Here is a 115,343-nt window from a genome sequence, read left to right on the forward strand (position 1 = left end):
TCCCATCGGGTGGCCCAGCCCACTGAGAAGAGTCATGAGGTTTCATGGATGATTCGCTGACTATAACTGACCTGTCTGTTGTTTTGGGCGGCAAGAACATCCTTGCCATTGACCAGACGATCGACATTCTGCATGGGGATGTAGTTGCCATTGTCGGTCCAAATGGCGCAGGTAAAACGACCTTAGTGAATTGCATCATCGATCAAAGACCATATTCAGGTACCATCCGTAAGGGTCCGAGTTTTAGAGATGTGGGGATTCTCTTTCAGAACAATGACTATGGTCATCTGATGAAGGTTAAGGAACTTATCAGTATAGTTGCGCAAAAGAACTTAAAGGATGCCTCAGTCGTGCAGATGGTCCATGACTTCGATCTAGCAGGTATTCTTGATTCACGGGTTGGTGGGCTTTCTCAGGGAGAGCTTCAGCGTCTCTCCCTCGCACTTGTCCTGTACCGTGATTCGGATTTTCTCATCTTTGACGAGCTGACTACTGGTCTAGATTTTGAGAAACGTATGCATCTGCTCCATCTCGTAAGAGAGCGAACGGCATCAAAAACGGTTCTCGTGGTGACTCACTATTTTGAGGAGATCGTGGGATGGGCGGGCAAGATACTTATGCTCGACAGGGGACAAGTTGTGTTTTGGGGAACTATCGATGCGTTTAAGGAGCGATACCGTCATCCGGGAGTCATCCTTGTATCCCAAGAGGATTCCTTGTCGTTGTCGCAGGACGTTAATTTCTCTGGCGCACTCTTTATCAGGCAGTACGAAGGTGCTTTGTGTGCCGTCATCCTTGAGGATGAAAATCAGGCAAGAGAGGCGGAGCGTTTCCTGCAGAGACACGGAATAAACCACACGTCTCGTCCCCCTGACTTCTACTCGATGTATCGCTATGCGCAGGAGAGGGGGAGCGTCCGTGCTTAGATATCTTTTGGTAGATTTTAAGGTTATGATGCGCATTCCCATCGCAGTCTTTTTCTCCCTCGCATTTCCCCTGCTCATGATGGTTGTGATTATGGTGTCGTATGGCAATATTGACATCGGGGGGGGTTACATCTCATTGATAAGTACCTTTTGGTTGCGTTGGGTATAGGTGTTCTGCCTTTGACGCTGATATCGTTTCCCATTTGGATTGCTAATCGTATTGAGGATGGGAGCCTGAAGCGTCTTACCTTCCTTGGGGTACGCGCATCATATATGATAGCGAGCGATATAATCGTGCATATCGCAATGGGAATCCTCACGTTTTTACTCTGCTTCATATGTGCGTTGCTGTTCTTTGGCCTGCACATACCGAGTATGACCGCGTTTTTCTCGTTTCTTTTACACTATTTGATGATACTTGTCACGTACCTGCTGATTGGAGCAGTCCTAGCGCTGTGCTTTCCAAGCCAGCAAGTTCTGATGCCCCTTGGCCTGACCATCATGTTCTCCCTGTTTTTGTTTTGTGGGGTCTTTGGGCCCTTTGCTGACCTTCCTGAGACCGTCCAGTTGATTGGGAGCTATATCCCGATGAAGTATGGGATGAACGATCTTTTCAATGTCTGGCAGGGTTCAGTCCGCTTTGATGCTGATGCATTTCGTATCTGTATGGCACACATAGGCGTGTCGCTGCTGTTTCTTTTTGGATTGTGGCGCTTTAGAAGGCATAAGTTATAGGGACGGTGATAGGAATGTCAAAGATTTCTCACAAACTGAAGAATAGTCTGCCAGCGCGCTTAGTTTCCTATGTTATCGGGGGTTTTGCTATAACCGGTGTCATCTTTTTCGCACTGATTTTTGTTGGTTACGCCAGTGTATCAAGCACACAGGCGCCATCCTATATGGTCACCTGCTTTGGTCTTCCAATATATGAGATTACGAGTTCTTCCAATGGTCCCGTGGGCCAGGCAGTCGGTGCGAACATGTCCATCATTGGTATGGCCTGCACCCTTGGAATGGGATTGGTGGTCGAGCTAGTGCTTGCAGCGAGAGCCAAGGACAAGTGAGATACCGCGCGTCTGCGTCTTGGTGGCTTTCTTCTCTTTGGCAAAAATATGAAGGGGTTGCGAGTGTTGCCTCTCTTGTGGGGTGGGCTCGCTATGGTGAAAGCCGCTAGCATACGTCCATGCGCGAGCCTGTCGCTCGCGTTGCCCCGCAGGAAGGGAATCCCATGATCGATCGCTACACGCGCCCCGAGATGGGCCACGTCTTCTCGCTCCAGAACAAGTATGCCATCTGGCAGAAAATCGAGGTCCTTGCCTGCGAGGCCCATGCCGAGCTGGGCGAGATCGGCATCACGCGCGAGGAGGCCTCCTGGATTCGCGAGCACGCCTCCTTTGACAAGGACGAGATAGACAAGATAGAGGCCGTGACCAACCACGACGTCATCGCTTTTCTCACCAACATGGGCTCCTACGTGGACGCGGATGTCCCGAAGGATGGCCCCAAGCCCAGCCGATGGATCCACTACGGCATGACGAGCTCGGACCTTGGCGACACTGCCCTGTGCTACCAGCTCTCGCAGGCCACGGACATCCTCATCAAGGATTGCAGGGTGCTTGGCAAGATCTGTAGGCGTCGCGCCCTTGAGGAGAAAGACACGCTCTGCGTGGGGCGCACGCATGGCATCCACGCCGAGCCCATGACCTTTGGCATGAAGTTTGGCTCTTGGGCCTGGGAACTGAAGCGTGACCTCGACCGTCTTGTCGACGCCAGGAAGGGCATCTCCTGCGGCGCGATCTCGGGCGCGGTGGGCAGCTACTCGAGCATCGACCCGCGCGTCGAGCGATACGTCTGCGAGCGGCTGGGGCTTGCCGTCGACCCGCTCTCCACGCAGGTCATCTCCCGCGACCACCATGCCTTCTTGGCGGGCGTGCTCGCGACCGTCGCGTCCACCTGCGAGCGCATCGCGACTGAGGTCCGCGGTCTCCAAAAGACCGACACCCTCGAGGCCGAGGAGCCGTTCAAGAAGGGGCAGAAGGGCTCCTCGGCCATGCCCCACAAGCGCAACCCCATCACGATGGAGAAGGTCTGTGGCCTCTCGCGCGTCGTCAAGGCCAACGCGCAGGTAGCCTTCGACAACGTTGCCCTCTGGCATGAGCGTGACATCAGTCACTCCTCGGCCGAGCGCGTCGCCCAGGCGGATTCCTTCGTCGCCCTCGACCACATGTTCCAGTGCCTTATCCGCGTCATAGACGGCCTGGTGCTCTACCCAGAGCAGATGCGCGCCAACCTCAACAGGACGCGGGGGCTCATCTTCTCGTCCAAGGTGCTGCTGGCCCTTGTGGACACGGGCCTCACACGCGAGGACGCCTACCAGATCGTGCAGGAGAGCGCCATGTCCACGTGGGCGGAGGTGCAGCGGTGCGAGGCGGGGAAGAGCTTTCGCGAGAGGCTCGAGGCCGATGAGCGCTGCACACTCACGACGGGCCAGCTCGATGCCATCTTTGACCCCAAGAGCTTTCTGGCCCGCGTGGGCGTCGTCTTCGAGCGTCTGGAGGGGCTGAGCTTTGACGATGAGGGGCAGTCCTGCGGGGCCTAGACGGGCGGATCTTAGTGCTATAGACAGCAAGAAGGAAGAAAAAAGCGAGGCTTCATGAGCTCGTGTGGGTAGCTGGTTGCGTCATCGCTCCGGCGGCGTGGTCCTCAGGCCCGAGCGCCCTGGCATCGCGGGTGCCATGGGGCCGTTGACGTCGTGGGACCCGTGACCCCGCCCGGTCGCGCGGGCAGACGTGGGGGAGACGCAGGAGTGTACACAGATTGGCGAAAATAGCCTCTCGGGCCCGTTTTGGGGCATTTGTGTACACTGTTGCGCCGCCAGTTGCGCCGCCAGTTGCGACGCAAGCTGCGACGCAAGCTGCGGCGGCTGGCGCGAGTGACGCCGCTGCTAGTCTGGCGCTGCAGGTGAGCTGAGGAGGCCACGCTGTGACTGAGAGCGCCGTGTCTTGCTGGGTATACTTGGAGCTCAGTAGCATTCACGCCGATGGAGGAGAGGCTCCTTGACGCAGCTTTCCGACAACGCACAGGGGCAAGGTGTCGCCAGAGGTCCTCGTGCCACAAAGAAGCGACAGGCCTCGGCCCCCACGTCGTCCTCGAGGGCCCCTCGCCCGGGCGGGCCTGCGACGCGACAGGGTCCCTCGCCCTCACAGGGTACGCAGGGCCATCATAGCTCCAAGGCCTCCGGCTCGTCCTCCGCAGGCGCTCCAAGGTCCCGCCCCCGCTTTACCCTCACGCGCCGCACCGTCATCAGGGCGGCTGCGGGAGTTGGTATCGTCGCTGCGGCCGCTGGCACGATAGGCGTGGTGAGGAGCTGTACGTCAAAACGGGGGGAGGACGGCACGCCGACGGTCGTTGACTCGAACAAGGCAGACTACGTCATAGACCCCAAGACCAACCAGAGCAACTACTCTTCAGTCGAGCTTCCCCTCACGCAGGGCGCCAGCTGGACGATAGCCCTCGGTAACGTCCTCCATCCCGCCGAGGGCAAATGGGTGCCTGTCACGACGGCGGGTTCCTCTGCCGCGCCGATGGTGAAGGCCTCGGCCTTCTCGACCGAGACCGGAACCCTAAAGGAGGTCGTCAAAGAGCCGCTCGCGGACGACAAGACGAGCGTCGTGATCTATGACGTGCGCTGCTCAGACTCAGTCTTTGCCTGGGTTGAGCTAAACCTCCTCACCCATGACTGGGCGCTCTATGCCTCCGCGTTTTCTGGTGGCGTGCTCAGCGGCTCTCCGACGGCGCTGTGGAGTGCGAACTCCGACTTCGACCCAGCGCCCTTTGCGGTGACGGGCAAGCGGGTCATCTGGCAGGTCATGCCGTCTATCTCGGGACACAAAACCACCGAGCATTCCTTCTGCTATGTCTGGAGCGTCGGGGATAGCGACGCGCGCTCGGTGGTGGAGTCACCCGGCCGCTTTGCCACCGAGCCACTCGTGTCGAACGACACGGTGACGCTGGTGCCGCGCGTCAACGCGAGCCAGGGCACCTACTACGGCATCACGGCCTACTCGCTGTCGGACAACCTTGCCACCCAGATAGACCGTCTGGTGCTCCCCCAGACCGTCAGGCCGCTCAACGCGGTGCGCATAGGTGATAAGTTCGCGTTTTCGATAGAGGCGACCTACTCATCGGGAGGGCTCCTTGGGGTCATGGGCACCTACATCGGCCGTGGCAGCGGTCCTTTCGTGGCGCTCCCGCGCGAGCCGGCTGCGGCAGTGGCGGGCAAGGATGGCCTCTATGTCATCAGGGCAAGCTCCTCGTACTTTGTCGTCAACACGACCGAGCGCAGCTACTCCACCCTCATTGCCGCAAACCGCTGCGTTGACTACGGCGAGTATCCCGCCCGCGCAGGAGAGTGCTCCAACTTTGTGACCTTTGCCACGATCAAGGCGCAGAACACCGGCTATCCCGAATCGGTGAACGTGCGAAGCTTCTCGCTATAGTTTCCGTGCGAAGAAATCCGACATGCGCTAATATATGTAGAGATTGACAGTATTTTGTGTGCCGTAAGGACCGCAACAAGATAGGAGGGACTCTCATGACATCAGAAGAGAAGAAGATTCTCCTGGTTGAGGACGAAAAGACGATTCGCGACGCAGTGGCGGCGTATCTCGAGCGCGAGGGCTACATCGTGCGCGGGGTGGGTGACGGACAGAGCGCGCTGGAGGAGTTCGAGAAGCACAGCTTTGACCTCATCGTGTTGGACCTCATGCTTCCCAAGCTCTCGGGCGAGCGTGTGTGCCGCACGGTTCGCGAGACCTCGAACGTGCCCATCATCATGCTCACCGCCAAGGGCGAGGTCGAGGATCGCATCATCGGCCTCGAGCTGGGGGCAGATGACTACCTCATCAAGCCCTTCTCGCCGCGCGAGCTCGTCGCCCGCGTGCGCGCCCTGCTGCGTCGCGCCCACACCGAGACTGAGCCGCAGCTCGAGATTCTTGACTTTGGTGACCTCGTGATTGATATCTCGGGTCACAAGGTGCTTGTCGAGGGCAAGGAGGTCGATCTCACGGCGTCGGAGTTCAAACTGTTGACGACGCTGGCACGCTATCCGGGACGCGTCTACACGCGCATGGAGCTTGTGGAGAAGGTCTTGGGCTACGACTTCGAGGGCTATGAGCGCACTATAGACTCCCATGTCAAGAACCTCCGCGCAAAGCTTGGCGATGACCCACGCAACCCACGTTGGCTCTATACCGTCCACGGCGTGGGCTATCGCTTTGAGGCTACGCAGAGGTTTAGCGAGGGCGCTAGTAGCGAGGGCGAGAAGAAATAGGCCCTGCCCGTGACAGACTCTCTTGATGAGCTGGAGCACTACCACGGTGATACTGGACCAAGCCGCAGCGATCCGCCAAGGGCAAGCTTCAGCACGGTCCCGCACAAGACGAGGCCCCCGGGGGCGACCAAGACCTTCAGCGGCAGGATGGCGTTCTACTTTGTCCTGACGTCGATCACGACGGCACTCGTCCTCTCTGTGGTCCTCGCCTTCACCTGGGAGGGACAGTTCCAGAGCTACACGCGCCAGAACATGCAGAGACTGGCCGAGCAAACCGCAGAGAACCTTGCGCTCCAGTATGAGGCCGAGGGTGGATGGACCGTTGACGTGCTGAGCTACGCGACCTATGCGTCAAAGTCGTTTCCCGATGTCAGCGTTCAGGTGCTTGACGCGCGTGGCAACCTGATCTACGACGATCCCGTGGGCGAGGATGGGGATGGCACGCCTGGCGGAGACGCGAGGGAGCCGGGTCGCGTGGGCCGCTTTATTCCGGTTGGCGTGGACTCGATGGTTTCGGCAAACGTCACCACCGGCACGGGGACCGTCGTCGGCTCGGTGCGCATGTGGACCCTTGAGTCGGATGCGCTTCTCACCAGGAGCGATGTCGCCTTCAGGACCAGCTCGTACAATGCTATTGCCGTCGCGGCCGCCATCGCCATCACCGTGGCCCTTGTCATCGGCTATCTGTTCTCGCGCTCCCTGGCACAGCCTATCCAGCGAATCACGAACACGGCCGCCCGCATCAGGAACGGTGACCTCACGGCGCGCACCGGCCTCACGGGAGACGACGAGTTTGGTCGGCTCGGCGAGACCTTCGATAGCATGGCGAGCGAGGTGGAGCACGACATAAAGTTCGAGCATCGCCTTACGAGCGATGTCGCCCACGAGCTCAGGACCCCGCTCATGGCGACCCTAGCCACCGTCGAGGCGATGCAGGACGGCGTCCTGCCCGCAGATGACGAGCACTTCGAGACGGTCGCGTCTGAGGTCAGGAGGCTTTCTCGCCTCGTCGATGCGATGCTCCACCTCTCGCGCATCGAGAGCGACACGAGCGATCTTGTGGTCGAGAGGACCGACCTCGTCTACCTCATGAGGAGCCTTGTCTCCATGCAGGAGCAGCTCTTCAAGGAAAAGGACCTCAGCCTGCGCTTTGATGACAGGACGCCCTCGCATGAGCTCAACGCAGAGATCAACCCCGACCTCATACGTGAGGCCATAACAAATCTCATGTCCAACGCGATGCGCTACACGCCTGAGGGAGGGTCGGTGGTCATTTCCATCGAGCGTGAGCGAACGGACGCGCTCATCAGCGTCAGGGATACGGGCATCGGTATTGCGAAGGAGGACATCTCGCGCGTGTTCTCGCGCTTCTGGCGCTCGGATGCGAGTCGCGAGAGGGTCTCTGGAGGGCTCGGTGTTGGACTTTCCCTTACCAAGGAGATCGCCGACAGGCACAACGGCAGCATTACCGTCGAGTCCGAGCTAGGTAAGGGGACCACCTTCACACTGAGGATTCCACTGACCCAGGCCAGGTCACAGCAGTGGGCCGCGCCGAATGCGGGGCAGGTTGCGCACAAGGGCGCTACGGACGCCAGGGAGGCTCGCTAGGAAGGCGACGCGCGGGTGCCCGTGGCCGCTCCCATACAGTACAATCATGATTGCCCGCGCGCGCAGCGACGCAGGGAGCAGGACACGATGTGAGGAGAACATATGGGGGCTATGGAGCTTCGCCCGGATTCGCGTGGTAAGGTTCGTGACATCTACGACTGTGGCGACAGCCTGCTCATGGTCGCGAGTGACCGCATTAGCGCGTTTGACGTTATCCTTCCAGACGAGATTCCCCACAAGGGGGAGGTGCTCACGCGCCTCTCGGCATTCTGGTTTAACAGGTTCAAGGACGTCATGCCCAACCACCTGATCTCGATGGACGTGGCAGACTACCCCGCAGGGCACCAACGGTATGCCGACTACCTCACGGGTCGCTCCATGCTCGTGAGGAAGGCCAGGCCCGTTCCCATCGAGTGCATCGTGCGCGGCTACCTTACCGGTTCGGGAAAGAAGACCTACGACCAGGATGGTACCGTCTGCGGCATCAGCCTTCCTGCGGGTCTTGTCGAGGCCTCGAAGATCCCCGAGGCCATCTTCACGCCCTCGACCAAAGCGGCGCTAGGAGAGCACGACGAGAACATCTCGTTTGAGCGCTGCTGCGACATCGTGGGTGTGGATGTGGCCGAGCAGATCCGCGATGCCTCCCTTCGGATCTATGCCGCCGCCTCCGCATACGCAGCGAGTCGCGGTGTCATCATCGCCGACACCAAGTTCGAGTTTGGCTTCATCGACGGTCGTCTTGCGCTCATCGACGAGGCGCTCACACCCGACTCCAGTCGCTTCTGGCCCGCCGCAGGCTATGTGCCGGGTCATGTCCAGCCCAGCTACGACAAGCAGTATGTGCGCGACTGGCTCAAGGCGAACTGGGATATGACCGGACAGCCCCCACACCTGCCCACAGAGGTCATCGAGGGCACGACGGGCCGCTACGAGGAGGCGTTCCAGCTCATCTGCGGCACCCAGTTCAGGCCCATGAGGGAGTCACATGTCATTGCGTGATACGATAGAGGCCGCTCGTCGCGAGGCCGAGAAGGCCGGCAACCTGCCTGCGCGGGCGGCAAAAGGTCAAGGCGACAAAGTGGGCGGCCAGAGCGAGACCGGTGCGAGCGAGAAACGCGGCGGCTTCTCGAGGCGCTCCGCCTCGCGGGCCAAGCCGACACGGGAGGCCGCGCGCGGGGTGCGCGTCGTCAACTCGGCCAAGGTTCGCTCGGGTCAGCAAAGCGAGTCCGGCCGGTCCGAGTCGGAGATGAGCCGCGAGGAGCGGCGTGAGCTACGCAGGAGGCAGCGCGACCGGGATGATCGTCGCGAGTCTGCGATTCAGATCCTATGCAGAAATGATCCGGCCTATAGGCGCGGTTCTCGCCTATGGTGGATTCTTGTGGGCGTGTGCTTTGTCCTGACGTTTGGCGCGACCGCACTCTCGGGGGGCGAGGCGGGATCGGAGCATCCCCATGCCTTTGCGTACGTCTCTATGATCGTGCTCGCCTACGTGGTGCTCATTGCGGCGGCCATCTACTACCTCATCAAGGTGCGACCGATACGCAACTCTACCAGAGACCTTGTTGGGGGCATGAGCGAGAAAAAAGTCTTGCAGATCTTGGAGAGGGACGCCGAGGAGGCCCGGAAGCGGGACGCCGCAAAAGCCGAGGCGAAGGCAGCGAAAAAGGCTGCCCGAAAGGCCCGTCGCGAACAGCACAAGTAGGTGGCGAGAGGTCAGGGGGCCGATTCTCTTACAAAAGATCGCATATCGCTTGCTGAACTCCCAGTACAGGGTTATTATGGTGATTAGATGAGTTTGGCGTAGCCGCTCCGTTCCAGAGGAGGATGCGATTTGTCCATAACGCCAGGTTCTTACACCGTCGAGGTTTCAAAGGACGGCTATGTGACGGGGCGCTACAACGTCGTCGCGACTACTAGTGACGATGTGACGTCTATGGCGCTGTCCCCGACCCTGCCCCAAGATGAGTATCGCATCATCCTTACGTGGGGGGATACCCCACGAGATCTTGACTCGCACCTGACACTTCGCTCGGGGGGCGAGAAGAGGTTGCACGTCTGTTACTACCACAAGTCGGATTCCGTGGATGGGGGTAGGATATCGGCGAGGCTGGACCTCGATGACACGACATCGTTTGGGCCAGAGACCGTGACAATGACCGTGGATGTGGCCTCGCTGGGCGAGAACGAGCTGATAGGATATTTTGTTTACGACTACAGCAATCGAAGTAGACCAGACTCGAGGGAGCTCTCCCTATCGGGGGCTTTCGTTAGGGTCTACAGTGGCAATGGTCTTATGGCAACGTATTACGTTCCCAGGGACAAGGGCGCGGGGACCGTGTGGCATGTGTTCGACATCGGCAGAAATGGGGTCATTCCCGTAGGCGAGCTGAGCCACGAGTCAAATCCAGGCAGCGTCGGCTGAGGGGAGGTCCTCATGGAGGGTACGCACAGCCGTCGCGCGGCCGTCGCCGTGGCCCTGCTCGCCGCCGGGGTCGCGTGGGCGGCGCTGGCGGCGAACCCGCGCCCGGAGCGCGAGGAGGAGGCGCCGCAGGAGCCCCTTCCCCCGCTGGAGGAGTACTACAGCCGGCCGGGGGGTGACTACGAGGACTGGTCCAAGACGAGCAGCTACGGGCCCGGCGAGGTCCACGTCGGGGACTGCGAGTGCGGCACGCAGGTGATGGCCGACGAGAGGCGCTCGATGGGGGGAGAGACGGCCGCGATAGACACCCCGGAGCAGCTCGCCCACGCCGAGCGGGAGTGGGGGCTCGACGGCCTCGCCCCCTTCCTCGGGATGGTCGAGGGGAACCCCATCGAGGACAACTTCTACATCCTGGCGCTCGAGGAGCGCCCCCTCGAGGGACCACCGTACCCCGAGCGCTCGGTCGGCTCCGTGATGTTCAGGGAGGGGCGGTTGGGCGTTGACATCCTCCTCGTGTCGGAGGAGGGGAACACCGCCTGGGGTAGGGTCGTCGCCTGGGGCGAGGCGAGGTCCGCCCGCCTCCACATGGCCGCCGTCCCGCGCTCGCTCCACGCGGGGTCCGGCCTCAAGTACGCCGTCTACCCGGGCGAGGAGCGGATCGGGTGGGGCTACTGGTGGAGGCCGTGCTACCTCGGGCCCGACGACGCGCACGTCGAGAGCTGGCCGTGCCTCCCGTCGGACGGCGTCTCGGTGCCCCCCGGCCACCCGGTGGTCGTGGACACCGCGGGACAGCTCGCCCTCGCCGCGTGGGAGTGGGGGCTCGCGGGCTTCGCGCCCCTCCGCGAGATGGTCGGGGGGCACCCCCTTAAGGACCACTTCTACCTGATGTCGTACGAGGAGCTGGCGCACGGCCCCGGACGCCTGTCGCGGGCGGTCGGCGTGAGCTGGGACTCGAGCGAGATCCGGCTCACGTACGACCGGGGGAGCCCGTTCGGCGACGGGGCCGCGCCGGAGGGCGCGACCGGCCTCCTCACCGTGGCGGCGGTCCCACGCAGGTACGCGGACGGCGTGGGCTTCTACGGTGTGGTCTACCCGGGCGTGGGGCTGGTCCCCACGCCGTACCATCTCGTCTAGGTCGAGGGGGAGGTCCTCATGGAGGGTACGCACAGCCGTCGCGCGGCCGTCGCCGTGGCCCTGCTCGCCGCCGGGGCCGCGTGGGCGGCGCTGGCGGCGGGCCCGCGCCCGGAGCGCGAGGAGGAGGCGCCGCAGGAGCCCCACCGGCCAAATGGGGGCCATATGATCCGACCCAGGACAAAGGTGCGTAGATACGGGCCCGGCGAGCTCCACATCGGGGACTGCGAGTGCGGCACGCAGGTGATGGCCGACGAGAGGCGCTCGATGGGGGGAGAGACGGCCGCGATAGACACCCCCGAGCAGCTCGCCCACGCCGAGCGGGAGTGGCGGCTCGACGGCCTCGCCCCCTTCCTCGGGATGGTCGAGGGGAACCCCATCGAGGACAACTTCTACCTCCTGGTGCTCGAGGAGCGCCCCCTCGGTGAGCCCCCGCGCCCCGAGAGCTCGGTCGGCGTCGTGGTGATCAAGGAGGGGTCGTCGGACGCTGACGTCGGCCTCTTGTCGGAGGAGGAGGGGGACACCGCCTGGGGCGAGGTCGTCGGCTGGGGCGAGGCGAGGTCCGCCCGCCTCCACATGGCCGCCGTCCCGCGCTCGCTTCACGCGGGGTCCGGCCTCGGGGGTGTCGTCTACCCGGGCGAGGAGCGAGACGGGGCGGGCTACTGGTGGAGGCCGTGCCGCGTCGGGCCCGGCGACGCTCACGTCGAGAGCTGGCCGTGCCTCCCGTCGGACGGCGTCTCGGTGCCCCCCGGCCACCCGGTGGTCGTGGACACCGCGGGACAGCTCGCCCACGCCGTGTGGGAGTGGGGGCTCGCGGGCTTCGCTCCCCTCCGCGAGATGGTCGGGGGGCACCCCCTCGAGGACCACTTCTACCTGATGTCGTACGAGAGGCTGCCGCACGGCCCCGGACGCCTGTCGCGGGCGGTCGGCGTGAGCTGGGACTCGGCCGAGATCCGGCTCACGTACGACCGGGGGAGCCCGTTCGGCGACGGGGCCGCGCCGGAGGGCGCGACCGGCCTCCTCACCGTGGCGGCGGTCCCCCGCAGGTACGCGGACGGCGTGGGCTTCTACGACGTGGTCTACCCGGGCGTGGGGCTGGTCCCCACGCCGTATGATCCCGTCTAGGTCGAGGGGAGGTCCTCATGGAGGGTACGCACAGCCGCCGCGCGGCCGTCGCCGTGGCCCTGCTCGCCGCCGGGGCCGCGTGGGCGGCGCTGGCGGCGGGCCCGCGCCCGGAGCGCGAGGAGGAGGCGCCGCAGAAGCCCCTTCCCCCGCTGGAGTACAGCTGGCCGGGGGATGACTACGAGGACTGGTCCAAGACGAGCAGCTACGGGCCCGGCGAGGTCCACATCGGGGACTGCGAGTGCGGCACGCAGGTGATGGCCGACGAGAGGCGCTCGATGGGTGGGCGGACGGCCGCGATAGACACCCCGGAGCAGCTCGCCCACGCCGAGCGGGAGTGGGGGCTCGACGGCCTCGCCCCCTTCCTCGGGATGGTCGAGGGGAACCCCATCGAGGACAACTTCTACCTCCTGGCGCTCGAGGAGCGCCCCCTCGGGGGACCCCCGCGCCCCGAGCGCTCGGTCGGCGTCGTGGTGATCAAGGAGGGGTCGTCGGACGCTGACGTCGGCCTCTTGTCGGAGGAGGAGGGGGACACCGCTTGGGGCGAGGTCGTCGGCTGGGGCGAGGCGAGGTCCGCCCGCCTCCACATGGCCGCCGTCCCGCGCTCGCTTCACGCGGGGTCCGGCCTCGGGGGTGTCGTCTACCCGGGCGAGGAGCGAGACGGGGCGGGCTACTGGTGGAGGCCGTGCCGCGTCGGGCCCGGCGACGCTCACGTCGAGAGCTGGCCGTGCCTCCCGTCGGACGGCGTCTCGGTGCCCCCCGGCCACCCGGTGGTCGTGGACACCGCGGGACAGCTCGCCCACGCCGTGTGGGAGTGGGGGCTCGCGGGCTTCGCTCCCCTCCGCGAGATGGTCGGGGAGCACCCCCTCGAGGACCACTTCTACCTGATGTCGTACGAGAGGCTGTCGCACGGCCCCGGTCCCCTGTCGCGGGCGGTCGGCGTGAGCTGGGACTCGATCGAGATCCGGCTCACGTACGACCGGGGGAGCCCGTTCGGCGACGGGGCCGCGCCGGAGGGCGCGACCGGCCTCCTCACCGTGGCGGCGGTCCCCCGCAGGTACGCGGACGGCGTGGGCTTCTACGGCGTGGTCTACCCGGGCGTGGGGCTGGTCTCCACGCCGTATGATCCCGTCTAGGTCGAGGGGAGGTCCTCATGGAGGGTACGCACAGCCGCCGCGCGGCCGTCGCCGTGGCCCTGCTCGCCGCCGGGGCCGCGTGGGCGGCGCTGGCGGCGAACCCGCGCCCGGAGCGCGAGGAGGAGGCGCCGCAGGAGCCCCCTTCCCCGCTGGAGGAGTACTACAGCCGGCCGGGGGGTGACTACGAGGACTGGTCCAAGACGAGCAGCTACGGGCCCGGCGAGGTCCACGTCGGGGACTGCGAGTGCGGCACGCAGGTGATGGCCGACGAGAGGCGCTCGATGGGGGGAGAGACGGCCGCGATAGACACCCCGGAGCAGCTCGCCTACGCCGAGCGGGAGTGGGGGCTCGACGGCCTCGCCCCCTTCCTCGGGATGGTCGAGGGGAACCCCATCGAGGACAACTTCTACATCCTGGCGCTCGAGGAGCGCCCCCTCGAGGGACCACCGTACCCCGAGCGCTCGGTCAGCTCCGTGATGTTCAGGGAGGGGCGGTTGGGCGTTGACATCCTCCTCGTGTCGGAAGAGGGGAACACCGCCTGGGGTAGGGTCGTCGGCTGGGGCAAGGCGAGGTCCGCCCGCCTCCACATGGCCGCCGTCCCGCGCTCGCTCCACGCGGGGTCCGACCTCAAGTACGCCGTCTACCCGGGCGAGGAGCGGATCGGGTGGGGCTACTGGTGGAGGCCGTGCTACCTCGGGCCCGACGACGCGCACATCGAGAGCTGGCCGTGCCTCCCGTCGGACGGCGTCTCGGTGCCCCCCGACCACCCGGTGGTCGTGGACACCGCGGGGCAGCTCGCCCTCGCCGCGTGGGAGTGGGGGCTCGCGGGCTTCGCGCCCCTCCGCGAGATGGTCGGGGAGCACCCCCTCGAGGACCACTTCTACCTGATGTCGTACGAGAGGCTGCCGCACGACCCCGGACGCCTGTCGCGGGCGGTCGGCGTGAGCTGGGACTCGATCGAGATCCGGCTCACGTACGACCGGGGGAGCCCCCTGTTCGGCGACGGGCACGCGCCGGAGGGCGCGACCGGCGTCCTCACCGTGGCGGCGGTCCCACGCAGGTACGCGGACGGCGTGGGCTTCTACGGTGTGGTCTACCCGGGCGTGGGGCTGGTCCCCACGCCGTACCATCTCGTCTAGGTCGAGGGGGAGGTCCTCATGGAGGGTACGCACAGCCGCCGCGCGGCCGTCGCCGTGGCCCTGCTCGCCGCCGGGGCCGCGTGGGCGGCGCTGGCGGCAAACCCGCGCACGGAGCGCGAGGAGGAGACGCCGCAGAAGCCCCTTCCCCCGCTGGAGTACAGCCGGCCGGGGGAGGGCGACTGGGATTGGTCAAAGACGAGCAGCTACGGGCCCGGCGAGGTCCACGTCGGGGACTGCGAGTGCGGCACGCGGGTGATGGCCGACGAGAGGCGCTCGATGGTGGAAGTGGTCGCGATAGACACCCCGGAGCAGCTCGCCCACGCCGAGCGTGAGTGGGGGCTCGACGGCCTCGCCCCCTTCCTCGGGATGGTCGAGGGGAACCCCATCGAGGACAACTTCTACCTCCTGGTGCTCGAGGAGCGCCCCCTCGGTGAGCCCCCGCGCCCCGAGAGCTCGGTCGGCTCCGTGCTGATCGGAGAGGGACGGTCGGGCGTTGATGTCTATCTCGTGTCGGAGGAGGGGGATACCGCCTGGGGCGAGGTCGTCGCCTGGGGCAAGGCGAGGTCCGCCCGCCTCCACATGGCCGCCGTCCCGCGCTCGCTCCACGCGGGGTCCGGTCTCGCGGGCGTAGCCCCGCAGCTCTACGAGGGGCCCGGCCTCGGGGGTGTCGTCTACCCGGGCGAGGAGCGAGACGGGGCGGGCTACTGGTGGAGGCCGTGCCGAGTCGGGTCCGACGACGCGCACATCGAGAGCTGGCCGTGCCTCCCGTCGGACGGCGTCTCGGTGCCCCCCGGCCACCCGGTGGTCGTGGACACCGCGGGACAGCTCGCCCTCGCCGCGTGGGAGTGGGGGCTCGCGGGCTTCGCGCCCCTCCGCGAGATGGTCGGGGGGCACCCCCTCGAGGACCACTTCTACCTGATGTCGTACGAGAGGTTGCCGCACGGCCCCGGACGCCTGTCGCGGGCGGTCGGCGTGAGCTGGGACTCGGCCGAGATCCGGCTCACGTACGACGGGGGGAGCCCGTTCGGCGACGGGGCCGTGCCGGAGGGCGCGACCGGCCTCCTCACCATGGCGGCGGTCCCCCGCAGGTACGCGGACGGCGTGGGCTTCTACGGTGTGGTCTACCCGGGCGTGGGGCTGGTCCCCACGCCGCGCCATCCCGTCTAGGTCGAGGGGGAGGTCCTCATGGAGGGAACGCACAGCCGCCGCGCGGCCGTCGTCGTGGGGGCCGCCCGCGATATGGGAACCTCTAATATCACACGTAAAAAGCTGGCAAGTGATGCTAAAATATCTCGCGTACGGCCCCGTAGCTCAGGGGATAGAGCACAGGTTTCCTAAACCTGGTGTCGACGGTTCGAATCCGCCCGGGGTCACCATAAGACAGAGAGCCCAGAGGCATTGCTGCCCCTGGGTTTTTTCTTCACCTCACGGAGAGACGCATTCTGGCTGTGGGACCTCACGGAAAGACGCACTCTGGGGTCTTCAGAACGGCCAGAATGCGTCTCTCCGTGAGGCCGGTAGGTTGTAGGATGCGCTTTTCCGTGAGGCGAGCTCTGGGCGAGCGAGCCAAAGTGCGCTTTTCCGTGAGATCCAACGTACAGAATGCGCTTTTCCGTAGAGTGCACTTTTTCTCACCTGCGCAAACGTGGCGTCGCCTCACGGAAAAGCGCACTCTGCGCGTCAAACCTCACGGAGAAGCGCACTCTGCAGCCGCCCCTTGGCCGCGACGTGACCAAAAGGCGCGCTCTGCAACGTTACCCGTCGCTATCGTTGTCCCCACCGGTATTGCCGCCGGTGCCACCTCCGGTGTTGCCTCCACCGGTGCCCCCGCCAGTATTGCCACCCCCGGTGTTGCCGCCTCCCGTATTGCCACCTCCGGTGTTGCCGCCCCCGGTGTTGCCTCCACCGGTGTTGCCGCCACTGCCGTTGTTTCTCCCAGAGCTAGATGCGGGACCCGACGAGACCGTGATCGTGACCGTCGCGCCTCTCTTTGCGGAGCCCGTCGGAGATTGCTTGATGACCTTGCCCTTGGACACGGAGCTGCTCGTGGCGTGGTCGACTGCGACGTCGAAGCCCGCTGACTCGAGGGCCTCCTTTGCAGCGCTCTCCGTCGAGCCCACGACGTTGGGCACGCTTAGGCTCGAGGGTCCCGTCGAGACCGTGATCGTGATAGTCGCCCCCTTCTCTGCCGTTCCGGTCTTAGACTGGGAGATGACATAGCCCACGTCAGTAGTGTCGCTCTCGGACTTCTTGACGTCCACCGAGAAGCCAGCAGCCTCGAGGGCGCTCTTTGCATCGGCCTGCGACTTGCCCGCCACATTCGGTATGGTCGCGGTCTCGACGCCCTTAGAAAGCTGATAGGTGACGATGTCCCCGGCCTTTGCGGTGGCGTTGGCAGAGGGGTTCTGTGCAGCTACGGCGCCCACCTCAACATCCGAGCTGAAGACGGAGTCACCCGCCTGCCCCACGAGGCCTACCTGTCGCAGGGCGGACTCGGCGGCAGAGGGCGTCATGCCCGCGAGGTCCGGTACCGTCACCGTCGCGGCAGGCTCCTTGCCCTTGGAGATCACGATGTTGATCTGGGTTCCTCTCGGCTTTTGCAGACCGGCATCGGGATCCTGGTCTGAGACGAGCCCCTTCTCGACGGCTGAGTTATACTCCTCCTTGATCGTGCCTTTCGTGAAGTAGTTGGAGTCAGTGATCTGCTGCAGTGCCTGCTCTTGCGTGAGGTTGTGTAGGTTGGGTACGCTCTGGGTCTGATTTGTGGGGCCAAGCACAGACGCAAGCGCCACGACGGCGCCAATCAGAAGGATAGCTCCCAAGAGCGTTCCCACCACCATGTTACGACGATGTCTCTTGCGCTGCCTTTCCGCATCCTGACGGGCCTTTTCGGTTGCCGTCTGGGGCTTCGAGCGGCTGGCGGGACTGATCATGGGCGGCAGATCCGTTGCATTGCCTGCCACGGGAAGTGTTCCCGTGGCCTGTCTGGTGGTGGCGACGGGAATGGGTGAGGTCACGTTCTCGCCCGCCGTGGCGCTGTTGACTGCCCGAAGACGTCCAGCAAGGTAGTCCCTGAGCACGTGCGCAAGTTCGTCGGCCGTTTGGAAGCGATCGTTAGGGTCCTTTTGCATACACTTGAGGATGATGCTTTCAAGCGATGCGTCAACTTGGGGGTTGCGCTGGCTTGGTGGCATGGGCTGCTCGTTGACCTGCTTGAGCGCGACCGAGATCGCGTCATCGCCATCAAAGGGAACGGAACCCGTCGCGGCCTCGTACATCACGATGCCAAGCGAGTAGATGTCGGTCGTGGGGCCAAGCTCCTTGCCCTGCGTCTGCTCGGGTGAGACGTAGTGGGCGGTTCCCAGGACGGAGTTATCGGTGGTCAGGTGGCTGTTCTTGGCGCGTGCGATGCCAAAGTCCATGACCTTGATGTTGCCATCTGGCTGCACCATGATGTTTTGCGGCTTGATGTCGCGATGGATGATGTCGTGTCGGTGGGCGACCGAGAGGGCCTGGGCTATCTGAGAGCCGATCTGCGCGACCTTCTTGCAGTCGAGGGCGCCGTGCTTGCGTATGCCGCTCTTGAGGTCGGTGCCGCGCAGGAACTCCATGACGATGTAGTAGGTGTTATTGTCCTGGCCCCAGTCGTAGACCGACACAATGTAGGGACTCTGCAGGGCTGCCGCAGCCTGTGCCTCCTGCTTGAAGCGAGCGGCAAACGACGAGTCGCCCGCGAACTGCGGCAGCATCGTCTTAACTGCGACCGTGCGGCCCAGCACCTGGTCGAGGCCACGATACACCACAGCCATACCGCCGGTGCCGATCTTGTCCTGGATGACATAGCGTCCACCAAGAGCCCTGTCTGACATTGTCTCTCCTATCCCGCGGCGCTCGAGCCGCCCCCGAACGCTATCGTAAGACGTCGCCGCTTCCCTTGGCGCGTTCATTTTCCCGCACCTAAGGCTTGCACATTGAGGCAGGCTGCAAGCACCTCTCCTGCGACCTCCGCCCCCTCGCCGTGGACGTTGTTATCATCTGAGCCCTCGATGCAGACCGAGATTGCGAGTGTTGGCTGATCGTAGGGTGCAAATCCTATGAAGAGCGAGTTCGAGACCGTCGAGCTGACCTCGGCGGTGCCGGTCTTGCCTGCTACCTTGACGCCGCGCACCCTGGCGGAGGTACCAGTGCCGCCCTCCACGACGGCAAGCATGGACTCCTTGAGCTGTCCTGCCGTCTGGGCGGATATTGCCTGTCCGAGCGAGCGCGGCTGGGTGGTGGAGATCGTCACTCCCTCGGGTGAGAGCAGATGGTCGACGATGTGGGGGTTCATCACGATGCCGTTGTTGGCGATCGTGGCCGCGGTGACGGCGTTTTGCATGGCCGTCGTCTGGGGGCCCGCAGGACTCGAGTGCTGTCCGACGGGCTGGCCGATGGCGGACCATGCGGTCTCCCACTCGCTCATTTGCGAGGGGTCGGGCATCAGAGAGACGGTGGTCGAGAAGTCCTGCCCGAGGGCCGTACCGTACCCGAAGGCCTTGGCGTAGTTGACGAGAGTCTGGGCGCCTATCTTGGTCCCAAGCTGACCAAAGACGGTGTTGGCCGAGTTGGCGAGGGCGTCTTTGAGCGTGAGCTTGCTCCAGGACTGGTTGTCTATGTTGGTGACGGCCGCCCCCCCGATGTCCATGGACGCGGGCGCCTTATAGCTGTCATCGAGCTTTGCCTGGCCCGTGTCGAGCGCGGCGGCGAGCGTGATTGTCTTGAAGGTGGAGCCTGGCGTGTAGAGCACCTGGGTGCTGCGGTCCACGAGCTCTCCGCTCGAGTCGTTGCTCGAGAGGATCTGTGGGACGTCATTATACTCATAGCTTGGTGATGAGGCCTTCGCGAGGACCGCACCCGTCGTGGGGTTGAGGACGACGACGCTTCCGACCTTGCCGACAAGCGCATTCTCGGCAGCCTTCTGCATCTGTGCGTTGATCGTGAGCACGACCGAGGAGCCAGACGTCTGGATGCCCGCCATGGAGTTGAGGGCGCTCATCCAGCTCGTGTAGTCCGACCTGCCCGTGAGGATGTCGTTGTAGGATGACTCGATGCCGGTGGCGCCGTATTTCGTCGTGACGTAGCCCACCGTGTGCGCTGCGAGCGATCCCTTTGGGTGGGTGCGGACGTAGGTGCCGTCAGCCTGCCGTTGCGACTCGGCCAGGGTCGCGCCATCCGAGCTTATGATGGCGCCCCGCTGTATGCGTGCGGTCTTTGCGATCGTGTGGTTGTTTTTTGGCATGCTCTGGTAGTGGCGTGCCTGTATGACCTGGATGTAGGCGAGGTTGGCGACGAGGGCGCAGATCATCAGCGAGAACACGCTGACGAGGGCCGTGAGTCGCTTGCTGAGGGCGACGCGACCCAGCACGCCCGACTCAGGCGTCTGCATGGTGCGGCGGCTGCGGACGTGGGGGTTTTGTGAGACGCTCTCCGCCTGGCTTGCGCTTCCCGTGCTTCCAAGGGCAGAGGATGAGGAGCGCGCGTCGGTCATCTGCATCTCGATGCCACGTCCCGTGCCCTCATCACCCGTCCTCAGAAGCAGTCCTAGGATGATGAAGCTAGCAAGGAGGGAGCTGCCCCCCTGGCTCATGAAGGGGAGCGTGACGCCCGTGAGCGGCAGCGCCTTGGTGACGCCGCCGACTATGACGAAGGCCTGCACCACGATGGCCGAGGTAAGGCCCACTGCCGTGAAGGCCGCGATATCCGACTTGGCTCGCGCGGCCGTGGCGAGGCCCCGCACGGCAAACAGCAGGTAGCAGATCAGGACCGCCGAGGCTCCAAACAGGCCCATCTCCTCGCCGATGGCCGAGAAGATGAAGTCGGACTCAACGACGGGAATGAGGGTCGGCATGCCCTTGCCTATGCCCGAACCCGTCAGACCACCGTCGGAAAGCGAGAAGAGCGACTGGACTATTTGCAAGCCCTTGCCCGAGGCGTCCGCAAAGGGGTCGATCCATATGTCGACACGGGTCCGCACGTGGAGAAACTGGTGATAGCAGCCGAAGGCGGCGATTGCGAGCAGGCCAATGGAGACTATCACGTAGCCCACACGACCCGTGCAGACATAGAGCATGATCACGAAGAACGTGAAGAACAGCAGGGCGCTTCCCAGGTCCTTCTCGAAGATGACGACCAGAAGCGAGATGCCCCACATCACGAGCAGTGGGGCGAGCATGCGGGGGCGAGGGATCGAGAAGGGGCCTAGGTGCCGCGTCGAGGCGGAGAGAAGCTCGCGGTTCTCCGCGAGGTAGGCCGCCAGGAAGAGCACGATGAGGATCTTGGCGATCTCTCCGGGTTGGAACGAGAAGGGGCCAAAGGAGAGCCAGAGCTTGGAGCCACCGCGCTCCGTGCCGATGAGCATGGGTAAAATGAGGAGCACGATGCCAGCTAGTCCGATGGTGAACTTGTATTCGGCAAGCTTCTCGATGCTGGGAACAGCGATGAGGGTTGCGATCATGGCTGCCACCGACAGGAAGAGCCAGACGATCTGACTGTTTGCGAGATTGGACGCGAGCCTCGTCACGAAGGCGATGCCGATGCCTGAGAGCAGGAAGGTGATGGGCAAAAGCGCCGGGTCGGCGCTTGGGGCAAAGCGTCTCACCGCAAGGTGGGCTATCGCGAACGCCACAAAGAGTCCGATGGGGACCGAGAGCGAGCTGATCGTGACCGAAAGCTGCATGTCCATGACGTACATGGACCAGAGCAGGATGACGGGGAGCGCTGCGAGCACGAGGAGGCCGAGCTCGGCATTGCGTCTGGTGTTGAGCTGAGAGACGGCCATGGCTAGTCACCTGAGCCCTTCTGGGAGTCATCGTGCGTCGCCGGGTTGTCGGGAGAGATCTCGGTGCCCAGCAGCGTGCGCGACACAGTGACGGAACGATCGCTCTTATCCGCGTTGATCTGGTCCCGGTAGCTCTCCAGCGTGTTGCGGGCCTCCTCCTCGCTTCCGAGGGCCAGGCCCCTCTTGAGGTTGTCCTGAATCGAGCTGGGAAGATCGGAGACCTGCACGGAGCTGGTCTCGGCAAGGCGGGAGAGGGGGATGCCAAAGACGTCACCGGTCACGCCCTGGTAGATGCCGACGGTCCCATTGTTGTCAGAGAGGTACCACGAGTTGGCGATGACAAGGGCGATCGAGGCGAGAAGGATTGTGACGAAGGCCACGGCGGCGATGGCGATCCCGATCAGGCGCCTCTTGCGGGCGTGGGCGTGCTTCTCCATTGTGCCGTCATCCAGGATGTCGATGACGACTACCGTGACGTTGTCGTGCCCCCCCGCCGCGAGGGCGGCGGATGTGAGCTTGTCTGCGGCGGCCTGGGGCGTGGCCGTTGAGCAGGAGATGGCCTCGATCTTGGAGTCCTCCACCATCGAGGACAGCCCATCCGAGCACACGATGATCCTGTCGTCTGCCACGACGTCGAGCGTGAAGTGATCGGCGTACATGTCCGGATCGGAGCCGAGGGCGCGCGTGATGACGGAGCGGGAGGGATGCAGGCGCGCCTCGTCGGCCGTGATCTCGCCCGCGTCGACCAATTCCTCGACGTAGGAGTGGTCATGGGTCAGGCGGACGAGCCTCCCCTGGTGCAAGAGGTAGATGCGTGAGTCGCCCACGTGGGCGATGGCCATCTTACCCTTCTCGATGAGGGCGCACGAGGCGGTGCATCCCATGCCGGGTTTGCCGGCCCCCTGAACGGCACCCTCGATGACGGCGGCATTGGCCGTCTCGACGGCGGTGCCGAGCAGGACGTCATCGGCGTGCTCGGGCATGTGCGCAGAGATGGTCTCGACGGCGATGGAGCTTGCGACCTCACCCGCCGCGTGCCCTCCCATGCCGTCGCAGACGGCGAAGAGGGGGGCTTGACGAGGAAGGAGTCCTCGTTGTGCTCGCGTAACAGTCCGACGTCGGTGCGGGCGCCCCAGGCGAGCGAGACGGAGCTTCCGCTCTTGGTGTCGGAGCCCTCTCGCGCCGGGACAGAGAGGTCCTGGATGTTGAGCTCCTCGTCATGGCCTGGGCTCGTGGCGGGCTCTTCTGGTGTCGTCAAGGCGGGATCCTTGGCCTCGACCGTATGTGCGCTTAGCATGCTCATTGGCGACTCACACGCATGATGGCATCACCGACCTGCACCTCGTCTCCATCTCGCAGGGTGACGGGCCGTGTGATGGGGTGGCCGTTGACGAGCGTGCCGTTGGTCGAGTTGAGGTCCTCGAGCACGAGTGCGGGTCCTTGGAGTGTGAAGCGCGCATGGGTGGCCGAGACGTAGGCCTCATCGATGACGATGTCAGACGAGGGGGAGCGGCCGATGATGACGGGCCCGAGCATGTCCACGTGCAGGCCGCGCAGCGCCCGCGAACCTTTCTCCACATCGACGGACCAGATGGCCGCATCATGCCTCTGCCCGCGCACGAGGCCGATGCCGGTGCGCGTGACGGCGAGCAAGAAGAGAAAGAGGAGGATGACGAGCACGATCCTACCTGCGAAGAGCATCAGGTCGATCATGAGTCCTTCTCCCGGAAGACCAGGTTGGTGAGGCCGATGGTCAGAATGTCCCCATCGTGCAGGGTGTGTACGTCCACATCCACGTCGTTCACGAGCGTGCCGTTCGTCGAGCCAAGGTCCGCGATGTGCCAGCTGCGTCCGTCGTAGCTGAGCTTGGCGTGGCGGCGCGACGCATTGGGGTCCTGCAAGACGATGCCGCCGGGGATGCGCTCCCTGCCGATGGTGGTCGCGGGCGCCGTTCCCCTATAGGTACGGCCGCTCTGGTGGTCAATGAGCAGGCAGGTGGCAGCGCTGTGCTCCGTTGCGGAGGACGAGCGCTGGTGGTTGACCAAGGGGACGTTGCGGCGCTGTGTCGCGGGAACGGATACGGGGCGGACGTAGGAGTCGTCCGGTGCTGTCACGAGCGGTACGATCGGCTCGTCCCTTGCGATGGCACGTCCCCTCGCAACTGCGGGGGGCTCGATGGACGCGTTGTCGTAGATGTCCTGTATCGCTTGGTCAACGGCCTGATCGGGGATGACGTCGAGACCCGAGGAGTCATCGGCCGAAGACGTCTGCGCAGGGGCAGAGGGTGCGTCGATGGGGGAGGGCACATCGTCTATGAGCGAGTCCTCTTCGGATCGCTCCTCATCTACGCTGGGCACAGCCTGCGACATGCGCTCGCGACGCCTGCGCCTCTCGACAGGTGCGGTCGGGGCAATGTCGCCTTGCGATCCAGATAGAAACGCCCGCTCTTCCTCGCGCAGATGACTGAGTGCCCCGGCGTCGATGTTCTCGGCAAAGATGGCAAAGCGCCCGCTCTTGAGCGATGGGTCCACCATAAAGCGGGCGAGCGGCTTGCCGACGAACACGTAACGCTTGGCGTGTGCCTGCGCCTCGACAAATGCGGCGATCTCGCTCGTCAGCTGCGGGTAGAGTGGCCTCATGGCCGCGTCGTCATCCGGGGAGACCAGAAGCGTGTAGAGCGCGGGAGCCGTGTCGACGCCGTCGATCTCATATGTTTCGTTCTCCATCTCGCGTGCGGCACGCTTTGCGAGCTTCTTGAAGGAAAACGGAGCGGTATAACCATCCGGCGCCGCGCCGAAGGCGTCGCTGATGCGGCTTTCAAAAGTCTTAAGCAGATTCATTAAACTTCTCAACCTCCCCGTCAGTGGGCAGAGGGCCACGTACGACTACCATAAAGCACAGAATCACACATAAGAATAACGCAGCTAATGAGTATACCCAGTTAGAGGGAGACCATACGTCGCCATTCTCCACCCGCAGGGCCGCAAGCTGAGCAGATGCCAAAAGCACCGCGCAAAGAAACTGGCCAACTATGCCTGACCTCACACTGCGCCAACGTTGGGTGACGAGCGCCCCGCATGCTGCGGCGATGGGCGCGCTTGCGCAGGAGATGAGAGTGGGAAGGGTAAGCAGCTTGGCGGGCAGGCTGCTGAGTCCGGGGGCGACATTGGGCCCCAGGGGTGCGAGGGTCGCCACCATAAAGGCGAGCATCCATGAGATCAGTGCCGTGACGGCCGCCTTCAGCGCACTTTCTGAGAACGCCGCGACGGGTGCCCCCAGAAGTGGGTTCAGGGTGCAGGCTGGAAGAATGATCGCGCAGGAAGAGAGCTTATCCGCTTTGCCCACCCACAGCCACCACACCCCGAGTGCCACGCACGAGATAACGCACAGTGCGACTGCTCCTGCGCCCGCAGAGGTACCGAGTACCGCCGCGACAAGAGACGCAATGGCCAGGATGGAGCCTGCGGGCGTCAGCGCAAGCGTCGCGAGCGCAGCTACCGCGCAGGCGACGAGCTGGCGTTGGGTCCCCCTCCCGAGGTAGGCAGCGGACGTCAGGTAGACGGCCCAGGCTGTGGCGGCAGCGCTCGCGACGCGGATGAGTGCGCCCAAGAGCCAGGGATAGCGGTATGAGAGGGGAAGCCGCTTCCTTATATGGGCCTTGGAGCTTCCCCCGCTATCGTCGACCGATTGGGCGAGGAGCGACTTGATGGACTTGGCGCCCGCTCGGGGATCGCCAAGGCCAGAGGAGACCGTCTTGGCAAAGGCCTCGACAGAGGGAGGGCGCGCCGCCGGATTGGCGGAGATCGCCTGCGTGATGGCCTGTGCGGCTTCATCAGTAAGATCGTCGCTCAGCTTCGATATATCCTGGCGTGGCCCTCGCTCGATCTTCTCGAGGGACTTCTCGGCGGTTCCGGCACTAAAGGGGTTCTCGCCCGTAAGCGCCTGCCAGCACACGACTGCGAGTGAGAAGACATCACATCGTTCGTCCACAAGCCTGCCATTTATCTGTTCAGGTGGCATGTAGCCCACAGTGCCTCCGCGCGCCCCGCCATAGCCCGTGGCCGAGGCGAGGGTTGCCATGCCAAAGTCGCAAAGTTTAATAGCCCCGCTCCTCTCGAGGAGGATGTTGGAGGGTTTCACGTCTAGGTGAAGCACGCGGTTCTTGTGGGCGAACGCGAGGGCGTTCCCTATGGACGTGACCAGGTGGGCACACTCGTCGCCCGTGAGCGTGCCACCCTCGATACGCGCGAGGAACTCCGAGAGCGTGAGGCCGTCGATGAACTCCATGACGAGGTAGGCGTAGTCTTCGTCGGACTGGAAGTCATACATGGTCACGATGTTGGGGTTCGCTATCTTCGATGAGGCGCGCGCCTCATCGAGTGCCTCGCCAATGATCTGCCGCGACGTCATCTGGTCCTGTGGGGCAAGCGGTATGCTCTTTATGGCGACGCGGCGCTGCAATCGCGTGTCCCAGCAGTCGAGCACCGTTCCGAACCCATCGGCGCCACGGGTCTCCATGACCTGGTAGCGATTGAGCAGCAACTCCTGCGATGACTGCTGATCAGAGGCAGAGGCGCTGCTCCGACGCTCGCGACGCTCACCATTCCTTTGGCGGTAGCGCACCTCACGCTCGCCGCGGCCACGAATGTCCTGTTTGTGAAACCTATCCCCCACGGCGGCCCCCTGTGTGTGTTTAAACGCGTTGCTCGTCTGCCGTGACGATATGAACATTCTAGCGCGAAGTTGCCCAGCGCACCTGCAGAATCCTGATGATTATCGATTATCGCCAATGATTGTGCACGCATTACCCGCAGTCGGGCTGGGCGATGCCCCTAAGGGCGTTGTCTCGCTGCGCCCACGTCACGAGCGGCCCCGCTGCGGTGGGCGGCGTAAGCCACAGGTCCGTTGCCACCCATTGCCAAAGACGTGGCCCAGTTGCCAAAGACGCGGCCCAGTTACCAAAAACGCGGCCCAGTTGCCAAAGACGCGGCCCAGTTGCCAAAGACGCGGCCCAGTTGCCAAAAAAATACCATTGCTTCGTGTAAGGAGTTGGGGTAGAGTATGCAGTCACGCGGGCGTGGCGGAATTGGCAGACGCGTACGGTTCAGGTCCGTATGAGAGCAATCTCATGAAGGTTCAACTCCTTTCGCCCGCACCACTGCATGCTGACGCCTCTTGGTCTAATCCAGAGGCGTTTTTTGTGGGCTCCTCGCGGTTGTGTGAGGGGTTCGCCCCGACCCGGCCCCCCGGACGTCTCGTCACGGCGAAAGTGCCCCGCAGATTCTGGGGTACCTAAGATTTTTGCTCAACTGGGCAAACGTCGTCGCGAAGGTACCCCGCAGATTCTGGGGCACTAAGCGCGCGGCGCAGCGTGCGGGAAGCGGGCGCAGCGCGCGCGGCGCAGCGTGCGGGGCAGGTATTTCGGCTACGGAGGGAGCCCGATGATAGGCTGGCTGCCTACGGCTCAGTCGTCCTCCTCTTCCTCCTCCACCCCCTGGTCCTTATACTTGGCGCGGGTCCTGAACTCCAGGATAAACGAAATGATAAAGAAGAAGACAATGCCACCGACGACTAGCGCCAGCACACCTGATCTTGTCCCAAAGAGCCATTCAAAGAATTGCGCTACCTGGTCCATCGAGTTCCTTTCGGTGAAGGTTGTCCTTACGGGTCATTGCGGACCCACTCAAGCACACCCGGTCAAGTATATACTGGGCACGGTGCGCACAGTAGGGCGCGGTACACACAGGTGCGGGGCGTGCGACGGGAAGCTCCGTGAACGAACCAACAATCGAGAGGACTCAGATGCTCGACATCAAGTTTGTTAGAGAGAACCCTGACGTTGTGGACAAGGCCTGCGAGTCGAGGCAGAACGCTCACTGGGATCGCGAGCGCTTCTTTGAGCTTGACGAGGCACGCCGCTCCACTATCGGCGAGGTCGAGAGGCTCCAAGCTGAACGCAACGCCAAGTCCAAGCTCATCGGCAAGCTGATGCGGGAGGGCAAGAAGGATGAGGCGGAGCGGGCGAAGGCCGAGGTCGCCGCCAACAAGGGTCGCATCGCCGAGCTCGACGAGAGGCGCGCGAGCCTTGACGGGGAGCTCTTCGATCTGGTCTCTGCCATTCCCAACATCCCACATGAGTCTGTTCCCTACGGCAGGGACGACTCTGACAATCCCGAGCTGCGACGCTGGGGAGAGCCACGCGAGTTTGACTTCACGCCCAAGGCCCACTGGGACCTTGGTGTCGCCACGGGCATGATTGACTTCGACCGTGGCGTCAAGCTTGCGGGTACCCGCTTCTATCTGCTTGGCGGTGTCGGCGCCCTTATGGAGCGCGCGCTTATCAACTTCTTTATCGACCAGCACGCTCAGGCTGGCTTCAAGGAGTGGTGGCCACCCGTCATCACGAATCGCGAGTCTCTTTTCGGGACGGGCCAGCTGCCCAAGTTTGACGAGGATCTCTTCCACGTGAGCGGCGGCATGTATCTTATCCCGACGGCCGAGGTCATGCTCACCAACATCCACCGCGACGAGATCCTCGACGCCGACGTGCTGCCCCTTCTCTATACGGCGTTCACCCCATGCTTTCGCGAGGAGGCGGGCTCGGCCGGCCGAGACACGAGGGGCATCATCCGCGTGCACGAGTTCGACAAGGTCGAGATGGTCAAGTTCGCCAAGCCCGACAACTCCATGGACCAGCTCGAATCCATGGTCGCGCAGGCCGAAAGTTGCCTGCAGCTCTTGGGCCTGCCCTACCACGTTGTGACGCTCTGCACCGGAGACCTTGGCTTCTCTGCCGCCAAATGCTTTGACCTCGAGGTGTGGCTGCCCAGCTACAACTCCTACAAGGAGATCTCGTCTTGCTCCAACTGCTGGGACTTCCAGGCTCGCCGTGCCAACATCCGCTACAAGGACCCCAAGGCATTCAAGGGTACGCGCCTGGTGCACACGCTCAACGGCTCCGGCCTGGCGGTCGGGCGCACGATGGCCGCCATCATGGAGAACTACCAGAACGCCGACGGTTCGATCACGGTGCCCGAGGCTCTGCGCCCCTACATGCGCGGCATGGAGCTCATACGGTCCGATGGGGCATAGGGCCATGCGGGTCGTGTCGTGTCGTCCGTAGCGTACCGCGTATCGCCCGCGTGACTGAACGTTGGCGGCGGTACGTACAGATCCGTCTGGTAGAGCGGCGTGACGGTCAGGCGGTGTTGAGTGCGGTCGAATCGCCACGCCTTTCCTGGGTCATCCGTCGTGTCGTGGGAGGCCCACCAGCATGGGGATCTGCCTTAGGGTGGCGTGGCGAAGCTCGCTACTGCCTCCAGAAAAAAATGATCATTTTCGCTTGTAGTATAGAAACAGAAGTTCTATACTACACATAGTGTTAGTTGGACGATAGGAGGTAGCATGAAGGAACGGTGCTTGATCTGGCGGGAGGACGATGGAGAGGAGTCGAGGGAGGCTGCGCTTGTCCGTCGGGGCGATCGCCTGTGCATCGAGGAGATAAGCCGAGGCCCGCTGACGAGGGCGATGTTTGGCGCCTCTCCCTATGGTCGGCGCATCGTGATTGAGGGTGAGTTTGCGCCTGCGGTGCTCGCACACGCGCTGTATGCGGACTCCACCCAAGACCTCGAGGTGGTGCTCCGGCAATTCTTTCAGGTGGGGGGCGGCAGGCTCGTCGACATTGAGGACGCGCTTGATCGGGAGAACGTTCCGTATGTTTACGCAGCCTACACAAAGGATGAGGTTGCCTTCAGGCCTGCCTGCTAGTCCCGGTGCCATTAGCTGCAGATACAAAAACAAAAGGACCCCTTTCGGGGTCCTTGCTAGAGTCTGTGGTGCGGCGTACAGGATTCGAACCTGTGACGTTCTGATTCGTAGTCAGACCCTCTATCCAGCTGAGGTAACGCCGCGTGCAAGAACTAGAATGCCATCCCTAGGGGGCTAAGTCAAGTGGAATTGGAAAATACTTGCTTGGCTCCTTTTGGGTTCCCTGTGACTGTTAGACGGACACCGTGGGAAGACGTGGCATGCCAGGAATCGCTATGCTCATTCGTGCCCACACCTTCAATGGAAGGAGGATGATGGACGAAAAGGACAGGAAAAGGGGCGTGACGAGGCGCTCTCTGGAAGACACCTATCGTGAGGTCTCTGGTGAACCTCAAAAAAGCGAGCACACAGCTGACGGCCGTCGGCATGGCTTTGAGAAGTTCAGCCTCTACCATCAGTCAAAGATGATCTACTCGGCTGGCACAACGGTCAGTCGATGACATCCAACATCCAGGCTCTTTGTGAGGTGGGTAGCCATCCTGCGCGGCTGGTGCGGAGCGGGTGGGCGCCTGGACGGCCCGGCCCATGAGCGAGGTATGAGCCAAGCGCGTGCGGCCAAGCGCGTGCGGAGCGATGCGGGCCAAGGAGCGGGTACGCGTCCAAGGCGGGCGAGGCAGATAGAACGCAAAGCGCCTACCCGCGATCCTGCGGGTAGGCGCACTCATAGTCTGGCGGAGAGCTGGGGATTCGAACCCCAGATAGTCTTTTGGACTATACTCGCTTAGCAGGCAAGCACCTTCAGCCACTCGGTCAGCTCTCCAAACGGATACTTGCACATCATACCCCACAATGTGCCACTCCGCAATGGCAACCTGCTGTCGCGTCCCAAAATCCCAAGGGCGTCTACGATGGCCGTGCGCTTGGCCCAGTAGCCTCATGCTCGGCAGCACAGTCATCGCGCACACCTTCCGGGTAAGCGCCGGGCCGTGCCTATGCCTTTGGACGGGCCATCGGCTTGAACCTTAGTTATACACAACTTCCCTCATCGTGAGGTATGGGGCTCCCTCCCGGGACGCCCAAGCATACCGCGAGGAAGAGCGCCTGCGCGGGCGGCTCGGCGAGGCGCTGCTCGACGCCCGCCTGGTCAAGGCGCACCTCCGGGTCGGGGGAGTGAGGGTGCCGCGACCGCGAGGAGTCAGTCAGGAAGCTGTTTGATGCCCTGGGTGTGCTGCTCGAGGCGAGGTTTTCCATCCCTGCCCCGGCACATACCTAAGATGAGGGAAGCTGTGTCTAACTACTTGGTAGAAGCGGATGGATAAGGGTCACTCCACGGATACGTGGTACTTGCACCGTAGGGACTGCATCCCATTGCGATGCTTAAGATACCCGTCGTTCTCAAGCCGACCCAACACAATTCCTGGATCGCGATCGATGCTGGCCGCAAAGGCAGTGATAAAGGGCATGGTGAAGCGCCCTTTGCTCCTGCGCACGAAGTCCTGGTAGAGCCATGGGTCTATCAGCTTGTTCTCCGCGTACTCGTCCGCCTTCTGCTCGATGTCGCCAGCATCGCTCTCGAATGAGATGCCGTAGTCTCCGTAGATGACATGTCCCGCCTCGTGCAACAACGTGAACCAGAAAGAGTCTGCATAGAGTCGCCGGTCGTTGACCATCATCATCACGCTCTTGCCAACTCTCTTCGTAGCTCCGTTTGTCTTGGAGCCCGGCAGGTTTGGCAGAACCACGAGCACGACGCCGGCTTCGAGGAACCTTTCCCTGATCAGCGGGTAGAAGCCTTCGTGGTTTGTCGTCTGGGTAAGCGCAAACTCGATGGCCTCCTTGAACCTCTTCCTATCGAACTTAGGGGCGACAGTTGCGACGGCCTTGTTGGTGGCAATCTGCACCATGGTGTTGGCCTTTGCGATACCACCTTCGCTCATCGTGCCCGTGGACGATCTGAAGCTCACCGCCATGTCTCGGTCCGTGAGCACGGTGAGGGAAGCGACATCGAGGAAGGTCCTGACCCGCTCGACCTGCTCACCGAGCCTTCTGGGAAGGTCAGGAAGACCGAAGTTGTCGCGGAAGTAGTCGTATCCCAACAGCTTAAGGACATCCTTCTCCCGCTCAAGCTCCTCCTCGGACGCTATCTGCGCGATAGCGGTGTCGTACGCATTCTGTAGGTTGAGCCAGTAATGCACGGTGGTTCCGAGCAGCCTTGAGAGCTTCATGGCCATGTCAACAGACAGGCTCTGCCTGCCTCGCATAAGCAGGCTCAGGTTTTTGGGGGTGGTGCCGAGCCTCTTCGCGAAGTCCGCCTGGGTAAGACCGCTTTCTTCGACGATCTCTTCGATGTAGTAACCGGGGTGGAATGCCAGAGAATCCTTGTACTCGATATATTTACTCATAATGTCTGCTCACCTCTTCAATCCTGACGATTTCCACGATGCCAGCTATCTCGTCTATGTTGCACGGCTTAAACTGCTCGTTGTCTTCATCGAGCGGGCGCAGGATTATCCTCCAGGGGTCTTGCCTCGCCTTGACATCGATGGCGAAGAGGCCATCGAGGTTCTTGCCGTTCTTGTTAAGCAGCTTGTGGAAGTGAAATTGCCGCTGGACTACGATGTCCTTCAGAACGACAGCCTGCTCGAGCGCGTTAACCCTAGCGATGAGGCTTACCGCCAGCTTGCTGCTACCTGCGAACAGCTTCTTTGCCGCCTTAAGATCAGTGCATTGCTCCTCGACCTTCTTCGATGCGTAAACGAGTTCCAAGCTTGTCCTGCTTTCAAACTAGATTACCCAACGGGTAATTCATTATACTTCGTTACTCGTAGTGATTCAAGCGAGTGGTCATGTATGGCGTGCAAATGGAGAGAGAGGCCGAGAGCATCGACCCCTCTCTCCTGGAGCGATATGTCATGTCAATCGACGGCCTCTGGTGCCCCCACTCATGCCATCTCCATCTCGCCCGTGATCTGTACCGGGTAGCCCGGCATCTCCTCGTAGCCGAGGCGCGTGTTCTTCCACCACTCCTCGCTGGCGGTGCCGGAGTCCACGCACGCGTCGAGCTGCGCCTCGTCGACGGTGCGGCCGGGGCCTCTGCAGAGTCCCCGGCCGCGCAGACGCTCTTCCTCGCGGTATGCTTGGGCGTCCCGGGAGGGAACCCCATATACCTCATGATGAGGAAAGTTGTGGTTATAAGAGAAAGCCATCGGTCACGACAGCGTTACTCCTTCGCGTGCGCACCTTATCCCAGCTGAAGCGTGGCAGCAGCTCCGTTGGCGAAAGCTCCTCCCCTTGCTCGGCCAGGCCCGCCAGGCCTGCCAGGCGCCCTATGACACGACGCGGACTGACGCCTCGGTTCCGTATGGCGCCAAGGTCAAGGTCGTGGTCCCGTTTCGAGAGTCTCCTGCCGTCGGGGCTCATGAGCAGAGGGACGTGCCCGAAGCGTGGCGGTGTGAGGCCCAGAAGTCCAGCCAGGTATATCTGGCGCGCGGTCGAGCCCAGAAGGTCACATCCGCGGACGACCTCGCTGATGCCCATGAGGCCATCATCCACGACGACGGCCAACTGGTATGCCATCACTCCGTCACTCCTCCTTATAAGGAAGTCTCCGCAGTCACGTGCGAGCAGCTCTTGGTGGGGGCCGTAACAGAGGTCGTCGAAGGTGACGATGCCAGCAGGGTCGTGTGCGTCTGGCACGCGCAGCCTTGTCGACGGGAGGCGCAACCGTGCCCTTTCGGTCACCTCTTGGGGCGAGAGATCGCGACACGTCCCCTGGTACACGTAGGTGCCGTCCGAGGCATGGGGCGCCGATGCGGCATGCAGCTCGCTTCGTGTGCAGAAGCAGGGGTAGGTGAGGCCCTCGCACTTGAGCTGCGCAATCGCGTCCCGATAGAGCTCGCCCCTCTCGCTCTGGTAGTAGGGTCCTTCGTCCCAACTAAGACCAAGCCAGTCGAGGTCCTCCATAATGAGATCGGCTGCTCGCCTGTCGTGTGCCCTTGGGTCCAGATCCTCGATGCGAAGAGCCACGCTGCCACCCCGAGAGATGGCCGAGAGCCAGGCGATGAGGGCAGAGAGGGCATTGCCCAGGTGCATGCGGCCCGAGGGGGTCGGCGCAAAGCGGCCCTTGGGCGAGCGCGCCCTTGGGCCAAGCCAGTCCTGCGCTGCGGGGTGCGTGTGCGGGGAGGCGGTCATGGGTACGGGTATCTCTTGTGCGCCTTACTGGGGTGCGGACGTCACCAATATGCCAACTTGGGCAGTATACCCCTTCGCCGGGGGCGTGCTACGGAGCCCCCCGTACGGCAGCTCTCGTCCCGCGAGCGCCGTTCCCCGCCTTCTTCAGTTGACTATGAGAGACATCTCAGCTAGGGTACAGCATAGGTGGATGGCAGGCATCGCAGGGTGGCCGCGCGGGACCGGCGGCCGGGCCCTGCGGGCGTGTGGGCACCCAGGCAGGTCAATCCCTTGGGAGGGCGGAGCTCATGTCTCGTTTCCTGGTGGCTCGGTATCTGAGAAGGGCGGCGCCGGTGGCCGTTGCGCTCTTGGCGGCTCTTGTGGCGCTGTTGTGTTTGCCTCTCGCGGCGCGCGCTGAGGAGGTCTTCGCACTGGCGGTGCCGGGGGGCGACTTTCCAGGCGCGATTGTGGCTCCCCTCGCGATCGGAGGGATTGCCCTCATGGGGTTTGCCGCCTTCCTGGGGAGGAGGGCCGTTCCCGCACGGGCGTTCCTGTTGTGTCTGGTGGGCGGCGTGTCTTTGCTCGTCGCTGCGGGCGCTCTTGCGGCTGCACCGCGCGGGGTTGCCTCCGTGACCATCGACAGGTCGAGGCTAACGTCAGTCGAGGGCCTCAACACCTACTTCCTGAATGAGGGGGAGGGCCTCTCCGGCACCCTGGATGCCGGGGGCCGCGAGGCGCGCTCCCTCACCCTGAGGGTCTCCGACGACAGGGGCAACGTGATAGACACCCGCGAGATCCCGGTGGCAAAGGCGTGGTCCGTGTCAGACTTCGGCCTCCTGAGGGGAACCAACGTGCTTCGCGTCGAGTGCGCCCTCGACGACGGCTCCTCCGCGTCGGACACCCTCACCCTCTCCTACGGCAAGGAGGACAGGGTGGGCGCGCTCTCCATCGACAGGGGGGACAGCGACGGCGACGGCCTCATCAACTACCTCGAGACCTACTACGGGACGGATCCCATGAAGGCCGACACTGACGGCGACGGCTTAAATGACTACCTGGAGATCGCGGGGCTCGGGTACGATCCCCTTAGGGCCGACTCTGGTAGCGTGGGCGACGGGGGTAAGGACCGTGACGGCGACGGCGTGGGAAATGCCAAAGAGGTCGAGCTCGGCCTTGACCCTGCCTCCAGCGACTCCGACCTCGACGGCCTGAGTGACGGCAGGGAGCTCGAGCTGGGCACCGATCCCTTCAAGGATGACACGGACGGCGACGGGGCCGAGGATGGCTGGGAGGTGGAGAACGGCACCGACCCGCTCACGGCCCAGGACCGCTTCAGGGTGTCCGCATCGCGGTCTTCGCACGGGATTACCCTCACGCTCGAGGCGAGCGTGCCCGGGCGGGAGGTCTGGCAGGTGTGGGCCCTCCCCGCTACCGGAACGGCCATCAAGCTGGACGAGATACCGGGCTACGTCTGCGACTCCGAGCTTAGCGTGCCGGGTGACTCCGAGGACGCGACCGCCTCCTTCGACCTCTCTGCGACGCTGGCCGAGAGGCCCTCGCTCTCCCCTGCCGTCTACCGCTACAACAAGGAGACGCAGGCCCTGGAGGAGCAGGAGTCGACGCTGGACGGCACCACCCTGCGCTTCGCCCCACAGCGCGCCTCCATCTACCTCGTGGTGGACAAGGACTCCTTTGAGGGTGCCTGACGCCACGGCATCAGGAGGTCGGGCGACGAAGGTCGCCATTCCTGCCTGGACCAGTTAGGGGGCATTCCTACAGGTTGCGAAGTGAATCATTCCGTGTCTCCTTAGGGGTGGGTTATCACGCGCGGAGGCGAGAGGAGCGAGGATGGGAAGAGGCTCGACCACAATGGGCTCGCTGAGGGTGGTGGCCGTCGCCTGCCTGTGCGTGGTTGTCGCCGCCGCAGCAGTGCAGTTCGGCCCCTACTTCATCAGGATGCTGAAGTTGTACCAGGAGGGTCCGAGCATCGGGGCGGCACTCAATTCCCCTGCCGTGCAGATCGACAGGAAGTTGCACGGCACGACGTACAACTTCCTCTACGAGGACAGGGACGAGGCGGGGCGGGTCCGCTACCACTTCGTGTCGAACAGCGGCGGGAACATCCCGCTGGTCATCACCTGCGAGTTCCACTGGTTCGACAGCTGGGGCTTCCTCGAGTTCTACCCCGCCGGCTGGAACTACGTCTGCTCGAACCCGGAGGAATGGGTCGACGCCTACGACGCCTGGGGGTCGGGCCAGGGATACGGCATCCCGATACGCTGACGGGCGGCCCGGGGCCGTGACGGGGCGTCCGGCGGCCCGCGCGGGAGCGAGGGGGACGAGGATGGGTAAGAGGCTCGACCACAATGGGCTCGCTGAGGGTGGTGGCCGTCGCAGCCGTACGTGCCCGAACTACATCTGCTCGAACCAGGACGCGTGGTGCGGGGCATGCGGGAGGCGGCGGCCGGCCGCCCGGGGCATCGGAGGGAGCGAGGCATGAGCGAGGCGGGGTACCTCTCCCGCGCCTGGTCCCTGCTCGCTAGGGGCAGGGGCTGGCCCGTGGTCGTCCTGATGCTGTGCGCCTGCGCGCTCGTCCCCGTGGTGGGGTGGGCCTTCGCGCTGGGGTACGAGGTCAAGTGGGCCAGCCTCGTCGCACTGGGGTCCGAGGAGCCCCCCAGGCGAGACGGGATAGACGTCGGGCGGTGCCTGGGCGGGGGTGTCCGAGCCCTCGCCGCCGCCCTCGGCTGGTGCGTCGCATGGGTGGTGCTCGGTTACCTCGCCATGGTGGCGTTCGATGGGACGTACCTCGGCTCCCACGGGGAGGGTCCCGACGTGTGGCGGATCGTCTCGCAGTTGCCGGGGTCCCTGCTGTCCCCTTGGTCCCCCGCCTTCCTGCCGACCCTTGCCGTGAGCGCGCCCTGCGCCACCCTCGCGGCGGCGGCGGGCGTGCGGTCTGCCGTCCGCCGGGACGCGGGGCGCGACCCCGGCGGCGTCGCCGGGATGGTCGGGCGCGACCCCGGCGGTTGCGCGAGGGTCGCGGCCGCGGCCGCGCTCGTCACCCTCGCCTGCGGCGTCGCAACCTTCCTGATCGAGAGGCTGCTCGCCCCGTTCCTCCTCATCGCCCTCGCGGCCCGCAACGTGCTCCTTGCCTTCGTCCCGGTCCTGGCGGATCGGCTGTTGGGAGCCGCGAGCCTCGCCCTCGTGTCCCTGCTGCTCCACGCCACGGTTGGGCTGTGGGTGAGGCAGTTCGCCGTCCCGGGTCGGGACGCGGGCGGACCCTCCGACTGGGCGGCGCCAACTCCCCCGGCCCCCCGACGGCGGGCGCGGGGCGCGAGGGGGCTGAGGGTGACGGCGGGGCGCCCCGGCGCGATGCGGGTCAGCGTGCGTGGGGTGGTGGTCGCCGTCGCCCTGGTTGCCGCCATGGCCCCGGTCTCCTACCTCGTCGGGATGCTGGGGACCTACCTCGAGGGCCCGAGCTTGCGGGCGGCGCTCGACTCCTACGCCGTGCAGAACGACAAGAGCCAGTACGGCCTGACGTACGAGTTCCTCTACCAGGACACCGACGGGGAGGGGCGGATTCGCTACCACCTCGTGTCGACCGAGGGCGGGAACGTACCGCTGGTGCTCACCTGCGAATTCCTATGGCTCGACAGCTTCGACGCCTTCGACTACCGGCCCGCCGGCTGGAACTACGTCCGCTCGAACTCGGAGGAGTGGATCCGGGCCTACGAGGCCTGGCGTTCGAGCCCGGGGTACGACGGGCCGATACGCTGACGGGCGGCCCCGGGCCGTGGCGGGGGCGTCCTGCGGCCCGCGCGGGAGCGAGGGGGACGAGGATGGGTAGGGGCTCGACCATAGTGGGCTCGCTGAGGGTGGTGGCCGTCGCTACCGCAGTGCAGTTCGGCCCCTACTTCGTCAGGATGATGAAGTTGTACCAGGAGGGCCCGCCGCCCCTCCGACCTGTCAGCACGGCCCAGGTCCGAGAGGGCCGTCTTCTTCCTGACGGACGGGGACGACAGCAGGACGTCCGAGTACTCCTACGGGAGACTCGGCGGCATGGCGAGGGAGAGGCGCATCGCCATCTACACGTTCGTGCTGGGAGGCGACGTGGGCGACGCCAGGCACAGGGAGCTCGAGGCCATGTCCCTCGACGCCGGGGGCAAGTGCTGCCGGGGAAGCCAGGACGACCTCGCGGGCTACACGGGGATCATGCTCGGCGAGACGGTCGACTACGCGACCGACTCCAACGAGGACGGCATCAGCGACCCGTGCTCGAGCGAGGGGAGGCGGGAGGTCGACTCCCGCACGCTCGCGATCTTCTCGGCGCTGTCGTACGAGGACGGCACGGAGGCGATGCGCAGGTCCGGATTCTACAAGGAGATCGTGGGGTCCCCTCCTGAAGAGAAGGGCGAGAAGTACTACTTCCTCGACGGCGCCTCGGTTAAGCCCGGCGGGTCGGACGACTACGTCAGGGATTGGGTCGTCGCAGAGTACGAGAACATTGACGTGCCCCCTCTCATCGGTGCGCGCTTCAGCGCCACGGTGTACGTGCACGGGGATGACGTGGTCCTCGCGTATCGTGGGACGAGCGAGGACCCCGAGTGGCTCAACGACCTGTTGGGCGGTCTCTCGAACTTCACCCTCGAGGAGCCCTACGCGAAGCTCATGGCGCTGCGGGCGGCCAGGATGTACGCCGCACCTAGGAGAAACGTCTACATAACGGGCCACTCCCTCGGGGGCTACCTCGCCCAGGTGGGGGCCGCCGAGCTCATCCGCAGCGGGTGTGCCGACAAGCTGAGGAGGTGCGAGTACTTCAACGGTATGGGGTTGGACTACGGGCGGATGTCTCCAAGTCTCCCCGATCAATACCAGCATGCCTCCGAAAGGGAGCTGCTGTCGGGTTGGGGGGCGAGAACCGGGGGCCTTGTCCTGCACCGCATCTTTGGAGACCCCGTCTCGCTGTTGGGCATCCATTCGGGTAAGATCAGGCTATACGCCGCCGCCGATGAGTGCGTCAGGCACCATAAGGGCATCGATTATGGCGCGGGCGACTGGGCGCTCTCGGCCGGAGCGCTGGCTTTGGTGGTGGGGCCCGAGCCCATTCTTGCGGCTGAGCTCTACGGGATTGGCTGGGGAGGGGGTCTCATGACGTACATGTGGTCAGTTCATGAGACAGACAGCTTCCTGCATGCAGACCTCAGGTCGTGACGTGCCCTTTCGCCCTTGGCACGCCTGGAGAGGAGTTACCATGGTCTACCTTGGCTGCAGCGACAATGGGTCTGCCGGCACGCGGTGGGCGCTGAGGGGTGTCGCGGCGCTGCATGTGGCGGGGAGCGTCCTCGTCCTCCCGCAGGACCTATTTGTCTTTCTGCTCGTGCTCCTGACGGGCGTCTGCGGCGTCCGCGCCTCGTGCGACCCCCGCAGGGGCGCCCCGTACCTCGTAATGTCGAGCACGCTGCTCGTGTACCACGCGGCCCACGTGATGAGGCTGTGCCAGAACCTCGCCCTTGTGTCCGCCCCGGCCGGCAGCCTCCCCGGTGCCCCCTTCCCGGCCCTCCCGGTGCTGCTCGCCCTGGCCCGGCTCGCCCTCTCGGTCGTCGCCGTGGTGCTCGGTGTGGCCTGCGTGGGGGCGGCGGGGCCGGGCCTGGGGCCAACCGCCCCGGGATGGGGTTCTGGCGACGGGCGGGCCGCCTCCCCCTCGCTGGGCGACGGGCAGCTGAGGGGTGCTAGCCCCTGCCCCGAGCCTCCCCCGACCCAAGATCCGACTCTCTGGCCGCAGGGACGCCCTGCGGGCGGCCAGGTGGGTGGAGGGGTCGCCTCGTGCCGTCCACCCGCTGGCGGCGTGCCCGGCCCCGGCGCGCCCGCCGGCGCCCGGAGGGCGCTGAGGGTTGTCGCGGTGCTGCACCTGGTCGGGGGCGCCCTCTTCCTGCGATGGGGCTGGCCCGCCCTCCTGCTCAACCTGTCGACGGGCGTCTGTGGGATCCGGGCTTCGGATGACCCAGGCAGGGTGGTGCCCTGCCTGGCCCTGTCGGGCGCCACGCTCGCATACGCCGCGTGGAGCGCCGTCGCGCTCGCCCAGGGCATTGGCACCGTGCGGGACCTTGGCCTGTCTCCCGAGGAGTGGGCGCTCTTCGTCGGCCCCCTCACGTCCCAGGCGACGTTCATTCTCGCCTGGCTCGCCCTCTCGGGGACCTCGCTGGGGCTCTGCCTGGTCATCAGGGGTCGGAGGGGCGCGGGGCGACTCGGCCCCTGATGACGTCTTGGCGCGCACATGCGCTATGATGGGGTCACGGGAGTGCGAGGGGAGGTGCGTTGGCATGGTGGCGAATGACGCGGGCAGGGACGTTCCGAGGGCGGCAGTCACCCCCTCTTTGGTCGTCGCCGCGCTGATGGCCGTCTACCTCGGCGTGATGATGGGGTCCTACCTCGACGGCCCGAGCGTCGGGGCGGCGCTCGACTCGCACAGCGTGCGCTGGGATGAGGGGTACGGCCTGACGTATGAGTTCCTCTACCAGGACACCGACGATGCCGGGCAGGTCCGCTACCACCTCGTGTCGACCGAGGGCGGGAACATACCGCTGGTGCTCACCTGCGAGTTCCGCTGGGTCGACAACTTCAGCTTCTTCGACTACCGGCCCGCCGGCTGGAACTACGTCCGCTCGAACTCGGAGGAGTGGATCCGGGCCTACGAGGCCTGGCGTTCGAGCCCGGGGTACGACGGGCCGATACGCTGACGGGCGGCCCGGGCCGTGACGGGGGCGTCCGGCGGCTCGCGCGGGAGCGAGGGGGACGAGGATGGGTAGGGGCTCGACCACAATGGGCTCGCTGAGGGTGGTGGCCGTCGCCTGCCTGTGCGTGGCCGTCGCCGCCGCCGTGCAGTTCGGCCCCTACTTCGTCAGGATGATGAAGGTGTACCAGGAGGGCCCGAGCATCGGGGCGGCGCTCCATTCCCGGGTCGTGCGGAACGACAGGGAGCTGTACGGCATAACGTACACCTTCCTCTACGAGGACACAGACGAGGCGGGGCGGGTCCGCTACCACTTCGTGTCGGACAACGGCGGGAACATCCCGCTGGTCATCACCTGCGAGTTCCGCTGGTTCGACAGCTGGGGCTTCCTCGAGTTCTACCCCGCCGGCTGGAACTACGTCTGCTCGAACCCGGAGGAGAGGGTTCGCGCCTACGACGCCTGGGGGTCGGGCCAGGGGTACGGCATCCCGATACGCTGACGGGCGGCCCCGGGCCGTGGCGGGGGGTGTTATGATGGGGGCGTCCGGCGGCCCGCGCGGGATCGAGGGGGGCGAGGATGGGTAGGGGCTCGACCATACTGGGCTTGCTGAGGGTGGTGGCCGTCGCTACCGCCGCACGGGCCGGAACTGCGCCCGCCCGAGCCGTGACGGGTGGCGCGAGGCATGCGGGAGGCGGCGGCCGGCCGCCCGGGGCATCGGAGGGAGCGAGACATGAGCGAGGAGGGGTACCTCTCAGACGCCTGGTCCCTGCTCGTCAGGGGCGGGGGCTGGCCCGCGGTCGTCCTGACGCTGTGCGTCTGCGCGCTCATCCCCGTGGTTGGGTGGGCCTTCGCGCTGGGGTACGCGGTCGAGTGGGCCCGCGACATCGCCCTGGGGTCCGACGAGCCCCCCAGGCAGAGGGGGATAGACGCCGGGCGGTGCCTCGACGAGGGCGTCCGCACCCTCGCCGTCGCCCTCGGCTGGTGCGCCGTCCCGGCGGTGCTTCTCGCCATTGACGCCGCGGTGACGGGAGAGCCGTCGTTTCCCCACCTCCTCCTCGCCGTCCTGGCCGCCAGGCCCGACTTCATCTTGCTGCCCCTGCTGGCCCTGCTGGTCGTCGGCCCCATCGCCCTCCTGCTGCCCATCCTCGTCGCATCGCCCTGCGCCGTCCTCGTGGCCGCGTCGGCCGTGCGCTCGGCCGTCCGCCGGGACGTGGCCGCGGGGCGTCGCGTCTGCGGCGTCACCGAGATGGTCGGGCGCGACCCCGGCGGCTACGCAAGGGTCTCCGCCACGGTCACGCTCCTCACCCTCGCCTGCGCCACCGCCCTCGTGATGCTCCCCTGGGTGGCGGACTACCTCCTCGCCCGACTCGCCCCGGGCGGGGGCGGGGTCATCGGCGCCCTCTCCACCCTGCTGTACTGCCTGCTCGCGTTCGCGTCCTGCTCCCTCCTCCTGCTGGTGTCCCATGCCATGGTCGGGCTGTGGGTGAGGCAGTTCGCCGCCCCGGCGGGGCGCGGGGCCGAGGGGCCGGCGCCCGCCCAGCCCCGGGAGGCCGCCCTCGAGGCCGGCGGCGCCGGGGCGCGCGACTGGGCGGGCGGGCCCCCGCCCAGCCAGGACGCCGGGCCTGCGCCGGGAGGGCCCGGGCCCGCGGGCGGCGCCCCTCCCGGGCCCGCCGCCGCGCGCCCCCGCGCGCCGCGAGGGAGGAGGCGCCTCATGAGGAGGGCCGTCGCCGTGGCCCTGAGCGTCTGCCTGCTGGTCGTGGTCCTCTGGCCGGTGCTGAGCATGTGCGCGACGTACCTCATGGGCCCCTCGGCGGCCGGGGCCGACGCCGCCGCGGCCAGGTACGGGAACGGCTACTCCGCGGGCCACTCCCTGGGGAGGCACGTCTACGTGCGCGTCGGGGAGTCCGACCACGCGGGCTGGGGGAGGGAGTACTACTACGAGGCCGAGGACGACCCCTCCGTCCGCTTCAAGATCGTGAGCGCGTTCTACTGGGTGCCCGCGATCGAGAACCCCCAGCAGCCGCGGCTGCTCTTCGGGGCCGACTACGACCTCGACTACTGGGAGCCGTCGTGAGCGCCGGCGCCGCTAGGGGGCCGTGGCATGCCTGCTCCCCGCCGTGGCGCCGGCCGCCCGCCTCGGCGTGATGCCGGGGGCCTACCTCGGGGGCCCGAGCGTTGAGGCGGCGCTCGGCTCTTGCGCCATGAGGTGGCACCGCGAGGCGCTCGGCATCACGTACCGCTTCCTCTGCGAGGACACTGACGGGGAGGGGTGGGTGCGCTACCACTACGTGTCGACCGGGGGAGGGGACATACCTCTGGCCCTCACCTGCGAGTTCCTCTGGCTCGGCAGCTTCGACGCCTTTGACTACCGGCCCGCCGGCTGGAACTACGTCCATTCGAACTCGGAGGAGTGGGAGGAGGCGTACTACGGCAGGAGCCTGCGGCCGACGGTCCCGCAGGGCACGCCGGCCGCAGATGGGCATGGGGAGCAGAGTGACGACGATCGCCGTCTCTACTCCGCCGACGGAGAGGGGTATTGTGGACACGAGAGGGCCCTGGGCCTGTACGGCATGGGCCTCCTGTGGGTGGTCCACGAGACGGACAGCTTCCTCTACGACATCCCCAGAGGGCCGTACCGCCGCGAGGGGGGCGCATGATGGGGATGCCCGGCGGCGCGGGGGAGGTGTCCCGACGTGGGTAGGGGCGCGACCAGGGCGGGCCCGCTGGGGGTGGCGGGGACCGCCCTGCTGTGCATAGCCGCCCTGGTCACCGTGCTGTCGGCCCCCCATCTCATCAGGATGCTGGGGGAGTACCGGGAGGGCCCGAGCCTGCGGGCGGCGCTCGACTCCCACGCCGTGCAGAACGACAAAAGCCAGCACGGCCTGACGTACACCTTCCTCTACCAGGACACAGACGGGGCGGGGCGGGTCCGCTACCACTTCGTGTCGGACAACGGCGGGAACATCCCCCTGGTCATCACCTGCGAGTTCCACTGGTTCGACAACCTCGACTTCTCCCACCACCGCCACGCCGGATGGAACTACGTCCGCTCGAACCTGGAGGAGTGGGTTCGCGCCTATGAGGCCTGGCGGACGAGTCCGGGGTACGACGGGCCGAGGACCAGAGTCCGGTCCTGATATGCCACATGGAGATGCATCGTAAGAGGAAGGAGAAAGGGGCCGTGGACGACACGTTTGACTTCAAGCTGACGGTGACCTTGTCCGGTTTTGACAACGATGGGTGGGAGCTGCTCAGGTATGGAAGGAGCATGGGGCTGTACGGCGAGGACCTCCTGTGGATCGTCCACGAGACGGACAGCTTCCTCTACGACATTACGAGGGGGCCGTACCGCCACGAGGGAGGCGCATGATGGGGATGCCCGACGGCACGGGGAGGTGTCCCGGCGTGGGCGGGGGTACGGTCAGGGTGAGCTCGCGTGGGGTAGTGTCCGTCGTCTTCCTGTGCGTAGCCCTCTTGGGCATCGCGCTGTCGACTCCTCAGATCTTCAGGACATTGAAGGAGTACTGGGACGGTCCGAGCGTCCAGGGGGCGTTTGACTCCTACACCGTGCAGAACGACAGGGACAGGTACGGCCTGACGTACCGCTTCCTCTACGAGGACACCGACGAGGCCGGGCAGGTCCGCTACCACTTCGTGTCGACCGAGGGCGGGAACATACCTCTGGTGCTCACCTGCGAGTTCCACTGGTTCGGGAGGTGGGGCATCTTCGAGCATCGCGATGCCGGCTGGAACTACATCTGTTCGAACTCGGAGGAGTGGCTTCATGCTTACAACGCATGGGAGTTGAGCCCGGGGTACGACGGGCCGAGACGCCATCTCTTCGACAGGCAGCCTTGACCTGCGGGATGCCTCTGAGCGCGCTGCAGAGATATGCGCGCGCCATCCGGCGGTGGGAGGTGGCGTGCTCGGCGGCGCCGGATGGCGCAGGGATTGACATATGCGCAGCTGTCGGGAAATAGCGTGCCACTCGGTGCAACCGAATGGCACGTGCATCGCGCATTCGGCACCACTGGGTGGTGCAGCCGAGCTTTGCAAGCCCGGCGTTCGCGTCCCGCGCTCCACTGGGGGGCGGGGACGACGTCGCTACGGGATGCCCGAGCTGGCAAGAGGAGGCGTGTGGACTGTCCGCTGACCAGATGCTGGACGCTACGCTAGCCTGGGAAGGCGTCGCCGGCCCACCTGTTAACGGTGGCACGCCCTGTGCCAAGACCTCACCCTTGCGTCTGTTGCGGCCGACTGTCTCGTGCACGTATGCGCTATGATGGGACTATGTATGCGCGAGGGGGGTTATTGGCATGGTGGCGGACGGCGCGGATATGGTATGTCCCGAGGGCGGCGATCATCCCCTCCCTAGTTATCGCTGCGATGATGGGGTCCTACCCCGAGGGCCCGAGCGTTGGGAATGTGCTGGGCTCGTGCAGGGGGCGGTGGGGCGGGGAGCGGCGCGGCCTGGCGTAGAGCTTCCTCTCTGCCAGGACAGCGATGAGGCGGGGAGAATCCACTATCGCCTCGTGTCGGACGACGGCGGGGACCTGACCCCGATCATCGCCTGCGAGCTCCACTGGCTCAGCAGGCCTGATTTCCTCGGCCATCGCCACGCTGGTTGGAACTACATCCGTTCGAACTCGGAGGAGTGGCCTCACGCGTACGGCGCTTGGAGGTCGAGTTCGGGATACGGCAGGTCGGGGCCCGGCGCCTGGTGTGCGGTGGGCGAGGGCCTCGAGGTCGGACTCCGGCCTTTCCATCCGCGTCGGGGCGCGTGTCACCCGTGGCGTGGCGTCGGGCGCTTGGGGGCGCGCCCCTCGGGGTGGGTCGCCGCGTCGTCGGGGTGGGGCTGACTGACCATGAAGGACACGAGATACCTCTCCCGCGCCTGGGCGCTGCTCACCAGGGACAGGGGCTGGCCCGTGGTCGTCCTGATGCTGTTCTCCTGCGCGTTCGTCCCTGTGGTGGGGTGGGCCTTCGCGCTGGGGTACGAGGTCGAGTGGGCCTGCCTCATCGCCCGGGGTCTCGAGGAGCCCCCGGGTCAAAGGGACATCGACGCCGGCCGATGCCTCAGGAGCGGCTGCCGGTCCCTCGTCGTCGCCCTTGGCTGGTGCGTTGCGTGTGCGGCCCTCTTCCTTCTTGCCATGACGGTGACGGGCGGGTCGCTTCCCAGCGCCCCTCCTCATGACCCGAGGGAGGACGACCTGTGGATCTTCTCCCTCTCGTTCCTGGCCGCCCAAGCCGCCGGCTCCACCACCTTCTGGCTGCTCGTCGCCTCGGGCTCGCTCTGCGCGACCCTGGCGGTCGTGGCGGGCGTGTGGGCGGCCGTCTGCCGCAGCGTTGCCGCAGGATTTCGGGTCGCTCGCATCATGGGGATGGTCAGGAGCGATGTGGGTGGATATATTGGCATCTCGAGCGTTGCCGTGTTCGTCTTCCTCGTCCTCTTCGCCCTTCTTCCGGTGTTTTTCTTCCTGCTCGGCGTAGCGGCCTTCTCCTCACTGTTCGTCGGCTGGGACTGCATAAGCATGACGGATCTCGCGTTTCGTCTGCTGGTGGTCATGGCCTGCACCCTCATGTCGTTGATGCTCCACGCGATGGTCGGCTTGTGGCTGAGGCAGTTCGACATCCCGCTTGGGGGCGCGGACGGGGCGTTGTCGCTCATGGCGTCGCAGTCGCAGGACCGGCCTTGGCCCGTTGCGCCCCCACGCTCGGCCACTCTGCGGCGCGGGGCCCCACCCTTTTCCGAGGACCCGGTTGAGCTCGCCATCGAGACGCTCGCGTCACCACCCTCCGGCTGGCGGATGCCGAGGGCCCGCGGGAGGGTGGGGGCGTCATCGGGCGAGGGCGCAAAGTCGATATCAACCGATGGCAGCCGATGGGGCGAAGACAACCCTCAACCCAGCTAACCGTGCGGGGGCGTCGATGTCGGTACGGCTGTCACCTCCATCGGGCGGGGCAAGTGTTACCGTCGGGCTCATTTGGGGCTAAATGGGCCCTACGGTAGCGCAAGGGCAGAGTGTGAACGATCCTGTGGGGACTTGCGAGCGATGGCCTGCACGAGAGGCATGGGGATAAGCGCTACGTGAGGCACGCCCTGAGAAAGCAGCTGGGCCATAGAGGGCGGCTTCCCCACGATGGGCGCGACCGAGTTCGCCACGCGCTACGTCCCCGCCCTCGCGGGCACCTGGGTGTGGGTGCGGGGGCGCGGCCGGGCAATGTCATTAACCCGTGATTCCCGACCCTGATTCTTACCACTGGCGAACGGAACCTCCACCGGACACTTGGCGCCGATCGTCCGATGGAGCTTGCGCGCGACCGACGTGGGCTTGCAGGTGGCTGCCTTGTCGTCGCATGCCTCGCGCCTCTGGTTGCGCGCGGCCGCCAGCGCCTGCGGCATCGGCGATGCCCTCGCGGGGATCTCCGGCCGTGGGCGGCACTCCACCTGCAGGCGACCGGCTCGGCGCTCGCCTCCCGAGGTGGCGCAGGATCCTCTCCTCGGGCTCGTCCCTGCTGGAGACCCGGATGCCGCGCGGCGTCTGGCGGGTCGTCCTTGAGAAGAAGCTCTCGGCCAGGTCCGGCCGGGAGCCGTGTCTGAGCGCGACCGATTTGCACCTTGTGGGCCTCGGCGCGAGTGAGGTGGGATTGCCATGGTGCCGGATGCCCGTCACACCCCTATAATCAGGCACAGGCGGTGACCGAGGACGTACTTATCATAGGTTTGTCCGAATGGGAGCGTGACCGTGGACTATTGCTCTAACCAAGGTGGGTCCGACTATAGAGGACGTACCGACGCTCAGGGTGCATTGAGGCTCATCTCGATCCTGCATGTGATCATGAGCTTCGTTATCCTTGGGCGGGATTTGTTCGCTTAGCTGCTCATGTTGTCGGCGGGTATCTGCGGCATCCGCGCCTCGGTTGACGCGAGAAAGTCGATGCCTTGCGTGGTGCTGTCAGGCGCCGTGCTTGTGCACCATATACACTATACGGTGACCTCCTTTCAGAGGCGTCCCCCGTGGTCGTCATGGGCGACCTGTTCTCTCCCGAGGAGGCCTTCATCTTCTTCATCGCTCCCCTGATAATCTGCATCGTGGCTTGGTTTGCCCTCTCGGCGGCCGCAGTGGTGCTTGGCTTGATTGTCAAGAGGCAAAGCGAGGGGTCGGGGCCTGAGCCGGGTTAGCGCCTGATCTGGGATCCTGCGGTGAGAGGGGGATGTGGGTTCGGGGCGGTCGGTGCACGAGTTCGCAGGCATCGGGAACTTGAGTGGAGGCAGGAGGCTCGTCGGCCCTTGCGCCACTCGATGCCACTGAGTGCGTGGGGTCCGTTGCCTGCGGGCGTCCTGCGCGGAAGGCGAGGTGTGTGATGGAGTGCGTCCTCGCTCGCTGCTTGCATTGATGGTGACCGGGTGGCATCGAGCTCATCGCACGGTCTAATTTTTGGTGTGAGCTTCGGCGTGGTTAGAGATCTAGCCGGGAATTACGGGTTAATGACACTGGGCGGTCGTTTCCGGGTCCGCCACGGGGGGTGTTATGATGGGAGCGACCGACAGCTCGCGCGGGAGCGAAGGGGCGAGGATGGGTAGAGGCTCGACCATAATGGGCTCGCTGAGGGTGGTAGCCGTCGCAGCCGTACGTGCCCGAACTACATCTGCTCGAACCAGGACGCGTGGTGCGGGGCATGCGGGAGGCGGCGGCCGGCCGCCCGGGATATCGGAGGGAGCGAGACATGAGCGAGGCGGGGTACCTCTCCCGCGCCTGGTCCCTGCTGGTCAGGGACAGGGGCTGGCCCGTGGTCGTCCTGACGCTGTGCGTCTGCGCGCTCGTCCCCGTGGTTGGGTGGGCCTTCGCGCTGGGGTACGCGGTCGAGTGGGCCCGTAGCATCGCCCTGGGGTCCGACGAGCCCCCCAGGCAGAGGGGGATAGACGCCGGGCGGTGCCTCGGCGAGGGTCTCCGCACCCTCGCCGTCGCCCTCTGCTGGTGCGCCGTCCCGGCGGTGCTCCTCGCCCTCGACGCCGTGGCGATGGGCGGGCCGCGGTTCCTTCGCCTCATCCTCCGTGCCATGGTCACTAGGCCTGACTTCCTCTGGATGGCCTTGCTGGACGTCGGCCCCATCGCCCTCCTGCTGCCCATCCTCGTCGCATCGCCCTGCGCCGTCCTCGTGGCCGCGTCGGCCGTGCGCTCGGCCGTCCGCCGGGACGTGGCCGTGGGGCGTCGCGTCTGCGGCGTCGCCGGTATGGTCGGGCGCGACCCCGGCGGCTACGCAAGGGTCTCCGCCACGGTCACGCTCCTCACCCTCGCCTGCGCCACCGCCCTCGTGATGCCCACCCGGGAGGCGGGCGCGCTCCTCGTCCTCCTCGTTCTGGGCGCGGGCGGGGTCGTCGCCGGCGCCCTCTCCACCCTGCTGTACTGCCTGCTCGCGTCCGCTTCCTGCTCCCTCCTCCTGCTGGTGTCCCATGCCATGGTCGGGCTGTGGGTGAGGCAGTTCGCCGCCCCGGCGGGGCGCGGGGCCGAGGGGCCGGCGAGCGCCCCGCCGGCGCCCGCCCAGCCCCGGGAGGCCGCCCTCGAGGCCGGCGGCGCCGGGGCGCGCGACTGGGCGGGCGGGCCCCCGCCCAGCCAGGACGCCGGGCGTGCGCCGGGAGGGCCCGGGCCCGCCGCCGGGCGCCCCCGCGCGCCGCGAGGGGGGAGGCGCCCCATGAGGAGGGCCGTCGCCGTGGCCCTGAGCGTCTGCCTGCTGGTCGTGGTCCTCTGGCCGGCGCTGAGCATGTGCGCGACGTACCTCATGGGCCCCTCGGCGGCCGGGGCCGACGCCGCCGCGGCCAGGTACGGGAACGGCTACTCTGCGGGCCACTCCCTGGGGAGGCACGCCTACGTGCGCGTCGGGGAGTCCGACCACGCGGGCTGGGGGAGGGAGTACTACTACGAGGCCGAGGACGACCCCTCCGTCCGCTTCAAGATCGTGAGCGCGTTCTACTGGGTGCCCGCGATCGAGAACCCCCAGCAGCCGCGGCTGCTCTTCGGGGCCGACTACGACCTCGACTACTGGGAGCCGTCGTGAGCGCCGGCGCCGCCAGGGGAGAGGGATTGTGGGCTACCAGCCTTCCTGTACGCGAGCCCACAATGGCGCCATGGGTCTTGTGTCGCATGACTCAACATACGCGGTGTGCTCACGCGATCTCACATATTCAAGGACATCTTCGGGTAATACCAAGGCTTTTTGGCAAGTCGTCGGGCGATATTCCGCGCACGTCTTGTGGCGGTGCCGTCGCGCTACCACAGGTGGGCTGTCTTAGCGATCCTCTTCTTCTGCTATCATTTCGAAAGTGGGCCAAAGGCGGGCGCTTCGTTGGCTTTCCTAACCTTGGGGCTGAGCGTATGAATCTTCTGTTCTGGAATCTTAATCGCAACGACAACACTGGTCTCATAGCGTCTCTTGTCACGGAGAAAGACGTTGATGTTGCTATGTTTGCCGAGCACCGGTAAGTCGACGTTCCCGCGCTCGTCAGAGTCCTCGGCCCTTGTTATCAGCCGGGGCCTTCGTGGCTAGGCTGCGATAAAGTTAGGTCAGTCATGAAAACTGACCTCAGGGTTAGACACACATGGGAAGAGACAAGGTTCTCGGTCAGCTATATCGGGGGCAGAGATCGAGACTACATCTTGGCGATGACCCATCTGCCGGACAGGCGCTCCAGTCCAAATGTGGCCTCCAGACTCATTGAGATTCGCGCACTCATGAGGCGGGTGCATACAGCGGAGACACAGTGTAGCTGCGACAACACAGTCATCATTGATGACCTGAACGCGAATCCATACGATAGCGAGCTGCTTCAGGTGGATGCACTCAACGCAATCCCCTTCAAGGAAGTCCTTAGAGTTCACAAGAAGAGAACGTGGCATGGGTGGGACTTCAAGTATTTATACAACCCAGTTCTCAACTGGCTTTCCGAAAGCACCACAATGTACGGGTCCTACTACCGTGCGACTGCCGATGCAGAGCCGTACTGGCACTGTCTCGACCAAGTGTTGGTGAGTCCCTCGCTTATGGATAGTATCTCGCAGTTTGCCTACCTCAGAAGCATTGGTGGCGAGGATCTTGTGGAGAAGTGGCGACCCAAAAAGAAGATCAGTGACCATCTGCCACTGTTTGTAACAATTCAATGAGAGGACTGTCAAATGACTGATAGTACGAACCTCTGGACCGGCCTTCTCAACGATGAGCTCTATGAGCGCACCAATGAGGTGGGGGTATTCCTAACAAAGATGGCCGCTGACCTGGGCGAGGCGACTGACGGTGCAGTGAGGGCGGCATATCACAAGCAGTCAGAGGAGGACCTCGCCGGAGCGCTTTTTCCGATTTTTCAGGAGGCGCAGAAACTGCAGGAAACAGTTTCGGTAACTCATCTTCAGCAAGACTCGCATATTGATGCGAACAATCTCTATAAGAGCCATACGTACGTCTTCGACATTCAGAATGAGACGTATTCGTTTCAGCTTTTCCTGTTGGTGGTGCCTCCGGTCTTTCCTATCGCAATGACTGTTGATGAGGGTGTGTACCGCGATACCGCGCATCTGCTCAATAGCTGTGGCACGGTAGACGATGAGAAGTTTAGCGTTGAAATTACCAGTCAGGAGGGATTGGTCGAGTGTTTCGACATACTGCTGAAAAGCAAAAAGCTAAGATACCTGGTTAACTCGCTCTGCAAGGAGCAAGGGCAGTCATACCTATATGACGAATCGACCGAGAAGGCCTTCCGATAGGTTACGCGCCGCAGAGAGAGGAGAGGTCCTGGTGAGGGGACGTCACCGTGGCCCCGGGTGCCTGCCCGCCGGTCCTTCGGCGGCCGGGACCGATGGCGTGGCGGTGAGGTGCGGGAGCATCTACTCCGCGAGCCACTCTCCGGGGAGGTGCACGTGGACTTCGGGCGTTCGGTGTACGAGCTCGCGGGCATTGGGGCCTTGTGCGAAGGTAGGGGGCTCGTCGCGATGCGACTGTGCGTGCCTGGCGCCCACCATGCAAGCCCATGTTGTCTACGGTACGCCATGGCGCTGCAAAACTCATCTTTTCCAGTCGGCCGGAGCGCTCTTGTAGAGGATCCCCCGACCGGGGTACCATGATGCACCTTTCTTGATGTGGCCGAACCTCGTACAAGGTTGCGTCTGGCCAAGACGGTCGTGCCGGTGGTGGTACGGCAAGCCCTCGCGTCATGGGACTGTCCCGACGTCCTGATCGCGGACTTAAGACCACCGAGTGCGTGACGTCCGTGTTGACTCGTACTGCCGGGTGCGCTGGATCGCCAGTCTCGCACGGTCTGACGGCAGGTCTCCATGATGGTTACAGTAGGCCATGTGAACCAAAGTATAAGTTACTCGTTACTCAGAATCTACAGTGGTAGAACCGGCAAATGCCGATTTTCGACCGTTCAGAGAATCCAATAAAAATGTCACACACACGCTAAGGATAAGAGGTACCTTCATGACGTAGGCGCACAGAGTTAGTGAGTTAGTGAGGGTACGTGCCGTCGTAAACGGTACCTACAGCAAAGGAGACCAGACATGTCAAAACCCTATGGCAAGCCCAACCGCGTCGTCATCGCCCTTGGCGGCAACGCCCTTGGCAATACCCCAGAGGAGCAGATCAGGCGTGTGCGCGAGGCGGCGCCTACTCTGCTTCGGGTTATCGAGCAGGGCAACGAGATCATCATCACCCACGGCAACGGGCCGCAGGTCGGTATGATCCAGAAGGCGTTCACCTTCGCGAACCAGACCGATCCCAAGATCCCCACGATGGACCTGCCCGAGTGTGGCGCCATGAGCCAAGGCTACATTGGGTACCACCTGCAGCAGGCCATCGGCGCAGCCATGCACAAGGAGTACAAGCGCTGGCACGTCGCGACCGTCGTCACCCAGATCGAGGTGGATCCCGATGACCCCGCGTTCCAGAATCCCACCAAGCCCATCGGCGCCTTTCTCACCAAAGAACAGGCAGACGCCGAGATGGCCGCGCATCCTGACATGACCTTCGTCGAGGACTCCAGTCGGGGTTGGAGACGTGTCGTCGCCTCTCCCGACCCCAAGAAGATAGTCGAGTACGAGAGTATCCTGAACCTCCTTGATAACGAGTTCATCGTCATCGCCTGCGGTGGGGGCGGCATCCCCGTGGTGCGCGACTATGGGGACAAGGGGGCCTACAAGGGCGTCGCCGCCGTCATCGACAAGGACATGGGCGGCGAGCTGCTCGCCGAGGACTGCCACGCCGACACGCTCGTCTTGCTGACCGCCGTCGACCACGTTGCCATCAACTTTGGCAAGCCCGACCAGAAGGAGCTCGAGGACCTCTCCGTCGGGGAGGCGAGGGCCTACCTCGAGGAGGGACAGTTTGGCAAGGGCTCCATGGAACCAAAGGTCAGGGCGGCCATCAGGTTTGCCGAGAGCCGCCCTGGCCGCACCTGCGTCATCGGGTCGCTCGAGAGGGCGGCAGAGGCCATGGCCGGTCTTTCCGGCACGCGTATCCACGCGTAGGAGACCGGCACTACCCGAGTCCGGCGCTGCCCGAGCCCGGCCCTGTCTGCTGGGACGCGCGCTGCCGGATTGGGCGCGCTCCATTCGTCTGCGGGTGCGAGGCGGTACATGAGGGATGGGTGGCAGGCGGTTCGTGTCTCGGTGCCATGCAGAGGAAGGACGTTACGAGTGCCAATGTCACAGGCGGGGCTGCGGGCCTGGGCCCCTGCTGACCGGTGGCGAGTGGCGACAAATTGCGGTGGCTGCCGGCATACATAGCGCGACTGGACGCCCGGTCGATGCTGCGCGGGTATGCCCGGGAGCGGACTGCGTGCCACGCGCCCCCGCAATAATGGGGTTTGCCACATACGCCGGGCATGACACGCCTGTTTGTACAGCTGGACCGAGACCGTGCGTCACCCCCGCCCGCGCCTCAGTCTCAGTAGCAGGCACGCGCCCAGCGCCACCGCCAGGGCCGCGCCGATCGCCAGGGTCGTCGGCAGGTCGGCGGACGGCGCGGCTGTGCGTACATCGCTGCCCCCTTCTGTCCCCATCTCCACCCCAGTGTGCATGCGCTCAGCGCTGCTAGCCTGGCGTTCGGCGTCGCCCCCCTTCATGTTGGGATCCGGGTTCTTGAGCAGGACGCCGCCGTCGATGCCGGCCCCGATCGCGTACTGGAACGAGATGGCCGTTGCGCCCTCCTCGTACTCGACCGACCCCTTGACGATGAGCGGGGAGCTGTACCCCTCTATGCCGGGGTCGCTGCTCGCGAGCCTGTCCAGCACGGCCTTGACGGCAGCGGCCTGGTCGGGGAGGGGCTTCGCGTCGAACCCCTCGCCCTGCATGACGTCGGATATCGCCTGGTCGACGGTCGCCATGAGGCCGAGCTCGGCGTCGGTGAAGGGGGCGACGACGTAGAGCGCGACGGGCTCGCTCGCGAGGGACTGGGAGCCGATCGTGATGGTGCCGGTTATCTCGATGCCGCCCAGGTCCTCCCTTGAGCAGTCGACCGTGTAGAGGGCGGAGTAGACGCCGTCGCCGGCGATGTCGTCGCCATGGGCGCCGAGGTTGCCGTCGTCGTACATTGGGAGGGTCTCTCCGCTTCCCGCGACGCTCGCGACGGCATGGTCGACGGCGAGGGTGGACTGCAGGCGGAGCGTCGTCTGCTGGTCGGGCCCGACCTCGAACTCCGTCCTGGTCGCCGAGAGGATGGCGATGTCGCCCTCGGAGATGCCAGAGCTTGGGGGTCGGCTGTAGTCGTCGGCCCGCGCGACGCGAGCCCGGCCGACCGCGAGCCCGGCCGCCGCCATCAGGGTGATTGAAAGCGCGATTGCCAGCGTCCGTCCGATGCGCTTCATGTGAGGGTCCCTTCTCTTCGGAGCCGTCCCGCTTTGTGTGGACATATAACCTACATGCAAAGAGGAGAAATTCATTTGATTCTGCCCCTTACGTGGAAGTACGCTTGCTAGCTAATGCTGACGGAATCAATCAACGTCGCGGAGTCGTAAATCGTATCACCACGGTCATGCGTCGTAAACGTAAGCGTCACAATCTGCCTCCTAAGAGAGGAGATATGTCTCATGGAACACTCCTTCCCTCGGGGCGCCGCTCTTCCACCCATACGGATATACAGCTAAATTATAAGTATATAATATATCCGCTTGTTTTTTGTGTCAAGAATGAAAATGAGAACGGTACTCTAGACGGCATCTTGGCAAGCCCGACCATAGGGAGCTCGAGGACCTCTCCGATGAGGAGGCGAGGGCCTACCTCGAGGAGGGACGGTTTGGCAAGGGCTCCATGGAGCCAAAGGCGAGGGTGGCCATCAAGTTTGCCGAGAGCCGCCCTGGCCGCACCTGCGTCATCGGGTCGCTCAAGAGGACGGCAGAGGCCATGGCTGGTCTTTCCGGCACGCGCATCCACGCGTAGGGCTGTGCTGGCGACGCAGGTGGTGTCGAGGCAGTTTCGCCGGTGATCGCTGGCCCCGCTGGCAGGCCGGGCAACGCTGGGCAACCGTCCGCCCGGCAGGGGATGTGGGGGGCAACCGTCCGCCCGCCAGGAGGCGCGGGGCAACCGCCCGGCCGGGAGGCGCGGGACAACAGCTCGTCCGCCGGGAAACCGCCCGCCACGCTGCGGGGCACTATGAAAAATGCCTCAACTGGGCAAACATGCTCGAGCAACCGCCCGCCAGCCTGCGGGGCGGTTGCTCCGGGCTCCACCGGGCCGCGCCGACTCCCACCAGCCTCCCGACGTCTCCCAGCCTGCGGGGAGCCTTTGCTTCGTTTGGTAGCAGCGCCCTACTCGTGCACCCCGCAGCGTGCATAGAGCTCCCGCACGCCTTCGGTCAGCGCAGCGCAAAACGCGGGGCGCGCGATCGTGCGCTCAAACTGGTCGATGGGCAGGAACCGACGCATCTGCTTGGCGAACTCGTTCCCCTCGACGATGGTGGCCAAATCACCCACCAGGCGAGGAGCCTCCTTTACGAAGATCTCCGACTCCCTGTAGTCGGCCTCCTTGCGCTTGCGCAGCGCGCATGCCTCATCGAGGTCGATTCCCGGTTGGCGCACGAGCCAGTGCAAGTCCCAAATATCGCGGTAGCGAGGGAGCTTCGAGCAGGCGAGCGCCTCCAGCTTGTCCGCCATGATCTCCTCGAGGCTCTCCGCGAAGAGGACGACGTCCTCGTAGCTCGCAGGGAGTCCCTCGTAGTTGAGTCGCAGCATACGGGGGTGCTTCGTGTGCGCGGGGATGGCGGCTACCTCAACGGATACCTTTTGGGAAGCGATGTCCGGACGGGCCGGGGTCGTGTCTACGCGGATGCGCCACCTTTTTACGAGGGATGCCGACGTGTCCGGCTCCCTCACGTCTACGGTGACCAGGTAGCGCCTGGGCAGTGCGTGCTCGATGCAGGTCTTGAGCATATCTAGGTCGGCAGCGTCGAAATCGAAGCCACCCGCAAAGTCGAGGTCCTCACTGTAGCGCGACGCGCCGTAGCAGAGGCGCAGGCATGTGCCGCCTTGGAACACGAGGCCTCCCAGAAGGCCGTCCTCCTCCATGGCACGCAGAATCTCGTAGTGCAGAAGCTCCTTCTCGATAACCGGCGCCATGGTCTGTCGACCATTTGTACGTGCGAGCTGGGCGGCATAGGCGTTGAAGTCAATCTTGGGCATGCAGCTCCCCTTCATCAACGAGGTCGAGGTTACGTCGAACTGAACAGAGGTTCTTGTAGGCGAGCCGCTTGGAGGCCAGCGGTAGCGCGTGCCCCTCGCGCCCGACGAGTTCGGGCACGATGGCTTCGGTGGGTTGCTTCGTATGGGTAAACTCGATGACGCCTTGGGGCGTATGGTACTCGCCACTCCGCCCGGTGGTCATGAGGGTGAGCCGGTCGACGGGGATCTGCGAGATTACGCCATAAAGAGACAGGGCGCTTTCGAGGCTCTCGTAGGTGAGCTCTCCGCGCCGGAGGTTGCGGGCGATGTGCTCGATGGTGGCGGGACCCGTGTTCCTGCTGTGCGCAAACAGGTACACGCCGTGTGCAGGCCGCTCGAGCACGCCCGCCTTCACGAGACGCGCAAGCGTTTGGTCGAGCGTGCGGCCCGACTCGTCCAGCACGATAGCGAGATCGCACTTGCGGAACACGTAGCGCCCGCGAATGTCCCAGTTTTGCAGTATGTTGAGCGTGTCTCGTAGTTTCATGTCTCTAATGGTACACGAGAATATATTGAAACGAAAGTATTTTCGTGTACCGAAAAGAGAAAGATCGCTCGTTACGTTCAACCGACTCGAAGTCGCTCCTCCTTGGTAAGGAAGCTGCCTCTCGCCAGCATAGGAATTTCAACCGGCCCGCCCGTTCGGTTCGGTTAGGCAACGCTGGGCAACCGCCCGGCCGGGAGGCGCGGGACAACAGCTCGTCCGCCGGGAAACCGCCCGCCACGCTGCGGGGCACTATGAAAAATGCCTCAACTGGGCAAACGTGCTCGAGCAACCGCCCGCCAGCCTGCGGGGCGGTTGCTCTGGGCCGCGTCGACTCCCACCAGCCCCCGATGTCTCTCAGCCTGCGGGGTGGTTGCTCCGGGCCGCGCCAGCCTCCCGCTTCCCCGCCAGCTTCCCGTCGGCTTCCCTAACTCGCCCAGAAGGCGCGCTGGAGCTCCTCTCGCCTCGAGCACCCGCACTTTTTCATGATGTTGTGTACGTGTGCCTTGATGGTCCCCTCGGCAAGATAGAGCGTGCCTGCCACCTCGTGATTGGTCCGCCCCTCCATGACGAGGCCAAGCACCTCGCGCTCGCGCCTCGAGAGGCCATGGTGCGCCGCGAAGGTGAGTATGCGGCTCTCGATGTGCCCTCGCAGGTCGCGTCCCTTGTCGTCCATCGGCTGGCTTGCGGGCGGCTCAAGATAGCGTAGGCTCAGGTCCCTGATTGCCTCCCTGCAGACGTACCAGGCTAGGTAGACCATGAGGGCATTCTCGCTGAAGTTCCTCGTAGAGAGGAATAGCCCCGCAAAACTACCGCTTGCGTCTGGGACAGGCGCAAGCAGGATCACATAGACGTCTTCAAGCAGGATGCAGCAGGTCAGGGCAAGAATGGTGACAAACAGCTGTTTGTGTTGGACCATTCTCTGGCGAAACGCCGTATCGCTGCTGCTGCGATAGAGGTGGAAGCCATAGAGTAAACAGCCGATAAGAAAGGCTTGTCTCATGCTGTAGTACAGCCATTGTCGCAGTGGGCCATAGGGAAGGGCAGCCAGAACGACGGCCTGTGCGGCCATGACAAGCGCAGTGGGCAAGACGATGGCGCGCACACCATGGATGTCCACCATGTCGAGTGCGGTCGCCCAGAAGCAGGCCAGGATCGCCGCGCCCATGGGGATGGCGACCCACGGGTTGCCGATGGCGTAGTAGTTACTCTCGTCGATGGTGATGACGTGCTGCGCCATCCACTCTGCGCCAAAGATCCAAGAAAGCTCCAGTGCGTAGAAGACGAAGAAGAGAGAACGCAAGATGTAACGCCTGCTGTGGGAGACGAGAAATGCCGCCCCACAGACCGAGAGCGCCATGATGCATATGACGAGAAGTGCCGTCGTATAGATGAAGAAGAACAGGATCACGCTCATTGACCTCCCCTCTGCTTGACCTTGCGATGTTCTGTTGCCGTAGGGCATGGATGGGGGGCTTGATGCGAGCAGCCCCAGCTCCTTGCCATGTAAAACGCCTCCCTGACTACGATTGAGCTTAGGGTCATGGGTTGACGGGTGCGATCACCTCGCGAAGCGAACGGTATGAAAATGCCCGCGAACGGCATGGGCACGTAGGACCCCAAAAGCCTCCAAAATGGCACGCATGCGTGACGCAGCCCGAAGAGCAGGACAAACCCACGGTTTACGCAAGTTTAGATGCCCGAACCGCTAAACCATCCCGTATAAACTCGCACATTACCCACGGTCGGGACATGATGGGGGCACGCGCCGGGGTCAGGCAATAGGCAATGGAGCGACGCGCGAGGAGCGACGCGCCAGAGCGGCGGATGTAGTGGATGTGCGGCGGGGCAGATCAGGTGTCTGTGTCAACACGAGAAAGGAAGCAACATGGCAATGCCCAAAGACTTCATCGACAGCAACGACTTCACCAAGGAGCAGATACTCGCCATCGAGGATCTTGGCCTTGCCATGAAGAAGGCCATCAAGCATGACGGCTTCTACCCCCATCTGCTTCGCAACAAGTCGCTCGGCATGATCTTCCAGCAGGTCTCTACCCGCACGCGCATCTCCTTCGAGACCGCTATGACCGATCTCGGCGGTCACGCCCAGTTCTTTGGCCCCGGCACCATCCAGCTCGGCGGACATGAGTCTCTGGGCGATACCGCCCGTGTCATGGGGTCGCTCCTCGACATCCTGATGGCGCGCGTCAACCGTCACGCCGACGTCCGTGGCCTTGCCGCAGGCTCGGCCGCGCCCGTTATCAACGGCATGTCAGAGTTCAACCATCCGACCCAGGAGATGGGCGATCTCATGACCATGCTCGAGCACCTTCCTGCGGGCAAGCGCGTGGAGGACTGCACGCTCGCCTTCATCGGTGACGCCACCCAGGTCTGCGTCTCCTTGATGTTCATCTGCTCGAAGATCGGCATGCGCTTCGTGCAGTATGGACCCAAGGGTCACCAGATCACAGACGGTGGCCTCCAGGTGGATGACAAGGTGGACCTTCTGGCCATAGGCAAGGCCAACTGCGAGGAGTCGGGAGGGACCATCGTCATCTCCGACGATATCGAGAGCATCAGGGGCGCCGACTTCGTCTATACCGACGTGTGGTACGGCTTGTACGACCAGGAGGAGGGCGGGGAGTCCTATATGGACGTCTTCTATCCCACCTACCAGGTCACCATGGACATGATGAGCCTCGCTGGCCCCACCTCAAAGTTCATGCACTGCCTTCCCGCCACCCGCGGCGAGGAGGTCACAGACGAGGTCATGGACGATCCCGTGCGCTCGCTCTGCTGGGTCGAGGCCGAGAATCGCAAGCACTCCATCCGCGCACTGCTCGCCGCCCTTGGAGATCGCACACCCTTGGCGGACGAGAACATAAGCTATTCCGCGAAACGCGAGCTACACGACGCGCTCAGAAAGATCGACGAGCTTCAGGCATAAGAGGCCGCGCGACCTCGCCGATGGCAAAACAAGACGCCATCCGGGTCACGCGTCCTCATCGGCATACCATCCAACAACGTAGGAGGTCATTTGTATGCGTACCATCCATGAGTCAGAGTCAAGTCCTCGGGCCGACGGCTTTCGCATGCCGGCCGAGTTCGAGCCGCAGAGGCGTATCTGGATGGGCTGGCCCCACCGCACCGACACCTGGTCGTTTGGCGCCAAGCCCGCGCAGAGGCAGTATGCCGACATCGCCCGTGCCATCTCGGAGTTCACCCCCGTTGTCATGTGCGTCAACCAGGCGGACTACGCCAATGCCAAGGCTGTCTTCGAGCAGGACGAGAGCGTCACCGTCCTCGAGATGACCACCGATGACGCCTGGTTTCGTGATACCGGCGCCACGTACGTGATCAACGATGCGGGTGAAGTTCGCGCCAATCACTGGCACTTCAACGCCTATGGTGGCTTCTACGACGGCCTGTACTTCCCCTGGGACAAGGACGAGCAGATCGCCCTCAAGATGGCCGAGTTCTCGGGCGTTCGTCGCTACCGTCCCGATAGCCTCATCCTTGAGGGCGGCTCCATCACCGTAGACGGGGAGGGGACCTGTGTCGTCACTGATATGTGTCTACTCTCTCCAGGCAGGAACGCCAGCGTGAGCGACCTCGAGCCGTGGTCCGAGGAGCTTCGCAGATATATGGATGAACAGCTTGCCAAGTACCTGAACGTCGAGAAGATCATCTGGGTCAAGGATGGCATCGATCCCGACGAGACCAACGGGCATATCGATGACGTGGCGACCTTCATCGCGCCCGGTGTCATGGCCTGCATCTGGACTGACGATCCCGACTACCCCTTCTATAGGGAGTGTCATGCCGCCTTCGAGACCCTTTCGGGTGCGACTGACGCCAAGGGACGCAAGCTTAAGGTATACAAGCTCCCGATGCCTGTCAAGCCGCTCTACATGACCCAAGAGGCCTGCGACACCATTGACGTCGACGAGAACGCTGAGCCTCGTGTGCCCGATGAGCCGCTGATCGCCTCCTACATGAACTACCTCGTGACCAACAAGGGCATCATCACGCCTCAGTACGGCGACGAGAATGACGCCTTGGCCATAGAGACCCTCCGGAGGATATACGACGAGACGTGGGGAGAGGGTAGCTACACGGTCGTTGGCGTCAAGTCAGACCAGGTCGTCTATGGCGGCGGGAACATCCACTGCATCACGCAGCAGGAGCCTGCGCCCCAGGTTGGCTAACCCGGCTCCATACGATGGGGGCGCCCCTGAGGAGGGCGCCTCCGCACCGCTTGAAAGGACAACCATGGCTGGTACAAAGAGATTCAGCCTGCTTGACGCTATTCTGAATATGATCTGCGTCGTATTCGTGGCAGAGGCCGCAGCGCCTGCAGCGGCGATCGGAAACTCGCAGTACTTCTGGTGGCTCATGCTCATCATCACGTTCCTTTTGCCCTACGGTATGATCGTCTCGGAGCTCGGGTCTACCTACCCCGACGATGAGGGCGGCGTGTACGATTGGGTGAAGCGCGCCTTTGGCAAGCGGGTTGCGGGCTTTGTCGCGTGGTCCTATTGGGTGAACTTTCCCCTGTGGATGGCGTCTCTCGCGCTGGTGTTTCCGGACACCATAGGGACGCTGATGGGCATCCAGCTCGGGAGCGTCCCATCGCTCGCCATAGAGCTTGCGTTCATCTGGACCGTCGTCTTCGTGAGCTTCTCGAAGGCGTCTGACGCGGCATGGCTCGTGAACGTGGGGGCCGTCCTGAAGGTTGGCATCGCAATCGTCCTTGGAGTGCTCGGCTTCATGTACATGAGCCAGCATGGCAACGCGAACGCGGGAGATATCAGCACCTACCTCCCCAACCTCGCAGACACGAGCTCGCTCACGTACCTCTCTATCATCCTGTTCAACTTCATGGGCTTTGAGGTGCTCGCCACCTACACCGACGAGATGGACGAGCCGCAGCGACAGATCCCGCAGGCCATTGTCTATGCCGGTGCCGCCATCGCGGTCGTGTATTTGGTCTCGGCCTTCGGCATCGGTGTCGCCATTCCCGTCGCCGACCTTACCGTTGACTCCGGTATCTCCGACGCGCTGTCCGTGATGGTCGGTACGGCGTCGCCGATCTTTGTCGTCGTGAGCGTCGTGTTTCTGCTCACGCTGATTGGCAATATGGTGTCCTGGTCTCTTGGCGTCAACACTGTTGCCGCAAAGTCCGCCGAGGACCATAACCTTCCTGGCTTCATGGGCCACAAGGATCCCAAGACCGGCATGCCCAACGGCGCCTCTCTGACCAACGGAGTCGTCGCCTCGATACTCTGTGCCGTCTCCGTCTTCACGGGTTTCGACTTCTGGGTGCTCTTTGCCGCTCAGATCGTCTTTCTGCTCCTTGCCTACGTACCCATGTTTCCGGCGTTTTTGAGCCTGCGCGCATCTGACCCTGACACCAGGCGCCCCTTCAAGGTGCCTGGTAAGGGCGCGGTGCTCAAGGTCATCACGTATCTGCCCGTTGCCCTGCTCATCCTCTCGGTGATCGCCACCTGCGTGCCGCTGAGTGGCGAGGAGGTGGCGGACAAGCTTCCGATCTTGGCCCTGACCATCGTCTTGCTCGCTGCTGGCGTTTCCCTCATGGTTGTCTTGAACAGGCAAGACCCAAGGCCTGGGGATATTGTCGAGTAGTCTCTGCGGGTGGGCGAGGGATAGTCTCTTGCCCGCCCGGCGCAACCTGCGGGAGGCGCAGGAGGCGCCGGGCAGGCCGGGAGGTGCGGGCAACCGCCCGGGAGGCGCTGAGCAACCGCCCGGTCGGCAGGGAGATGCGGGAGGCGCGGGACAACAGCTCGTCCGCCGGGAAACCGCCCGCCACGCTGCGGGGCACTATGAAAAATGCCTCAACTGGGCAAACGTGCTCGAGCAACCGCCCGCCAGCCTGCGGGGCGGTTGCTCCGTGCCGCGTCGACTCCCACCAGCCCCCCGATGTCTCTCAGCCTGCGGGGCGGTTGCGTCGACCTCTTACCAACGCTTGCGCAAAGCGCCGAAGTAGGCGTAGAGTCTCTGTGAGCGCAAAGGATGGAAGTCGTGATAATCGTCCGGTCATCTGGCCCCACGGCCTTCGGGGGAATGCGGAGGATCGACGCGGGTGGGGATGTGACGGGCATATGGGGAGCGTGAGGCTAGCGCGATGCGAGCACCTGGGGATACCGTGGCGAGGACGGGAGCAGCTCAGACTGACGGGGCGTTCCAGCTTGGGAAACCCGAGCTCGTCTGCCGCTGGCGGCTTGCTGGTGCCCGTCTGCCCCTGGAGAACCGACACCTTCGCGCCCTCGGGCGTCGCCACGTCAACAGCGGAGAGATGGACAAGGCGCTCGTCGCCTGGGCCAAGCAGCACATCGAGTGGACGCTTGCAGACGGCGGTGCCCTGCACCCAGACGGCGTGCTGATGCTCATCGTCGACGAGAGTGGGCGTGCGGCCATGACGGTGGGACCCCATAAGTCCTTGGCCTGCCGTTCGACGTCCGCGCTCATTGCGCGTGCGAGGGAGTCCTGGTATGAGGGTCTTGTGACGGGAGTCTCGCCCGAAAGCGTCTGGATCGTGAGCGAGGGCACCCTCGTCTGGGGGATTCCTGAGGACTCGGCACCTTCGGGGGCGACGTCGCTTGTTGAGGATCTGGCACGGACCTTAGGCATTCCTGTCGAGAGAAGCAAGAGCCTCCTCGATGACCTTGACAACGGAGAGTTGGGCTACGACGAGTTCTTCCTCGTCTCTGACGAGCACGGTATCGTGAAGGCTGCGGACGCGCCGGGAAGCGAGGGGGAGCGCTTCCAGAGGAGCTACGAGAGGCTGCTTGACCAGGTCCGTCGGGGCCGCCTGCGTTAGGGAGACACAGAACAAATCCGCCCAACCAGTCGAGAAACCGTCCTGTCCGTAAAGAGACTCTCTCCGCGAAGGGCCGTCTCCGGGTAAGGATAAGGCCCATGTCACACCCCGGCCGGGGTATCTTGACGTTAGCGCAACGGCTGCGGGTTCGGAGTCCGTCCCGGCCAGCACCGCCACTCAGCCTTGAATATTCCGCCCCGAACGTTCACCACCGAGTGGCAGTGTGAGACGCACCACCCGGTACGCTCACCGCCGAGTGGCAGTGTGAAGTACACTGCCACTCGCCCCCGAGCGTACCGGACGCACTGCCACTCGCCCCCGATCGTACCGATACGGTACGCTCGATGCCGTCTGGCAGTGAGGACTACACTGCCACTCGCCCCTGAGCGTTCCGCTTCGCACGTTCACCACCGAGTGGCAGTGTACGGCGCACTGCCACTCGCCCTCGAGCGTACCGGACGCACTGCCACTCGACCCTGAACGTTCCGCCCCGCACGTTCACCGCCGAGTGGCAGTGTGAGAGGCACTGCCACTCGCCCTCGAGCGTACCGGACGCACTGCCACTCGCCACTGAACGTTCCGTACTGCACGTTCACCGCCGAGTGGCAGTGTGAGACGCGCCGCCAGATACTCCCGATTGTATCCTGCAACGGCTGTGGGCGAAGTACCGGCAGGTTATCGGCGTATCCCGCATACCCACAAGCGTCTTGACAGCGTACTATCTCATGCCGGCCTCTCTCCTGAGGAGCTGCAGGAGCTGTGCCTTGTCGTACATGCCCAGCTTCCTGAGGCTCCGTGCCCTATAGACGCGGAGTATGTCGATAGCCTACCGGATCCTTGTCTTCCGGCTGTGTTGGGGGGTTCTCGGAGTTACCCGCCTCGGGGTCACCTGTATCAGAACCACCTGCCTCAGGGTAGCCTGACAGCATTATCCTGACTCCCCGGCACTTCCTTAACCCGCTGGACACAGACCCGAGCCGTCGCCTGCCCTGAGAGCCTGCGCCCGGCTGCGGAGAGCCATGGGCCACCGCCCGCGCGTGGCGGTCGCCAAGCCCGCAGGGGACGGCGCCGGGGCCGCGCGCGGACCTGCGGAGGGGCACATCCCGGCCCGGCGTCTCACGGAAAGGCGCAGTCTGCGGCTCCCATGTTGCGCAGAATGCGCTTTTCCGTCACGTCGCCGCCCGGAAGGCGTGGGGCGCAACCCCCCGCCAGCCTGCGGGGCACTATGGAAAATGGCTCAACTGGGCAAATGCGTCCGGGCAACCCCCCGCCAGTCTGGCGGGGGGTTGCGCTAGGGCCCGCAAGCCTCGGCCCGGCACCTCACGGAAAGGCGTAGTCTAGGCAGGGGGCCTCGCTGAGAGCGCACCCCGGGCCAGGCCGGGACACCATCAGGCTGCCAATTGTGGGCTAAGAAGGCGCCGAAAACCCAGCATTACTTCCCTGGCCCTCTCCCCGCCCCCTTGTCCCGCGAGCTCAGGGCGATGGGCGTTGACATCAGGTTCCCCGTCCTCTCCGCGCCCCTTGTCCGAGGTCCCTTGCCCCGCGCCTCCAGGCCCTCCGCCCCGCTCTCGGGCGCGGATGTGGTAAAAACGATGATTGAGACAGGCTTCAGGTGGCCATGCGAGGCAAACACGGGTTAGAATGGGAATGGTTCTGCCTCCGTTTGTCAAGACCCACGCGACAGACGGTGTGTGGTCTGTCGCCCATCATCGCCCAGGAGGTCTCGCGCATTGATCGCTTCGCCCGGCTCGTCTCAAAAGCCGCCGTCAGACGCTAGGGGACGTGTTGCCCTCCTCACGGCGCAACGCGTCTCGCGCATTGCCTCCATCGCTGCGCTCTATGCCGCAACCACCTTGGTGTGCCTGCTCTTTTTGGGTAGCCTCGCGTGGGGTCCCATCCAGTTCAGGCTCTCCGAGGCGCTCTGCGTCCTGGCACTCCTGAGTCCTGATGCCGTGCCGGGCCTTGCCCTTGGCTGTGCCGTCGCCAACATCGCCAACATCGCCGTGTCGGGTACGGGGATGCTCGGCATGCTTGACGTTGTCTTTGGCTCCCTGGCGACGCTTGTCGGCGCGTGGTGCACCTGGCGCCTGCGCAGGCACCCTCGGCTCGCCGTGCTTGGCCCTGTGGTCGCAAACGCGCTCATCGTGCCGGCCTACCTCCCCCTCATGCTAAAGGGCATAGGGTTCTACACGATTCCGTTCACCTCGATCTCGCTCGATGACTCGTATGCGCTCATGTATCTGTTTGGCCTTCTGGCCACCGGTATCGGCGAGGCCGTTGTTCTCTATGTTCTGGGCCTTCCGCTCTGGCGCGCGCTTCTTGGCAGCCCCCTCGTCCGTGACTTCGCTGCCAGGGAAGATACCGCAGGTGGTGGACGGACGTCCATCGGCGAGCCGCCCGTCCTTGGGGGCGGAGACGCGACGGGGGGCGGAACTGACCGCCATGTGACCGAGAGGATCTAGCCACCTTGAACCCCGCCATCGTCATACCGTCATATTGGACCGAGGGGGACGAGTCTGCCGAGATTGGGCGCGTCGGTGCCTACGACCACGCGACGGCCGTCCTCAAGCCGCTTCCCGAGCTCGAGTCCTGCCTTGACTCGCTTGAGATGGTGCGGGGGGTGCTCAGGGTCATCGTGCTCCTCGTTGCCTCCGGCGGCTGCGAGGATGCGGCTCGCGCACGTGTCGATGGGATCTGTCGCATGCATCCTGATCTGCACCCGCTTGTGGTGGGTGCACGCGAGGCAGGCGAGATCGCACGAGCGGTCGATCGCGTGGCGCCAGGGCTGAGCGGGGATCCCATCTCGCTCAGGGGCTATGGCGCCATCAGGAACATGGGGCTGGCGGCCTGCGCCGTGCTCGGACATGACGTCGCGGTGTTTTTGGATGACGACGAGGTTATCCTCGACGAAGATTTTCTCCTTGACGCCACCTACGGCCTGGGGATGGAGACGAGGCAGGGCCTTTCCATCTATGCCAAGAGCGGATACTTTATCGATAGGGAGGACTCCCCCTTTGCCGCGATGGACGGCCCGCGCCTGCGAGACCGCTTCTGGGCGAAGCGCGAGGAATTCAACGAGTGGATGCATCGGGCCCTGTCGGCCACGCGCATCTCGCGCTCGAACTCCATCTGCGGAGGCTGCTTTGCGATCACCGCCGAGGCGTACGCCAGCGTCGCCTTCGATCCGACCATCACGCGGGGAGAGGATCTCGACTATCTGCTAAACCTCAGGATGCTAGGCCTGGACGTGTGGTTTGACAACAAGTGGCGCGTGCGTCACCTGCCTCCCGAGATGCCCTCGCGCGCCGCTCGCTTCCTGCAGGACGTCTACCGCTGGGAGTATGAGCTTGCCAAGCTCGACCGAGCCAACGCGACCATCGGCATGCGCCAGGTGCGTCCCGAGTCGCTGAGGCCCTATCCCGCGATCTGGCTCTCGTCCGAGGTGCATGCCCGTATCGCCCTCACCGCGCTCATGCGGGTGATCTTTGGACCCGAGCGCCTCGCGTATCTGCGCATACTGCTGGTGGGGCGCCTGCGCGCGCGCAGGTGGGCGAGGAGCGTCTCGGAGAGCTACTTCGAGTTTCAGACCTATTGGCCCCGCATCATGGGCAGTCTCTGGCAGGACGCACCCCTCGCCAAGCGCCTGCTCCACATGGGCAGGCCTACACCCGTGACGAGGCCGCAGTGTCGAGACTGCCCTCCAAGTGGGGAGACGGCTGATGCATAAGGTGCGCAGGTGGACATCCGCCCACTTCGCCTTCCTCATCCGGGGGTTCCTGTTCGTTGCGACCGCAGCGTTTTTGGGGCTCCTCTCCTGGGGCATCGGTACGAGCAGCTTGGTCGCGTCTATGGTTGCGGGAGCTGGCCTTGCCGTCATCATCACCATGACGGGGTCCGTCCTGCTTGCCCCGGACGACCTGCGCTCGCAGGCGACGGAGCGCACCCTGCGCGTTGCCTCCGCGACGCTCAGGCACATGTCGGGTGGACTCACCCGAGAGAACGCCGCTGCGGTCTGTCAGCTGCTCCTTGCCGAGACGAGTGCCGCCGCCATCTCCATCACGGACACCACCAAGACCCTCGCCTACGTGGGCGATGGGGTTCTTGGCTATACGGGGGGCACGGCCAACTCACCCGCGACCAAGAAGGTACTCAAGTCCGGCCGCATGCAAACCTTCTCGAACCTCGGGGAGGACGAATGGGTGGGCACGGTCTTGGACGAGGAACGAGGTCCGCGTGAGCTGTCTTTACCTGTGGGGATCTTTGCCCCGCTTAGGGTGGCCGATAGCATCGAGGGAACCCTCAAGCTCTACTACCGTCACGGTCGCGAGGTGGACCGCACGCAGCTGGCCATCGCCCGCGGCTTCGGAGAGCTGCTCTCCACCCAGCTCTCTGCCTATGAGCTCGAGGCTCAGGCGGAGCTTGCCGCCCGCGCCGAGGTAAAGGCGCTGCAGGCCCAGATAAACCCCCACTTCCTCTTCAACACGCTCAACACGATAGCCGCCCTCACGCGCACGAATGCGGTACGGGCCCGCGACCTTTTGCGCGAGTTCTCCGTGTACTACCGCCGGACACTAGAGAGCTCCGAGTCCCTGATCCCACTCTCGGAGGAGCTAGCCCAGACCAAACGCTACCTCAAGATCGAGAAGGCGCGCTTTGGGGCGAGCCGCATCATCGAGTCGGAGGCCATAGAGCTCGGCGTCGAGCAGCTCCTTGTCCCGGGCTTCATCGTGCAGCCCCTCGTCGAGAATGCCGTGCGTCATGGCATGCGCGACGAGGGACCCCTCCACATCGACGTGCAGGCGACCACGGACGGCGACGACGTCCTGATAGCGGTGGCCGACGACGGCTTGGGCATGAGCGAGGAGGCTGCCAAGAACCTGCTCGCCGAGCCGTCGCTGAACCACTTGGCGAGCGGTGGCAAGAGGGGAGCGGGTATCGCCATCAGGAACGTGGCCGATCGCATAGAGAGGTTCTACGGCCGAGGCTCCGGCGTCGAGATCATGTCGAAGGAGGGGGCCGGAACGGCCGTCACGCTCAAGCTCATGGGGGCCGCCCCTGACGCCGCGAAGATCAAGGAGTAGTATTGATGGAACAGGGCTCATCAACAAGGCACGGGGCGTCCGCGCGCTACGTGGTCCGACGTCGTGTCTTCGTCTAGGGCAAAGAAGGCTAGGTGATTGCCGCATGATGAACGCGCTTATCGTCGATGACGAGGAGCCTGCGCGCTCCGAGCTGAGGTTCCTGCTCGAGGAGACGGGTCGTATCGACTGCATAGAGGAGGCCTCCAACGCGAGGGAGGCAGTCGAGGCCCTCGTCCGTCGCAAGGAGAATGTTAACCGCCGTCGTGGCATCGAGGTGCTCTTTTTGGATATTGCCATGCCCAAGACCTCGGGCATGCAGCTTGCGGAGGCCCTGCATCAACTCAAGAACCCGCCTGCGGTCGTCTTCGTGACGGCCTACAGCGAGTATGCGCTTAGGGCATTCAACGTGGACGCCATCGACTACCTGATGAAACCCGTCGAGACCGACAGGCTCATCCACTCGCTCGACAAGGTGGAGGCGCGCAGCAAGCCCATCACCCACGCGCAGTCCTCCGTCGAGCGCATTCCGGTCGAGAAGGGTGGGCGCAAGGTGCTCATTCCGGTGAGCCAGATTCACTACATCGAGGCCAAGGACGACTACTCCTGCATCTATACCGGGAGCGAACGCTTTCTCTCGACCGTCTCGCTCGCGAAGCTCGAGCAGAAGCTTACCACGCACGGTTTCTTCCGCGTGCATCGTGGATACATCGTGAACCTCGAGCATGTCGAGGACATTGAGGTCATCGCAAGTGGCATCCTGCAGCTGGGCATCAAGAACATACCGGAAAAGAAGATACCGGTCTCGCGGAGGCGCGTCGTGACACTCAAGCGCGCCCTCGGACTCTGATGGGGTGAGGCATGCGATACGACATCATCGCCGATACACACGGGTACCTCTCTGACGTGCTGCTCCATGCGCTTGAGGGTGCTGATGTCATTGTGCATGCGGGCGACATCTGCTCGGCGAGAGACCTGCACAGGCTCGAGGACATCGCACCGGTGAAGTTCTGCATCGGCAACAATGACTACGGGTACGACTACGGCCCCTTCGCCAAGCGAGACTATCGCTTCTACTCGAGTAAGCTACGCTGGCAGGTATGTCATTATCGAGAGCGCCTTGACCTTGCCGTCTGCGACGTCGCTGTCTGCGGTCACACACATCGCCCCCTCGTAGAGAGGGACAAGCGCTACGGCACTCTGGTCATGAACCCCGGAAGCCCCACCCATCCACGTGCGAGCGGACCCAGCATGGGGCGGATCATGGCCGAGGAAGGGCAGGTCCTCTCGGCCGAGATTATCCAGCTCGCGAGCTAGGCGAGGACACCTCGGGCTTTCTGTCCACAGCTTGGGGGCCTGTTCCGTCTGGCAAAAAGAGCGGTACGAAGATCTTGGTGTAGAGCCCCAGCCACATGAGCGAGACGCAAAATCCTGCCAGCACGTCGGTGGCATAGTGAACTCCCAAGTAGATCCTACTGAGCCCCACCGCTACCACGACGAGCGTAAACCCGCTCATGCAGAGGTACTTGACGAAGCGGTCCCTCTCGTAGTGCCACACCATCCATGCGAGCAGTCCGTAGAACGCCATTGCGATCATGGAGTGGCCAGAGGGGAAGCTGTACCCTGTCTCGGCGATGAGGCGAAAACCCTCGGGGCGGGGGCGGTGGACGATCTGCTTGAGCACCACGTTGAGTACGAGTACGAGTACGAGGTTGACTCCCGCACAGATTGCGGGCCGTCTGCCCGGCGCAAATGCCTCGACGGCGAGCAGCATCACGATCAGGACCACCGGTAGCGCGAGCTCGGAGATCGATTGCATGACGGGCGTGAGCCACGGTCTGCGCATATAGACGACGACCAGCTCATAGGCCCAGGAATCGAGTTTGACGGCCTCGCCCGCGAGGATCTCCTGCGCAAGCCGCATGAAGATGAGTGCGGCTACAACCACGATGATGGTGCGCAGGTTATCACGCACGAGCCTGGCAAACGTCCGATGCGCCCTCTTGCTTTGGGTACTCACCTGCGACCACACTCCAAAACAAAGGGACGACCGCATATGCAGCCGTCCCGACTACACGAACCGAACGCGAGAATGCCACCGGAAACAGGCGGCTTACGGCAAACCGACGACTCGTCATGATCAACTACCGACGAGTAAAAGCTGAGTACAAGCCTTACAGATTTGCTTCGATCTCTTTTATGAGATCGGCCTTCGGCATGCTGCCGACCATGGTGTGAACGGCCTTGCCGCCCTTGAAGAGGATGAGTGTGGGAATGGAGACGATCTGAAACTGCTGGGCAAGCTCCGACTCCTCGTCGACGTTGCACTTGTAGACGTCGAGCCTCTCGGACATCTCCTCTGCGACCTCCTCTACCACGGGGCCCAGGGCCCGGCAGGGGCCACACCAGGCTGCCCAGAAGTCAACGAGGACGGGCTTGTCCGCCCCGGCGACAAGCTGGTCAAAATCGGAAGCGGTCAGTGCGTTGGACATTGGTCTCTCCTCTAACGTGCGCATGAGTGCGCGGTCATTGCGTATGCAGCGCTTATACCCAGAACGTGGGACGGTTGCAGCTATAGAATGGTATTCGTGAAGTTTCAGTCGAGCGTTCGAGTAGGGCGGAGGGGCGAGATGGCAACAACGCGAGATGAGCGCAGGCTCGCCTTCGTGAACAAGGTGGCCACCGAAGTCGCGAGGCTCGAGGCCGCAGGTGTCGTCCTGGCAGGCAACGCCTTCTCGAGCGTGTGCTTCCTCAAGGGGGAGCTCTCGCGGCAGGAACGGGAGGGGGCGGCCCTGCTCTCGGGTGCGGATGGTGACGCGCTCAGGGCGTCGCTCGCGGCTTTGGGCTATGCGCCCGAGGATTGGTGTGCGGCCGCGACGTGTTTGCGTGACGGTCGAAGTCTTACCGCAGACACGCTCGTGCGGACTGTCGTTACCCTTGATCCCTCGACGCTCATCATCTGCGATGACGCGGCCGCAGCTGCGGTGCGCGGGGCCTATGCGGACGAGCTCTCCTCACTTCCTGACGCACGCCAGTCTGCGCTTGAGGCCGGTTGGGTCGTGCCCCTTCTGGGCATGCGCGCCGTGAACCTCGGTGGCTTCGCGGCAGCCCTTTTGGACCAGCGTCAGAAGCAACTTATGTGGGCGCGCCTCAAGCAGCTTCCCCCGCTCGGCGAGCCCTACTGACGCTGAGCGCTTCGACGCGCTATCTTGGTTCGGAACACCCTCCCATCGGCTATCATGGAACTATTATTATGTGCCGGTGTCGCATCGGCGCATCGGCGGCAGGACTCAAGGCAGAGGAGCAGACATGGCAAACGTTCCCGCACCGATCGACGTGACCCAGACCTCAGAGTGGAAGGCGCTGCAGAAGCACTTTGACAAGCTCAAGGAGTCGGTTACCCTCAAGCAGCTGTTCGCCAACGATCCCCAGCGCGTGAAGAAGCTCAGCTTTGATGCCGCAGGGCTGCACTTTGACCTCTCGAAGAACCTCGTGACCGACGAGACCCTCAAGCTCCTCGTCGCCCTAGCCAAGGCCATTGGCCTCGAGGAGAGGCGCTCGGCTATGTTTGATGGCGTGCACATCAATACGACAGAGGATCGAGCGGTGCTCCACACGGCGCTTCGTCGTCCTGCGCGTGAGGCCGGCACGCTCGTCGTAGACGGGCAGGATTGCGTCAAGGATGTTCATGAGGTGCTCGACCGCATGTACGCCTTCTCACAGAGGGTTCGCTCTGGCGAGTGGAAGGGTGTCACGGGCAAGAGGATCGAGAACGTCATCTCCATAGGCATAGGCGGATCGGACCTGGGTCCAGTTATGGTGTACGAGGCGCTCAAGCCCTATGCGGATGGTGGCGTTCAGGTGCGCTACGTCTCCAACATCGACCCCAACGACATGGCCGAGAAGACCCGTGACCTCGACCCCGAGACCACGCTCGTGATTGTCGTCTCCAAGACCTTCACCACGCTCGAGACCATGACCAACGCTCGCGAGGCGAAGGCATGGCTGCTCGAGGGCCTGAAGGCACAAGGGGCTATCGACGGCTCCGACAGGTCGCTGACAGAGGCCATCAAGCGGCACTTCGTGGCCGTCTCGACCAACCTTAAGCTCGTCTCCGACTTTGGCATCGACCCCGAGAACGCCTTTGGCTTCTGGAGCTGGGTCGGCGGGCGCTACTCGGTTGACGCCGCCGTGGGCCTCTCCCTTATCATTGCCTTTGGTCCCGAGCGCTTCTCTCAGTTCCTGCAGGGCTTCCACGACATAGATGGCTACTTCTGTAAGACGCCGCTCGAGGAGAACGTCGTCGCCCTCATGGGACTCGTCAACGTGTGGTACGTCAACTTCTGGGGTGCCGAGAGCCATGCCGTCCTGCCCTATGACCAGTACCTGCATCGCTTTCCCGCATACCTGCAGCAGCTCACGATGGAGTCCAACGGTAAGTCGACGCGCTGGGATGGGACGCCCGTCACCACCAAGACCGGCGAGATATTCTGGGGCGAGGCAGGCACCAACGGCCAGCATGCCTTCTACCAGCTCATCCACCAGGGCACTCGTCTTATCCCAGCGGACTTCATCGCGTTTGCCAACACGCCCAACCCCGCCAAGGACGGCGAGCAGGACGTCCACGAGCTCTTCTTGGCGAACTTCCTTGCCCAGACCAAGGCCCTGGCCTTTGGAAAGACGGCCGAGGAGGTGCGCGCCGAGGGTACGGCAGAGTGGATGGTGCCAGCGCGCTGCTTTGCCGGAAACCGCCCGACGACCTCCATCTTTGGTGATACGCTCGATGCTCGCACGCTGGGGGCGCTGATCGCGCTCTACGAGCACATCACCTTCGTCGAGGGCAGCGTATGGGGGATCGACTCCTACGACCAGTGGGGCGTCGAGCTGGGCAAGCAGCTTGCCAAGCAGATCACACCCGCCTTCCACAACGACGAGGCCCTCGCCACCCAAGACGAGAGCACCAAGGCCCTCATCGCGTACTACCGCGCCCATCGCAGGTAGCCCTGAGTCGCCCCCGGGCGCCACGGTGCTGCGCGCCGTGGCGGGGCGCCCCTGAGTGTTGCGTGACATGCCGTGCCTCCGGACTTGGGTCCGGAGGCGAGCGGTAGGGGCTAGCAGTTGCCCGCATACACGTGGGGAAGCCAGCGACGCGCCACCTCCACGAGGGCGCGTATGTCCTTAACGGGCGTCGGGCCACGGTCTTGCATGAGCCAGTTGGGAAAGAAGCGCGTCAGGTGGTAGGTGATGTCTCCGTCCAGGGAGGCTAGCCACTTGGCCATGGCCTCGATCTCTTGGACAGAGTCGTTCTCGCCCGGCACGACGAGGGTCGTGACCTCAAGGTGGCAGCTGGGTTCAGCCGCGAGCCGCTCGATGGCTGCGCGCACGGTGTCCAGATCGCCCCCATAGCGCTCGTAGGTTCTGGCTTGGAAGCTCTTGAGGTCGATGTTTGCTGCGTCGATGAGGGGCGCGAGCGCGTCTATGATGTGCGGGCGTGCGCAACCGCTCGAGACGAGCACGTTGGCCAAGTCGGCCTCGTGTGCGAGCGTGCCCACGTCGCGAATGTACTCCCAGACGACGAGCGGCTCGTTATAGGTGTGGGCGATCCCCACGACGCGCCCGTCGCGCCTGTGTGCGCCGCGGGCGGTCTCGACCAGCTCTGCGGGCGTGATCTCTTGCCAGGGGACGTCATGCTCTCCCGCTTGCGAGATCTGCCAGTTCTGACAGAAGGGGCAGCGCAGGTTGCAGCCATAAAACCCAGCCGAGAGCAGCAGCTTTCCCGGTCGCCAGCGGGCGAGCGGCTTCTTCTCGACGGGGTCGAGCGCAAGCGAGGTGATGTGGCCATAGCCTGTGGCCACAATGCGCCCGCCCACGTTGCCTCGAGCACGGCAGCGCCCCATGCCACCCTCGGGGATGCGGCAGGCGTGCGGGCAGACGTCGCAGGTGACGGTGGTCGCGGCTCTGGTTGTGGCGGCGGCTGCGGTCGCGGTGGGGGTGGCCGTGGCGGCGGCCGCAGTGGGGGACCGAGGCACGGTCGTACAGGCGCTCATGTGTGGCGCACGACCTCGAAGCGCTCGAGTCGCCAGCTGTCGCGCGCAAGATCGATGCCTCCCTTGCGTGCGGCGATGTCTATCTGCTCGTCCACCGTGTCCACGCCGTCGAGGTCTGGGAGCAAAAGGCCGCACCTTCCGTCATCCGTGCTTACGATGACGCCGTAGCGGCGCACGTCGAGCTGCTCGGGACCTTCGATCGGCTCTGGGGGACTCAGCACGTCCACGTCGTAGACAAGCTCGTCGAGCTCATCTACGCGCACAGGAGCAAAGCGCGGGTCATGCACCGCAGCGCTCACGGCGTTGGCGCAGATCTCTGCAGCGAGGCTCTCCCTCGTAGGGGCGATGGTTCCGATGCAGCCCCTGAGCTCACCGTCCTTCTTGAGCGACACAAAGCAGCCTGCCCGTGTCGTCGCGAGCTCATCGGGCAGCGCGAGATCTTTGGGCAGGTCGTCCGGAAGTCGCACGCGCCCCCCGTCGCGCACATGGGTCTCGAGCGAGAGACGAGCCAGACGTACATAGGGATCCTCGGACGCCCTGCGCCCTGACTGCTCGCGGGCGCGGGCTTTCTCGTACACGCTGAGGTAGTCACGCTTTGGGCAGCCGCGCTCGGGTCCGCAGGGCGTGAAGGCGGCCACGGCATAGCCCACGCCAAAGGGTCCCTCGTAACTGAGCAGCTCGGGGTGAATCTCTGTCTGGTCGAGTGCTCCTGCCATCATCTGGAAGCTGCGCAGGCCGCACTCGGCCGCCCGCTCGGCGAGGCGTGGGTCCATCGCGAGTAGCGGCAGGAAGTCTCCTGACAAGAACGCGTCGCACACGATGCGGTCGAACGTGGGTCCCTCGGGCGCAAAGCCGTAGGGCCCGTCCTTCGTGAGCTTGTGCGAGAGGTCCCCTGACGCCACGTAGACGACCCGCCTGCCGAGCACGTCGGCCACTCGCTGTATCAGCGTGCCCAGGCGGTAGTGCGCCGCAGGGGAAAGTCCCGAGATTCCTATGCGAACAACCCTAAAGTCCATATCGCGCCCCGCCTCGCGATAGGCCTCCTCTATGAAGTGCAGCGGGACCATAGTCGCGTGGTCGAGCGCAGGGTCTTGCTCGCCCTCGGTGCCGGCGGCAAGGTCATCTGCCGCCGCTGCAGCCCCAAGTGAGCTCACGAACGCCTCGTCGTAGCGCACGTGGTGACATGCCTTTGGGGCACCAAAGTGGCCGAAGTTCCCAGAGGCTGCGGATCCGGGCGAGATGTGCAGGTAGTCCCTGTACATGATCGAGTGCGGAGACGAGATGACGAGGGTCTCGGGCGAGAGCTCGCAGATGCGCCTTCCCATCTCGCGATAGGCAGCGACGGTCGCTTGGATCTCCTCCTCGCGACCGTGACCGACGGCGTGGACGATGAGTGGTGGATGCGGAACGGCGTAGGCGGCAAGAATGGCCATGGATCCCTCCTCTTTCGTGAAGCAGAAATCACCCATGACTATACTAGACGAGCCGGGCGCCTGCCATGGACGAGCCGGGCGCCTGCTCCCGCAGCGGCTCTATGCGGTCTCCTCCACGATCAGTGGCTCCGTCTGGAAGCTGACGCAGTTCACGTAGCCGCGATTGGTCTGGCGCAGCACCGGGATGCAGGCGAGTGACATCACGCCCATGGTCATGAAGGGTGAGGGCAGCCTGCAGCCCATGGTGCGCCAGGCCTCCTCGATCCTCGAGACCTTCTCGCTCACGACCTCCACGCGCCCGTCGCTCATGAGCCCGCAGACGGGAAGCTCAACGAGCGCCAGCACCTTGCCATCCTGGACGGCCACCTCGCCGCCGCCGCAGGCCTCGAGCGTGCGGGCCGCGAGCAGCATGTCCGCGTCGTTGTCGCCCATCACGAGGAGGTTGTGGGCGTCGTGGCTCACGGTCTGCGCGAGCGCCCCGTGTATGCCAAAGCCCGTTGCGAAGCCGTGGGAGAAGGTTCCTGCGTCTGCGTGGTGGCGGTCGAAGACGCATACCTTGAGTATGTCATGGTCGGGGTCAGCCATAAGCTTGCCTCCCCGAACGGGCACCTCGACCACGCTGTCTTGCGTGATCGTGTCTCCACCGCTTACGGCCATCGCACGCACTTGGCAGCTGCCGTCGGGGCGGCCCTCTCCCTCCCTGAACTCAAACGATTGGGGACAGAGCTGCCCGCCCAGGTTCATCGTGCTCGTCATGAACGTGGGCCACGCGAAGGGCCTCACGTCAAAGAGGGCCTGCCCTCGCTCGGCCACCTGACTCCCGTCGATCCAGACCCTGACCGCCCTGAAGTCGCGCAGGTCCTCAAAGAGTACGATGTCCGCGCACTTGCCGGGGGCTATGGATCCCATGTCGCGCCCCACGCCAAAGTACTCCGCCACGTTGATCGTGGCCAGCTGCAGCGCCACGACCGCGTCGAGGCCCAGCGCAACGGCGTCGCGCACCACGCGGTCCATGTGCCCGTCGCTCACGATGGTGTGGGGGTGAGAGTCGTCCGTGCAGAGCAGGCAGTGGTGCATGTCCACGCCACTTTCGATGAGCTGGGGCAGATACCCCGGGAGGTTGAGCCATGCCGACCCCTGTCTGAGCTGCGCATACATACCCATGCGGAGCTTGGCGAGCACGTCGGCGACGCTGCCCGACTCGTGGCAGCACGAGGCGCCCGAGGCGATGTAGGCCGCAAGTCCGCGATCGATGTCGGGAGTCACGTAGTGGCCGGTCACGACGCGGTCGGTCTTGAGGGTCTCGCGCACCTCGTCTAAGGCGTTCTTCTCGCACGCCAGGATGCCCGGGAAGTTCATCATCTCTCCGAGGGCGCAGGTCTCGGGCCATGTCATGGACTCTGCGATCTGCGCGGCGTCGATGCTAGCGCCCGTATCCTCGACGTCCGTGACGGCGGGTACGCAGGAGGGTGTTGTGAGCATCGTCTTGAGCGGCGTGCGAGCCGCGTCCTCCCACATCGCGCGTACGCCGTCGAGGCCGCAGACGTTTGCGACCTCGTGCGGGTCCGCGTAGATGCCCACGGTTCCGTGCGGCACGACGGCGCGCGCGTACTCGGAGGGCCCCACCATCGATGACTCGATGTGTATGTGGCTGTCGAGGAGGCCGGGCGCGGCAAAGAGTCCGTTGGCGTCGACGACCTCGGTGGTCTTGCCTATGCAGTGGGCTGCCGAGTGGCCACCTATGCCCAGGTAGGCTATGCGCCCGCAGGCGATGGCGATGTCTGCGTGCTCCAGCAGCTCGCGCGTGTCGACGCTCACCAGGTGCGCGTCCTTGATCACGAGCTCTGCGGGCTGCTGCCCCTGCGCGACCCTCACCAGCGTATCGTTGCACTCCCAAAGCGGCATCTTGCAGAAGCGGTTAATCATGGTGTCCTCGCATCCTCGCGTCTTGGCTGTCATCGCTGCCGCCCGGCGGCCCCTTGCCGTCTGCGGCCCCTTGCCGTCCGACGGCCTTCCCTCGCGCCATCCTCGTCCGCCGGCTCTTCCGGACGTTATCCTCGTCCGTCCTTTGTCGGTAGAGTAGCGCAAGTGAGTGTCGCGTGCGCAACAGCGCTATCATGGGACCTGTGAGTGTTGGCTCTTGGCCTGAGAGAGGTGTGGACTGTGGGATACAGAAGTCATGCGTGGCTCAGAAACCTTATTGTGGCGGTGGTGCTCGTTGCCGGCGTGGGCTGTGCCGTTGCCTTTGCCCTCTCGCCGTCGCGCTCGCAAGACACGGTGAGTGACGCCTCCCCAGCCGCGTCGCCAGACGGTGATGCGCCGCAGCCGCAGCCTGTGACACCGGAGGTCGTCGAGAACACGTCCGATGCCAAAAAGCTGGATCAAGGAATAACGTTCTCGGGACCTGACCCGGCCAAGACGGAAGATGGGGCTCAGGCTGGCAGCGGTACACCCGCCCCTGACAACGTGCAGCGCGGCTGGAAGTGGGTTGCCACAGACGACGGTTCGGGGGGAAACGATGGCGGCAAGGCCGTCTACTGCGACGACGCGGGAGGCCACCTGCAGACGGGCAGTGCCACGATCGACGGCGTCGAGTACCACTTTAACGAGACGACCGGCGCCCTTGAGCTGGGGGCTCAGTGGATCCAGGGAGAGCACTTCAACCACGGCACGAAGGCTGTCCAGAAGTACATCGTGCTCCACGACACCGAGGTTGCGGGTAGCCCCGCCAGCGTCGTTGAGGGTTGGAAGAACTCGCGAAGTGGTGCCGTGGCGGCGCACTTCGTGATAGGGCGCGACGGGTCACTCGTTCAGTGCGGGCGCCTGAACCAGATCCTGCACCATGCGGGCTGGGGTGGTCCTGGGGACTTTGATAGCAAGTTTGGCGTCGGGTCCAACGACGGCAAGGGCAACGGGGACGACCTTTACGGCGTCACGCCGTGGTCAGGTTACACCTCCTACGGCATGAACTCCTACTCCGTAGGTATCGAGATGGTCCACCTCACGGGCCAGGACTATCCCGAGGCACAGCTCGACAAGCTCGATCAGATCATACGCTACATCGATACCTACTTTGGCTTTCAGTCGACGATCATCAAGCATCGCGACTGGCGTCCCTCGAACTCGGACACGGAACCCAACTTCGACCCCTACTTCGAGAGCTACCAGCGCATTCGCAGGCACCACTGAGCGGAGGTGTGCGAGGCCGGGGCCGGGAGGTAGATTTTTTCGGTTCGCATTTAGACTCTCGCAGAACGGTCCTCTCGAGGGCCGTTCTGCCCACTCATGCTTGGGAGTCCCTCCAAACTGTATGTTTCGTCACGTCGCTCGATAAACACCCAGGTAGTGTTTCTGTAAGGCGACGAAAACGTACAGCTTACGGGGCGTCGCCGCTTACGACGCCCTCACTCGTCCCCGTACCTCGCCGCCTTCGCCCCCGCCGTCCCGCCCATCCCCACCACCTCGTCGTCTTCTCCCGTGCCGCCTCGCTCCCGTCGCCCCTCCCCGCGCGATGTGAGTGAATCACTCACATCATATTCCTGAAGTGAGTGATTCACTCACTTCGAGATACTGTTCAGTAATCCTCTGACCTGGCCTTATGTATTTTGTTCTCCGAAGGTAACACCAATTTTTGGTCGAGAAATCACTCACATCATGTTCCTGAAGTGAGTGATTCACTCACTTCGCGAGGTGGCCTGCCCGTTTCCGTGGTTGCCATCATGCGGGTTAAAGGCTACACAGGCAAGGCGCACTAAGGTGTGATGGGCATGGAAGGAGTTGGCATGACAAACAAGTGGTTCAGAAGGTTCATGAGCGTATTCCTCGCGCTCGTCGTGGCGCTTAATCCGCTCGATACACGGTCATTCATTACAAAGGCACTTGCCACGGCCCCAGAATCTGCCGGGATGAGTGATGTGGAGAAGAAGGCCACGCCTGGACTCAGTGCTTTGGGTAAGGGTGTCGCCAAGGCCCTCGGCCCTCTTCTCGGGGCGCTGGGCAGTGGGGTGGCTGAGGAGGCTGAGGAGACTGGCTCCGAGACTGTGGGTGAGGCTATCGAGGGCACAGCCACAGCTACCGAGGAGGGCGCCGCTACCGTCGAAGAGGGTGCCACCGCTGCAGAAGGTGGTGCCGAGAAGGGAGCAGCCGAGGCTGAGGCCGGACAGGCTGAGACCGAGCAGGGCGCTACTGAAAAGGGTGCGGCAGAAGATCAGACTAAACCAGATACGCCCAAGGTTAAGTCAACCTCGCCCAATCAAATGCAGAAGCAGGTTGGCAGACGCCAGGCACCAAAGGAAGTGGATCGTGTCGACACCGGGAATACTGCTTCTGGCGCTCAGCCACATATTCATTTCAAAGGTGACTATAAGTCTTTGAATATGGATGGGACCTGGGGGGCATGACGGGAAGGTGGCTCCCCACTTGACCAGAAAAATGATAAAGTGGCTGAAAGATAATGGCTGGGGCATTCCTGAGGAGTACCGATGAGGCCGGGTGAGTGCCTCGTAGCTGTTGGTGGCTGGCTCGGTGGCCTCGCTCTCGGGAAACCGTTACGTGTTGCATATGAGAGCTGGATACTGTATGGATGAGGAAAGATACCTTCTGCGCGATGTCACGCAGTTGCCGCAGGTGCACGACGGGAGGCTCGCGGGTCTGGACGTGACGGGAGGCGCCCTGACGCTGCACATCGACGACCTGCACGAGCCTAATGCACCCTCAGGGAGCTGCGACATGGTATTTGAGGGCTTCGACGACGTCTATTCGGATGTGAATCTTCTCGTCACGAGGTTTGGCGTCGGCATGAACGTTACGGGGCGGCTCTTCTACCTGGATGATCTCATGGTCTATATGGAGAGGAGGCGACTACCGGACCTGTGGGTGCTGGAAATTCTGGCACGTTGCGAGAAGGTTATGATCGGTTGCTGGCTGTCGGCGCTCGACCCCGAGGACCGGGGGTCGCCGGCGTGGCTGTCGATATGCGCGAGGTCCTTGCGCTACCTATGGTCGTAGAACCGAACGAGGAGAGAAGCAGCCTGATGATCGAAGAGCGGAAATTAAAGGTACAGCTTACGGGGTGTCGCCGCTTACGACGCCCTCACTCGTCCCAGTACCTCGCCGTCTTCATCCCCGCCGTTCCGCCCCTCCCCACGCGATGTGAGTGATTCACTCACTTCGAGATACTGTTCAGTAAGCCTCTGACCTGGCCGTATGTATTTTGTTCTCCGAAGGTAACACCAATTTTTGGTCGAGAAATCACTCACATCATGTTCCTGAAGTGAGTGATTCACTCACTTCGCGCTTGCGTCGGCTTCCGTGGAGTTCCCGCTCAGCGCGCTCGATACGTAGGTCTTTGCTACGAAGATGCCCGCCGTCCCGACGGTCTCGAGGTTCGCTGGGATGAGCGACGGGGAGAGGACCAAAGAGACGCACGCGTGGCCTAGGCGGATCGATGAGGGTCGTGACTGTGCCGACCCTACATATATAAGAGAGAAGAATATAAGAGAGGAGAGAATCCGCCCGCGACCTTTCGCGCTTTTGATGTGCTGTTTGTGCGGCCTCGTCGCGTGGGGAAGGGTTTGCTAAAATTAGTCTGTTAGCGCGCTCGACGGGTGCGGGCGGCGTCACACCTCGAACCTGGTCAGGACCGGAAGGTAGCAGCCATAAGGGGCCTCTGGCGGGCGTCCGCTCCCATCGAGCGCGCTGCATGTGCACATCGTGACATGCGCTTCCTGTCTTGCTCCCCACTGCCAAGAAACGGGCCTCGTATATGGACTTCGTCAACTTCATCGTCAATCTGTTGCGTAACCCCCGTAAGTCCATAGAAGCTGCTATCGAGATGGGGCCCTTCGTCTCCTATGGCTTCGTTTTCCTCATTATCTTTATCGAGACGGGCGTCGTCTTCTTTCCCTTTCTGCCAGGCGATTCCCTGCTTTTCGCCTCGGGCTTCTTTGCGCATGGCGGTGATGGCGGTGGTTTCAACATCTTCATCTTGCTCGGCATCGTGTGGGTGGCGGCCATCTTGGGTGACCAGTGCAATTTTATGATTGGCCACTTCTTTGGGCGCAAGATCGTCGCGTCGGGCAGGGTCAAGGCCATGACACCCGAGCGCATGGAGAAAAGTCAGGTGTTTCTTGATAAGTGGGGCCACTTGGCCATCTTCTTGGGGCGCTTCTTTCCGTTCATTCGCACGTTCGTGCCGTTCATTGCGGGCATGGGCGGTATGAAGTGGCACAACTTTGTGCTCTGGAACGTGCTTGGTGGCATCACCTGGTCAACGCTGTTCACGCTCTTGGGCTACTTCTTTGGTGGCATCGAGTTTGTGAAGGAGCACTTCGAGCTGCTCGTCGTGGGTATCGTGGCTGTGTCACTTGTGCCTACGGTCGTGGGTCTCGTCCGGAGTCACCTTAAGAAGCGCTCTGTTTCTTAGGTAGGCAAGAGCGTGCCTCACGGATGGGCGCCCTGCTCGTGGCTTCTCACGTAAAGATGCACTCTGTACGTGCGCGGGATGGAGAATGCGCTTTTCCGTGAGCCGCGCGTCCGGTCTTCTGTGGGGCAGTGGACGCAGTGCGTTTTTCCGTGAGGGCAGCTCCCCAGAATGCGCTTTTCCGTGAGCCGCTGGGCATAGAATGCGCTTTTGCGTGAGGTGTCTCGACGTTTGCCCAGCTCAGGAAAAGCGCACTCTACGGAAAAGCGCACTCTGTGCGTGCGACATCACGGAAAGGCGCACTCTGCGTGATTGCGTGCGCACGGAATGCGCTTTTCCGTGAGCCGCCGAGATCAGAATGCGCTTTTGCGTGAGGTGTCCCACGCCACCCCGACGCCCCCGTCCCAGCCCTCCTGTCCCCGCCGCCATTCCTGCTGATTCGCCCAAGATTTTGCATTTGCGCCATTGACGTTTGCGAGAGGGACCAAAAGAGACTACCGTTGCCATAGGACTAAGCACCCGACAGACCGCTTGCGTTTGGCCGGGCGTCAGAAGCCTTTGGGCGGCACGTGCGTACGGCGGCGATCAGGTGAGGACGGAGACGGCAATGGCAGCGAAGGGTGACCTTGGCCTGGTGGCCCGCTACCTTGGGCGCTACCGGCGCGACTTTGCACTCGCGACGATATTTGCCTTCGCCGAGTCGGTGCTCGAGCTGACGATTCCCTTTCAGATGGCGTACATCGTGGACGTGGGCATAGCCCAGGCCAAGCTCGACCTCATCTATCTTTCGGGCGCGCAGATGCTTGTGACGGCCCTCGTCGCTGGTGGATGTGGCTTGGGCTACGCACGCGCCTCCGCACGTGCCGCGATGGGCTTTGGCGCGAATCTCCGGGAAGCGGAGTATGCTCACCTGCAGGGCTTCGCCTTCTCCAATCTCGATGAGTTCGAGACGTCCTCCCTGGTCACGCGCATGACCACCGACGTCACCGTCGTGCAGAACGCCCTCATGATGGGCTTTCGACCCCTTTTGAGGGGTCCCATCATGCTCGTGATGGGCCTTCTGATCGCCTGCACCATGAGCGTTCAGCTCGCACTGGTGTTCCTTGTGACGCTGCCGGTCCTGGCGGTCGTCCTCGCCATCATCGTATTGCGTGTGGCTCCCCTCTACGGTGTGATGCAGGGTGCGATGGACCGCCTCAACGAGGCTCTGCAGGAGGACCTCGTCGCGATACGCGCCATCAAGGCTTATGTGCGGGAGGATTACGTCGCCGAGCGCTTCGAGCGCGTGAACGAGCTACTGGCCAAGAGCTCTACCCGAACCTTCAGGATAGCCGTGCTCAACACGCCGATCTTTCAGTTGTCAATGGGCGTCGCAAGCGTGTGCCTCCTCTGGTTTGGTGGGCAGATGATCATGGCGGGCACGCTCGGGGTGGGCACGCTTACCGGGTTCATGAGTTACGTGCTACTCATCATGAACTCCCTGATGATGATCTCGAGCGTGTTCTTGCTGCTCGCGCGAGCTATTACGAGCATCCACCGCATCTGTGAGGTCCTGCGAGAGAGACCCGCGCTCACGAGCGCGAAAGATGGCCTGACGTCGGTGCCTGACGGTGGGGTGCGCTTCTGCGACGTCTCGTTCAAGTACAGCGCGAACGCCAGGAAGGACGTGCTCGAGCACGTGAGTCTGTACTTTGCCCCGGGTTCCACGGTGGGCATCCTCGGTGGTACCGGCTCGGGCAAGACCTCGCTCGTGCAACTGATCGCCCGCCTCTATGACGCGAGTACGGGAGTGGTCGAGGTGGGAGGGCACGATGTGCGCGACTACGACCTCGCGTCGCTTCGCGAGGCAGTGGGCATCGTGCTGCAGAAGAACGTGCTCTTCTCGGGCACCGTCCGTGACAACCTGCGCTGGGGAAACCCCGACGCCACGGATGAGGAGCTGCTCGAGGCCTGTCGCGTCGCCTGTGCGGACGAGTTCCTAGAGAGGATAGGTGGCCTTGACGGTGACCTCGGCCAGGGTGGCGTCAATGTGTCGGGTGGGCAGAAGCAGCGCCTCTGCATCGCGCGTACGCTCCTCAAGCACCCTAAGGTCATTGTGTTCGACGACTCGACGAGCGCCGTCGACATGAAGACCGATGCAAGGATACGCTCCGGCCTCGCGGCGCTCGGCGGTATGACCAAGGTCATCGTCGCGCAGCGCGTGAGTTCCGTCGTGGAGTCAGACCAGATAGTCATCTTGGACGACGGGCGCGTGCACGCGACGGGCACCCACGCTGAGCTGCTCATGCACGATCATATCTACCAGGAGCTGTGCGCCTCGCAGGGCGTGGCCTCGCTCCACGAGGCCGTCGGAGCGGCGCAATCGGCGCTGAACGCAGGCGCGCAGGCCGTCCACCCGGGTGACGGCGGCGAGGATGGGGCAGAGGTGCGCCATGGCAGCTAGAGCAGATGCGCCGAGAGCGCCGCAGGATCTTGGTCGTACGCTGCGCAAGCTTACCGGCTACCTTGGCCACGCGCGGTTCCAGCTGCTTGCGGTAGCTTTGCTCGTGAGCGTCTCGGGACTTGCCAATCTCGTGGGCACCTACATGATCAAGCCGGTCGTGAACGCGGTGGGAAGAGGAGACGCAGGCGGCTTCACGTCAGGTATTGCCCTGACGGCCGGCATCTACGCGCTGGGTGTGGTGGCCTGTCTCGGCTACACGCAGACGATGGTCCACGCGGCCCAGCGCATCGTCTTTGACATCCGTCGCGACCTGCTCGCCCACATTCAGACCCTGCCGCTCTCGTGGTTCGACTCCCGACGTAGCGGCGACATCATGAGCTTCTTCACCAATGACGTGGACACGGTCTCGGAGGCGCTCAACAACAGCTTCGCGAACATGGTCCAGGCGCTGATACAGACCGTGGGCACGGTCGCTCTGTTGCTCGCGCTCAACTGGCGCCTCACCCTGATCACGCTCGTGTGTGACGCGCTCATCGTGCTCTACGTACGCTTCTCGGGTCGACGCTCAAAGCGCTACTTCTCGCGCCAGCAAGAATCGCTGGGCCTGCTTGACGGCTACATAGAGGAGATGACGAGCGGCCAGAAGGTGATCAAGGCCTTCAATCATGAGGGGCAGAACCTCGCGGGCTTTCGGGCGCTCAACGACGACCTGCGGCAGACGGGCACGAGCGCACAGGCCTATGCCGCGACCATGGTGCCCGTGACGGTGGCCGTGTCATACGCCAACTATGCCATCGTGGCCGTGGTGGGGGCCCTCATGGCGCTCTTTGGGCAGATGGACGCGGGTAGTCTCGCCAGCTACCTCGTGTTCGTCCGGCAGGCGGCCATGCCCATAAACCAGCTCACGCAGTTGGGTAACTTCCTGCTCACCGCCCTTGCGGGCGCGGAGCGCATCTTTGAGGTGATGGAGCTTCCGGCCGAGACGGACGAGGGCGTGACCCACCTTGAGTGTGTTGAGGGCGAGGCGACCAAGGTGGCGGGCGTCAGCGAGTCCTGCCGCGCGTGGCGCTGGCGCAAGGGGGACGGCAGCTGTGTTGCCCTTGCCGGTGACGTGCGCCTGGAGCACGTGAACTTTGGTTACCTGGCTGGCCAGACCATCCTCGAGGATCTCTCGCTTTGGGCGAGGCCGGGCCAGAAGATTGCCTTCGTGGGCGCGACCGGTGCCGGCAAGACAACTATCACGAACCTCATCAACCGTTTCTATGACATCCGCTCGGGGTCGATCTCCTACGACGACATCGACATACGTGCCATCTGCAAGCCCGACCTGCGTGCATCCCTTGGCATCGTGCTGCAGGATACCCACCTCTTCGCGGGGACCATCGCGGACAACATACGCTTTGGCAAGCTTGACGCGACCGATGATGAGGTGCGACGCGCGGCCCAGATAGCGAATGCCGACTCCTTCATCAGCCGCCTGCCCAAGGGCTACGACACGTCCATCAGTGCGGACGGGGCGAGCCTGAGCCAGGGGCAGCGCCAGCTCATCTCCATCGCGCGTGCGGCGGTGGCGGACCCGCCGGTGCTCATCCTAGACGAGGCGACCTCGAGCATCGATACGCGTACCGAGGCCCTGATCGCACGCGGCATGGACCAGCTCATGGCCGGGCGCACCGTGTTCGTGATAGCCCATCGCCTCTCGACCGTGCGTAACGCCGACGCGATCATGGTGCTCGATCACGGTCGCATCGTGGAGCGTGGCACGCACGATGGGCTTCTGGCCCGGCGCGGCGAGTACTGGCAGCTCTGGACGGGTGCCAAGGAGCTGGATTAGCCCTGTCGGCAAGGAGTGCGACCAACCCCTCTTCCGGCAAGCCCCCGTGAGGGTATGTGGCCGAACTTCTTCGAGGTGGAGCGCGTCTTGTTGAGTGTGCCAAGGTGCCGTATTCGGGTCGGATGGCCCGATCGCGGCAGGAGGGAGCACACCTTGCGGCGCGGGTGATGGGTGGGGTGACAATCCTCGCATGGCAAGAGGCCGAGGGACCCTAGGCGGCAGGTGGCTTGCGGCCTGTGCTGACTGACGTCAGGGGAGATCGGGCTGTGAGTTCGTCGACGAGGCTCCCGCTAAGGAGCCGGTCGCTCAGGCCCTGGGCAATGCGTCATCGCTGCGGTCGATATATGGGCCTTGGGCTCGACACGCCGCTGTACCTAATCTGTCACCCGCTCGTTCTTGCGGTGAACTATCTGCCCCGCATGGCGGTCATGCCTATGAACGTGATCGTAAGCGCCAGGGAGGGCGTATTGGACAGGGAGGCCTACCTGGGAGGGGCGGGTGTTGGCTTGGCGTGACCCGTGGGCCCGCGCTCGTGGCCGGAACGGACCGTGCGGGGCGCGGGAGGGCGCCGATCCCCCCGGCCGCTTTGTTACAATCTTGATTCCGCGTCTTGCATGTGATACCGGAAAGTCCTAGGATTTTTTACGACTTGAGTGGTTCGTGTGAAGGGGAGTGGCATGATGAGGGTCGCGAGAAGTGTCCTGTCGGCGTTCCTGTCCATGGCGCTGGTCGTGGGGATGGTCCCGGACTGCGCGTACGCCAAGGTCGCCGCCCAGGCGCTGCACCTTGGCGCATCCCAGGCGTCGCCGAGCGGAGCGGGGGACGCGCAGCAGGCGTCGCAGGATGACGGCGCGTCATCCGGCGAGCCAGCGCCCGCCGACACCGGCGAGGAGGCTGACGGCGACGCAGAGCTGCAGTCTGCGGCCCCCGAGGAGGGGTTCAGCTACCGGCAGGTCTCCGGCGGCGTCGAGGTGACGGGATACGCGGGCGACGCCACCGAGCTCTCCATCCCCGAGGAGCTCGGCGGCTCCAAGGTGGTGAGCATCGCCAACTCGGCCCTGTCCGGCCACACGTCGCTGCGCTCCGTCGAGGTGCCCGGGTCCGTGGGCACGCTCGGGGCGCACTCCTTCGACGGCTGCACGTCGCTCACCTCCGTCAGGCTCTCCGAGGGCGTGCGGCGCCTCGGCGCCCTGGCCTTCGCGGGCTGCTCGTCGCTCGCCTCGGTCGAGCTCCCCGCCTCGCTGGAGTCCACGGAGGGCGAGGCCCCCTGGGGGGCCGGGCCCTTCGAGGGGTCGGGCCTCGCCTCCGCCAGGCTCGCCCCCGGCTCGACCCGCGTCGCCGCGGGCGCCTTCAGGGGCTGCTCCTCCCTCGCCTCGGTCGAGCTCCCCGACACCGTCACCTCCGTGGGCTCCTACGCCTTCGCCCGCTGCACGTCGCTGCCGGCCGCCCTCGAGGTCCCCGCCGGGGTGACCTCGGTGGGCGACTCGGCCTACGAGGACTGCGCGCAGGCGACCTCGCTGTCGCTGCCGCCCACGCTCTCCTCCGTGGGCACGTCCGCCTTCGCCCGCTGCTCCTCCCTGGCCTCCGTCGAGGTGCCCGGGTCCGTGGGCACGCTCGGGGCGCACTCCTTCGACGGCTGCTCGTCGCTCGCCTCCGTCAGGCTCTCCGAGGGCGTGCGGCGCCTCGGCGCCCTGGCCTTCGCGGGCTGCTCGTCGCTCGCCTCCGTCGAGCTCCCCGCCTCGCTGGAGTCCACGGAGGGCGAGGCCCCCTGGGGGGCCGGGCCCTTCGAGGGGTCGGGCCTCGCCTCCGCCAGGCTCGCCCCCGGCTCGACCCGCGTCGCCGCGGGCGCCTTCAGGGGCTGCTCCTCCCTCGCCTCGGTCGAGCTCCCCGACACCGTCACCTCCGTGGGCTCCTACGCCTTCGCCCGCTGCACGTCGCTGCCGGCCGCCCTCGAGGTCCCCGCCGGGGTGACCTCGGTGGGCGACTCGGCCTACGAGGACTGCGCGCAGGCGACCTCGCTGTCGCTGCCGCCCACGCTCTCCTCCGTGGGCACGTCCGCCTTCGCCCGCTGCTCCTCCCTGGCCTCCGTCGAGGTGCCCGGGTCCGTGGGCACGCTCGGGGCGCACTCCTTCGACGGCTGCTCGTCGCTCGCCTCCGTCAGGCTCTCCGAGGGCGTGCGGCGCCTCGGCGCCCTGGCCTTCGCGGGCTGCTCGTCGCTCGCCTCCGTCGAGCTCCCCGCCTCGCTGGAGTCCACGGAGGGCGAGGCCCCCTGGGGGGCCGGGCCCTTCGAGGGGTCGGGCCTCGCCTCCGCCAGGCTCGCCCCCGGCTCGACCCGCGTCGCCGCGGGCGCCTTCAGGGGCTGCTCCTCCCTCGCCTCGGTCGAGCTCCCCGACACCGTCACCTCCGTGGGCTCCTACGCCTTCGCCCGCTGCACGTCGCTGCCGGCCGCCCTCGAGGTCCCCGCCGGGGTGACCTCGGTGGGCGACTCGGCCTACGAGGACTGCGCGCAGGCGACCTCGCTGTCGCTGCCGCCCACGCTCTCCTCCGTGGGCACGTCCGCCTTCGCCCGCTGCTCCTCCCTGGCCTCCGTCGAGGTGCCCGGGTCCGTGGGCACGCTCGGGGCGCACTCCTTCGACGGCTGCTCGTCGCTCGCCTCCGTCAGGCTCTCCGAGGGCGTGCGGCGCCTCGGCGCCCTGGCCTTCGCGGGCTGCTCGTCGCTCGCCTCCGTCGAGCTCCCCGCCTCGCTGGAGTCCACGGAGGGCGAGGCCCCCTGGGGGGCCGGGCCCTTCGAGGGGTCGGGCCTCGCCTCCGCCAGGCTCGCCCCCGGCTCGACCCGCGTCGCCGCGGGCGCCTTCAGGGGCTGCTCCTCCCTCGCCTCGGTCGAGCTCCCCGACACCGTCACCTCCGTGGGCTCCTACGCCTTCGCCCGCTGCACGTCGCTGCCGGCCGCCCTCGAGGTCCCCGCCGGGGTGACCTCGGTGGGCGACTCGGCCTACGAGGACTGCGCGCAGGCGACCTCGCTGTCGCTGCCGCCCACGCTCTCCTCCGTGGGCACGTCCGCCTTCGCCCGCTGCTCCTCCCTGGCCTCCGTCGAGGTGCCCGGGTCCGTGGGCACGCTCGGGGCGCACTCCTTCGACGGCTGCTCGTCGCTCGCCTCCGTCAGGCTCTCCGAGGGCGTGCGGCGCCTCGGCGCCCTGGCCTTCGCGGGCTGCTCGTCGCTCGCCTCCGTCGAGCTCCCCGCCTCCGTCACCTCCATAGACGACACCACCTTCGAGGGCTGCGACGCGCTCACCCTCTCGTGCCCGAGGGGCTCATTCGCCTACTCCTGGGCGGTAGAGCACGGGTTGGGCGTGTCCGCCAGCGACGGCACCCATGCCCTGCTCGACCCCGCCGCCTGCTCCTACTCCGCCCGGCGCCTGGACGACGGCCTGGTCGAGCTGACGGTCCGCTGGGGCCTCGCCGAGCCGTCGGCCGACGTCTCGGTGGGCGCCGTGACGCTTGGCGTCCCCGCCTCGACGGACGTCCGGGAGGTGAGGGTCGACGGCGCCACGGCGGACTGGTCGCTCAGCGGCAGGAAGCTCTACGTCCCGACGGGTGCCCCCTCGGGGAGCGTCGAGGTGCTCTGCGAGGTGCCGGCGGGCGAGGCATCCTCCCTCAGCTACGCGAGCGTCGCCCTCAGGAGCGGCGGCGCCCCCGCGAGCGAGGTCGTCGGCTCGGTGGCGGACCTCAGCTCGCCGCTGTCAATCTCCGTCCCGGAGGTCACGGCCTCCGGCACCTTCTCCGTGAGGGGAAACGCCCCCGCCGGGTCCAGGGTCGAGCTGCGCGTGGGCGGGGTCCCCGCCGGGAGTGCCACGGCCTCCGCCTCCGGCGCCTACGAGGCCGAGGTCTCCGTGTCCTCGCCCGTCGAGGGCTGGGAGTACGCCGTCAGCGCCTCCTGCGGGGGCTCCTCCGCCAGGGGGACCGTGCTCTTCGACCCCGCGGCCGCAGGCGTGACCTCCTTCGTCATGCGCTACGACGGCGGGGACCACGACCTCCTGGGGGGCGACCCGGCCAGCTACACCTTCCTGCTCTCCTCCTACCACGGCGAGCACCCCTTCCGCTTCGAGGCCGCCTTCGACGTCCCGCCCGAGCGCATCGAGGCGGCCCGCGTGGTCAGCGTCAAGGGCACGGAGAGGAAGTGCATGGACCTCGCGTGGGACGGGTCCGCCGGCCTCTGGGTCGCCGAGGGCTGGTTCGACCCGTCCGACCACGACTACGTGCCGGGGTCCCTCTCGGTGTCCTACAAGGTCAGACCCAGGGAGGTCGCGGACGGCCTCCCCGCCCCGGGCGCGGCCCCCGCGCCGACAGCCGCGAGGCCCGCCGGGTGGGAGGACGTCACGGTGACGCCGGAGAGGCTCCCCGACGGCTCCGTGCGCTACACCTACCACTCCCCCACGCTGTTCGGGGACGGGGACGGCCCCGCGACGATAACGGTCACGAGGCGGGAGGCCGAGGAGGCCCGCCAGGCCGGCGCGCCCGCGACCGTCGAGGAGGCGATCGAGCAGGGTTACGAGCCCGTGGGGCGCACGTACCTCCCCGTGGCAAGGGGGAAGGTCATCGGCTCCCCGGGCATGGTGGGTGGCCCCTACAAGACTAGCGACGGCAGCTCCTGCTACATGAGGACCATCGACGGCCCTGGCGGGGTGACGAACGTGGACCTCGTGATGTTCGGCGCCGGGACGGGCCTCCAGACCTGGGAGAAGTACTGCGCGAGCAAGGAGTACATGGATGCGGTCAAGGAGGTGTTTGGGCGTCTCGAGTCACCGGGCAGGGCCGTGGGGGTAGCGTCCGTTGTCTCATCGGCAGTGTCCTTTGGCGTGCAGAGGGTGAGATACGGTCACATCAGGGGTGTGATTGGCCATATGGACCTCTCCGACGAGGAGAGGGCAAGCCTCAATCAAAGGATGGATCTGGCAGAGGCTCTCGGCGCCGTGAACGTCGGCCTCTCGATCGCCTGCGTCGCCGTCGCACCCGAGCTGGGCGTCGTCCTGGGGGTCTTCGGGCTCGTCAACTCCTTCGCGATAGGCTGGATCGACAGGAGCATCATCTGGGACCTGCTGTGGTACGAGAGAAGGGGCTCCAGGTCCGCAGCCCGCATAGACCCCTCCGGCAGCGTTCGCGACGCGGACACGGGGGCGCCCATCCCCGGCGCCAGGGTGACGCTCTGGTATAGGCCCTTCGAGGGCGCGGAGCCCGAGCCGTGGGACGCCTCCTCGTGCGGGCAGGGAAACCCGCTCGTGACCGACGACCGGGGATCCTTCGCCTGGGAGGTGCCGGAGGGCTGGTACCAGGTGAGGGTCGAGGCGGAGGGGTACCGACCCGCCCAGAGCGGGTGGCTCTACGTGCCGTCCGCCGCAGCGGAGGGCGTCATGGTCCCCATGGCGCGGCTGTCCCCGTCCGCCGCACCCGGGTCGCCGGAGCGGGTCCTCGCCCCCTCCGGCCCACCCGCAGCCCTCGGAAAGGCCGCCTGATGGACAACGCGCTGCTCGCCCTGTACGTCTGGTTCTCACTCGCCCTGCTGTTCACGGGGTGCGTGGGGTCCATGGGCGACGTGCCCGCTCGCGTCTCCGAGCTTCGGATGACGCTCGTCTTCGCCCTCCACGCCGCCCTCTCCCTGGGCCTCTCCGCCCACATCGCCTGGCGCAGGCTCCGCTGGGTCCCGGTGGAGGGGGAGCCGATCGTCGCCAGCCAGGAGGCAGGCCCCCCCTATCCCCCAAACATCTATAGGAGCAGCGGCTGCGGCTGGCGCTGGACGTATTGTGGGGTGACGTACACGGCGGAGGACTACACGCCGGGTGATTACCTCTTCGCCTGGGAGAAGCGGACGACCCTCTGGGTGGACCCGCGCGACCCCTCGCGCCTGCTGCCCTCGACCTGGGGGCTGCGGCTCCTCTCCTACCTTACCTTCGGCGGCGTGAGCGCCTACTTCGCCCTGCGCCTTTGGGGGGTCGTCCCGTGACCCGCGTCCCCGTCGGCGCCCCTCCGCCGCGCCCCCGCCTCCCCGGGCGGGAGGGGCGGGGGCGCGGCATGTACGCGACAGTCACGCCCCCACGCCCCTGCGCTCCCGGCGAGCCGCCGGCCTCGCCCCCCGACCCGCGCGCTACAGGTCGGGCCGGCGACGGCGGCATCCGGGACTTGCCGTGGCGCGAAGGGAGGGGCCCAGAGCCGTGGGACGCAGTCCCGTACGGGCGGGGAAACCCGCTTGCGGCCGACGTCCGGGGCGCCTTCTCCTGGGAGGTGTCGGAGGGCTGGTGGCAGGTGAGGGTCGAGGCCGAGGGGTACTGGCCGGCCCAGAGCGAGTGGGTGCGGATGCCCGCCGCGACGGAGCCGGACCTCCAGATCGGGCTGCGGCCGGCGTCACTGCCGCAGCCTGGCGGTGCTGCCCGGGCAGGTCTTCCTGTCCTTCCGGCCCCGCTGGCACGACTCGGGGAGGCCGCCTGATGGACAACGCGCTGCTCGCCCTGTACGGGTGGTTCTCGCTCGCCCTGTTCGTGATCGTCGCCGTCGCGCCGCTCTCCTCCTCCGCCGTCGCCATGGCCCTCTGGTCCGCGCTCTCCCTGGCCCTCTCCGCCCACATCGCCTGGCGCAGGCTCCATTGGGTCCCGGTGGAGGGGGAGGTGATCGAGGTCAGGAGCGGCGCCTCGGGCTCCGGCTCATGGTCCTTCGGCTGGCGTTGGTCGTACGGGGGCGTGACGCACACGGCGACGGACATCGTCGGGCGGAGTTTCCTGCCCCCGTTCAATCGCATCGGGGAGGGGACCCGCGCGACCCTCTGGGTGGACCCGCGCGACCCCTCGCGCCTGCTGCCCCCGAGCTGGCGCGCGCGCCTCACCTCCTACCTCGTCGACGTCGTCATGGGCGCCTACGGGACCCTGTACCTGGGGGCGCGCGCCCTGGGGCTTTCCTGGGGCGGCGTGGGCGGCCTCGTGCGCCTGCTCCTCGGGGGCTGAGGGTGGCGGCCCGGCGGCCACCCCGCGCTCTGCCCGTGATGTCGCTTCCGCCGGCCCCTCCCCCGCAGTCCCGTCCCCACGACGCGCCTTCCCGGTGGGGAGGCGGGAAGCTAGGTGCGGCATGTACGCGAAAGCCACTCCTTCATGTCCCAATGGGCTCGGCGGGGCCGCCGCCCGCTCCGGCCCCGCCGGCGCGACTCGGGGAGGCCGCCTGATGGACAACGTGCTGTTCTACTGTTATCTCGCGTTCATGATCCTGATACCGACCCTTTCCGCTTTGGGAGGGAGCGGCTACGGGGACTCCCTGCCCCCCTCTCTCCTCTCCAGCACGGCCCTCGCCCTCTCCGCGACCATCGCGTGGCGCAGGCTGCGCTGGGTGCCGGTGGCGGGGGAGATGGTGGGGGAGTCTGGGTATGTCGGGTACTATAACGTTGCCACCTACGCGTGGCGCTACGAGTTCTGCGGCCTGGCGTATGAAGCTTCCGACGTTGTTCCGAACCTCGCGGGCCTGCCCGACACGAGGCGCCACGGGACTGTCTGGGTGGACCCCGACCACCCCTCCCGCATCCTGCCCCCGAGCCGGAGGGGCTGCCTCCTCATCTACCTCGTCTTCGGTGCCATACCGGTCTACGCGCTGCTCAGAAGCGGAGAGCTACTCTGATGGACGGCATCAGCGCGGCCCCGCAGTCCTCCCCGGCCCACACGATCCAGAGGGTCAAGCGTGACATGTACGCGGAAGGCCCGTCCCCGATCCGTGCCGACCCCTCCGGCACCGTGGTGGACGCGGCGACGGGCGAGCCGGTCCCCGGCGCCGGGGTGACGCTCTGGTACGCCCCGCTGCCGGGCGTGGATCCGGAGTCGTGGGACGCCTCGCCCTGGGGGCAGGAGAACCCGCTCGCCACCGATGGCGGGGGGCGCTTCTCCTGGGAGGTTCCCGAGGGCTGGTGGCAGGTGAGGGTCGAGGCCGAGGGGTACTGGCCGGCCCAGAGCGAGTGGGTGCGGATGCCCGCCGCGACGGAGCCGGACCTCCAGATCGGGCTGCGGCCGGCGTCGCTGCCGCAGCCCGGAGGGGCCGCCTGTGCGGACTGCTCCGTGGTCCCAGGCCCGTCGGCACGACTCGGGAGGGTTGCCTGATGGATGACATGCTGTTCTATGGCTACCCCTTTCTCCTGCTCATAATGATGGCCCTGTCGGCTCTGGGCGGGGGTCCCCAGTGCTCCCTGGCCCTGACCTACGTCTCCTTCGTGGCCCTCGCCCTCGCCCTCTCCGCCCACATCGTCTGGCGCAGGCTGCGCTGGGTCCCGGTGGCGGGGGAGCTGGTGGGGGTGTATAAGTATCCTGGAACGCGCCCCGTCGCCTTCGTGCGCTACGAGTTCTGCGGCCGGGTGTACGAGTCGCAGGACAGCATACCGTTGGGCCTGGGGCGCCACGGCACTGTCTGGGTTGACCCCGCTCACCCTTCCCGCATCCTGCCCCCGAGCTGGAGGTTCCGCCTCCTCGCCTGTCGCCTCACGGCTGCGCTCGCCCCGCTGGTCGTGTCCCTCACGGCCGCGACCTGCGCGGGCTGGGTCACGTGGCGAGCCGTGGGCCTTGCCCCGCTCGCCCGGGCGCGCTACGATGGCGTGTGTCGGGGGAGGCCCTGCCCGCGCGCTCCCCCGCAGTCCCGTCCCCGCGATTCGCCTCCCCGGAGGGGAGGCGGGAAGCCAGGTGCGACAATGCGTACGAGGGCCTCGTCCCCACGCCTCTGCGGTTCCGGCACTCCGTCGCCCGCTCCAGACCCGGGGAGGGCCGCCTGATGGACAACGCGCTGCTCGCCCTGTACGGGTGGTTCACGCTCGCCCTGTTCGTGATCTTCGCCGTCGCGCCGCTCTCCTCCTCCGCCGTCGCCATGGCCCTCTGGTCCGCGCTCTCCCTGGCCCTCTCCGCCCACATCGCCTGGCGCAGGCTCCATTGGGTCCCGGTGGAGGGGGAGGTGGTCGAGGTCAGGAGCGGCGGCCCGGGCTCCGGCTCATGGTCCTTCGGCTGGCGTTGGTCGTACGGGGGCGTGACGCACACGGCGACGGACATCGTCGGGCAGAGTTTCCTGTCCCTGTTCAATCGCATCGGGAGGGGGACCCGCGCGACCCTCTGGGTGGACCCGCGCGACCCCTCGCGCCTGCTGCCCCCGAGCTGGCGCGCGCGCCTCACCTCCTACCTCGTCGACGTCGTCATGGGCGTCTACGAGACCCTGTGCCTGGGGGCGCGCGCCCTGGGGCTTTCCTGGGGCGGCGTGGGCGGCCTCGTGCGCCTGCTCCTCGGGGGCTGAGGGCGGCGGCCCGGCGGCCACCTCGCGCTCTGCCCGCGATGTCGCCTTTGCCAGGAAGGCCCGCAGGCCCCTCCCCCGCGGTCCCGTCCCTACGATTCGCCTCCCCGGAGGGGAGGCGGGAAGCCAGGTGCGGCATGTATGCGAAAGCCACTCCCTCATGTCCGGACGGGCTCGGCGGGCCGCCGCCCGCTCCGGCTCCGCCAATGCGACTCGGGGAGGCTGCCTGATGGACAACGCGCTGTTCTACTGTTATCTCGCGTTCATGTTCCTGATACCGACCCTTTCCGCTTTGGGGGGGAGCGGCCACGGGGACTCCCTGACCCCCTCTCTCCTCTCCAGCACGGCCCTCGCCCTCTCCGCCCACATCGTCTGGCGCAGGCTGCGCTGGGTCCCGGTGGCGGGGGAGCTGGTGGGGGAGTATAGGTATCCTGGAACGCGCCCCGCCGCCTTCGTGCGCTACGAGTTCTGCGGCCGGGTGTACGAGTCGCAGGACAGCATACCGTTGGGCCTGGGGCGCCACGGCACTGTCTGGGTTGACCCCGCTCACCCTTTTCGCATCCTGCCCCCGAGCTGGAGGTTCCGCCTCCTCGCCTGTCGCCTCACGGCTGCGCTCGCCCCGCTGGTCGTGTCCCTCACGGCCGCGATCTGCGCGGGCTGGGTCACGTGGTGAGCCGTGGGCCTTGCACCACTCGCCCGGGCGCGCTACGATGGCGTGCGTCGGGGGAGGCCCTGCCCGCGCGCTCCCCCGCACCCCTGTCCCAACGATTCGTCTCCCCGGGCGGGGGAGGCGGGAAGCCAGGTGCGACAATGTGTACGAGGGCCTCGTCCTCATGCCTCTGCGATTCCGGCACTCCGTCGCCCGTTCCAGACCCGGGGAGGGCCGCCTGATGGACAACGCGCTGCTCGCCCTGTACGGGTGGTTCACGCTCGCCCTGTTCGTGATCGTCGCCGTCGCGCCGCTCTCCTCCTCCGCCGTCGCCATGGCCCTTTGGTCCGCGCTCTCCCTGGCCCTCTCCGCCCACATCGCCTGGCGCAGGCTCCATTGGGTCCCGGTGGAGGGGGAGGTGGTCGAGGTCAGGAGCGGCGGCCCGGGCTCCGGCTCATGGTCCTTCGGCTGGCGTTGGTCGTACGGGGGCGTGACGCACACGGCGACGGACATCGTCGGGCAGAGTTTCCTGTCCCTGTTCAATCGCATCGGGAGGGGGACCCGCGCGACCCTCTGGGTGGACCCGCGCGACCCCTCGCGCCTGCTGCCCCCGAGCTGGCGCGCGCGCCTCACCTCCTACCTCGTCGACGTCGTCATGGGCGCCTACGGGACCCTGTACCTGGGGGCGCGCGCCCTGGGATTTTCCTGGGGCGGCGTGGGCGGCCTCGTGCGCCTGCTCCTCGGGGGCTGAGGGCGGCAGTCCGGCGGCCACCTCGCACTCTGTCTGTGATGCCGCCTTTGCCAGGAAGGCCCGCAGGCCCCTCTCCCGCGGTCCCGTCCCCACGATGCGCCTCCCCGGAGGGGGGGGCGGGAAGCTAGGTGCAGCATGTACGCGAAAGCCACTCCCTCATGTCCGGACGGGCTCGGCGGGCCGCCGCCCGCTCCGGCCCCGCTGGCGCGACTCGGGGAGGCTGCCTGATGGACAACGTGCTGTTCGCCCTGTATGGGTGGTTCTCGCTCGCCCTGCTGTTCGTGGGGTGCGTGGGGTCTATCGGCGGAGCGCCCCCTCGTGTCTCTTCGCTTCGGATGGTGCTCGTCTGCGCCCTCCACGTCGCCCTCTCCCTGGCCCTATCGGCCCACATCGCCTGGCGCAGGCTCCATTGGGTCCCGGTGGAGGGGGAGTCGATTGCCACCAGCCAGGAGGAAAGCCGCTCCTATCCCCCTCCTCCCTATAGGAGCAGCGGCTGCGGCTGGCGCTGGACGTACGGTGGGGTGACGTACACGGCGGAGGACTACATCCCGTTCAACATACCGGACAAGTACTGCTGCGTCTCGGGGAAGCGGACGATCGTCTGGGTGGACCCGCGCGACCCCTCGCGCCTGCTTCCCCCGAGCTGGCGGGATCGGCTCTTCCTCTACCTCTTCTTCGGCGGCATGAGCGCCTACATGGCCCTGCGCCTGGGGGCGCTCACCTTGTGACTTTCCTCGGGTGGTACGGGAGGCCTTGCGGGCGGCGGTCCGATGGGCGGCGCCTGCGAAAGGCTGCATTATGCCCGCCCGTATGCCGCGCTGCGACTATGGGACTGTTGGAGATATGCGTGCACATTCGCCCACACGACGGCACTGATGGATGGACGTGCATGTGGGGGGGGCTATCGCCTGGGGGGTTGCGGATTACGCGCAGCAGAGAAGGACCTTGCAACTATATTTGGAGGCCATGTTGTTGCCTCATGGACTACATAGATGCATAGAGGATTGGCTCGATTGCCTGGATGGTACCGCCGCAGCGAACTGGTGAACAGTATCTGAAGTTGGCCGGGGGATGAGCAATGGCCCACTTGAGTGCATGCCTAGATACGCGTAAAGTCTCCCGGGGCCAGATGGAGCGGCGTGACAGAAGACGTGGCCTATGGATCGACGCATATAGCCTGCACGAGGCTTGCAAGGCCTTCGGCAGGACGCAGGTGCAGGTGGCGAAGGCCATCGGCGTATCACAGAACCGCGTGTCGCACATGGAGAGCGGCGATATGGGCGCTACGGGTATCGATTCCCTGTGTCGCTACATTGCCGTCCTCGGCGGCAGCCTGACGCTGGACGTCCGCCTGCCCAGTGGGGACATCAAGTTCGCTGAGGGCATGCGGACGCAGGCCCAATGGTGCGACCCCACCGCACGTGCTACCCCGACGCGGTGAACCCCGCCGCGAGCTGCGTGCTCTACACGAGAGCCATGCACGACCCCACCGCACGTGCGACCCCGCCGCCGCCCTGGACTCACCGCATGCGCGGCCCTACCGCAGGGCCACCTCGCAACATGGCAGGGCCACCGTCTGCCATAAAGATCACGTGTCGGTCCGTACCATGTGCGTGAGCGCTCTGTCGCGATACACCAGGTCGTCCCTTACGCTAAATCCCTGTCGTTCCCAGAACAGGTTCCCACCCTCATTCCTGCCAAAGGCGACTAAGGCAACCTTGTTGATTTTGAGCGCGCGCAGTGCACTGAGCGAGGCTTCGACCAGCTGCGTACCTATGTTTCGATGACGCAGTTCGGGGTCGACCGAGGTGTGGTATACGTATCCCCGGCGACCGTCATGGCCAACCAGTATCGCCCCGATCACCCTTCCATCCTCAGCTACAAAGCATGTGTCGGGGTTTCTCGCAAGGAATCTTTCAATCCCGTCCCTTGAGTCGTCGAGGTTATTCAGTCCCATGCCGGAGCAGGACATCCACAACTCACGCACTCCCTCGTAGTCGTCGATCGTCATTCTCCTGATCCTCATGGCAAACCTCCCGCGTGTCGTGCATTCCCAGACAGCACCCCCTAGAATAGGCTTGACTTTGCGCGGCGTCTACGCTCCCAGACCCAAAGACGCGCAAGATCCGCCACTATAGACCGTCCCAGCGCGCCAGGTCGCCGTCCACCTGCGAGCTCCCCACCTGCGAGTCGCCCGCCCGCGCCGCAGGAGGTTGAGCCGACGTTCGGCCAACTCGTCCTTGCTGTCGTCCCCAGGTACCGTCGCATGCGACTGTGGCCGACCGTCTGGATCGTGTGTTTCTCGTTCGGCAGCGTCACAGCGTCGAGCCTAGGCGAGACATTGCAACCAAGGTGGCCGAGCTCATCGGCGGCAGAGAAATCATCATCGTCGACGCGAGCACGACGGTGCTCGAGGCTCTCAGGACTGTGGGCGACAAGTCCAACCTGACGGTCGTGATAAACTCGTCCAAGATCTGCGACGGCAGCATCGACGTGTCGTTTTACCTGATCTCGACGGGCGGCATCTACAGGTGGGAGTCCCTGTCCTTTTAGGGGGGCGTGATGGAGACTGTACGCAGGTATCATGTGGGTCTTGCCGTGCTGAGTCGCAAGGCAAAACCCTATCCTTACCTATCCTTACAACATGACCGACTGGGAGGAAGTGCCTACATGGGACTCAGGCATCACAACATCATCGACAAGATGGACCTGGAGCAGAAGTGCGCGCTGCTCTCGGGGGCGACGGCGTTCGGTACGCGCGCCTACCCAAGTCTGGGCATCCCTGAGCTGCAGTTTTCGGATGGCCCGCACGGCATGCGTCATCAGGACCCCAATGCGGCCAATCATCTGGGCATTGGCGGCTCCATACCGGCGACCTGCTTTCCCACGGCGGTGACGGTCGCTAACAGCTGGGATCCCGCGCTTGCCGAAGAGCTGGGTCGCGCGCTTGGCGAGGAGGCCGTCGACCAAGGCGTGAACGTTGTGCTGGGCCTTGGCCTCTGCATCAAGCGAAGCCCCCTCTGCGGGCGCAACTTCGAGTACCTCTCGGAGGATCCGCTGCTTGCAGGTAAGATGGCTGCAGGGTACGTGCGAGGCATCCAGTCGAGTGGCGTGTCCGCCTGCCCCAAGCACTTCGCCGCCAACAGCCAAGAAACTCGTCGCCAGGCGTCGGACTCGGTGCTCGACGAGCGGACGCTGCGCGAGATCTACCTATTCGCCTTCGAGACTGTGGTGCGCGAGGCGCGACCCAAGACGATCATGACCAGCTACAACAAGGTCAACGGCAGCTATGCCAACGAGAACCCCCACCTGCTCAGGGACATCCTGCGCGGTGAGTGGGGGTTTGAGGGGGCCATCGTCACCGACTGGGGAGGTTCCAACGACCATGTTGCCGGTGTCGCCGCCGGCTCCACCTTCGAGATGCCCGCACCCGGGCTCGACTCGGTGCGCCAGCTCGTGAAGGCGGTGCGGGCAGGAGAGCTGGCCGAGGCCGATGTGGACGCGCGCGTCGACGAGGCGATCGAGCTCGCACTCTCTACGGCGCCTGCCGTCAAGGTGGCCGCTGGCAGACAGTTCGACGTGGACGCGCACCATGAGCTCGCGAGGCGTATAGCGGCCGAGGGCATCGTACTCCTCAAGAACGAGCCCGCCTCGGCAGACAAGGGCCAGCCAGCTGACGCAGGGCGCCCCCTGCTGCCACTGCTCCCGCGCACGAAGGTGGCGCTTATAGGCGACTTTGCGCAGAACCCGCGCTACCAGGGCGCCGGCTCGTCTCTCGTGAACTGCACGAGGCTTGATACCATCGTGGACGCGATCGGCACGAGCGAGCTTAAGGTTCTGGGCTTCGAGCGGGGGTTTGACCGCACCGACTCTGTAGACGATGCGACGGACGCGCGCCTGCGCAACGCGGCGGTGGCGCTTGCGCAAAACGCAGAGGTCGTCCTCGTGTGCCTTGGCCTCGACGAGCTCGCCGAGAGCGAGGGGCTTGATCGTGCGGACATGCGCCTCAACCAGAACCAGGTCAAGTTGCTCCATGCGCTGAGCGAGGCGAACGGCAACGTGGTCGTGCTGCTCTTCGCAGGAAGTGCCGTCGAGACCGATTGGGCCGCCGATGCCCGCTCCATCCTCTATTTGGCCTTAGGCGGGCAGGCAGGTGCCTCCGCCGCAGTCGACGTGCTCATGGGGAAGGTCAACCCCTCGGGCAAGCTGGCCGAGACCTGGGCCAAGCGCCTTGCGGACACCCCAACCTACGACAACTTTCCGAGCGATGGCCCCGTGGCGACGTACCGAGAGGGCATCTACGTGGGCTACCGATACTACCAGAAGGCCTCCGTGCCGGTCGCGTATCCGTTTGGGCACGGCCTCTCGTACACGAGCTTTGCCTTCAAGGACATAGAGCTGAGCGAGATGAACGAGGTCACGAGCACGAGCGTCTCGTTTGACGTCAGCAACGTCGGGGACGTCAGTGGCACCGAGGTCGCCCAGCTCTATGTGGGCAAGCTCCGAAGCAAGGTGTTCAGACCGCTGCGTGAGCTCAAGGGGTTCGCGAAGGTTCTGCTCGAGCCGGGAGAGACGCGTCGTGTGACGATCGATCTGGACGAGAGGGCCTTTCGATACTTCAACGCGCGAACCGGCTCATGGGAGGTCGAGGGAGGCCTCTACGCGATCGAGGTCGGGACATCGAGCGAGGACATTCGCCTCTCGGCTCGCGTGAACGTCGCGGGCACGCATGCGCAGGCCCCGTATGAGGGTCTTGACCTTACGCCTTACGAGACGGGCAGGGTGCGTCAGGTTGACGATGCGCACTTTGCGGCGCTGCTTGGGCGTGACGTACCAGATGAGAGATTCAGGATGGACCGCAACGTCTGCTTCCGCGACGTGGGGAAAAGCCGCAGCCCGCTCTTCTGGGCGATCGGCGCCCTCCTGCGCTCGCTCAGACGACGCTCGCGAAAGAGCGGAACGCCCGATCTGAGCATCGAGTTCATCTACAACATGCCGATGCGCGCGTTGGCAAAGAACGCGGGGCAGTTCGTCTCGATGGGGCTGGTTGATGCGATCGTGCGAGAGCTCAAGGGCTGGGGTCTTGCGGGGGTGCTGCCAGCGGCTCTCGTCGGCTTCCAGACGGGCAGCGTGGGCCTTTTCGCTCTGGTCTGGCTATTGTGGTTTTCCCTGCCGCTTACCTGGGAGTTTGTGCTCAACCGGATCCTAAACACTGTTGGCGAGAGGCGCCTCGCAAGGAAGGGGAGCTAGCATGGCCCTCAGGGATTGGACTGAGCGTCATCGGGGGTTCTGGGAGTTCATCAAGTTCAACGTGCTCGGCAACGTCTCGATGATAGTGCGCCTCGCTCTCATGTGGGTTGGGTACGTCCTGCGCGAGAAGGTCGTGGAGGTCGTCCGGCACGGCCCGCTTAGTGAGCCTGGCGCATCTCTCGACGCACCAGAGGCGCCCGACGAGCTGAAAGCGACCGAACCTTGCGCCGATGGGTCCCCGGTACTTGCCCAGTCTCCATAGCGGGCTCCTCGGGGTTTGTGAGGGTTGCTGTCTCGGCAAAGACGCCAGCCTAGCGGCGGCGCCACTCGCGCGGCCCTCGCGAGTCGCAACAGTGTACACAAATGCCCCAAAACGATGCCGAGAGGCCATTTTCGCCGATCTGTGTACACTCCTGCGTCCCCACGGCCGCTCGCATGACCCTCGCGAGTCGCAACAGTGTACACAAATGCCCCAAAACGGCGCCGAGAGGCCATTTCCACCAATTTGTGTACACTCCTGCGTCCCCACGGCCTCGCGCATGACCCTCGCAAGTCGCGACAGTGTACACAAATGACCCAAAACGGCGCCGAGAGGCCATTTCCACCAATTTGTGTACACTCCTGCGTCCCCACGGCCTCGCGCATGACCGGGCGGGGCCACGGGTCCCACGATGTCGACGGCCCCATGGCCCCATGATGCGCAGTTCTTATTGAACCAAAACACCAGGGTGCTCTGGGCTGAGACCCACCCCACCGGGGCGGTGACGCAACATCAACCCACGCGAGCTCGTGAAACCTCCTATAAAGTGTACGTTTTCGTCGCCTTGAAGAAAAAGCTCAACTTACCGGGCTTTTACCGATCGGCATGATGAAAACGTACACTTTAATATGACCTTCCGAGCATAAAGAACTCTGCATGATCCCAAAAAAGAGGCCGAAGGGGCCCTGATGGCCTTCGAGGCCTTGGAGAGAGCATGGCTTCCGCGTGCCGCCATCCGCCGAACGCAGGTTGAGCCGTACTCTGGACGCCTCCATGCTAAGCTATACGCACCCCGGCTTCTCTGGCACCCACTCTCCCGATATGTCCTGATCCCAACAGAGACGCGATCCCGACAGGAAGGACTCGACCGATGCCCTCAAGACCAAAGCTCCTGGCGCTTGACATGGACGGTACACTCCTTAACAGCCAGAAGCGCATCTCGCCCCGGACAATCGCTGCATTGTACGGGCTTGCGCACAGTGGCGTCGTCATCACCTTGTCAACTGGGCGCGGTCTTGCCGAGATTGCGGACTATAGGGATGAGCTTTCTTGGCTCAGATACGCATCGCTCGACGGTGGTGCGCTCGTGTACAACCTGGAGGCAAAAAGGCCGATTGACGCCCTCCCTATTCCCGACACTTTGGTTCTCTCCTGTATCAGGACTGGCAGGAGGGAGGGAGTCATGGTCCATATGAGCACCACGACGGGATCGGTCGTCGAGCATGGCTACGTCGAGCGGTCGGACGAGTTCGGTGTGGGCATCTACCAGCCCATGTTTGACCGCAGGTGTGAGCGTGTGAATGACATTGCCCGCTACGTGCAGGACCATCCCTGTACGGTCGTGAAGATCGACCTCTTCCACCTCGACTCCGCGTCGCGTGAGCGTACGTTCGGCAGGCTTTCGGTAGGCTCCTCGCTCTCGCTCAAGCGTGCCGAGGCCACCTCGGTTGAGTGCACGCCCGTAGGCGTCAACAAGGCCACGGGCCTCCAGAAGATATGCGAGCTACTCGATATCGGGATGGGGGAGGTCGTCGCCATTGGCGACGCCGACAACGACATGGACATCCTGGGGGTGGTAGGCACCTCCGTTGCCATGGGCAACGCCAGCGAGCGCATCCGCATGGCCTGCGACGTCGTGGTCGCTGACTGTGATCACGACGGTATCGTCGAAGCTATAGAGCGGCTGTTCTGAGCCAGAGGGACTTGTGCCTTCCAAGCACACCGAGCGTGGCCAACTGAGAACACCTCGACCACAAGTCTGTCGTCCCGGATGACGCAGAGGACGCGGTAGTTTCCGATGCGGTAGCGCCATTCCCTTGAACGATTGGCGGTCAGCCCCTTGCCACGGACACGCGGGTCCCTGCAGCCCTCCAAGTTCTTGCCAATCCAGGACACAATGAGTCGGGCGTCGAAGCGATCCATCCTCTTCAGCTGTTTGAGCGCGACATCCGTGTACTCGACGTGGTAGGCCACCTACAGCTCCAGCTCTGAGAGCACCTGCTCGTGGGTATGGCGTATGCCGTCATCCTCAGCGATGGCAATGCGCAGGGCTGTCAGATCCTCTTGGTCCTCGATTCTCTCGAAGACGGCATTGCGGATGAAGTCGGATATGGTCTTTCCCTCGAACTTGGCGTACTTACGCACTACGGCAGCGTCTTCATCGCTGACACGCATCGTCATGGTGGACATAGGCGACCCCTTCTTGTGAATACAGTGTATTCTATCTTATAAGAGGTAAGCGAATCAATGGGGGCGAGCGGGTACGGGGAAGCTCGGAGCACGTCAGCACGTCAGCACGCCTGCCCGACTCCGTCAATGTAAAGATGCGCGCGGGAGACGCTCGACTGCGGACTACAGAAACCTGTCGATGGCGGCGTTAGCAAAAACGAGAGCACGCTGCGCTGTAGTTGCGCCGCGTGCTCTCAACCCAGGTGACGGGCGCCTCAGCCCCCTCGACCACGCCTCACCGTAGGCCTTGCGGTTTCGTCGTGCCCCTGGTCCTGCGCGCGAACATGGGTGGGCAGTCGAAGTGGTGCGTGTGGCCTTGCGCTGCGACGTCCGCCAGCGCCCGAAAGCCGTCTCCGAGCGTGGCCAACCCACAACCTCATCCTTGGGCACAGGCGCGGACGTCCTGCTCCAGCCTCTGATAGAATGCGACGAGGGTCACAAGACGTGAGGAGCGCTCATGTACTTGAACAGCTTAGAGCTACGGAACTTCCGGAAATTCGAGGAGCTGCATATCGGGTTTGACAGGCAGCTTACGGTGCTCGTCGGCGACAACGGCTATGGAAAGTCCGCCGTGGTTGACGCTGCGGCGATTGCCCTGGGGACGTTCTTTATGCACATACCCCAAGCCAGCCAGCGCAGTATTCGCAACACTGACGCGCGGGTGGTGTCTCGTGCGGTCGGTAGCACCATTGAGCGTCGGCCGCAGTTTCCGGTCATTGTCCGTGCGGACGGCTGCGCTTATGGCCGGAGTCTTTCCTGGCAAAGGGAGCTGAGACGAGACACGGGACGAACCACCTGGGGGAATGCCCGGGAGATGGTCGAGCTGTCCGAGCGGGTCCATGAGTGTCTCTCGTCTGGGGATATCCCGAGCGATCTGGGCGAGTGTGGTGAGGGCGGGGTGCTGCCCCTTCCGATCATCTCCTATTACGGAACGGGCCGTCTGTGGGCCCAGTCAAAAAACGAAGAGCCGCGTACGTCGCTCAGAGAGGCCGCATACGCCTCATCCCTTTTGCCGCGAGCGGATGACGGTAGTCTCATGCGATGGTTGCGAAAGATGACCTACCAGCAGCTTCAAAAGGGCGAGCCCGTTCCCGAGCTGCAGGCAGTGCGCCGTGCCGCTGAGGAATGTCTGAGACGCATCATCCAGGCAGATAACGTGCACGTCTTCTTTGATGTCCAAAGCAATGACCTCTGCATCGAAATATATGGCGATACAGCGACCTCGCTCCCTCTCCACCAGCTGAGTGACGGGTATCGGACTACGCTCGGCATGGTGGCTGACATAGCGTACAGGATGGCCCAGCTGAATCCCCATTACGGCAGTGACGCCATCGAGCGGACACACGGCGTGGTGCTCATAGATGAGGTCGATCTGCACCTCCACCCAAAGTGGCAAGCGAGGATACTAGGTGACCTGACGGGCATCTTCCCAGGGGTGCAGTTCATCGTGACAACGCACTCACCTGCGGTGATAGCGTCTGTCAAAAGAGAGAAGCTGCGGAGTTTCACAGAGGGGGAGTCGTAGTGATTCCCGGGAACCAGACCTATGGCCGCGATGTGTCCTCGATGTCCCACTCAAGGTCGATCCCCTGAACCCCGGGTCGATCGCGCAGATCAGATATAGGAATGACGGGACAGTCTGGTCTGAGGATTCTGGCATCAACCGGGATCTCGACAAGCTTCTGAACCTAAACAGCAGGGCGTTCAGTCTCAAGGAGAATCGAAGACGTGCCCTTGTGAGTCTCCAGAAGAAGATCGAAGGCCACTGCCGTGCCCATGGCCCTCAATCGAAGCGCAACTGGTGTGCCAAGGTGTACGGCCGCATCAGCAACGCCACAACAAAGTCCGAATATGTGGCTCTTCGGGGGTTAGTGTGGGTTGACGCCTCGGCGAATCGCGTCGCAGCGGCGTACACAAGTGCCCCACTCTGCAACCGGCGACTCACGTAAAGACGCACTCTGGGGGTCACTCTCACGGAAAGGCGCATTCTGAGGTATCACTCTCACGGAAAGGCGCATTCTGCATGCGAGCGGTCGCCCAGAGTGCGCCTTTCCGTGAGGGCCCGCGCGCAGAGTGCGCTTTTCCGTCACGTCCCCAGTCCAGAATGCGCTTTTCCGTAGAGTGCGCTTTTCCTCACCTGCGCAAACGTGGAGCCACCTCACGCAAAGGCGCATTCTGCGCAGACGGTCTCACGTAAAAGCGCACTCTGCACCCGCCGCCTCACGGAAAAGCGCATTCTGCATGCGAGCGGTGGTTGCGCCGAGAGACCATTTTCGCCGATCTGTGTACACTCCTGCATACCCACGGCCGCTCGCGCGACCGGGCGGGGCCATGGGTCCCACGACATCGAGGGGCTCGTGGCCCCCGTGATGCCAGAGCGCCCGGACCTGAGGTCCATGCTACCGGGGCGGTGACACACCCACCCACACGAACTCACGAAGCCTCGAATATGTGGGAATTTTGCTTTGGCAGCTTAAGAGGTGGATAAAGTAGCGAAGTACGTTCGACGTGGGTGGGCTTGGAGGTTCGCAGAAGAGACCGCGTCCGTCTTTGCCAGGCTGCGACCGAGCACGTCGCATAGCAGAAGTTCTGGGGAGCGAGAAGATAGATGGCACCCGCAGGGCGTGCCACGCCTTTGGGCGCGCGTCGGTCATCGTCTTCAGAAGACTCGTCCAACCCGGGCACGGGCGGGTTCCACGGCTATACTTGAGGTTCGTCTGACGCAAGGCGAGTCAAAGCAACGCGAGTCGGAGGTGCCATGGAGTCGCTGTACAGGAAGTATCGTCCCAAGACGTTCGAGGACGTCGTTGGCCAGCAGCATGTTGTCTCCACGCTGGAACATGCCGTCCTCGAGGGCAGGACCAGCCATGCCTACCTCTTTTGTGGCCCACGTGGCACGGGCAAGACGACCATGGCACGCATCCTCGCCAAGGCCCTCATGTGCGAGCGCGGCGCAGGGCAGCTCCCGGACGGCACGTGCGAGAACTGTCAGCTCATCGCCGCAGGTGAGCATCCTGACGTCTACGAGCTTGACGCGGCGTCGCGCACCGGGGTCGACAATGTTCGCGAGGAGATCATCGGCCGTGTGAGCTTCGCGCCCGTGCGCGGCAGCTACAAGGTCTACATCATCGATGAGGTTCACATGCTGACGACGGCGGCGTTCAATGCGCTGCTCAAGACGCTGGAGGAGCCGCCCGAGCACATCGTCTTCGTTCTCTGCACCACCGACCCGCAAAAGGTGCCCGAGACCATCCTATCGCGCGTGCAGCGCTTTGACTTTCATGCGATTGGCGCGAGTGACATCTTGGGCCAGCTCAAGCGTGTGTGCGATGCCGAGGGTTTCTCATATGACGAGGCGGCGCTCGAGCTTGTGGTCCGCCATGCTCGAGGCGGCATGCGAGACGCGCTCTCGGCCTTGGAGCAGCTCTCGACCTTTGGCGGCGGCAGCGTCTCGCTCGACGCCGCCCGCGACCTCTTGGGCGAGGTCTCGAGCTCAATGCTCACCGAACTGACAGGCGCCCTCGCGAGGCGTGACGTGCCGACCGTCTTTGCTAGGATAGGAGAGCTCGTCGAGTCGGGCAGAGATCTGCTCCAGCTTGCGCGCGAGCTCTCGGCGCACCTGCGTGACGTTTACGTTGCGAGCGTGGTGGGAGAGGGTGCGTCCACACTACCTGTGGCGGGAGACGAGCTTCGACAGCTCAAGGACGAGGCGCTGGCCTTTGGAGCGCCCGATCGCGTAGCGCGTGCCCTGGCGGTCATGAGCGAGGTTTCGAGCGAGATGCGCGTTGCCACCAACCAGCGTCTGGCCCTTGAGGTGGCCCTTACGCGTATCGCCCGACCCAAGTCAGACCTGACGTTAGACTCACTTGCCGAGCGCGTCGCCCAGCTCGAGAAGACCGTGGAGGCGCTCGCTGCGGGGAGCGCGTCCGTGCCGATGTCAACCACTCCCGCGTCGAGCCTTACCGCTCCCGCGCCGGCGCCAACCGCTCCTGCGCCGACATCTCCCGACCCTACGCCGCAGGCATCGGCGAGGCAGACCATATCCGCCCCTCAAGTTGCTCCTGCGCCTGTCCATGCGGAGCGGCCGGAACCACAGGCTCCCCAGCCCCCGACTTTAGAGCAACGGACACAGTCAACGTCGCAGGAGCCCCAGCAGGTTCCCGCATCGGTCGCACGACAAGCGCCACAGGAGCTGCTGACTTCGAAGGAGGCGCCTCTCGCCTCGCCTGCGCAGCCAGCGCCCCAGCAGCGTTCATCAGAGGGTGCCTCACAGTCTGATCAAACAACGGGCGCAGGTGCCGCGCAGCAGCCGCAACCCCCAGACGCTGCCGTCCAACCAAGGAAGGAGACAGCTCCAACAACGCCTGCCGTCACCCCCGCAACACCTGCCGTCACCCCCGCAACGCCTGCCGTCACCCCCGCGGCGCCTGCCATCACCGACGGGGGGGAGCTGCAGCGCAGGTGGCGTCAGGTTGTGGACGGACTCGTGCGAACGGACCCACCACGCGGATCCCTCCTCGCGGCGTCGACCGCGCTCGAGGATGACGGACATCGGCTTCTGATCAACCTGCCCAAGGGCTCGTCGTTCGTGACCAAGATGCTCGACCGCAAGGATGTTCGTGCCACCGTGGAGGCGGCGGTGCGCCAGGCCTTTGGCGAGAGGGCGCTGGTCTATGCGGAGTCGAGCCTCGTCGGGGCTGACATCGCTCGCTCTCGGGCCAAGGCGCCTGCACCTACTCCAGCCCGTGGTACGATGGTGACGCCGCAGCCCTTGTCCGCATCACAGGGGCAAGCGACTCCTCAGGTCGTGTCTTCCGTCGTCACGCAGCGAGGACATGCGCCTGCTCCGCAGCCCGCCATGTCGCACGCGGCGGCACCTGCGACAGCTCCCCAGACAGAGCCGCCCGTTGAGGAAGTTCCCCTGGAGAGTTACTACGACATGCCTTGGGACGAGCCATCCGCGTACGAGGACGAGCCAATGGCTCCTGTCGGCGAAGCTTCCCTGGCCGCAGAGCCTCAGGTGGCCTCACGAGCCGTCCCTGGGCCTGAGCCTGTGCGCCAGACGTCTCAGCAAGTTGAGCCTAGGACCGCCGTAGTCTTTGAGGCACAGGCGGCAAACACTGCCGAGTCCAAACCCAAGCCCGATCCCAAACCCAAGGCTAAGACCGCAGCAAAGACCGAGCCCAAACAAAAGCCCGAGTCCGATCCTAAACCCAAGCCCGATCCTAAGCCCAAATCAAAGGCCGAGCCCAAGCCCCGGTCCAAACCCAAAGGGTCCCAGTCTGCCCCCAAGCGCGCCGATGGCATGCCTCAGGATATGAATGAGCTTCTTGCGATGCTCACCGAGGTCTTTGGTGACGGCGTGGAGGCGAGTGTGGAGAAGCTGCAGGACAGTGCCGTAGAGCAAAATTGAGTCGAGGCCCCTGCCGTAATGTCCGCAAGATGAGGTAAGCTTTCTTCTCAATGAGGACATTCCCCCTGCGTCCGTCTGCGCGGGTGGGCATAAGGAGGATTACCATGGACATGCAGCAGATGATGAGGCAGGCGCAGAAGATGCAAAAGCAGCTCGCCGACGCCCAAGATAGACTTGCGGACATCGAGGTCTCTGCCTCTGCCGGCGGTGGCATGGTCAAGGTGATCGGTACGGCCGACATGCAGATCACCTCGATCACCATCGATCCCGACGCGCTCGATCCCGAGGACATCGAGATTATTCAGGACACGATCGTCGCGGCAGTCAACGAGTGTCTCTCGAGTGCGCAGGAAGCCGCCAATCAGCAGCTCGGAGCCGTCACGGGTGGCATGAACATCCCGGGGCTGTTCTAAGGTGCTCTAGGGATGGGAACACCTGCGCAGATGGGCAAGCCACCACAGGTTGCAACGCCGCCACAGGCCGCAGAGTCGCTACGGGTCATGCAGCCTGCGGAGCCCAACCCGAGCGACGGACGTGCGCTGCAGCGTCTACTCGATGAGCTTGGCAGACTACCGGGGATCGGTCCCAAGTCTGCACAGCGCATCGCATACTGGATCCTTGAGTCTGACGCAGAGGCCGCGCGTCGTCTCTCGGCTGCCATCACACGGGTCAAGCAGGAGGTTCACTTCTGTCCGGTCTGTTTTTCGTATGCGGTGCGCAAGACCTGTGATATCTGTGCAGATTCCTCTCGCGACCGGGGTTGCCTCTGCGTCGTGTCGGAGCCGCGCGATGTCTCGGCGATTGAGCGCAGCGAAAGCTATCATGGCCTATACCATGTGCTTGGCGGCGTCATCTCGCCCATGGACAAGGTGGGGCCAGACCAGCTGCACGTGCGTGAGCTGATCTCGCGTTTGGCTGATGGTACGGTGCGGGAGGTCATCCTCGCCACCAACCCGGACGTCGAGGGAGAGACTACGGCCGCCTACCTTGCGCGCACCATAGCGCCCCTAGGCGTCAGGGTCTCGCGACTCGCGAGTGGCCTGCCCGTTGGCGGAGACCTTGAGTACGCCGATGAGGTGACGCTTGGACGCGCCATAGAGGAACGCCGTATTATATAGAGAGTGGGAAAGAGCGGAGCGTGTGCCTGCCGATGTGGCTGGCCGGTACTATCAGGTGAGGAGGTCTGACATGGCCCAGGACAATAACCCAGTGTCTCCACGGGGATCTGCAGTCCCCCAGGGAAGGCGCGCGGTCTCTGGTGGATCAACGCCTCGCTCGCATGCCACAGGCTCCACGAGAAGCTCGTCGATCGGCCAGTCGCCGCTCGCCTCGCGCCTGCCGTCTGTTGGCTCTCACGAGGGGCAGGGATCACTAAGGCCTATCGGCACGCCTCACCGCGCTCAACGCAGGGGTAGAGGCAGAGGCAGTCGGTCTCGCCTTGCCTCGAGCCTGCCGGTCGTGGGTCCCCTCGACGAGCAGGAGGCACCGAGGCCCATTGGTGTCGACCCAGCTCAGACGGGAGCCTTTGCCCGCATCGATGCGAGCCAGGGTGCCACGGTCGAGACCAGGGATAACATCGGCAAGATCTCGCCTGACTCCACTGCGAGCTGGTCGCGCACGGGGCTTGGTGCCGAGATGCGCCTGCGGGGGGCACGACGTCCGCGGGTGGCCAGCAGGTCGCACGCAAAGGAACCTGACCCGCACACGCTTGTAGACCAGCTTAAGGAGCGCTGGTTCATCGTCGTGGCCGCGCTCATCGTCTTGGGCATCAGCTTTGTGCTGTTGCGCGGCTGCATCGAGTCGGCTAACAAGGTGAGTGAGCAGGTGGGTCAACCACCGCAACAGACCCAGACCTCGGCGGAGGGGAGCGTCACCTACCAAGGGACGGTCTTCTCGATATCAAAGCAGGATGACGGTACGTATGCGCTGGTCGGCCGTAGGGAGAACTCAGCTTCCGGTGACGCATACATGCAGATCCCTGGTAAGCCTGCGCAACTCGTCCTCTATAATGGCACGATCATCATTCCCGAGAGCCGCGACGAGGGCACGTGGGACGTGCTCGCCTATACGGTTGGCAGCGGATCATCGCCGGTGGTTGACGAGGATGGAAACCCCGTGGGTGGTCCTGGCTCCATCGCCAAGGCGGAGCTCAAGGGGTCGAGCCTGCTTGTGACAGACGATGCGGGTAAGGTGACGACAGTCTCGCTGGAGTAGTCCGGGACATGAGGCAGAAGGCAATTGTCGGAGGGCTATTCTGCCGCCGCAGAAGGTTCGCGCAGACGGAGGGGGGCTGGCGTGGAAAGATGGGAGCGCGTCTGCGAGAACTGCGTCTTCTGTCAGGAGCGCACGGGCTTTCTGCGCACGCGTCTGGAGTGCATGGGTCCCGGTAGGCTCAAGGGCAGCACCGTCTTGGCAAAAGACCCTGCGTGTGAGGTCTTCAGGATGACACCAAAGGCGAGCTTCGGCCTCTTTGGGGAGCGCAGGTTATCGCAGGCCTGGCCGCTGGCTGGGACGGGCGCGAGTCACGCGCGGGCACCCGCTATGGACGAGTCTCCAGACGAGATAGACGTTCTTGAGCTCAAGGCCCAGGCCGCCGAGGCGCGCGCCGCAGCTGCCGAGGCACGCGCCGCTGTGGCGGAGGCGCGACTTCGGCGTGGTGAGGCTAAAGGGAACGCCGGCCACTAGGTTCCGCTCACCCGAGCGCCAATCTGTCCGCCGAACTCCACCTGTGATCGCTGACTCCACCTGTGGTCGCTGTAAGGGGTCCCGACAGGGCCAGCTGGCGGTGCGGGCCTCGCGACTCCCAACCTGCGGGTGTTGCGTCGGCGTCGGAGCGTGTCTCGGGCTGTGCTCGGAGCGGCCCCTCCGCGAACAGCGGGCCGTTTTGTTGCTAGCGGAATAGTTTCTCAGCTGACCAAACGGATGCGTTTCGTGTCACTTTAGGGTATGAGGACGTATCCTGCGACGTAGGCGTCACAGGGTCTGTCGCCGCTGACTTGGAACGAGACGCTCGTGAGGGCAAGACAGCCCCCATCCTTGGTGACAATGCGCATCTCGCTCGGATCGACGTCGTCGATATGCGTCGAGTATTCGCCCCTTGGCCGTGAGGCGTAGTGCTCCCTGAGTCGCGCGATAAGCTCAGAGCAGTCAACGTGTAAGGCAGTTCCGTCGGCAGACCAGAAGTCGAGCGTGAGGTCATCCGCAAGCTCCCTCGCGTCAAGCGGGTAGAGACGCGAGTAGCCCGCAACACCTATGTTGGCGCCATGTCTCACAGCATACGTTTCGCGTGTCGAGCTAGACTTGTTTTTGCTGCCCAAGGAGCCATCCAGGACGCCGTTCGAGCCGGAGGGGGTGTTAGAACTGAGGTAGTCGAGAGCCCCGCTCGCCCGACTGTCGCCCCTTAGCTGGTCCACAAGCTCGGAGTTGGTGAGCGCTCCCGTGCGCGATGACAGGTAGCTCCAGCTGCTTGCGATGCGCTCTTGTTCCCCCGTGGAGAGGGTGCCCAAGCTCTCATGGGTGACGTCCGCCGCCTGCGACATGCCGCCACTTGCGAGCGCGGTGCGCAGCCGTCCTGCCTGCTCCTGGTACGGCAGATCGATGATGTTTGCGGAAGTGACGCAGGCGATGAGCGTGACGACGCAGCACACCCCAAAGAGCTCTCGGGGGTGCCTTGTGCGCGCGGCAAGGGCGAGCCCCACCGCGCCGACGATGACGCAGAGGATCGAGGCATAGCGCGACGTCGTGAGACCGTAGGCCGAGACGCGCAGATAGATGGCCATAAGCTGCACGATGAGGATGGGGATGACAAGGGCCCAGCCCCAGCGCAGATACCAGCGCACCACGCCACTGCCAATCATGCGGATGCCTGCCCAGAAGAAGAGTGTGCCGAGCAGCGCGAGGCAACCAAACCAGTTGAGCTGGCCTGAGGGCAGGGTGCGCGTGAGGGCAATGCGCGCGATGTAGAGGTAGAGTACGGCGAGCAGGAGCAGATAGATGTAGAAGAGGGCCCTTCCGACGACGATGCGGTAGACGTGTGGGACGTCGAGCCGCTCGGTGTGGCGGGGGACCTGCGAGCAGAAGACACAGGGAAGCACGAACGTCCACACGAGTGACGCCACGGCCTGATGCGCATTGCTGCTCACGTGTGTGATCAGGGAGTCAATCGCGGACATTACGATGGATAGACCAAGGTGCACGATGCCCGCGACAAAGACGGAGAAGGCCACCCCCTTAACGAGGAAGGCAAGGAGCACATCCTCATTGTCAGACGTGTAGAGCAGCCAGGGCAGACCGAAGACGCTGATGAGTACGACGGCCAACACGACCAGACCAAAGAGGGTGCTCAGACGCTCATCTGCCCTGACTGGCAGGTCGATGGCGGCATAGAGCGCCCATACCGCTGCCCCCGTGGCAGCCTGCACCAGGATGGGACGTGGTCTTGGGTGGGCATGCGTCTTCTCCTCCGCGGCGTCGTTCTCGTGCGCGTCACGTAACAGCCGCTCGACGGCGAGCGTGGCCGTGATGCAGGCAAGTGCTGCAAGTCGAGACCCGCTGATGAAGCTCTGGGCTACGAGCGCCGACGTTGCGATGTTTGTGCGCAGGGGACCTCTATACCACAATACCATGAAAAGGTCGTCTGAACCTGCGCTTATTCCAAAGACGTCGTAGGCCTGAAGCATCGAGATGAGCGTCCCTGCTGCCGCGAGCGCGATAACGACCGGAAAGCGCTCGAGCATCCGGTGCGCTAATCTCTCCAGTGCACGAATGGTCCGTCCCGCCTCGTCAACCTTCATGGTGAGCCCCCGTCCCTTGATATGCCTATGATAACCGATGACCCAGACGATGGGCATAAAGGGACACGCGTCACGCTACGCAGAGGATGGCGTAACGCGGCGTCCTGTGAGCGGGGACTACCACATGAG

At 64.5% G+C, this 115,343-nt stretch carries 102 protein-coding genes, 4 tRNA genes, 1 other RNA gene and 1 pseudogene; 81 read left to right on the top strand and 27 right to left on the bottom strand.

Annotated features, from left to right (window positions below; all coding sequences use genetic code 11):
- Positions 1-44 precede the first annotated feature (44 nt).
- The 16 genes from ADJ70_RS13130 to ADJ70_RS13205 all read left to right on the top strand — a co-directional run bounded on the left by ADJ70_RS13130 (position 45) and on the right by ADJ70_RS13205 (position 16,189).
- Positions 45-926, top strand: a complete 882-nt coding sequence (locus tag ADJ70_RS13130) for an ATP-binding cassette domain-containing protein (protein WP_050342124.1) — start codon at positions 45-47, stop codon at positions 924-926.
- 150 nt (positions 927-1,076) lie between these two features.
- Positions 1,077-1,661, top strand: coding sequence for an ABC transporter permease (locus tag ADJ70_RS13135; protein ID WP_256381293.1), 585 nt, complete (start codon positions 1,077-1,079; stop codon positions 1,659-1,661).
- Positions 1,662-1,675: 14 nt separating this feature from the next.
- Positions 1,676-1,990 carry an LlsX family protein gene (locus ADJ70_RS15790; protein WP_050342128.1) on the top strand — a complete coding sequence of 105 codons (315 nt, stop codon included), beginning with the start codon at positions 1,676-1,678 and terminating at the stop codon, positions 1,988-1,990.
- 164 nt (positions 1,991-2,154) lie between these two features.
- The gene (gene purB / locus ADJ70_RS13145) at positions 2,155-3,525 is read left to right on the top strand and encodes an adenylosuccinate lyase (RefSeq protein WP_050342130.1); all 1,371 of its coding nucleotides are present in this window, start codon (positions 2,155-2,157) and stop codon (positions 3,523-3,525) included.
- Positions 3,526-3,982: 457 nt separating this feature from the next.
- Complete coding sequence (locus ADJ70_RS13150; RefSeq protein WP_253273199.1) at positions 3,983-5,425, top strand: Tat pathway signal protein; 1,443 nt, start codon at positions 3,983-3,985, stop codon at positions 5,423-5,425.
- A 95-nt stretch (positions 5,426-5,520) separates the two neighbouring features.
- On the top strand, positions 5,521-6,258 hold the full coding sequence (locus ADJ70_RS13155; RefSeq protein WP_050342132.1) for a response regulator transcription factor: 738 nt from the start codon (positions 5,521-5,523) through the stop codon (positions 6,256-6,258).
- Positions 6,259-6,267: 9 nt separating this feature from the next.
- Entirely contained in the window at positions 6,268-7,866 is a 1,599-nt protein-coding gene (locus ADJ70_RS13160; protein ID WP_253273200.1) for a HAMP domain-containing sensor histidine kinase, read from the top strand.
- A gap of 102 nt (positions 7,867-7,968) precedes the next feature.
- The gene (locus ADJ70_RS13165) at positions 7,969-8,865 is read left to right on the top strand and encodes a phosphoribosylaminoimidazolesuccinocarboxamide synthase (RefSeq protein ID WP_172674513.1); all 897 of its coding nucleotides are present in this window, start codon (positions 7,969-7,971) and stop codon (positions 8,863-8,865) included.
- Positions 8,852-9,568, top strand: a complete 717-nt coding sequence (locus ADJ70_RS13170; protein WP_050342135.1) for a hypothetical protein — start codon at positions 8,852-8,854, stop codon at positions 9,566-9,568. Before ADJ70_RS13165 ends, ADJ70_RS13170 begins: the two co-directional genes overlap by 14 nt.
- 129 nt (positions 9,569-9,697) lie before the next feature.
- On the top strand, positions 9,698-10,288 hold the full coding sequence (locus tag ADJ70_RS13175) for a hypothetical protein (RefSeq protein WP_050342137.1): 591 nt from the start codon (positions 9,698-9,700) through the stop codon (positions 10,286-10,288).
- A 12-nt stretch (positions 10,289-10,300) separates the two neighbouring features.
- On the top strand, positions 10,301-11,419 hold the full coding sequence (locus ADJ70_RS13180) for a hypothetical protein (RefSeq protein WP_050342139.1): 1,119 nt from the start codon (positions 10,301-10,303) through the stop codon (positions 11,417-11,419).
- A gap of 183 nt (positions 11,420-11,602) precedes the next feature.
- Entirely contained in the window at positions 11,603-12,541 is a 939-nt protein-coding gene (locus tag ADJ70_RS13185) for a hypothetical protein (protein ID WP_157051554.1), read from the top strand.
- A 17-nt stretch (positions 12,542-12,558) separates the two neighbouring features.
- Positions 12,559-13,674, top strand: coding sequence for a hypothetical protein (locus tag ADJ70_RS13190; RefSeq protein WP_050342143.1), 1,116 nt, complete (start codon positions 12,559-12,561; stop codon positions 13,672-13,674).
- 17 nt (positions 13,675-13,691) lie between these two features.
- Positions 13,692-14,813: a hypothetical protein gene (locus tag ADJ70_RS13195; protein WP_050342145.1), complete on the top strand. Its 1,122-nt coding sequence runs from the start codon at positions 13,692-13,694 to the stop codon at positions 14,811-14,813.
- Positions 14,814-14,831: 18 nt separating this feature from the next.
- A complete protein-coding gene (locus ADJ70_RS13200) occupies positions 14,832-15,980 on the top strand; it encodes a hypothetical protein (protein ID WP_050342147.1) in 1,149 nt (382 codons plus the stop codon).
- A gap of 133 nt (positions 15,981-16,113) precedes the next feature.
- Positions 16,114-16,189 (top strand) — tRNA-Arg (locus tag ADJ70_RS13205).
- A 378-nt stretch (positions 16,190-16,567) separates the two neighbouring features.
- Here the strand turns inward: ADJ70_RS13205 and pknB are convergent.
- From pknB to ADJ70_RS13240, 6 genes are all read right to left on the bottom strand, one after another.
- Positions 16,568-18,682, bottom strand: a complete 2,115-nt coding sequence (gene pknB / locus ADJ70_RS13210) for a Stk1 family PASTA domain-containing Ser/Thr kinase (protein WP_083444043.1) — start codon at positions 18,680-18,682, stop codon at positions 16,568-16,570.
- A gap of 74 nt (positions 18,683-18,756) precedes the next feature.
- Positions 18,757-21,630 carry an FtsW/RodA/SpoVE family cell cycle protein gene (locus ADJ70_RS13215; protein WP_050342149.1) on the bottom strand — a complete coding sequence of 958 codons (2,874 nt, stop codon included), beginning with the start codon at positions 21,628-21,630 and terminating at the stop codon, positions 18,757-18,759.
- Between the two features lie 2 nt (positions 21,631-21,632).
- Positions 21,633-22,676, bottom strand: a complete 1,044-nt coding sequence (locus ADJ70_RS13220; RefSeq protein WP_062393168.1) for a PP2C family serine/threonine-protein phosphatase — start codon at positions 22,674-22,676, stop codon at positions 21,633-21,635.
- Between the two features lie 253 nt (positions 22,677-22,929).
- Positions 22,930-23,343, bottom strand: coding sequence for an FHA domain-containing protein (locus tag ADJ70_RS13230; protein WP_050342152.1), 414 nt, complete (start codon positions 23,341-23,343; stop codon positions 22,930-22,932).
- Complete coding sequence (locus tag ADJ70_RS13235; RefSeq protein WP_050342154.1) at positions 23,340-24,470, bottom strand: DUF3662 and FHA domain-containing protein; 1,131 nt, start codon at positions 24,468-24,470, stop codon at positions 23,340-23,342. The genes ADJ70_RS13230 and ADJ70_RS13235 overlap by 4 nt, the downstream gene beginning before the upstream one ends.
- Positions 24,457-26,304, bottom strand: a complete 1,848-nt coding sequence (locus ADJ70_RS13240; protein WP_253273201.1) for a serine/threonine-protein kinase — start codon at positions 26,302-26,304, stop codon at positions 24,457-24,459. The genes ADJ70_RS13235 and ADJ70_RS13240 overlap by 14 nt, the downstream gene beginning before the upstream one ends.
- A 397-nt stretch (positions 26,305-26,701) precedes the next feature.
- Here ADJ70_RS13240 and ADJ70_RS13245 point away from each other — a divergent pair.
- Positions 26,702-26,788: transfer RNA gene (locus ADJ70_RS13245), tRNA-Leu, on the top strand.
- Positions 26,789-27,094: 306 nt separating this feature from the next.
- Here the strand turns inward: ADJ70_RS13245 and ADJ70_RS15010 are convergent.
- Positions 27,095-27,265, bottom strand: a complete 171-nt coding sequence (locus tag ADJ70_RS15010) for a DUF6724 family protein (protein WP_172674514.1) — start codon at positions 27,263-27,265, stop codon at positions 27,095-27,097.
- Positions 27,266-27,432: 167 nt separating this feature from the next.
- On the opposite strand from ADJ70_RS15010, the gene serS reads away from it, so the two are divergent.
- Together serS and ADJ70_RS13255 are read left to right on the top strand one after the other, a co-directional pair.
- The gene (gene serS / locus ADJ70_RS13250; protein ID WP_050342158.1) at positions 27,433-28,722 is read left to right on the top strand and encodes a serine--tRNA ligase; all 1,290 of its coding nucleotides are present in this window, start codon (positions 27,433-27,435) and stop codon (positions 28,720-28,722) included.
- Between the two features lie 312 nt (positions 28,723-29,034).
- Positions 29,035-29,397 carry a hypothetical protein gene (locus tag ADJ70_RS13255; protein WP_050342159.1) on the top strand — a complete coding sequence of 121 codons (363 nt, stop codon included), beginning with the start codon at positions 29,035-29,037 and terminating at the stop codon, positions 29,395-29,397.
- Positions 29,398-29,463: 66 nt separating this feature from the next.
- Here ADJ70_RS13255 and ADJ70_RS13260 read toward each other — a convergent pair.
- Positions 29,464-29,540: transfer RNA gene (locus ADJ70_RS13260), tRNA-Arg, on the bottom strand.
- Positions 29,541-29,657: 117 nt separating this feature from the next.
- Between ADJ70_RS13260 and ADJ70_RS13265 the strand changes: the two genes are divergently transcribed.
- Positions 29,658-29,897, top strand: a complete 240-nt coding sequence (locus tag ADJ70_RS13265; protein ID WP_050342160.1) for a hypothetical protein — start codon at positions 29,658-29,660, stop codon at positions 29,895-29,897.
- Between the two features lie 229 nt (positions 29,898-30,126).
- Here ADJ70_RS13265 and ADJ70_RS13270 read toward each other — a convergent pair.
- From ADJ70_RS13270 to gluQRS, 5 genes are all read right to left on the bottom strand, one after another.
- Positions 30,127-30,217 (bottom strand) — tRNA-Ser (locus ADJ70_RS13270).
- 502 nt (positions 30,218-30,719) lie between these two features.
- Positions 30,720-31,799, bottom strand: coding sequence for a HigA family addiction module antitoxin (locus ADJ70_RS13275; RefSeq protein WP_050342162.1), 1,080 nt, complete (start codon positions 31,797-31,799; stop codon positions 30,720-30,722).
- Entirely contained in the window at positions 31,792-32,163 is a 372-nt protein-coding gene (locus tag ADJ70_RS13280) for a hypothetical protein (protein WP_050342163.1), read from the bottom strand. The genes ADJ70_RS13275 and ADJ70_RS13280 overlap by 8 nt, the downstream gene beginning before the upstream one ends.
- Before the next feature lie 176 nt (positions 32,164-32,339).
- Positions 32,340-32,603 carry a hypothetical protein gene (locus ADJ70_RS13285; protein WP_050342165.1) on the bottom strand — a complete coding sequence of 88 codons (264 nt, stop codon included), beginning with the start codon at positions 32,601-32,603 and terminating at the stop codon, positions 32,340-32,342.
- Positions 32,587-33,588 (bottom strand): tRNA glutamyl-Q(34) synthetase GluQRS, encoded by a 1,002-nt coding sequence (gene gluQRS / locus ADJ70_RS13290; protein ID WP_050342168.1) that lies wholly within the window; start codon positions 33,586-33,588, stop codon positions 32,587-32,589. Before gluQRS ends, ADJ70_RS13285 begins: the two co-directional genes overlap by 17 nt.
- Positions 33,589-33,875: 287 nt before the next feature.
- Between gluQRS and ADJ70_RS13295 the strand changes: the two genes are divergently transcribed.
- The 20 genes from ADJ70_RS13295 to arcC all read left to right on the top strand — a co-directional run bounded on the left by ADJ70_RS13295 (position 33,876) and on the right by arcC (position 52,813).
- Entirely contained in the window at positions 33,876-35,273 is a 1,398-nt protein-coding gene (locus ADJ70_RS13295; RefSeq protein WP_050342169.1) for a thrombospondin type 3 repeat-containing protein, read from the top strand.
- 142 nt (positions 35,274-35,415) lie between these two features.
- Complete coding sequence (locus ADJ70_RS13300) at positions 35,416-35,850, top strand: hypothetical protein (protein ID WP_157051555.1); 435 nt, start codon at positions 35,416-35,418, stop codon at positions 35,848-35,850.
- Positions 35,851-35,911: 61 nt separating this feature from the next.
- Positions 35,912-36,067: a hypothetical protein gene (locus ADJ70_RS15015; RefSeq protein ID WP_172674515.1), complete on the top strand. Its 156-nt coding sequence runs from the start codon at positions 35,912-35,914 to the stop codon at positions 36,065-36,067.
- Entirely contained in the window at positions 36,064-37,341 is a 1,278-nt protein-coding gene (locus ADJ70_RS13305) for a DUF4013 domain-containing protein (RefSeq protein WP_050342173.1), read from the top strand. The genes ADJ70_RS15015 and ADJ70_RS13305 overlap by 4 nt, the downstream gene beginning before the upstream one ends.
- 282 nt (positions 37,342-37,623) lie before the next feature.
- On the top strand, positions 37,624-38,775 hold the full coding sequence (locus ADJ70_RS13310) for a DUF2974 domain-containing protein (protein ID WP_050342175.1): 1,152 nt from the start codon (positions 37,624-37,626) through the stop codon (positions 38,773-38,775).
- 40 nt (positions 38,776-38,815) lie between these two features.
- Positions 38,816-39,820, top strand: coding sequence for a hypothetical protein (locus ADJ70_RS13315; RefSeq protein WP_050342177.1), 1,005 nt, complete (start codon positions 38,816-38,818; stop codon positions 39,818-39,820).
- Between the two features lie 64 nt (positions 39,821-39,884).
- Positions 39,885-40,301 carry a hypothetical protein gene (locus tag ADJ70_RS13320; protein ID WP_050342179.1) on the top strand — a complete coding sequence of 139 codons (417 nt, stop codon included), beginning with the start codon at positions 39,885-39,887 and terminating at the stop codon, positions 40,299-40,301.
- A 61-nt stretch (positions 40,302-40,362) separates the two neighbouring features.
- Positions 40,363-40,794, top strand: coding sequence for a hypothetical protein (locus ADJ70_RS13325; RefSeq protein WP_050342181.1), 432 nt, complete (start codon positions 40,363-40,365; stop codon positions 40,792-40,794).
- Between the two features lie 231 nt (positions 40,795-41,025).
- Positions 41,026-42,369 (top strand): DUF4013 domain-containing protein, encoded by a 1,344-nt coding sequence (locus tag ADJ70_RS13330; RefSeq protein ID WP_050342183.1) that lies wholly within the window; start codon positions 41,026-41,028, stop codon positions 42,367-42,369.
- 22 nt (positions 42,370-42,391) lie between these two features.
- Entirely contained in the window at positions 42,392-42,952 is a 561-nt protein-coding gene (locus ADJ70_RS13335; RefSeq protein WP_050342185.1) for a hypothetical protein, read from the top strand.
- 36 nt (positions 42,953-42,988) lie between these two features.
- Complete coding sequence (locus ADJ70_RS13340) at positions 42,989-43,432, top strand: hypothetical protein (RefSeq protein ID WP_050342187.1); 444 nt, start codon at positions 42,989-42,991, stop codon at positions 43,430-43,432.
- 44 nt (positions 43,433-43,476) lie between these two features.
- Complete coding sequence (locus ADJ70_RS13345) at positions 43,477-43,665, top strand: hypothetical protein (protein WP_157051557.1); 189 nt, start codon at positions 43,477-43,479, stop codon at positions 43,663-43,665.
- Positions 43,662-44,153: a hypothetical protein gene (locus ADJ70_RS13350; RefSeq protein WP_157051558.1), complete on the top strand. Its 492-nt coding sequence runs from the start codon at positions 43,662-43,664 to the stop codon at positions 44,151-44,153. Before ADJ70_RS13345 ends, ADJ70_RS13350 begins: the two co-directional genes overlap by 4 nt.
- A gap of 1,007 nt (positions 44,154-45,160) precedes the next feature.
- The gene (locus tag ADJ70_RS13360) at positions 45,161-46,207 is read left to right on the top strand and encodes a DUF4013 domain-containing protein (protein WP_050342196.1); all 1,047 of its coding nucleotides are present in this window, start codon (positions 45,161-45,163) and stop codon (positions 46,205-46,207) included.
- An 834-nt stretch (positions 46,208-47,041) separates the two neighbouring features.
- Positions 47,042-47,173: a hypothetical protein gene (locus ADJ70_RS15525; RefSeq protein WP_256381294.1), complete on the top strand. Its 132-nt coding sequence runs from the start codon at positions 47,042-47,044 to the stop codon at positions 47,171-47,173.
- A 140-nt stretch (positions 47,174-47,313) separates the two neighbouring features.
- Positions 47,314-47,478 carry a hypothetical protein gene (locus tag ADJ70_RS14820; RefSeq protein ID WP_157051559.1) on the top strand — a complete coding sequence of 55 codons (165 nt, stop codon included), beginning with the start codon at positions 47,314-47,316 and terminating at the stop codon, positions 47,476-47,478.
- 545 nt (positions 47,479-48,023) lie between these two features.
- Positions 48,024-49,352 carry a DUF4013 domain-containing protein gene (locus ADJ70_RS13370; protein WP_050342200.1) on the top strand — a complete coding sequence of 443 codons (1,329 nt, stop codon included), beginning with the start codon at positions 48,024-48,026 and terminating at the stop codon, positions 49,350-49,352.
- Between the two features lie 512 nt (positions 49,353-49,864).
- Positions 49,865-50,455, top strand: a complete 591-nt coding sequence (locus tag ADJ70_RS13375) for a hypothetical protein (protein ID WP_050342202.1) — start codon at positions 49,865-49,867, stop codon at positions 50,453-50,455.
- A gap of 12 nt (positions 50,456-50,467) precedes the next feature.
- Positions 50,468-51,052 (top strand): hypothetical protein, encoded by a 585-nt coding sequence (locus ADJ70_RS13380; RefSeq protein ID WP_050342204.1) that lies wholly within the window; start codon positions 50,468-50,470, stop codon positions 51,050-51,052.
- 795 nt (positions 51,053-51,847) lie between these two features.
- Positions 51,848-52,813, top strand: coding sequence for a carbamate kinase (gene arcC / locus ADJ70_RS13385; RefSeq protein ID WP_050342205.1), 966 nt, complete (start codon positions 51,848-51,850; stop codon positions 52,811-52,813).
- Positions 52,814-53,208: 395 nt separating this feature from the next.
- On the opposite strand, the gene ADJ70_RS13390 is transcribed toward arcC, so the two are convergent.
- Positions 53,209-54,150: a hypothetical protein gene (locus ADJ70_RS13390; protein ID WP_050342207.1), complete on the bottom strand. Its 942-nt coding sequence runs from the start codon at positions 54,148-54,150 to the stop codon at positions 53,209-53,211.
- A 349-nt stretch (positions 54,151-54,499) separates the two neighbouring features.
- On the opposite strand from ADJ70_RS13390, the pseudogene ADJ70_RS14825 reads away from it, so the two are divergent.
- Positions 54,500-54,721: pseudogene (locus ADJ70_RS14825) on the top strand (carbamate kinase); the annotation flags it as partial.
- A 368-nt stretch (positions 54,722-55,089) separates the two neighbouring features.
- Here ADJ70_RS14825 and ADJ70_RS13395 read toward each other — a convergent pair.
- The 3 genes from ADJ70_RS13395 to ADJ70_RS13405 form a co-directional block, all read right to left on the bottom strand.
- Complete coding sequence (locus ADJ70_RS13395; protein ID WP_050342208.1) at positions 55,090-55,959, bottom strand: nucleotidyl transferase AbiEii/AbiGii toxin family protein; 870 nt, start codon at positions 55,957-55,959, stop codon at positions 55,090-55,092.
- Complete coding sequence (abiEi, locus tag ADJ70_RS13400) at positions 55,946-56,485, bottom strand: type IV toxin-antitoxin system AbiEi family antitoxin (RefSeq protein ID WP_050342210.1); 540 nt, start codon at positions 56,483-56,485, stop codon at positions 55,946-55,948. The genes ADJ70_RS13395 and abiEi overlap by 14 nt, the downstream gene beginning before the upstream one ends.
- Positions 56,486-56,909: 424 nt before the next feature.
- Entirely contained in the window at positions 56,910-57,899 is a 990-nt protein-coding gene (locus tag ADJ70_RS13405) for a helix-turn-helix transcriptional regulator (protein ID WP_253273202.1), read from the bottom strand.
- 471 nt (positions 57,900-58,370) lie between these two features.
- Here ADJ70_RS13405 and ptcA point away from each other — a divergent pair, with 471 nt between their 5' ends.
- The 9 genes from ptcA (at position 58,371) to ADJ70_RS13455 (ending at position 69,718) form a co-directional block, all read left to right on the top strand.
- Positions 58,371-59,429: a putrescine carbamoyltransferase gene (gene ptcA / locus ADJ70_RS13410; RefSeq protein WP_050342211.1), complete on the top strand. Its 1,059-nt coding sequence runs from the start codon at positions 58,371-58,373 to the stop codon at positions 59,427-59,429.
- Positions 59,430-59,523: 94 nt separating this feature from the next.
- The gene (aguA, locus tag ADJ70_RS13415; RefSeq protein WP_050342213.1) at positions 59,524-60,690 is read left to right on the top strand and encodes an agmatine deiminase; all 1,167 of its coding nucleotides are present in this window, start codon (positions 59,524-59,526) and stop codon (positions 60,688-60,690) included.
- 64 nt (positions 60,691-60,754) lie between these two features.
- On the top strand, positions 60,755-62,128 hold the full coding sequence (locus ADJ70_RS13420; protein ID WP_050342215.1) for an APC family permease: 1,374 nt from the start codon (positions 60,755-60,757) through the stop codon (positions 62,126-62,128).
- 520 nt (positions 62,129-62,648) lie between these two features.
- A complete protein-coding gene (locus tag ADJ70_RS13425) occupies positions 62,649-63,323 on the top strand; it encodes a hypothetical protein (RefSeq protein ID WP_253273203.1) in 675 nt (224 codons plus the stop codon).
- Between the two features lie 1,730 nt (positions 63,324-65,053).
- Complete coding sequence (locus ADJ70_RS13435) at positions 65,054-65,785, top strand: QueT transporter family protein (RefSeq protein ID WP_083444048.1); 732 nt, start codon at positions 65,054-65,056, stop codon at positions 65,783-65,785.
- Positions 65,786-65,790: 5 nt separating this feature from the next.
- Positions 65,791-67,050, top strand: coding sequence for a glycosyltransferase (locus tag ADJ70_RS13440; protein WP_050342221.1), 1,260 nt, complete (start codon positions 65,791-65,793; stop codon positions 67,048-67,050).
- The gene (locus tag ADJ70_RS13445; protein WP_050342223.1) at positions 67,043-68,404 is read left to right on the top strand and encodes a sensor histidine kinase; all 1,362 of its coding nucleotides are present in this window, start codon (positions 67,043-67,045) and stop codon (positions 68,402-68,404) included. The genes ADJ70_RS13440 and ADJ70_RS13445 overlap by 8 nt, the downstream gene beginning before the upstream one ends.
- A gap of 103 nt (positions 68,405-68,507) precedes the next feature.
- Positions 68,508-69,251, top strand: coding sequence for a LytTR family DNA-binding domain-containing protein (locus tag ADJ70_RS13450; RefSeq protein WP_216597277.1), 744 nt, complete (start codon positions 68,508-68,510; stop codon positions 69,249-69,251).
- An 11-nt stretch (positions 69,252-69,262) separates the two neighbouring features.
- Positions 69,263-69,718, top strand: coding sequence for a metallophosphoesterase family protein (locus tag ADJ70_RS13455; RefSeq protein ID WP_050342227.1), 456 nt, complete (start codon positions 69,263-69,265; stop codon positions 69,716-69,718).
- On the opposite strand, the gene ADJ70_RS13460 is transcribed toward ADJ70_RS13455, so the two are convergent.
- Together ADJ70_RS13460 and trxA are read right to left on the bottom strand one after the other, a co-directional pair.
- Positions 69,699-70,421, bottom strand: coding sequence for a phosphatase PAP2 family protein (locus ADJ70_RS13460; RefSeq protein ID WP_050342229.1), 723 nt, complete (start codon positions 70,419-70,421; stop codon positions 69,699-69,701). The two genes, ADJ70_RS13455 and ADJ70_RS13460, sit on opposite strands and share 20 nt — an antisense overlap.
- Before the next feature lie 154 nt (positions 70,422-70,575).
- Positions 70,576-70,893, bottom strand: coding sequence for a thioredoxin (trxA, locus tag ADJ70_RS13465; protein ID WP_050342233.1), 318 nt, complete (start codon positions 70,891-70,893; stop codon positions 70,576-70,578).
- Between the two features lie 138 nt (positions 70,894-71,031).
- Here trxA and ADJ70_RS13470 point away from each other — a divergent pair, with 138 nt between their 5' ends.
- Entirely contained in the window at positions 71,032-71,586 is a 555-nt protein-coding gene (locus ADJ70_RS13470) for a hypothetical protein (protein WP_050342236.1), read from the top strand.
- 124 nt (positions 71,587-71,710) lie between these two features.
- Entirely contained in the window at positions 71,711-73,402 is a 1,692-nt protein-coding gene (pgi, locus tag ADJ70_RS13475; RefSeq protein WP_050342238.1) for a glucose-6-phosphate isomerase, read from the top strand.
- A gap of 110 nt (positions 73,403-73,512) precedes the next feature.
- On the opposite strand, the gene amrS is transcribed toward pgi, so the two are convergent.
- The 3 genes from amrS to ADJ70_RS13490 all read right to left on the bottom strand — a co-directional run bounded on the left by amrS (position 73,513) and on the right by ADJ70_RS13490 (position 77,807).
- Positions 73,513-74,448, bottom strand: a complete 936-nt coding sequence (gene amrS / locus ADJ70_RS13480; RefSeq protein WP_083444050.1) for an AmmeMemoRadiSam system radical SAM enzyme — start codon at positions 74,446-74,448, stop codon at positions 73,513-73,515.
- Entirely contained in the window at positions 74,445-75,881 is a 1,437-nt protein-coding gene (gene amrA / locus ADJ70_RS13485) for an AmmeMemoRadiSam system protein A (protein ID WP_050342241.1), read from the bottom strand. The genes amrS and amrA overlap by 4 nt, the downstream gene beginning before the upstream one ends.
- 99 nt (positions 75,882-75,980) lie before the next feature.
- Positions 75,981-77,807, bottom strand: a complete 1,827-nt coding sequence (locus ADJ70_RS13490; RefSeq protein WP_050342243.1) for an adenine deaminase — start codon at positions 77,805-77,807, stop codon at positions 75,981-75,983.
- Positions 77,808-78,044: 237 nt separating this feature from the next.
- Here ADJ70_RS13490 and ADJ70_RS13495 point away from each other — a divergent pair, with 237 nt between their 5' ends.
- Entirely contained in the window at positions 78,045-79,070 is a 1,026-nt protein-coding gene (locus ADJ70_RS13495) for an N-acetylmuramoyl-L-alanine amidase (protein WP_050342245.1), read from the top strand.
- 215 nt (positions 79,071-79,285) lie between these two features.
- On the opposite strand, the gene ADJ70_RS15530 is transcribed toward ADJ70_RS13495, so the two are convergent.
- A complete protein-coding gene (locus ADJ70_RS15530) occupies positions 79,286-79,411 on the bottom strand; it encodes a hypothetical protein (protein WP_256381295.1) in 126 nt (41 codons plus the stop codon).
- Between the two features lie 252 nt (positions 79,412-79,663).
- Here ADJ70_RS15530 and ADJ70_RS13500 point away from each other — a divergent pair, with 252 nt between their 5' ends.
- The 18 genes from ADJ70_RS13500 to ADJ70_RS13585 all read left to right on the top strand — a co-directional run bounded on the left by ADJ70_RS13500 (position 79,664) and on the right by ADJ70_RS13585 (position 98,711).
- Positions 79,664-80,281: a hypothetical protein gene (locus ADJ70_RS13500; protein WP_050342247.1), complete on the top strand. Its 618-nt coding sequence runs from the start codon at positions 79,664-79,666 to the stop codon at positions 80,279-80,281.
- A 178-nt stretch (positions 80,282-80,459) separates the two neighbouring features.
- A complete protein-coding gene (locus ADJ70_RS13505) occupies positions 80,460-80,888 on the top strand; it encodes a hypothetical protein (protein ID WP_050342249.1) in 429 nt (142 codons plus the stop codon).
- A 594-nt stretch (positions 80,889-81,482) separates the two neighbouring features.
- Positions 81,483-81,574, top strand: an RNA gene (gene ffs, locus ADJ70_RS13510) — signal recognition particle sRNA small type.
- 71 nt (positions 81,575-81,645) lie between these two features.
- Positions 81,646-82,305 carry a DedA family protein gene (locus ADJ70_RS13515; protein WP_050342251.1) on the top strand — a complete coding sequence of 220 codons (660 nt, stop codon included), beginning with the start codon at positions 81,646-81,648 and terminating at the stop codon, positions 82,303-82,305.
- A 604-nt stretch (positions 82,306-82,909) separates the two neighbouring features.
- Positions 82,910-84,745: an ABC transporter ATP-binding protein gene (locus ADJ70_RS13520; protein WP_083444052.1), complete on the top strand. Its 1,836-nt coding sequence runs from the start codon at positions 82,910-82,912 to the stop codon at positions 84,743-84,745.
- On the top strand, positions 84,735-86,579 hold the full coding sequence (locus ADJ70_RS13525; RefSeq protein WP_050342253.1) for an ABC transporter ATP-binding protein: 1,845 nt from the start codon (positions 84,735-84,737) through the stop codon (positions 86,577-86,579). The genes ADJ70_RS13520 and ADJ70_RS13525 overlap by 11 nt, the downstream gene beginning before the upstream one ends.
- Before the next feature lie 266 nt (positions 86,580-86,845).
- On the top strand, positions 86,846-87,094 hold the full coding sequence (locus ADJ70_RS14830) for a hypothetical protein (protein ID WP_050342256.1): 249 nt from the start codon (positions 86,846-86,848) through the stop codon (positions 87,092-87,094).
- Between the two features lie 162 nt (positions 87,095-87,256).
- A complete protein-coding gene (locus ADJ70_RS13530; protein WP_050342258.1) occupies positions 87,257-92,089 on the top strand; it encodes a leucine-rich repeat protein in 4,833 nt (1,610 codons plus the stop codon).
- A complete protein-coding gene (locus ADJ70_RS13535) occupies positions 92,089-92,577 on the top strand; it encodes a hypothetical protein (RefSeq protein WP_050342260.1) in 489 nt (162 codons plus the stop codon). The genes ADJ70_RS13530 and ADJ70_RS13535 overlap by 1 nt, the downstream gene beginning before the upstream one ends.
- 481 nt (positions 92,578-93,058) lie before the next feature.
- The gene (locus ADJ70_RS13545; RefSeq protein ID WP_050342266.1) at positions 93,059-93,568 is read left to right on the top strand and encodes a DUF3592 domain-containing protein; all 510 of its coding nucleotides are present in this window, start codon (positions 93,059-93,061) and stop codon (positions 93,566-93,568) included.
- 214 nt (positions 93,569-93,782) lie between these two features.
- Entirely contained in the window at positions 93,783-94,229 is a 447-nt protein-coding gene (locus ADJ70_RS13550; protein ID WP_050342268.1) for a hypothetical protein, read from the top strand.
- A complete protein-coding gene (locus ADJ70_RS13555; RefSeq protein WP_050342270.1) occupies positions 94,229-94,702 on the top strand; it encodes a carboxypeptidase-like regulatory domain-containing protein in 474 nt (157 codons plus the stop codon). The genes ADJ70_RS13550 and ADJ70_RS13555 overlap by 1 nt, the downstream gene beginning before the upstream one ends.
- Entirely contained in the window at positions 94,702-95,364 is a 663-nt protein-coding gene (locus tag ADJ70_RS13560; protein WP_050342271.1) for a hypothetical protein, read from the top strand. The genes ADJ70_RS13555 and ADJ70_RS13560 overlap by 1 nt, the downstream gene beginning before the upstream one ends.
- Positions 95,364-95,873, top strand: a complete 510-nt coding sequence (locus ADJ70_RS13565) for a DUF3592 domain-containing protein (RefSeq protein ID WP_050342272.1) — start codon at positions 95,364-95,366, stop codon at positions 95,871-95,873. Before ADJ70_RS13560 ends, ADJ70_RS13565 begins: the two co-directional genes overlap by 1 nt.
- Before the next feature lie 226 nt (positions 95,874-96,099).
- Positions 96,100-96,543, top strand: coding sequence for a hypothetical protein (locus ADJ70_RS13570; protein WP_050342274.1), 444 nt, complete (start codon positions 96,100-96,102; stop codon positions 96,541-96,543).
- Positions 96,544-96,760: 217 nt separating this feature from the next.
- Positions 96,761-97,270, top strand: coding sequence for a DUF3592 domain-containing protein (locus tag ADJ70_RS13575; protein ID WP_050342277.1), 510 nt, complete (start codon positions 96,761-96,763; stop codon positions 97,268-97,270).
- A gap of 227 nt (positions 97,271-97,497) precedes the next feature.
- Positions 97,498-97,998, top strand: coding sequence for a hypothetical protein (locus ADJ70_RS13580; protein WP_050342279.1), 501 nt, complete (start codon positions 97,498-97,500; stop codon positions 97,996-97,998).
- A gap of 401 nt (positions 97,999-98,399) precedes the next feature.
- Positions 98,400-98,711, top strand: coding sequence for a helix-turn-helix transcriptional regulator (locus ADJ70_RS13585; RefSeq protein WP_172674516.1), 312 nt, complete (start codon positions 98,400-98,402; stop codon positions 98,709-98,711).
- A 147-nt stretch (positions 98,712-98,858) separates the two neighbouring features.
- Here the strand turns inward: ADJ70_RS13585 and ADJ70_RS13590 are convergent, their stop codons facing one another.
- The gene (locus ADJ70_RS13590; RefSeq protein WP_050342284.1) at positions 98,859-99,296 is read right to left on the bottom strand and encodes a GNAT family N-acetyltransferase; all 438 of its coding nucleotides are present in this window, start codon (positions 99,294-99,296) and stop codon (positions 98,859-98,861) included.
- A gap of 248 nt (positions 99,297-99,544) precedes the next feature.
- Between ADJ70_RS13590 and ADJ70_RS13595 the strand changes: the two genes are divergently transcribed.
- The 4 genes from ADJ70_RS13595 to ADJ70_RS13610 all read left to right on the top strand — a co-directional run bounded on the left by ADJ70_RS13595 (position 99,545) and on the right by ADJ70_RS13610 (position 104,472).
- Entirely contained in the window at positions 99,545-99,823 is a 279-nt protein-coding gene (locus tag ADJ70_RS13595) for a hypothetical protein (RefSeq protein ID WP_050342288.1), read from the top strand.
- 9 nt (positions 99,824-99,832) lie between these two features.
- Positions 99,833-102,520 carry a glycoside hydrolase family 3 C-terminal domain-containing protein gene (locus tag ADJ70_RS13600; protein ID WP_253273204.1) on the top strand — a complete coding sequence of 896 codons (2,688 nt, stop codon included), beginning with the start codon at positions 99,833-99,835 and terminating at the stop codon, positions 102,518-102,520.
- Position 102,521: 1 nt separating this feature from the next.
- Positions 102,522-102,782 carry a hypothetical protein gene (locus ADJ70_RS13605; RefSeq protein WP_050342292.1) on the top strand — a complete coding sequence of 87 codons (261 nt, stop codon included), beginning with the start codon at positions 102,522-102,524 and terminating at the stop codon, positions 102,780-102,782.
- A gap of 868 nt (positions 102,783-103,650) precedes the next feature.
- A complete protein-coding gene (locus tag ADJ70_RS13610) occupies positions 103,651-104,472 on the top strand; it encodes a Cof-type HAD-IIB family hydrolase (protein ID WP_050342293.1) in 822 nt (273 codons plus the stop codon).
- Here the strand turns inward: ADJ70_RS13610 and ADJ70_RS14305 are convergent.
- Both ADJ70_RS14305 and relB read right to left on the bottom strand, forming a co-directional pair.
- Positions 104,433-104,753: a type II toxin-antitoxin system RelE/ParE family toxin gene (locus ADJ70_RS14305; protein WP_083444053.1), complete on the bottom strand. Its 321-nt coding sequence runs from the start codon at positions 104,751-104,753 to the stop codon at positions 104,433-104,435. The genes ADJ70_RS13610 and ADJ70_RS14305 overlap by 40 nt on opposite strands.
- Positions 104,754-104,969, bottom strand: coding sequence for a type II toxin-antitoxin system RelB family antitoxin (gene relB / locus ADJ70_RS13615; protein ID WP_050342294.1), 216 nt, complete (start codon positions 104,967-104,969; stop codon positions 104,754-104,756). It abuts the gene before it with no gap.
- A gap of 496 nt (positions 104,970-105,465) precedes the next feature.
- Here relB and ADJ70_RS13620 point away from each other — a divergent pair, with 496 nt between their 5' ends.
- The 6 genes from ADJ70_RS13620 (at position 105,466) to ADJ70_RS13645 (ending at position 113,106) form a co-directional block, all read left to right on the top strand.
- Positions 105,466-106,533, top strand: a complete 1,068-nt coding sequence (locus ADJ70_RS13620) for an AAA family ATPase (RefSeq protein ID WP_050342297.1) — start codon at positions 105,466-105,468, stop codon at positions 106,531-106,533.
- Between the two features lie 1,233 nt (positions 106,534-107,766).
- The gene (gene dnaX, locus ADJ70_RS13625; RefSeq protein WP_062393172.1) at positions 107,767-110,421 is read left to right on the top strand and encodes a DNA polymerase III subunit gamma/tau; all 2,655 of its coding nucleotides are present in this window, start codon (positions 107,767-107,769) and stop codon (positions 110,419-110,421) included.
- Positions 110,422-110,525: 104 nt separating this feature from the next.
- Complete coding sequence (locus ADJ70_RS13630) at positions 110,526-110,834, top strand: YbaB/EbfC family nucleoid-associated protein (protein ID WP_050342301.1); 309 nt, start codon at positions 110,526-110,528, stop codon at positions 110,832-110,834.
- A gap of 87 nt (positions 110,835-110,921) precedes the next feature.
- On the top strand, positions 110,922-111,539 hold the full coding sequence (gene recR, locus ADJ70_RS13635; protein WP_050342302.1) for a recombination mediator RecR: 618 nt from the start codon (positions 110,922-110,924) through the stop codon (positions 111,537-111,539).
- Between the two features lie 340 nt (positions 111,540-111,879).
- Positions 111,880-112,635 (top strand): hypothetical protein, encoded by a 756-nt coding sequence (locus ADJ70_RS13640; RefSeq protein ID WP_050342305.1) that lies wholly within the window; start codon positions 111,880-111,882, stop codon positions 112,633-112,635.
- 81 nt (positions 112,636-112,716) lie between these two features.
- The gene (locus ADJ70_RS13645; protein WP_050342306.1) at positions 112,717-113,106 is read left to right on the top strand and encodes a hypothetical protein; all 390 of its coding nucleotides are present in this window, start codon (positions 112,717-112,719) and stop codon (positions 113,104-113,106) included.
- 254 nt (positions 113,107-113,360) lie between these two features.
- Here the strand turns inward: ADJ70_RS13645 and ADJ70_RS13650 are convergent, their stop codons facing one another.
- Entirely contained in the window at positions 113,361-115,214 is a 1,854-nt protein-coding gene (locus ADJ70_RS13650) for a DUF4153 domain-containing protein (RefSeq protein ID WP_172674517.1), read from the bottom strand.
- Between the last annotated feature and the right edge of the window lie 129 nt (positions 115,215-115,343).

The sequence above is a fragment of the Olsenella sp. oral taxon 807 genome, from assembly GCF_001189515.2.
Classification (GTDB): Bacteria; Actinomycetota; Coriobacteriia; order Coriobacteriales; family Atopobiaceae; genus Olsenella_F.

What these genes read in the sequence shown, in the direction of transcription:
- ADJ70_RS13130 (WP_050342124.1), top strand. Translation starts at nt 45, where the DNA reads ATGGATGATTCGCTGACTATAACTGACCTGTCTGTTGTTTTGGGCGGC.
- ADJ70_RS15790 (WP_050342128.1), top strand. Translation starts at nt 1,676, where the DNA reads ATGTCAAAGATTTCTCACAAACTGAAGAATAGTCTGCCAGCGCGCTTA.
- purB (WP_050342130.1), top strand. Translation starts at nt 2,155, where the DNA reads ATGATCGATCGCTACACGCGCCCCGAGATGGGCCACGTCTTCTCGCTC.
- ADJ70_RS13155 (WP_050342132.1), top strand. Translation starts at nt 5,521, where the DNA reads ATGACATCAGAAGAGAAGAAGATTCTCCTGGTTGAGGACGAAAAGACG.
- ADJ70_RS13165 (WP_172674513.1), top strand. Translation starts at nt 7,969, where the DNA reads ATGGGGGCTATGGAGCTTCGCCCGGATTCGCGTGGTAAGGTTCGTGAC.
- ADJ70_RS13170 (WP_050342135.1), top strand. Translation starts at nt 8,852, where the DNA reads ATGTCATTGCGTGATACGATAGAGGCCGCTCGTCGCGAGGCCGAGAAG.
- ADJ70_RS13180 (WP_050342139.1), top strand. Translation starts at nt 10,301, where the DNA reads ATGGAGGGTACGCACAGCCGTCGCGCGGCCGTCGCCGTGGCCCTGCTC.
- ADJ70_RS13190 (WP_050342143.1), top strand. Translation starts at nt 12,559, where the DNA reads ATGGAGGGTACGCACAGCCGCCGCGCGGCCGTCGCCGTGGCCCTGCTC.
- ADJ70_RS13195 (WP_050342145.1), top strand. Translation starts at nt 13,692, where the DNA reads ATGGAGGGTACGCACAGCCGCCGCGCGGCCGTCGCCGTGGCCCTGCTC.
- ADJ70_RS13200 (WP_050342147.1), top strand. Translation starts at nt 14,832, where the DNA reads ATGGAGGGTACGCACAGCCGCCGCGCGGCCGTCGCCGTGGCCCTGCTC.
- pknB (WP_083444043.1), bottom strand. Translation starts at nt 18,682, where the DNA reads ATGTCAGACAGGGCTCTTGGTGGACGCTATGTCATCCAGGACAAGATC.
- ADJ70_RS13215 (WP_050342149.1), bottom strand. Translation starts at nt 21,630, where the DNA reads ATGGCCGTCTCTCAGCTCAACACCAGACGCAATGCCGAGCTCGGCCTC.
- ADJ70_RS13220 (WP_062393168.1), bottom strand. Translation starts at nt 22,676, where the DNA reads ATGGGAGGGCACGCGGCGGGTGAGGTCGCAAGCTCCATCGCCGTCGAG.
- ADJ70_RS13230 (WP_050342152.1), bottom strand. Translation starts at nt 23,343, where the DNA reads ATGATCGACCTGATGCTCTTCGCAGGTAGGATCGTGCTCGTCATCCTC.
- ADJ70_RS13235 (WP_050342154.1), bottom strand. Translation starts at nt 24,470, where the DNA reads ATGAATCTGCTTAAGACTTTTGAAAGCCGCATCAGCGACGCCTTCGGC.
- ADJ70_RS15010 (WP_172674514.1), bottom strand. Translation starts at nt 27,265, where the DNA reads ATGGACCAGGTAGCGCAATTCTTTGAATGGCTCTTTGGGACAAGATCA.
- serS (WP_050342158.1), top strand. Translation starts at nt 27,433, where the DNA reads ATGCTCGACATCAAGTTTGTTAGAGAGAACCCTGACGTTGTGGACAAG.
- ADJ70_RS13255 (WP_050342159.1), top strand. Translation starts at nt 29,035, where the DNA reads ATGAAGGAACGGTGCTTGATCTGGCGGGAGGACGATGGAGAGGAGTCG.
- ADJ70_RS13265 (WP_050342160.1), top strand. Translation starts at nt 29,658, where the DNA reads ATGCCAGGAATCGCTATGCTCATTCGTGCCCACACCTTCAATGGAAGG.
- ADJ70_RS13275 (WP_050342162.1), bottom strand. Translation starts at nt 31,799, where the DNA reads ATGAGTAAATATATCGAGTACAAGGATTCTCTGGCATTCCACCCCGGT.
- ADJ70_RS13285 (WP_050342165.1), bottom strand. Translation starts at nt 32,603, where the DNA reads ATGGCTTTCTCTTATAACCACAACTTTCCTCATCATGAGGTATATGGG.
- gluQRS (WP_050342168.1), bottom strand. Translation starts at nt 33,588, where the DNA reads ATGACCGCCTCCCCGCACACGCACCCCGCAGCGCAGGACTGGCTTGGC.
- ADJ70_RS13295 (WP_050342169.1), top strand. Translation starts at nt 33,876, where the DNA reads ATGTCTCGTTTCCTGGTGGCTCGGTATCTGAGAAGGGCGGCGCCGGTG.
- ADJ70_RS13300 (WP_157051555.1), top strand. Translation starts at nt 35,416, where the DNA reads ATGGGAAGAGGCTCGACCACAATGGGCTCGCTGAGGGTGGTGGCCGTC.
- ADJ70_RS15015 (WP_172674515.1), top strand. Translation starts at nt 35,912, where the DNA reads ATGGGTAAGAGGCTCGACCACAATGGGCTCGCTGAGGGTGGTGGCCGT.
- ADJ70_RS13305 (WP_050342173.1), top strand. Translation starts at nt 36,064, where the DNA reads ATGAGCGAGGCGGGGTACCTCTCCCGCGCCTGGTCCCTGCTCGCTAGG.
- ADJ70_RS13310 (WP_050342175.1), top strand. Translation starts at nt 37,624, where the DNA reads ATGGCGAGGGAGAGGCGCATCGCCATCTACACGTTCGTGCTGGGAGGC.
- ADJ70_RS13315 (WP_050342177.1), top strand. Translation starts at nt 38,816, where the DNA reads ATGGTCTACCTTGGCTGCAGCGACAATGGGTCTGCCGGCACGCGGTGG.
- ADJ70_RS13320 (WP_050342179.1), top strand. Translation starts at nt 39,885, where the DNA reads ATGGTGGCGAATGACGCGGGCAGGGACGTTCCGAGGGCGGCAGTCACC.
- ADJ70_RS13325 (WP_050342181.1), top strand. Translation starts at nt 40,363, where the DNA reads ATGGGTAGGGGCTCGACCACAATGGGCTCGCTGAGGGTGGTGGCCGTC.
- ADJ70_RS13330 (WP_050342183.1), top strand. Translation starts at nt 41,026, where the DNA reads ATGAGCGAGGAGGGGTACCTCTCAGACGCCTGGTCCCTGCTCGTCAGG.
- ADJ70_RS13350 (WP_157051558.1), top strand. Translation starts at nt 43,662, where the DNA reads ATGATGGGGATGCCCGACGGCACGGGGAGGTGTCCCGGCGTGGGCGGG.
- ADJ70_RS13360 (WP_050342196.1), top strand. Translation starts at nt 45,161, where the DNA reads ATGAAGGACACGAGATACCTCTCCCGCGCCTGGGCGCTGCTCACCAGG.
- ADJ70_RS13370 (WP_050342200.1), top strand. Translation starts at nt 48,024, where the DNA reads ATGAGCGAGGCGGGGTACCTCTCCCGCGCCTGGTCCCTGCTGGTCAGG.
- ADJ70_RS13375 (WP_050342202.1), top strand. Translation starts at nt 49,865, where the DNA reads ATGAAAACTGACCTCAGGGTTAGACACACATGGGAAGAGACAAGGTTC.
- ADJ70_RS13380 (WP_050342204.1), top strand. Translation starts at nt 50,468, where the DNA reads ATGACTGATAGTACGAACCTCTGGACCGGCCTTCTCAACGATGAGCTC.
- arcC (WP_050342205.1), top strand. Translation starts at nt 51,848, where the DNA reads ATGTCAAAACCCTATGGCAAGCCCAACCGCGTCGTCATCGCCCTTGGC.
- ADJ70_RS13390 (WP_050342207.1), bottom strand. Translation starts at nt 54,150, where the DNA reads ATGAAGCGCATCGGACGGACGCTGGCAATCGCGCTTTCAATCACCCTG.
- ADJ70_RS13395 (WP_050342208.1), bottom strand. Translation starts at nt 55,959, where the DNA reads ATGCCCAAGATTGACTTCAACGCCTATGCCGCCCAGCTCGCACGTACA.
- abiEi (WP_050342210.1), bottom strand. Translation starts at nt 56,485, where the DNA reads ATGAAACTACGAGACACGCTCAACATACTGCAAAACTGGGACATTCGC.
- ADJ70_RS13405 (WP_253273202.1), bottom strand. Translation starts at nt 57,899, where the DNA reads ATGAGCGTGATCCTGTTCTTCTTCATCTATACGACGGCACTTCTCGTC.
- ptcA (WP_050342211.1), top strand. Translation starts at nt 58,371, where the DNA reads ATGGCAATGCCCAAAGACTTCATCGACAGCAACGACTTCACCAAGGAG.
- aguA (WP_050342213.1), top strand. Translation starts at nt 59,524, where the DNA reads ATGCGTACCATCCATGAGTCAGAGTCAAGTCCTCGGGCCGACGGCTTT.
- ADJ70_RS13420 (WP_050342215.1), top strand. Translation starts at nt 60,755, where the DNA reads ATGGCTGGTACAAAGAGATTCAGCCTGCTTGACGCTATTCTGAATATG.
- ADJ70_RS13445 (WP_050342223.1), top strand. Translation starts at nt 67,043, where the DNA reads ATGCATAAGGTGCGCAGGTGGACATCCGCCCACTTCGCCTTCCTCATC.
- ADJ70_RS13450 (WP_216597277.1), top strand. Translation starts at nt 68,508, where the DNA reads ATGATGAACGCGCTTATCGTCGATGACGAGGAGCCTGCGCGCTCCGAG.
- ADJ70_RS13455 (WP_050342227.1), top strand. Translation starts at nt 69,263, where the DNA reads ATGCGATACGACATCATCGCCGATACACACGGGTACCTCTCTGACGTG.
- trxA (WP_050342233.1), bottom strand. Translation starts at nt 70,893, where the DNA reads ATGTCCAACGCACTGACCGCTTCCGATTTTGACCAGCTTGTCGCCGGG.
- ADJ70_RS13470 (WP_050342236.1), top strand. Translation starts at nt 71,032, where the DNA reads ATGGCAACAACGCGAGATGAGCGCAGGCTCGCCTTCGTGAACAAGGTG.
- pgi (WP_050342238.1), top strand. Translation starts at nt 71,711, where the DNA reads ATGGCAAACGTTCCCGCACCGATCGACGTGACCCAGACCTCAGAGTGG.
- amrS (WP_083444050.1), bottom strand. Translation starts at nt 74,448, where the DNA reads ATGAGCGCCTGTACGACCGTGCCTCGGTCCCCCACTGCGGCCGCCGCC.
- amrA (WP_050342241.1), bottom strand. Translation starts at nt 75,881, where the DNA reads ATGGCCATTCTTGCCGCCTACGCCGTTCCGCATCCACCACTCATCGTC.
- ADJ70_RS13490 (WP_050342243.1), bottom strand. Translation starts at nt 77,807, where the DNA reads ATGATTAACCGCTTCTGCAAGATGCCGCTTTGGGAGTGCAACGATACG.
- ADJ70_RS13500 (WP_050342247.1), top strand. Translation starts at nt 79,664, where the DNA reads ATGACAAACAAGTGGTTCAGAAGGTTCATGAGCGTATTCCTCGCGCTC.
- ADJ70_RS13505 (WP_050342249.1), top strand. Translation starts at nt 80,460, where the DNA reads ATGGATGAGGAAAGATACCTTCTGCGCGATGTCACGCAGTTGCCGCAG.
- ADJ70_RS13515 (WP_050342251.1), top strand. Translation starts at nt 81,646, where the DNA reads ATGGACTTCGTCAACTTCATCGTCAATCTGTTGCGTAACCCCCGTAAG.
- ADJ70_RS13520 (WP_083444052.1), top strand. Translation starts at nt 82,910, where the DNA reads ATGGCAGCGAAGGGTGACCTTGGCCTGGTGGCCCGCTACCTTGGGCGC.
- ADJ70_RS13525 (WP_050342253.1), top strand. Translation starts at nt 84,735, where the DNA reads ATGGCAGCTAGAGCAGATGCGCCGAGAGCGCCGCAGGATCTTGGTCGT.
- ADJ70_RS13530 (WP_050342258.1), top strand. Translation starts at nt 87,257, where the DNA reads ATGATGAGGGTCGCGAGAAGTGTCCTGTCGGCGTTCCTGTCCATGGCG.
- ADJ70_RS13535 (WP_050342260.1), top strand. Translation starts at nt 92,089, where the DNA reads ATGGACAACGCGCTGCTCGCCCTGTACGTCTGGTTCTCACTCGCCCTG.
- ADJ70_RS13545 (WP_050342266.1), top strand. Translation starts at nt 93,059, where the DNA reads ATGGACAACGCGCTGCTCGCCCTGTACGGGTGGTTCTCGCTCGCCCTG.
- ADJ70_RS13550 (WP_050342268.1), top strand. Translation starts at nt 93,783, where the DNA reads ATGGACAACGTGCTGTTCTACTGTTATCTCGCGTTCATGATCCTGATA.
- ADJ70_RS13555 (WP_050342270.1), top strand. Translation starts at nt 94,229, where the DNA reads ATGGACGGCATCAGCGCGGCCCCGCAGTCCTCCCCGGCCCACACGATC.
- ADJ70_RS13560 (WP_050342271.1), top strand. Translation starts at nt 94,702, where the DNA reads ATGGATGACATGCTGTTCTATGGCTACCCCTTTCTCCTGCTCATAATG.
- ADJ70_RS13565 (WP_050342272.1), top strand. Translation starts at nt 95,364, where the DNA reads ATGGACAACGCGCTGCTCGCCCTGTACGGGTGGTTCACGCTCGCCCTG.
- ADJ70_RS13570 (WP_050342274.1), top strand. Translation starts at nt 96,100, where the DNA reads ATGGACAACGCGCTGTTCTACTGTTATCTCGCGTTCATGTTCCTGATA.
- ADJ70_RS13575 (WP_050342277.1), top strand. Translation starts at nt 96,761, where the DNA reads ATGGACAACGCGCTGCTCGCCCTGTACGGGTGGTTCACGCTCGCCCTG.
- ADJ70_RS13580 (WP_050342279.1), top strand. Translation starts at nt 97,498, where the DNA reads ATGGACAACGTGCTGTTCGCCCTGTATGGGTGGTTCTCGCTCGCCCTG.
- ADJ70_RS13585 (WP_172674516.1), top strand. Translation starts at nt 98,400, where the DNA reads ATGGAGCGGCGTGACAGAAGACGTGGCCTATGGATCGACGCATATAGC.
- ADJ70_RS13590 (WP_050342284.1), bottom strand. Translation starts at nt 99,296, where the DNA reads ATGAGGATCAGGAGAATGACGATCGACGACTACGAGGGAGTGCGTGAG.
- ADJ70_RS13600 (WP_253273204.1), top strand. Translation starts at nt 99,833, where the DNA reads ATGGAGACTGTACGCAGGTATCATGTGGGTCTTGCCGTGCTGAGTCGC.
- ADJ70_RS13605 (WP_050342292.1), top strand. Translation starts at nt 102,522, where the DNA reads ATGGCCCTCAGGGATTGGACTGAGCGTCATCGGGGGTTCTGGGAGTTC.
- ADJ70_RS13610 (WP_050342293.1), top strand. Translation starts at nt 103,651, where the DNA reads ATGCCCTCAAGACCAAAGCTCCTGGCGCTTGACATGGACGGTACACTC.
- relB (WP_050342294.1), bottom strand. Translation starts at nt 104,969, where the DNA reads ATGTCCACCATGACGATGCGTGTCAGCGATGAAGACGCTGCCGTAGTG.
- ADJ70_RS13620 (WP_050342297.1), top strand. Translation starts at nt 105,466, where the DNA reads ATGTACTTGAACAGCTTAGAGCTACGGAACTTCCGGAAATTCGAGGAG.
- dnaX (WP_062393172.1), top strand. Translation starts at nt 107,767, where the DNA reads ATGGAGTCGCTGTACAGGAAGTATCGTCCCAAGACGTTCGAGGACGTC.
- ADJ70_RS13630 (WP_050342301.1), top strand. Translation starts at nt 110,526, where the DNA reads ATGGACATGCAGCAGATGATGAGGCAGGCGCAGAAGATGCAAAAGCAG.
- recR (WP_050342302.1), top strand. Translation starts at nt 110,922, where the DNA reads ATGCAGCCTGCGGAGCCCAACCCGAGCGACGGACGTGCGCTGCAGCGT.
- ADJ70_RS13650 (WP_172674517.1), bottom strand. Translation starts at nt 115,214, where the DNA reads ATGAAGGTTGACGAGGCGGGACGGACCATTCGTGCACTGGAGAGATTA.